Genomic DNA, 84,641 nt, shown 5'->3' with positions numbered 1-84,641 from the left:
CGCCGATGGTAGTGTGGGGTTTCCCCATGTGAGAGTAGGTCATCGTCAAGATTCATTTCGCAAAACCCCTATCTGCGTGAGCAGGTAGGGGTTTTGTCTTTTCCATCCTGGTAAAGAAATCTGGCGTGGGAGCGGGCTTGCCCCGCGATGACGCACACCCGGATAACATCACTGCCTGATCTGGCCTAATCGCGGGGCAAGCCCGCTCCCACGGTGGTCCTCTACAGAGACCGCGCACCAACACTGAAACCCCGGGGCCGCTACGCGCCCCTTTCGCGGCACAAGGCCGCTCCTACCCGACTTATACTGGCCCGACCACAAGCATTAACCTGGACCACCGAATGAAACCCTTCGACGACCTGATAGCCGAAGCCAACGCAGCCGATGTGACCGGCTGGGGCTTCGACTGGCTGGCAGGACGCGCCTCCGAGCAGCGCCCACCTTGGGCCTATGCCCAGCTCCTTGCGCAGCGCCTGGGGGCCGTCAGCGCAGCGCTGGACCTCGACACCGGCGGCGGTGAGGTACTGGATGAGGCACCGCACTTTCCACCCCTCATGTGCGCAACTGAAGCCTGGCCCCCCAACGCCCGCAAGGCGCACGAGCGCCTGGAACAACGCGGCGTTGAAGTCGTGCAGGTTGCACCCGGTACCGCACTCCCATTCGCCGACGCCTCATTCGAGCTAGTCACCTCACGTCACCCTGTACAACCGGACTGGCCCGAGATTCATCGCGTCCTCCGGCCTGGCGGGCATTACTTCGCCCAGCACGTAGGGCCAGCCTCGGCCTTCGAGCTGATCGAGCATTTCCTGGGGCCATTGCCGCGTGAGCGGCAAATGCGCGATCCACAGGACGAAGTGGCAGCAGCACAGGCAGCCGGGCTGACGGTGATTGACCTGCGCACAGCCCGTTGCCGCATGCTGTTCCATGACGTCGGCGCAGTCGTGTGGATTCTTCGCAAATGCGTATGGTGGGTGCCGGACTTCTCTGTGGATAAGTACCGCGCTGAACTGCTGACCCTGGATAGCCGGATGCGCCAGTGCGAGCCTTTTGTCGCGCATTCGACCCGTCATCTCATTGAAGCGAGGCGTTAAGCGGGCGCAGGCCGAGGCAGCCGCTATCGATCGATAGCGGCCATCAACCCTCACATCCCGTTGGCGAATTCCGGCTCCTGCATTTCGACGCGCTCATTCATCCCCCTGAGCGCCCTGGCATATTCGCCCAGTACCTGAAGCGCCCAGTCGGCCCGGCGACGAATGCGCAGGTCTTGCGAACTGGCACTTTCCGGCCCATTCATCACGTCCTCCACCTGGCGCACGATCAACTGCTCGGGCAGGTAGCAGATGCGGCAATTCTTGTAGCTGGACGCACGCAATTCAGACAGCGGGTAGCTCCCGCCCTGGCCAGAGGACACCCCGACCAGCAGTGCCGGCTTGTGCCCCAACTCGCGGTAGCCGGCGTAGACGAACAGGTTCTTCAACGCCGGGCAGGCCATGCCGTGCCATTCCGGGGTCAGCACCACCAGGGCATCGGCTTCACGCAGCAGGGCTGCATACTCGGCCCAGAGTCCGTGTTCATCCTTGGCTGGCCACAACGGCAGTGGCGCACGCCCTAGATCGATCACCCTCGGCAGTTTGCTCAGTTGCAATGCCTGCAGGCGTTGGGCGAAAAAGGTAGCCACCTTCGCCGACTGGCTGTCCGGCTGGCTGGAGCCGGCCACGAGTACGATATTCAGGCTCATTTGGCCAGCTCCTGATCCGATTCAGTCGACATGCTGGTCGACTTGCCACGTACCAGCGGCCAGAACAGCTCCTCCTGCCAGCTGACCGGGCGCATGCCTTCGATACCGTAATGTTGTGGGCGGCGGCGGGTGATCTTTGCCGTGCCGAACAGCACGTCCCAGAAGAACAGCAGGTTGCCGAAGTTGCCCTTGTAATGCGTCACTCCGTCATCGGCGCTCAGGCCGTGATGCGCCGAGTGGGTCGCGGGGGTGGAAATGGTCCGTTCCAGCAGCCACATCATGGGCCGCAGTGCGCGTATGCGGTAAAGCTTGTCATCCCAGGGCACGCTGCTGTGGGCGCCGAAGATGACCAGCATCTTGACGATCAGGTAGCCGAAGTACACAGGCGCCAACCCCAGGTAGATCAGCGCCCCGCTAAACCACAGGCCGGGCATCAGCAGGTAATAGAAGCTGTTGTTGCGATAAACGATACGGATGCTCATGTAGGGCGCTGAATGGTGCGCACGGTGCAGCGAGTAGAGCAGGGGCACCTTGTGGCTGAGGCGATGCCACCAGTACTGGGTCATGTCGTCCAGCACCAGGAACAGGACGAGCCCAAGCACCCAGTGCAGGCCGGCGAGGCTGCCCTTCAGTTGCGGCGCGAAGTGTTCCAGCAGGCTGTTGCTGAGGAACGTGACCAACGGCAGGGTGACCACCATCAGCAGGGCGCTGCCGACGATCTCGATGATCGCGTCCCGGCGTTTGCCGCGGGGCTGACGGAAGCAGGCGCAGGTGATTTCAAGGAGGATGAAGCCGATCAGGATGGCGAGAATAATCGGTATCGGGCTGTTTGTTATTGTTGTGCTCATGGCATTCTCCGGTGGGTGCCGATCAAGGCGGTGCCCACCCATAAGAATTCACGAAGCCGTCAGACGATATGCGCGAAACGGACAGAATCACCCGAGAACCGGCCAACCCATCGCCCGAGCGATTCCACCGCGGCCCGCTCGGCCGGGTGCTGGAGCGCTACCTTCAGACGCATTCGCTGAAGGCGCGCAGCAATTACAGCATGCTTGCGCTGGAGCAGCTTTGGGCCAAGGCGGCCAGCCATGATCCGGCGATCGGCTTGCACCTGTTCTCGCACTTCAGCCGCCAGGACTGGCATGTGCTGGCCCAGGGCTGCCTGTACAGCGCCACGCTGGCCGAGGCCATCCACTTCTGGGCGCGCTATGCCCGGCTGGCATCGGACATGGACACCCTGGCGCTGGTCGAGGAGGGTGATTGCCTCGGGGTGGAATTGCGTATCGATGCGCCAGCCAGCCTGGTGCGTTATATGGTCGAGCACTACAGTGTGATGTCCCTCAGCGTGATGGGCGTGGGGATGGGCGCGGCGGTCGTGCCGCAGCGGGCGTGCTTCGCTCACCGTCGGCCAGCGTACTACCCGGAGTACCGCGAGTGGTTTGGTGAAGATATCCAGTTCGACTGCGGGTACAACCGCTTGTACTTCAATCGAGCCCAGCTGGAGATGCCATTGCTGACCCAGCATGCCGGGATGATGGATGTGGTGAGCCAGGAGCTGGAGCGTCGGTTGGCGCAGCAGTCCCAGCTCAGTGGCTGGTCGGCTCGGGTCGCCCAGGGCATTCGCCAGGGCCTCATTACGGGCCGATCGCTTACCTTGGAGGCTCAGGCACAGGACCTTCATCAGAGTGCGCGTACCTTGCGTCGGCGGCTGGAGGATGAGGGGACCAGTTTTCGTGTGCTGCTCGATCGGGTGCGTGCGGAGCTTGAGCAGTATCTGGAGATGCAGGGGGATAGCCGAGCGCAGATTGCTGCACAGCTTGGCTACAGTGACCTGGCGGCTTATGTCCATGCGCGCAAGCGCTGGCGGTCGCTCTAGCCGCTCCTATGGAACAACATGTAACCCATTGATTTAGCTTGACCCTGTGGGAGCGGCTTTAGCCGCGAACACCGGCGAAGCCGGTGCCAGGCACCACGGCACCTGCTTCGCGGGCACAGAGATAACAGTTCCCTGCGCGACAGCGCAGCCCGATGGGCTGGGCGATCTCCTACAGAGATATCTGGGCCAGGCTGTCCAGTGGTATCAGAGCAGACCTTCGTTGTTCAGCTTCAGACGTGCGTAGAACAGGATCGCGACGGCGGGGATCAGCGCCGAATAGCCCGGTTTGATCGCGCTCTTCAGATTGGTCACCGCAGCCTTGATACGTTCGGTCGGGACCAGGCCGCTCAGCGATGACAGCGCGGAGGTCGAGGCGAGCGCGATTTCCGTGCTGCCGCTCGGCAAGGTCGAATCGCTTTTGCGATACGCCGGTGCGGGTGCCTTGGGTGTCGAGAAGTAGGAAGTTACGGTAAGGCTCGCGGCCAGCGCGTCGACCTGTTCGAAATAGCCTTGCTCGGTCATCGCGTCCAGGTGCTGGACGATATCCTGCCGCGAGGCAAGCACATGCTTTTCGCCAAATGCAGAGTGGAAGCATTTGCTGATCAGCAGCGCCTCCATTTCCACCACCTGGGCACAGTCGTGCAGCTCGTTCACCAGGCCATAGTGCTGTGCCAGCATGAGCAGGATCTGCACGTACTTGAGGCCCCGGCCTCGTGCCAGGTTGACCAGGCAGTGCCCGCCCAGCAGTTGGAGTTCCTGGGTCAACGGGTATTGATCAGGTTTAGCTTCCAGCGTCGTCCAACTGCTACTGCGCAGGTGCTTGGCGACTTGACCGCGTATGGCGGGACTGGTCAGTTCGAGGAGATCGTGGAGCAGGTAGTCGGTCTCGACGGGGTCTGGGGCCTCGTCGACCGGCTCAGGTTGATTCGAACGTGGCAGGCCGCCTGTGTAGCCATGGAAGCGTGACGCACGCAGTACCTCTTCCAGGCGTGGCCAATAGTCGGTATGACCGAACTGAGCCATGGACACATCGTGAATATGTTCATGCTTGCACGGAGTTATTGGCCGGCGGCCAATGCTGCTTTCCCCAAAGTTGAAACGCAGGACGAGATCATCCTCGGAGTAGGCGTTGTACAGCTTGCACTTGGTGCGTTGCTGGATGGCTTGCGCCTGTTCTGCAGACAGCTCGGCCGCCGCCGCCATCAACAGCACCTCGCCCACTTCGAGGCCTTCATGAGCGGGTTTATCCAGCAAGTCGAGCAAGGCACTGACCACGACCCTACCGCCAAGCGAATGCCCGACCAGATTGACCTTCGACACGTACGGGTGATGCTTGAGCAGGTAACGCTCAAGTTGCCCGAGCAGCTGTTTGCCCATCTCGGTAGCGCGGTTGCGGCTCGAGTTGAAGTGCATGGCGCGATCGATCGCTGCGGCTCCCGCGCCGGCCAGCGCGTTGATCCGGGCGAGCGCTGCCACGCCACCGCTGGAGGCACTGTCGAACTGCGCCCAGTGGCCGGAGGGCCAGAAGGCGAAGATATTGATGCAGTTGTGCAGGGACGTGGGAATGTACTTGCGCAGTTTGCAGCGGTCTTCCATGTCGTGGCCGGCCGAGTAGCCGTGGATGAAGACGTTCGCGACCTCGCCGGAGCGGTGGGGAAGGGTGAGGAATTTGAAGTTGTGGTCCACGCGGTTGGCTCAGTGAATAATTAAATCAGCGAGTTTGTGGTGCTTTTTGTTTTTATGTAAACTGCATTGCAGGTGACATGTAGGATTGTCCAGTGTTATTTAAATGGCGAATGCTTTAAGGGGGGCTCGCAGTGCTGGGTAATTAAGGGTAGGTGTTCTATTTGTTCAGCATTAGGGAGCAGTATTGCTGTCTAGTAGTTTTTTGAACTCAATTTGCAAATTTGCTAAGTTAACCTCAAGCTCTAATTGTTTCCTGGTTAATTCCTCTAATGATTCTCTCTGAGCGTCCTGCTTGGTGAGATATCTTGCTGAGTTTAAATTGTAGTCGTTCTTCTCGATTTCTTCCAGCGTAACAACCTTTGAGATGCCATCTAGATTTTCCCGGGACTTATAAAGATCTAAGGCTGGTTTCAGGGCTGAGTTTATTGGGTTGGAAAGGTTGAGGTTATTATGCTTTCTTGCTTCGGTAGCATCAATTAGTAGGATAGAGTTGCGCGAAGTGGCTGATTTTCTAAGTACAAGAATGGCTGTCGGAATCGCAGTGTTTTTTAGCAGTCCAGGAGGTAAATAAATGATTGAATCGATGATGCCAGCTCGAACGATATTTGCTCGAATATCGCCCTCTGCTCCCCCCCGGAAAAGCACACCATGAGAGACCAGTACAGCAGCTCTTCCTCCCGGTTTAAGCGATTTAATAATCATCTGTATAAATGCATAGTCAGCATTGTTTGCAGGGGGGGAGCCAAAGTCAAAATAGCTGAAGGAGTCTTTAGGTGTGTAAGTTCCTACAGTCATGGAGAATGGAGGGTTGGCGAGTACGATGTCGTAAGTAGAGTCCTCGACCGTGCGAAGTGAGTCAGACAGACTAATATCACTGTCGAGAATGCCGTGTACAATGCAGTTGATTTTTGCAATTCTTGTGGCGGATATATTTATATCTCGTCCGTAAATTTTGACAGGCTCGCTGTTGTTGTTTTCAAGAGCTTTAATGTGCGCGGATATTAGGAATCCACCGGACCCGCAAGTAGGATCATATACGCTCTCTCCGGCGTTTGGCTCGACGATCCCCACCATCATATCGACTACTTCACGAGGTGTGTAGGCTTCGTCGGCCCTCTTTCCTAGTACCTCAGAAAAATTTTGAATAATTTGCTCGAAATGTTGCCCGCCGGAACCAGCTGTTTCAATACTCAATACTAGGTAGTGCAGCTTTAAGCATGCATCTACTAGCGGCTGTGTGAAGTTTTTCTCAAGTCGTGAGAGTAGTGGTTTTATGCTGTCTAGGAGACCTAGTTCATTATTGTATGCATGATCAATGGTCTCTGCTGCATGCAATAAACTACCAGCCATGCTAGCTTCGCCATGAATAAGTATAGGCCGTACTAAGTCTGCCCGCCTATCGTGATTGTGCGGTCGAAGGGCGACGAAATAAACGAAAAATACGCTTATGACGAAATCCCGAAGCTCTTGAGTGTCTAGCCCAGTGTTGGCTCGAAGTTCCGATATGATGGCGTTTATGTAAGGGTGGTCAGAGTTATTCATGAGTCTTCCCTCAATAGTTTGCTGCAAAAAGCGTCTAGGATTTTTTCGCCATTGTTAGTCAGCGATTGGAGAACTAACTTCTGGGCTTGCCAGTTATTATAAGATTTTCCTATCCTGTCCTGGACTTTCAGGCTGGGCATGGGGACCTGGAGGTTGACTAGATCTCTTAAGCTAATATTGGATATGGCAGTGCCAGCTTTTAGGCGTGATATTTGAGTGCGTCCTTCACTCGAGTTGAGGTACCAGCAAATGAACGCAGGATCAACACCGCCGCTAGGTGAACTAAGTATGGCGACTTGGTTCGTTGTGATAACGAGGGTATCATCAGGTAGTGTGATCAGAGCTGCTTCAATTCTATTCCCGCGCAGAGGAATAAGTATGTCACCGGACTCTAAAGTATTTTTTGCTTTGCCTGGCTCCAGATCAGCGAAGGGGAGAGTTGAAAAGTCTACGCCTCCCTCACGGATATCCTTGATCTGGACTACTTTGTAGCCGTCGATACGACCAGTGTCCTCTGCCTTACCTCTGAAGGTATGGCCTGCACGGACATCCATCAAATCGGATAGTTTTTGGGTATTCAATGAAATATTCCCGCTTTCATAGGCTGCCGCAAATGAGATTTTACCTCAATTGAGACGCTGGAGCCTGTGTTAGGTGTGGTGTGCTGGTAGGAGAGACTGAAATCCTGAAACAGCCACAGCCAAGGTAAAATCAGGCAGAGCTTCGCTTTTTTCATGTGTCCCTCCTAGGTGTTATGTTTAGCAGTATCGCCAGTACTGCTTTATTGTCGCTACTATAGGCAGCTCCTTGTGCAGTGTCAACAGTACCGGTGGTACTGCGCGAGTGCGGTCGCAGGCTTTAGGCTCTTGATGAAGACCCTTGAAACCTGACCGAAGCCTCTGGAGGCCTGATTTTTTAGGGTTCTCGCCTTTTAGGCGAAGGATTCTGCCATGTCCAAGCGGTACGAATTTTCCGACGGAGAATGGGAGATTGATCGCTGATCTTTTCACCGTACATCGGCGTACTGGGCGTCCAAGAGTTGACGATCGCCTGCTGCTCAACAGGTGCTGTGCTCCGGTGCAACCTGGCGGGACATGCCTGAACGATTCGGGCCTTGATCGACGGTCTACCAGGGATTTCGAGACAGGTGAAACCAAGGAGCCTTCAACAAGATGCTCAAGCGGTTACACCTCAAGATCAATGCACAGGGCCTGATTGACTTGAACACCTAGCGCATCGATTCAACAGCGATAAGGGCTAGCCGGGCCTTTGCCGGTGCAGGCAAAGAAGGGGCTGAAGAACCAACGGAGCACGCACTTGGACAAAGCAGAGTGCAAGGCAACTTTGACGTATCCTTGCTTCAAGATTTCTTGGTCAGCGGGTTTTTATACCCAGTGATATGTCAATTATGTGTACGGACTGTTCATCGCAGCATTTGCAAATGCGGGCGTTCTCGCCAGCTGAGGCGTACCTAGCGCAGTATCGCCAGCGGGGTATGCCTGGATTGCTTACCTGTGGGCACGTCCAGTCTTGGCGCTGGCAGCTCAACGACCTACTGTGCGCAAAAATTTGCATCTTCGGTCGCATATGCTGACGCCGCTAGGGTGTCGATCATGCCGAGGAAGTTGAACTGAAAGCTATCTGCCCCGGTATCATGCAGCTATCTTCGCCCAGGCCCCTGTGACCGGGTTTTCATTTTTTATCACGCAATTCATCTGCGTCGTATGTAGGGAACAGTCCATGTCGGATAAAAAGGGGACCGATCAGGTCGCCAACAGCCTCGCTGAACAGGCACTCAAGCAGGCCCGCACTCGCCTGTCGCCGAACGAAGTCGAGGCCGGGCCAGAATTGGAACCGGCAAAAAAGAAACGCGGGCGCAAGGCCGCCGTCAGCGCCACCAGCAGCACCCTACAGGATCTGGAAAAGACTCTGTGGGCCACCGCCGACAAGCTGCGCGCCAACATGGACGCTGCCGAGTACAAGCACATCGTTCTTGGCCTGATCTTCCTCAAGTACATCTCCGACAGCTTCGCCGGCCGCCGTGCCGAGCTGGAGCGTCGCTTTGCCGACGCCGCGGATGATTACTACCTGGGCAGTGATGATCCCGACGACCTGGCTGGGGAACTGGAGGAGCGCGACTACTACAAAGAAGTCAACGTGTTCTGGGTACCGGAAGCGGCTCGTTGGGAATCGCTCCGGGCCGCCGCCAAGCAGGTCGACATCGGCAAGCTTATCGACGAGGCGCTAGCCGCCATCGAAGCGGAAAACCCGTCGCTGAAGAACATCCTCGACAAGCGCTATGCCCGCGTCCAGTTGCCGGATGGCAAGCTCGGCGAGTTGGTCGACCTGATCTCGACCATTGGTTTTGGTGGTGACGCCAACGTCGCTCGCGACCTGCTCGGCCAAGTCTATGAATACTTCCTTGGCCAGTTCGCCAGCGCCGAGGGCAAGAAGGGTGGCCAGTTCTACACCCCGGCGAGCATCGTCAAGACTCTTGTCGCCGTGCTCAATCCGCACCACGGCAAGGTCTACGACCCGTGCTGTGGCTCCGGCGGCATGTTCGTGCAGTCGGAAAAATTCATCGAGGCACACGGTGGCAAGCTGGGCGACGTGTCGATCTACGGCCAGGAGTCCAACCCGACCACCTGGCGTCTGGCGGCAATGAACCTGGCGATCCGCGGCATCGACTTCAATCTTGGCAAAGAGCCGGGTGATACCTTCGTGCGCAACCAGCACAGTGACCTACGCGCCGATTTCGTCCTGGCCAACCCGCCGTTCAACGTCAGCGACTGGTGGCATAAGAGCCTCGACGGCGATTCGCGCTGGGTCTACGGCACGCCGCCCGCCGGCAACGCCAACTACGCCTGGCTGCAGCACATGCTGTTCCACCTCAAGTCTAGTGGTCGTGCCGGCATCGTCCTGGCCAATGGCTCGATGAGCTCCAGCCAGAACAACGAAGGCGAAATTCGTCGGGCCATGGTCGAGGCCGATGTGGTCGAAGTCATGGTCGCGCTGCCTGGTCAGCTGTTCTTCAACACGCAGATCCCGGCCTGCCTTTGGTTCTTGGCCAAGCAGAAAACCAAACGCCCTGGCGAGGTGCTGTTTATCGACGCACGCAAGCTCGGCACCAATATCAGCCGAGTGCAGATCGAGCTGCTCGATAGCGACATCGAACGCATTGCCCAGACTGTGGCAAGTTGGCGCGGTGTGCCGTTGGATGAGGGGAGTGAAATAGGCGATTACGCCGATGTGGCTGGTTTCTGCCGTAGCGTGCCCCTAGCGGAAATCGCAGAGCATGGTCATGTATTGACCCCTGGCCGTTATGTCGGCGCTGAGGTCGTCGAGGATCACGACGAAGCCTTTGCCGTCAAGATGCAGAGTCTTACTGCGCTGTTGGGCGAGCAACTGGCCAAGGGCGCCGAGCTCGATCAGTTGATTCGCCAGAAGTTGGGGGGGCTGGGCTATGAGTTTTGAGTGGCTGAATACGACATTAGGGGAAATTTGTGGGGCTCAAGGTGGGGCTATCCAGACGGGCCCTTTCGGTAGTCAACTGCATACGTCAGATTACAAGGAGCTTGGCATCCCTGTCGTGATGCCAACTAATATTAGTGAAGGCGGAATTGATGAGGGCGGCATAGCCCGTATTGATAGCTTTGATGTTGAGCGCTTATCTCAGCATAAGTTAAGAATCGGAGATATAGTATTCAGCCGTCGTGGAGATGTAACCAAGAGTGCGCTGGTTCGCCCGCATGAAGTAGGATGGCTCTGTGGGACCGGCTGTCTAAAAGTTAGGTTGGGAGATGAAACGATTGCAGACGCAAAATTTATATCGTATTGTCTTCGGCTTCCAGAAACTAAAGAGTGGCTGATTCGTCATGCCGTCGGCGCGACCATGCCAAACTTGAACACCGGAATTCTCTCAGCTGTTCCGATCAATCTGCCGCCCCTAAAAGCACAACTTAGTATCGCTGCGACTCTTGGAGCTCTCGACGACCGCATCACCCTGCTTCGCGAAACCAATACTACCTTGGAAGCCATCGCCCAGGCGCTATTCAAATCCTGGTTTATCGATTTCGACCCGGTACGGGCCAAGGCCGAAGGGCTTGAGCCGGGAGGTATGGATGCGGTGACTGCGGCGTTATTTCCGGACAGTTTTGAAGAGTCTGAGCTGGGGTTGGTGCCAAAGTCTTGGAAGACAGTGCCTTTCACTGAAACAATCGTTGTAATTGGTGGCGGTACGCCAAAGACTTCCGTCGCTGACTATTGGGGTGGTGATATTCCTTGGTTCTCCGTTGTCGACGCACCAAAAAAATCAGATGTGTTTGTCATCGACACTGAAAAGCACATCACCGCTGCTGGGCTGAATAACTCCGCAACCAAACTTCTGCCAGCAGGTACAACCATTATTTCCGCGCGAGGTACAGTCGGTCGACTAGCGCTTGTTGGGCGAAATATGGCAATGAATCAATCGTGTTATGGCTTGTGTGGTAGAGCTGGCGATTCGTATTTCACTTATTTTAATACATATCGTCTCGTGGAGTCTCTAAAGCAGCGTGCGCATGGGTCAGTGTTCGATACCATCACTCGCGACACTTTAGCTGGGGTTTCTATCGTTTACCCAAGTGAGCGGATTATCTGTGAGTTCGAAACTACCCTCTCTCCAATGATGGAGCGGATAAAGGAGAATCTAAAGAAAGCCCAAACTCTCACCCAGCTCCGTGACGCTCTACTGCCGCGCCTGATCTCCGGCAAGCTGCGCCTGCCGGAAGTGGAAGCCGCCATAGAGACCATGTTGTCGGAGGCAGTCTGAGATGGCACTGAATCTGCGGCAACGTGTCATCGAACGGCTACAGAACCTGCCCGATACCCAGCAAACCGCCCGCGAGCTGGCTCAATGGATATTCGAGCAGTTTCCTGCCGAATGCGCGGTTAAGAAAGCCGGCAGTGCCAGCTACATCCAGACTGACAATGATCTGGTGCAGCAACTGGTGGCAGAGATCTCTGGCTCACGCCCGCGATGGCAGCAGATGCACCCGCAACTAAAAACGACCGAAGGACGACCACGTCACTATTACTGGTCGGAGATGGATGCCAACGCTGAGGTGGCGGCTGCTGAAGGGGTCACCCTCGTTGCATCAGACCTGCCTGAGCCATCGCCGCTGCGTGAGCATGCGCTCTATCCGTATTTGGCGGAGTACCTGCTGACCGACGAGCAGCGCGTGTACGCGATGCGGATCAACGAAAAACGTTCGTCCAACCGTGCGGGCACTGGGGGCAACGAATGGCTGCATCCAGATCTGGTCGGTCTGGAAGACCTGACGGCCGACTGGACGTCAGATTTGCGTGACTGCGTCCGTGTGTTGGGTGATCGCCGTGCTCGATTGTGGTCCTTCGAAGTCAAGTTGCTGCTCAACCGCTCCAACGCGCGCAAGAGTTTCTTTCAGGCCGTGTCCAACTCCTCTTGGGCGCATTTCGGCTATCTGGTAGCCGCCACAGTAGAGGGCGACGGCACACTCAAAGAGTTGCGCATGCTCGCCGCTTCACATGGCATTGGTGTGATTCAGCTAGACGTACAGAGCCCGACGGAAAGCCAGATTCTGATCCCAGCTCGCGAACGAAGTGAAGTCGACTGGGATATGTGCAACCGGCTAACGGCAGAAAATGCTGACTTCGCCGAGTTTCTAGGCCGCGTACGGCGCTTCCATCAGACTGGCGAAATAGCGGCCAGGGAGTGGGAAGCTCGCGATTGATGAAACTAGCGTTATTACTGGGCAGGTGGTGGCCGAATACACGCTAGCTGGTATCGACAAATCCGTCGGTGCCGCCAAATACCAACTTTTATACGATTTGCCCGGAACCTTGGACCGCAACCTGCCGAGTATTGTCGAGCTCGGGGCGCAGCTTGCCGGGTAACGGAACACAGGAAGTGAAGTGGAATGACCGAAGACCAATTGGAGCAGGAAACCCTCGGCTGGCTGGCAGAGGTGGGCTACCGCCATGTGTACGGCCCGACTATCGCCTATGACGGCGAGAACCCGGAACGTGACAACTACCGTCAGGTGCTCTTGGTCGAGCGCTTGCGCAGCGCCATCGCCAAGCTCAACCCCACGGTGCCGCTGGTCGCACGAGAGGATGCCCTCAAACAGGTTCAGGAACTGGGCCTGCCGGTACAGCTGTCGGCCAACCGCTTGTTCCACCGCCTGTTGGTCAGCGGCGTGCCGGTGCAGTATCAAAAGGACGGCGAAACCCGTGGCGATTTCGTGCGCCTGATCGACTGGGTCGAGGTGAAGGCCAACGATTGGCTGGCCATCAATCAGTTCAGCATTCAGGGGCCGAAACATACCCGGCGTCCGGACATCATCCTGTTCGTCAACGGCCTGCCATTGGTACTGCTGGAACTTAAGAATCCGGCGGATGTGAAGGCCGACCTGGGCAAAGCCTTCGATCAGATCCAGACCTACAAGGAGCAGATTCCCGATCTGTTCCAGTACAACGAAATCCTGGTGATTTCTGACGGTAGCGAAGCAAGGATGGGCTCCCTGTCCGCCGATGCCGAGCGTTTCATGAACTGGCGTACCATCGACGGCCAAACACTTGATCCGTTGGGTCAGTTCAACGAACTGGAGACCCTGGTGCGTGGTGCCTTGGCTCCGGCGGTGCTGCTCGATTATCTGCGCTACTTTGTGTTGTTCGAGGATGACGGCCGGTTGGTGAAAAAGATTGCCGGCTATCACCAATTCCACGCCGTGCGCGCCGCCATTCAGCAGGTCGTCACCGCCTCGCGTCCCGGTGGCACCCACAAGGGGGGAGTTGTCTGGCACACCCAGGGCTCGGGCAAGAGCATTACCATGACGTGCTTCGCTGCCCGTGTGATGCAAGAGGCGGCGATGGAGAACCCAACCATCGTGGTGATCACTGATCGGAACGACCTGGATGGCCAGTTGTTCGGGGTGTTCTCGCTGTCTCAGGATCTACTGCGCGAACAACCCGTCCAGGTGGAGTCACGCGGTGACTTACGCCGTAAACTGGCCAATCGGCCGAGCGGCGGTATTGTCTTCGCCACCATCCAGAAATTCATGCCTGGTGTGGACGAAGACACCTTCCCGGTGCTGTCCGAGCGCCCGAACATCGTGGTCATCGCCGACGAAGCGCATCGCACTCAGTACGGATTTGGCGCCGAGCTGAAAACCTCGGAGGTACTGCAGGCCGCCGAGAGCCGAACCCGTTACCAGGTGGGCTATGCCCAGCACCTGCGCGATGCGCTACCGAACGCCACCTTCGTGGCCTTTACTGGCACCCCGGTATCCAGCGAAGACCGCGACACCCGCTCGGTTTTCGGTGAATACATCCACGTCTACGATATGCAGCAGGCCACTGAAGACGGTGCGACCGTTGCCATCTACTACGAGTCGCGTCTGGCCAAGCTGTCCTTGAAAGAGAGTGAGCTGCCAGCGATTGACGAGCAGGTCGATGAACTGGCCGAAGATGAGGAGGACGACCAGCAGGCCAAGCTGAGAAGTCGTTGGGCCGCCCTGGAGCGAGTGGTTGGTGCAGAACCACGTGTTCGTAGCGTGGCCGCTGACCTGGTCAAGCATTTCGAGGAGCGTAATCAGGGCATGGTGAGTGTGGGGCAGATGCCCGGCAAAGCGATGGTGGTGGCCATGAGCCGCGATATCTGTGTGCACCTGTACAACGAAATTGTCGCCTTGCGTCCTGAGTGGCACGACGACGATCCAGAGAAAGGCGCGATCAAGATCATCATGACCGGCAGCGCCTCGGACAAGGCCTTGCTACGGCCGCACATCTATCCCGGCCAGGTCAAAAAACGCTTGGAAAAACGCTTCAAGGATCCCCTAGACCCGCTCAAGTTGGTGATCGTTCGTGATATGTGGCTGACTGGCTTCGATGCGCCGTGCGTTCATACCCTGTACGTGGACAAACCGATGAAGGGCCACAACCTGATGCAGGCCATCGCCCGAGTAAACCGCGTATTCAAGGACAAGCAGGGCGGTTTGGTGGTGGATTACATCGGTATCGCCAATGAGCTGAAAGCTGCACTTAAGGAGTACACCGGCAGTAAGGGCAAGGGCCGACCTACCGTGGATGCCCATGAAGCCTATGCAGTGCTGGAGGAGAAGCTCGACGTCCTGCGTAGCCTGCTGCATGGCTTTGACTACAGCGATTTCCTCACCGGCGGGCACAAGCTGCTGGCTGGCGCCGCCAACCATGTGTTGGGCCTGAAAGACGGCAAGAAGCGTTTTGCCGACAACGCACTGGCCATGAGCAAAGCTTTCTCCCTGTGCTGCACCCTGGATGAAGCCAAGGCTGTTCGCGAGGAAGTGGCGTTCTTCCAGGCGATCAAGGTGATCTTAATCAAGCGTGAAGTCAGTCAGCAGAAAAAGACAGACGAAGAACGTGAGTTGGCCATCCGCCAGATTATCGGTAATGCGGTGGCCTCCGGAGAGGTGGTAGACATCTTCGAGGCAGTGGGCCTGGACAAGCCCAATATCGGCCTGCTTGATGATGCGTTTCTCGCCGAGGTGCGCAACCTGCCGGAGAAGAACCTAGCGGTCGAACTATTGGAGCGTTTGCTTGAAGGTGAAATCAAAAGTCGTTACAGCACCAACCTGACACAGGAGAAGAAATTCTCTGAACTATTGGCCAATGTGATCAAACGTTACCAAAATCGCTCAATCGAAACCGCTCAGGTCATTGAAGAGTTAATCGAGATGGCCAAGAAGTTCGCTGCCGCCAGTCTGCGTGGCAATGCCTTGGGGCTCAACGATGACGAACTGGCGTTCTACGATGCCTTGGCCAAGAACGAGGCCTCTGTGCGCGAGCTGGGCGATGAGATCCTGGCCAAAATCGCCCACGAGCTAACCGCCAGCCTGCGGGCTAACGTCAGCGTTGATTGGAGCAGCCGCGAAAGCGTACGGGCCAAACTACGCATTCTGGTGCGGCGGATCCTGCGTAAGTACAAATATCCGCCTGATCAGGAGGAAGGGGCTACGCAACTGATCCTAAATCAAGCCGAAACGCTCTGTGAGGCGTGGTTTTAGTTGAGGGTCCATCAATGCCACAGCGGTCGCCTTAGGGGCTAATTGGTCAAACTACCCCCTTTTAGGAAATTTCCTTCCACGCTATCTGTTGCGAACAGATCCGCCCTAAGGCTACATTCCCCAAGTCGCAGCAAATTCTGCGACCAGGTGTAGGAACCTGCTGGTAAACTTGGCGCTCGCACTAGGCGCCCCATCATAACGGCTGGCGCCTTTTTTGCGTCTGCTGCGATGTCATGGCGGCTGTGTGTGGGCAGGCTTCGGCCTGGCCGGGTTCCAAGTTTCCCGGTATTCCTACCCCACACATAGCTGCCACCCAATCCCGTAGGAAGGATCGTGGTAGCTCCAATCTCAAACTTGGAGTCTCATGCATGCTTATTCGCATTCTGAGCAGGATCCTCGCATCCGCTCTCCACCGCCCAACCCCCGCGGCCAGCCCATCCCCAACCTTCTACCCGAGCGACAGCCAGTCCCTCGCCATCCGTGCCAACCGTGAGGTGCCCCATGTCTGACCATGAACGCCTGTCTACCCTCCAGAGCTACGTCTGGACCCTCGAACTGCTTGGCGAGGCGCTGGTCCAGCATGACGAGGTGCTGGAGTGCGAGCACAACCCGCAACTGAGCTTCCGCAACACAGCCGGTATTCATCAGGCGATCCGAATAATCAGCCGGCTGGCCAGCGAGCAGTTCTGCAAGCTGGAGGCGATGAAGGAGGAGGGGAGCGGCGACGGCGTGCTGCCGCCGAGGCACTGAATCCCAGGCACAAAAAAAGACGCCCTAGGGCGTCTTCTTCTTAGGATTTGGTGGAGCCGGGGGGATTTGAACCCCCGTCCGCCAGTACTCCGCTGTCGGTACTACATGCTTAGCCGTGTCTACTGATTTAATCCGCAGCCGCCCGACGGGCAGGGTGCTTTGGATGAGTTGGGTAAGTTTTAGTCGCTTCGCCCCCAACGTGCTGCACGACGATCCTGTTCTGTATGACAATCATTTCGGGTTTACAGGCATCCCCTGATGATTGCTGGAGCCGAAGCTACCAGAAGCAGTGGGTCAAGTGACCGCATTAAGCGGCCATTTTCTCCATGCCGTAGTCATTGTCATTGGCAACTATAGAAAGTTGCAACAGTGGATTTACGAGTTCTGTTACCAACTCGGCATGCACCTAGAGTTTCGCTACCGGCGTCGAATCCTAATCGGCCCCACACTCAGCTCTAGCTGAACGCGCTTTTCAGCACGCAAGACCGAGTATACGCGCTTACACGGGCGGCGTCGACAGATGGTTCGGCCGCCCGCGCTGGCGCAGGGCTCAAGTACCGCTGCCACCGGCCGAGCCACTGCCTTTCTCGGTCTTCTCCAGGCGCTCGAGTACCTTGCTGGTGATGGCGATGCATTCCTTGGTATCGCCTTTTGCCTGGGCGGCCTTGGCCTGGTCCACATGCTCGGTGATGGCCTTGTCCAGGCCTTCGGAGGTGGCGCCGGCGGTGGCCATGCTGTCGTCGATCTTCTGCAGGTTCATAGCGCACAGGTCGTCGGCGGCGAACACAGGCGAGGCCAGCAGGGTGGCGGCCGCGAACAGGGCGGATAGCGCAGTGCCTTTCATGGGAGTCTCCTTTGAGGCCTTGAGAGGTTGGCCTGATCGGTGGACTGCGTGGGTTTGGGCGGGGTTCCATTGGGTTGTTGGGGGGACGCGATACCTGTAGGAGATCGCCCAGCCCTGGGGGCCGCGCTCCCACGCTGCCGGAGTCAAATCAAAGAATTTTGTTTTGTTCCATTAAAGCGGCCGAACGGGCCTTCTGAAGGGCAAAAAAAACCCCGGCACGGGGCCGGGGCTTTTTCATCACGCTAACGCGATCACTCCTGGTTGGCCAGTTTGTGCTCGAGGTAGTGGATGTTGACGCCGCCTTTGCAGAAACCTTCATCACGCACCAGGTCGCGGTGCAGCGGGATGTTGGTCTTGATGCCGTCGACGACGATCTCGTCCAGGGCATTGCGCATGCGCGCCATGGCTTCGTCGCGGTCCTTGCCGTAGGTGATCAGCTTGCCGATCAACGAATCGTAGTTCGGCGGAACCGAGTAGCCGCTGTACAGGTGCGAATCGACGCGCACGCCGTTGCCGCCCGGGGCGTGGAAGTGCTTCACCTTGCCTGGGCTCGGGATGAACTTCTTCGGGTCTTCGGCGTTGATCCGGCACTCCAGCGAGTGACCGCGGATCACCACGTCTTCCTGGCGGAACGACAGCTTGTTGCCAGCGGCGATGCTCAGCATCTCCTTGACGATGTCGATGCCGGTGACCATTTCCGAAACCGGGTGCTCGACCTGGACGCGGGTGTTCATCTCGATGAAGTAGAAGCGGCCGTTCTCGTACAGGAACTCGAAGGTACCGGCACCGCGGTAGCCGATCTCGATGCACGCGTCGACGCAACGCTTGAAGACTTCCTGACGGGCCTTCTCGTCGATGCCCGGGGCCGGGGCTTCTTCCAGGACCTTCTGGTGACGGCGCTGCAGCGAGCAGTCACGGTCGCCCAGGTGCACGGCGTTGCCCTGGCCGTCGGACAGTACCTGGACTTCCACGTGACGTGGGTTGGTCAGGAACTTCTCCAGGTAGACCATCGGGTTGCCGAACGCGGCACCGGCTTCGGTACGGGTCAGCTTGGCCGATTCGATCAGGTCTTCTTCCTTGTGCACCACGCGCATGCCGCGACCACCGCCGCCGCCAGCGGCCTTGATGATCACCGGGTAACCGACCTCGCGGGCGATCGCCAGCGCGGTTTCCGGGTCTTCCGGCAGCGGGCCGTCGGAGCCCGGCACGGTCGGTACGCCCGACTTGATCATCGCGTCCTTGGCCGACACCTTGTCGCCCATCAGGCGAATGGTGTCGGCTTTCGGGCCGATGAAGATGTAGCCGGAATTTTCCACCTGCTCGGCAAAATCGGCGTTTTCCGCGAGGAAGCCGTAGCCTGGGTGGATGGCGGTGGCACCTGTCACTTCGGCGGCGGCGATGATCGCCGGGATGTGCAGGTAGGAGTCCTTGGACGATGCAGGGCCGATGCAGACCGACTCGTCTGCCAGGCCCAGGTGCATCAGTTCACGGTCGGCCGTGGAGTGCACGGCGACGGTCTTGATGCCCAGCTCTTTGCAGGCACGCAGGATCCGCAGGGCAATTTCCCCACGGTTGGCGATCAGGACTTTTTCAAGTTTCCCAGACATCGTTGGTTCTCCGCGAATCAAACGATGGTGAACAGCGGCTGGTCGTACTCAACCGGCTGGCCGTCTTCCACGAGGATGGCGTCGATCACACCGCCGATGTCGGATTCGATGTGGTTCATCATCTTCATGGCTTCGACGATGCACAGGGTGTCGCCTTTCTTCACGGCCTGGCCGACTTCGGCGTAGTTTGGCGAAGTTGGCGAAGGCTTGCGGTAGAAGGTACCGACCATTGGCGAGCGAACCACGGTGCCTTTCAGGGCCGGAGCAGCGGCAGCGGCTTCAGCGGCTGGAGCGGCGGCGGCAACAGGTGCAGCAGCGGCAACCGGAGCGGCCATCGGGGCCGGGGCGGCGAAGTACTGGGCGCCGGCCGGGGTCTTGCTGTGACGGCTGATGCGAACGGACTCTTCGCCTTCCTTGATCTCCAGTTCGTCGATGCCAGACTCTTCCAGCAGTTCGATCAGCTTCTTGACTTTACGGATATCCATTAATCATCAACTCCCAAGGTTCGGTCGGGGACGTATTTTTAAAACGTGTCGAAAACGTTTCTTCATGAGCCTCGGCCCGAAGGGGCCAAGGCCTTGTGTCATCAGGGCTGTGCGTTGGCAGCCAGGTGTTCCAGCGCGGACTCCAGGGCCAGCCGGTAACCGGTGGCACCGAGACCGCAGATCACCCCTACGGCAACATCGGAAAAGTAGGAGTGGTGGCGGAACGGTTCACGCTTGTGCACGTTCGAGAGGTGCACTTCGATGAATGGGATGCTCACCGCGAGCAATGCGTCACGTAATGCGACGCTGGTGTGGGTGAAAGCGGCCGGATTGATCAGGATGAAGTCCACGCCTTCGTTGCGCGCGGCATGGATGCGGTCGATCAATTCGTATTCGGCATTGCTCTGCAGGTATTGCAGATGGTGGCCGGCGGCGCGGGCGCGCTGCTCCAGGTCCTGATTGATCTGGGCCAGGGTGGCGGCGCCATAGTGGCCCGGTTCGCGGGTCCCGAGCAGGTTCAGGTTGGGGCCGTGCAGCACCAGTAGGGTTGCCATCTGCGATTCCTTGGTTTTGTAGGGCAATTCGACATAGCGCGGCGACTATGCCGCAAGCGGCGCTGAGTGTCCAGTTCCCGGCAATAGCCAGCACGATGTCCGAGATTCGCGCAAAGTATGTGACCAGATGATTAAGTCTGGTCACCGCTGCGGGGTTTTTTCACTGGACGCGGGAAGTTATAGCCCGAGTTGGCCGCGCACGCGCGTCAATACCTGGGCGAAATCGCCGGCGTTTATCTCGCCGATGACCCGATCGGTGGTCATTTCGCTGCCGTTCGCGGCAAAGAACATCAGCGCGGGAGGGCCGAACAGCCGGTAGCGGTCGAGCAGGGCGCGTTGTTCGGCGTTGCTCTCGGTGATATCGAAGCGCAGCAGGCGGAAGGCGCCCAGTTGCGGCTGGACTTGCGGCGCATTGAGCACTTCGTGCTCGATCACCTTGCAGCTGATGCACCAGTCGGCGTACCAGTCGAGCAGCACCGGCTGGCCGGCGGCCTTGGCCTCGGCCAGGGCGGCGTCGAGGGCGGCGGGGGTGGTAAGGGTCTGCCAGGCGTTGGCCTTGGTCGGCGCGACGCCGCTGGCCGCGACTGGTGGTGGCAGCGGGTGCAGCGGGTCGCCCTGGCCGCTCAGTGCGCCATACCAGCAGGCCAGGGCGTACACCAGCAGCGCCAGGCCCAGCAGTTGCGCCAGGCGCTGGCGTGGGGTCTTGACCACGAACTCCAGGGCGCCGAGGAACAGCGCCACGCCGGCGGCCAGCAGGCCGACCAGCAGCAGGGTGGCCGGCCCCGGCAGCACGCGGCTGAGCAGGCCGATGGCCAGGCCCAGCAGCAGCACGCCGATGGCGTTCTTTACCGTGTTCATCCATGGCCCGCTCTTCGGCAGCCAGGCCGCGCCGCCGGTGGCCACCAGCAACAGCGGCGCGCCCATGCCCAGGCCCAGGGCGAACAGTTTCAGCGCGCCGCCCAGGGCGTCGCCGCTGGCGCTGATGTACAGCAAGGCGCCGGCCAGCGGCGCCGACACGCAGGGCGAGACCAGCAGGCTGGAGAGCACGCCGAGCACCGCCGCGCCGAGCAGCGAGCCACCTTTGGTGCGGTGGGCGAGGTTGTCCAGGCGGCTGCTCAGGGCCTGTGGGAGCTTGATGTCGAACAGGCCGAACATGGCCAGGGCGAACAGCACGAAGAACGCGGCAAACGGCACCAGCACCCAGGCCGATTGCAGGCGCGCCTGCAGGTTCAGACCGGCGCCGAACAGGCCCATCAGCGCGCCGAGCACGGCGAAGCTTGCCGCCATCGGCAGCACGTAGGCCAGTGAAAGCGACAGCCCGCGCAGGCCGCCGACCTGGCCGCGCAGGACCACGCCGGAAAGGATCGGCAGCATCGGCAGCACGCACGGGGTGAAGGTCAGGCCGACCCCGGCGAGGAAGAACAGCAGCAGCGATTTCCAGGTCCAGCCCTGCTCGGCGGTTGCCGGCAGCGGGGCGCCTTGGCCGTCGATGCTCAGCCGCGCGGTTTCCGGCGGATAGCACAGGCCCTTGTCGGCGCAGCCCTGGTAGCCCACCAGCAGGGTGAAGGTGCGTGGGTCATTGCGTGGCAGCTCGATGTCGAGCACGCCGTGATAGACCTCGACATCGCCGAAGAACTCGTCGTGCTTGGCCTCGCCCTTGGGGATGTTCGGCGCGCCCAGGCGGATATCCGCGGGCTCGGTACGGAACTGGAAGCGGTGGCGGTAGAGGTAGTAGCCGTCGGTGGCGACGAAGCGCAGCTTGACGGTCTGGGCATCGGCCTGGACCAGGCTGAGCTTGAAGGCTTCGTGCACCGGCAGGAAGTCGGCGCTGTTGGAGGCGGCGCCGAGGGTGGCGCTGGGGCGGTTGTCGAGCAGGCCCGTGGCGAAGACGGGGCTGGCCAGCAGCAGGAACAGCAGGAAAAACAGGCGGCGCATGGCGGACTCGCGAGGTGGAACGTGGCGGCATGATAGCGGAGTTGGTCGAGATTGGGGCCGCTTTGCGGCCCATCGCGGCACAAGGCCGCTCCTACAGAGATGCGCGAACCCTGTAGGAGATCGCCCAGCCCTCCGGGCTACGCTGTCGCGCAGGGAACAGAGTTCCAGCGTGGGAGCGGGCTTGCCCCGCGATCACCGGCGTAGCCGGTGCCAAACGCCGCATCGCGGGGCAAGCCCGCTCCCACGCTGCCCCAGTCAGATCAGAGAATTATGTTTTGTTCCATGAGAGCGGCCTTGTGCCGCGATGGGCTGCGAAGCAGCCCCATCAAGCAGATGGCTAGAGCCGGAACGCCCGCACCGCCGTATTCAGCTCACCCCCCAGCTTGAGCAACTGCTCGCCCTGCTCACGCCCTTCGCCAATGCGCTGCAAGTTGTCCTCACCCAGCTCATGAATCCGCTCGCTGTGATCGCGGATCTCGCTCACCGCGCCGGTCTGCTGCGCGGTCACATCGGCGATCCGCACCGCCGTGTCGGCAATGGTGCGGATGGCGCTGACGATCGCGTCCAGCGCGCCATCGGCCGACTGCGCCTGGTTGGCGGTGGCCTCGGCGTGCTCCAGCTGAGTGCGCATGCCGTCCACCGAACTGCGGGCGGCCTGCTGCAGGCGGTCGATCAACGCCTGGATCTCACCGGTGGCGCCGGTGGTGCGCTGGGCCAGCGAGCGCACTTCATCCGCGACCACGGCGAAGCCACGGCCCATCTCGCCGGCCCGGGCCGCTTCGATGGCGGCGTTGAGGGCCAGCAGGTTGGTCTGCTCGGCAATCGCCCGGATCACCGTGAGCACGCCACCGATGGTCGCCGACTCTTCCGCCAGTTGTTCGATCATCCGCGCGTTGCCCTGCACCTCGTCGACCAGCGAACGCAGGCCGGACAGGCTCTGGCCGATCACCGTCTGGCCCTGCTCCACGGCCCGGCCGGCATCGCGGCTGGCCTCGGCGGCGGCGCTGGCATCGCCGGCCACCTGCTGGATGGTCGCCTCCAGCTCACCCAGGGCGTCGCGGATCTGCGCCGTGTCGCCGGCCTGGCGCTCGGCGCCGTCGTGCAGGGCGCTGCTCATGCCGGCCAGGGCATGGCTGCTGCCGGCCACCTGTTCGGCGTTGTGGCGAATGGTGCCGACCAGCTCCACCAGGTACTGGCGCAGGCGGTTCAGCGATTCCTGGATATCGTGCAGCTCGCGGTTGGTGCGGCCCAGGGCGATGGCCTGGGCGAAGTCGCCCTCGGCCCAGCGCGACAGTGCTGGCGCCAGGCTGGTCAGGGTGCGTGCCAGGCGGCGCTGCAGGGTGTCGATCAGCAGGGCGATCAGCAGAATCAGGCCGATCATCAGGCCCTGGATCAGGCGCACCTCGCCGGCGATGGTGGCGTGCAGGCCGCGCACCTCGGGCTCGAGGCCAGCGATGGCCTGCTGCACCGCCTCCAGGCGCTCGCCGGTGCTGGCGGCCAGGGCGGCGCGGCGCTCGATCTGCTCGCGGGTGCGCTGCAGTTCGCCGGGGTAGCGACCGAGCAGGCTGTGCAGTTCGCGCTTGAGGCCCACGGCGACGTCTTCCTGCTGGCTGCTGGCCTGGGATTCCAGGCCCATCATCGCGGCGAAGTCGTCGGCGTTGGATTCGGCGGCGCGGGTCACCCCCAGCAGCGGCAGGCCGTCGATGGCTTGGGCCTGGGCGGCGATCAGCTGCAGTTCGCGCTCCACCTCGGCGGCCAGTTCGGCGCGGCCGCTGCTGACCAGCTTGTCGCGGGCCAGGGACAGCCGGCCCAGGTGCAGCGAGGCCTCCAGCAGCGGCGTCAGGTAGCGGCCGGCATCGCTGCTGGCGCTGTCGCGGGCGTAGCCGGCCAGTTGCTCGAGGTTCGCCCCCAGCTCCCGCTCGGCCTGCAGCAGCAGGGCCTGGGGATCGCCGGCCAGCTTGCCGGCGGCGAGCAGTTCGTTGGCGGTGAAGCCCTGCAGGCTGTCGAGGCTCGGGCGCAGCTTGGCCGACAGCTCCTGCGGCCATTCGGCCAGGGCGGCCTGCAACTGTTTGTTGGCCTCCATCGCCGCAGCATGGCGCAGGGCGTCGCCGCTGCCCAGGTAGGCCTGGATATTGCGCGCGGCGTCGTTCTGGAACTGCTGGGACAGGCCCAGGTAGCGCTCCATCAGTTGATAGGGACGTTCCAGGGCGCGTTGCGACCACCACAGGGTCGCGCCCAGGGCGATACACACGGTCACCAGCAACAGGGTGTTGAAATTGGTCAGCCACTTCAGGCGCATAGCCGCGAACTTCCTGCGGAGGGGGAGTGGAGAGGTCGGGGCCTGAAGTTATTGCGATTTTGTGACGGGGTGATGACGACGGAGGGTTGGCGCCATAAAAAAGTGGCACAGTGCCGGTATTGTTTGCCGGTTGCTCTCTGTAGGAGCGGCCTTGTGCCGCGAAAGGGCTGCGCAGCAGCCCCGGCAATTTCGAGGGTGGCTCAGAACCTGGGGCCGCTGCGCAGCCCTTTCGCGGCGCAAGGCCGCTCCTACAGAATCGAGTTAAATCAATGGGTTACGAGTTTTCCATGAGAGCGGCCCATGTCAGCGGCTACGGCTCGACCCTGACCACGCAGTTGCGCCCGGCATGCTTGGCCCGGTACAGCGCCTCGTCCGCCGCACTGGCCATGGTCAGCGCATCGAGGCTGTCGTCCAGCTGCACCACCCCGGCGCTGAAGGTGCACTGCAGGTCATGCGGCTGCGCTGGGTAATGGATCTCGGCGAAGCGCCGGCGGATCTCGTCGAGCACCTTGTGCGCCGCCTCCAGCGCGGTGTTGGGCATGACGATGGCGAACTCCTCGCCGCCGTAGCGGCCGATGAAGTCGGTCTTGCGCAGGCGTTGCTTGAGGAACAGCGCCAGGCTCTTGATCACCCGGTCACCCATGGGGTGCCCGTGGCGGTCGTTGATCTTCTTGAAGTGGTCGATGTCGAGCATGGCGAAGCTCAGCGGCTGCGCTTCGCGGCGGGCGCGGAAGCTGCAGTCCTCGAGCAGTTGCAGGATATGGGTGTGGTTGTACAGCCCGGTGAGGCTGTCGCGCACCATCCGCGCCTTGAGGTGGCGGGCGCGGGCGGCGCGGTTGCGCACGGTGGTCACCAGGTGCCGCGAGCGGATCGGTTTGGTGAGGAAGTCGTCGCCGCCTTCGCTCATGGCGTCGAGCTGCTTGTCCAGGTCGTCCTCGGCCGACAGGTAGATGATCGGCACGCTGACGTAGCGGTCGTTGTGGCGGATCACCTTGGCCAACTCCGGGCCGGTGCACTCGGGCATGTACAGGTCGAGGATGATCAGGTCGGGCTGGAAGTCGGCCAGCTCGCTCATGGTGCGGATCGGCTCGGTCAGGGTGCGGGTGATGATCCCGGCGCTGTTGAGCAGGCGCTCGGTGTGCAGGGCCTGGGCGCGGGAGTCGTCGATCACCAGCACGCGGAACGGGTCGTACTGGGTGGCGCTGGTCAGCAGTTCGAGTTTCTCCAGCAGGCTGGAGGCGTCCAGGGTGCCGGTGAGGAACTCCTGGCCGCCGGCGCGCACGGCGGCCAGGCGAGTCGGGGTGTCGGTCTCGTGCAGGCAGAAGAACAGCAATGGTACCGGCTGCTCCAGCCCCTGCTGGGCCTGGGCCGCCAGTTGCAGGCCGATGCCGCTGCCGGTGAAGTCCACGTCCATGACGATGGCCGACGGCAGGCGCTCGCTCATCGACGCCTGGAACGCCTCGGCGCTGCACAGCGCCTGCACGGTCAGGCCGAAGAACTCCAGCTGCTGGGCCAGGCGCTCGGCGCGGTCGTGGTCCTGCAGGACGATGTACACCGGTTTGCGCAGCGGCGGCAGGGGCACGTTGTCGAGCTGGTCGCCTTTGCGCAGGCCGGTGCGCGACAGGCGCTGCATCAGGCGGTTGAGTTCGCTGATCAGCTCGGAGTTGAGCCGCGCGCTGTTGGCTTCGATGGCACGCAGGGTCTGGCCGATGGCCGTCGACAGGCTGCCGTGCTCGGGTTGCTCGAAGCGTTCGGCGTAGCGTTGCAGGCGCAGGTTGGCTTCGCACAGCTCGCCCAGATCACCGCTGGACCACTCGCCACGCTGCAGGCGCTGCCAGATCTCGAGGATCTGCCGGGCCTGGTGGATCACCCGCTGGGCAAAGTGCTGCTTGAGGCGTTCGTGGCTCGGCTCGGCTGGCTGGGTCATGTCCTGACTACTTATGAGTGGGAGGGCGCAGGTTCAATGATGGCTCTATGCTAGCACTGCTTTTCCGACAAGCGAGTGCCTGGGGTCAACAAAGTGTTCAGGGACCATCATTCAGTTGCCGACCCGATGGTCGCTTATACGAATGGCGGCGTCTGCTTTATAGTGCTGGCATGCGGGCTTGTCGTGGCACCCTGGCCGAGGCCTGTGGTCCAAGCCCTGAACCGTTCGTGACTGATTAAGGACAATGCCATGCTGGATTGGAAAAACCGCGAGGCCAAGGCCGAGCCCCGTGAGCGGGTCGAAACCCGTGGCGCCGCCACCCGTAGCTACCTCGGTGGCCTCTGGAGCCGTGCCCTGGGCACCTTGATCGGCCTCTACCTGCTGGTGTGTATCGGCCTGGGCTGGTACTGGAGCCAGGAGCCCGAGCTGTTCCCGGTGCAGCAGAACGCCCAGGCCGCCGCCGAGCGCAACGGCCAGCAGATGGTCATCGGCTACACCACCGTCGAGACCCTCAAGACCGTCGCCGGCACCCTGCTCGACAAACCGGGTGGCTACATCTCCAACGACCGCTTCCCACCAGGGCTGTGGATGGACAACATGCCGAGCTGGGAGTACGGCGTGCTGGTCCAGGTACGTGACCTGTCCCGCGCCCTGCGCAAGGATTTCGCCCGCTCCCAGTCGCAATCGACCGAGGACGCCGACCTGGCCAAGGCCGAGCCGCGTTTCAACTTCGACAACAAGAGCTGGATCCTGCCGTCCAGCGAGTCGGAGTTCGAAGAGGGCATCAAGTCGCTGAACCGCTATCAGACTCGTCTGGCCAAGGGTGACCAGGGCGCGATCTTCTACACCCGCGCCGACAACCTGAACAACTGGCTGGGCGACGTGGCCACCCGCCTGGGCTCGCTGTCGCAGCGCCTGTCGGCCAGCGTCGGCCGGGTCAAGCTGAACAACACCCTGAAGACCGAGACCGTGGCCCCCGGCCAGGCGCCGCAGGTCGACGAGGAAGTGGTCGAGACCCCGTGGCTGCAGATCGACAACGTGTTCTACGAAGCCCGTGGCCAGGCCTGGGCGCTGTCGCACCTGCTGCGCGCCATCGAGGTCGACTTCGCCGACGTGCTGGCGAAGAAGAACGCCACGGTCAGCGTGCGGCAGATCATCCGCGAGCTGGAAGCCTCGCAGGAAGCGCTGTGGAGCCCGATGGTGCTCAACGGTAGCGGCTTCGGCATGTGGGCCAACCACTCGCTGGTGATGGCCAACTACATCTCCCGGGCCAACGCCGCGGTCATCGACCTGCGCCAACTGCTGTCCCAGGGCTGATATGCCGACCAATCCTGCCGAGGTCGCGCACCGCGCGGCCTCCGACGCCGAGCTGGTGGTCTGGGTCGACGAGCATGACCAACTGCTCGGCGCCTTGCCACGGGCCGAGCTGCGCGAGCGCGGCCTGATCGGGCGCTGCACGTTCATTTTGCTGTTCAACGGCGCGGGCGAACTGTGCGTGCACCGGCGCACCCTGAGCAAGGCGCTGTATCCCGGTTACTGGGATGTGGCGGCCGGCGGCATGGTCGGGGTGCAGGAGTCCTACGCCGAATCGGCGGCGCGGGAGCTTGCCGAGGAGCTGGGGGTGAGCGGCGTCGAGTTGGGTTTTCACGAGACCTTCTACTTCGAGCAGCCGGGCAACCGCTTGTGGTGCGCGATGTATTCGGCGGTGTGGGACGGGCCGCTGCGCTTGCAGCCCGAGGAGGTCATCGAGGCGCGGTTCATCAGCGTCGAGCAGGCCCAGGCCGAAAGCGCAAAGCTGCCGTACTGCCCCGACTCGTTGGTGGCGTTGCAGCGATACCAGGCTGGCCTGATCTGACCGATCGCGGGGCAAGCCCGCTCCCACGTAATAGCACTTATTTCGTGGGAGCGGGCTTGCCCCGCGATAGAGGTCGCAAATTTTTCGTGAAATGGCGCAAGCCCGGAGCGCTACAAGGCCCGTGTTCAGTCGTAGGCGTACTGGTCGATCAGCCCGAGGCGCGGCACCTGTGTACCCGGTTGCAGGAGTGCGCCAGGCGCGATAACGGCGTTTGCCCCGATCTTGCAGCCGTCGCCGACCAGTGCGCCGAATTTGCTGACCGCTGTCTCCATGACCCCCTCGCCGTGGCGAATCCGGATGGGGGCGCCGTCCAGCTCGTTGCGATAGTTGGCGATGATGGCGCCGGCTTCGACATTGACCGTTGAGCCGATCAACGAGTCGCCGACGAAGTTGAAGTGCGCCAGCTTGCTGCCGTCGAGCATGAAGCTGCTTTTCAGCTCGCAGCTCGGGCCGACGACGCACTGGCTGCCCAGGTAGACCCCGCCCCGCAGATAGGCCCCGGCGGCCACGAAGCAACCCGCGCCAATGATGATCGGGCCTTTCAGGACTGCGCCCGGTTCGACGGTCGCGGTCTCGTGGACCGCGCAATCGCCCTGGCGCCGGTAGCCTGGCGGCAGCCTGCCCAGCAATGCCAGGACTTGGTTGTGGCTGTCCTGGGTCACCTGCCAGGCCATGGGCGGAGCCAGGCGCAGTTCGTGCCAGCGGGCAATGAATGCGCTGACGGCGGGAATACTCATTGGACGGTCTCCTGCATGAGGGCTGGCGAAGTCCGTACTATGGCGGCTGCTCCTGTCATTGCCATAAACGAATCGTTACCGGGTGTTGGAGCAAGGCGCCCTCGCTGCAGGCTCCAGGTTCGAGCTCGCGGGCAAGGTTGTAGCGCCGCAATGAGCCAGGTCGCAAAACATTCGTAAAATGGCGCAATCCTGTACTTAGCAACAGGCAGAATTATCGTTACACTGCGCGCCCTTTTCGGGCTGTCGCAGGATCTTGCGGCAGTAGCGCCGCCCCTGCCAGAGTGGGGCTTCGCGGTCGACACCCGTCGACCAGTTTTTTGTCCTCGGCACAGAGGAACAAAAGTGGCCAAGAAAGCTTCTTCCTTCGCCGCCCTTGGCGGTCTCGTATATTCCACCGACGCCGGTCGGCACTGTCCCGACTGTGGCCAGCCGGTGGACGCCTGCATCTGCAAGCAGCAGGTCATCCCCGAAGGCGATGGCATTGCCCGTGTGCGTCGTGAAAGCAAAGGTCGCGGCGGCAAGACCGTGACCACCATCACCGGCGTGCCGCTGCCCCTCGAACAGCTCAAGGAGCTCGCCAGCACGCTCAAGCGTCGTTGCGGCACCGGCGGCGCGCTCAAGGATGGGGTCATCGAGATTCAGGGCGACCATGTCGAACTGTTGCTCGGCGAGCTGATCAAACAGGGCTTCAAGGCGAAAAAATCCGGCGGCTGAGGCCGTCGCGCGACTTTTCGCCCAGCGCTTTCTAAACTCGATGCCGTGGCCAGGGTCTATCCGGGGGCACGGACGATTCGTCATTTTCAGCTTCTACACTGCGCCCGCCACCCGATGGGGCAGTGTCTTGGACTTATCTATAGGGGACTTGAATGTCCGTACGACGCACACGCAAAGACGATGGTAGCCAATGGACCGTGGCCGACAGCCGCAGTGTTTATGGCATCCGCCATTGGGGCGCTGGTTATTTCGCCATCAATGAGGCCGGGCGCGTCGAAGTGCGCCCCAACGGCCCGGACAGCGCGCCGATCGACCTGTTCGAGCAGGTTCAGGAGCTGCGCCAGAGCGGTCTGTCGCTGCCGCTGCTGGTCCGTTTCCCCGACATCCTGCAGGACCGCGTGCGTCAGCTGACCGGCGCCTTCGACGCCAACATCGCGCGCCTGGAATACCAGAGCCAGTACACCGCGCTGTACCCGATCAAGGTCAACCAGCAGGAAGCGGTGGTCGAGAACATCATCGCCACCCAGAACGTCTCCATCGGCCTGGAAGCCGGCTCCAAGCCCGAGCTGCTGGCGGTGCTGGCGCTGGCGCCGAAGGGCGGCACCATCGTCTGCAACGGCTACAAGGACCGCGAGTTCATCCGCCTGGCGCTGATGGGCCAGAAGCTCGGCCACAACGTGTTCATCGTCATCGAGAAGGAATCCGAGGTCGCCCTGGTGATCGAGGAAGCCGCGGAGCTGAAGGTCAAGCCACAGGTCGGCCTGCGTGTGCGCCTGTCGTCGCTGGCCTCGAGCAAGTGGGCCGACACCGGGGGTGAGAAGTCCAAGTTCGGCCTGTCCGCCGCCCAGTTGATCTCGGTGGTGCAGCGCTTCCGTGACGCAGGGCTCGACCAGGGCATACGCCTGCTGCACTTCCACATGGGTTCGCAGATCGCCAACCTGGCCGACTACCAGCACGGCTTCAAGGAAGCCATCCGCTATTACGGCGAACTGCGCGCCCTGGGCCTGCCGGTCGATCACATCGACGTCGGCGGCGGCCTGGGCGTGGACTACGACGGTACCCACTCGCGCAACGCCAGCTCGATCAACTACGACATGGATGACTACGCCGGCGTGGTGGTCGGGATGCTCAAGGAGTTCTGCGACGCGCAGGGCCTGCCGCACCCGCACATCTTCTCCGAGAGTGGCCGCTCGCTGACCGCGCACCACGCCATGCTGGTGATCCAGGTGACCGACGTCGAGAGCCACAACGACGAGATGCCGACCATCGAGAACAAGGAGTCGCTGCCCGAGACCGTGCAGTGGCTGGCCGACCTGCTCGGCCCCACCGACATCGAGATGGTCACCGAGACCTACTGGCGCGCCACCCACTACATGGGCGACGTGGCCGCGCAGTACGCCGACGGCAAGCTGACCCTGGCTGAAAAAGCCCTGGCCGAGCAGTGCTACTTCGCCGTGTGCCGCCGCCTGCACAACTCGCTCAAGGCCCGCCAGCGCTCGCACCGCCAGGTGCTGGACGAGCTGAACGACAAGTTGGCCGACAAGTACATCTGCAACTTCTCGGTGTTCCAGAGCCTGCCGGACACCTGGGCCATCGGCCAGGTGCTGCCGATCATCCCGCTGCACCGCCTGGACGAGGAGCCGCTGCGCCGCGCCGTGCTGCAGGACCTGACCTGCGACTCCGACGGCAAGATCAACCAGTACGTCGACGAGCAGAGCATCGAGACCAGCATGCCGGTGCACGCGGTCAAGGAAGGCGAGGACTACCTGCTGGGCGTGTTCCTGGTGGGCGCGTACCAGGAGATCCTCGGCGACATGCACAACCTGTTCGGTGACACCGACTCGGTGAACATCTACCAGAACGCCGACGGCAGCGTTTACCACGCCGGCATCGAGACACACGACACCATCGAGGACATGCTGCGCTACGTGCACCTGTCGCCGGAGGAGTTGATGACCCATTACCGCGACAAGGTGGCCAGTGCACGGATCACCGCCCGCGAGCGCACGCAGTTCCTTGATGCGTTGCGGCTTGGGTTGACCCGGTCGTCGTACCTGTCTTCGTAATCGCCGGGGCCGCCTTGCGGCCCTTTCGCGGCACAAGGCCGCTCCTACAGGGAGAATGCATACCCTGTAGGAGCGGCCTTTGTGCCGCGAAAGGGCCTCACCGAAAGCACAATCTGAAACGCTTTCTTCTAAAGCTGTCCGCCCCATGCGACTACCTTTGAATGCAATGTTCAAGGGAGTGACTCATCGAGCATCAAGGTAACCACCGACTGCGTAGAGGGCGCTTTTCAGAGGCTGGTCGTCCGTACCTGCTTACAACCACTACCCGCAATCGCACGCCACTGTTCACTGACCTGCGTTTCGCCAGGGCAGTTATCCAGCAACTTCGCTTGAGCCAGCAGGAAGGCACTTGCCAGTCCTTGGCTTGGGTACTCATGCCTGATCACCTGCACTGGCTGGTTGAACTCAGACAGGGCAGCTTGAGCAGTCTGATGCGTGCGTTCAAATCCAGAAGCAGTTGCGCACTCTTTCGTGTCGGAGTGGATCGTCAACGTGTCTGGCAACCCGGTTTTCATGATCGGGCATTGCGTCGAGACGACAACGTCAAGGCCGCTGCCCGCTACATTATCGCCAATCCCATTCGTGCCGGGCTGGTTCAGCGTGCCGGCGAGTATTCACATTGGGACTGTGTTTGGCTGTAAGTCCGCAGGTGAGGGCTGCGCCCTCATTTCGCGGCACAAGGCCGCTCCTACAGAAGACCGCGATCCCATGTAGGAGCGGCCTTGTGCCGCGAAAGGGCCGCAACGCGGCCCCAACGTCACCGAACCCAACGCCCCTTTTCCTGCAACCGCCACCCCACCCACCCCAGCGTCCCCGCCCGCAACGCCATGAACCCCAGAAACGCCAGCCACAACCCATGATTGCCGAACCCACGCATGGCAAACGCCACGGGCAACGCAATCACCACCGACACCAGCATCGCATTGCGCATCTCCCGCGCCCGCGTCGCACCGATGAACAACCCATCGAGCAGGTAACTCCACACCGCCACCAACGGCAGCACCGCCAGATACGGCAGGTACGGATACGCCGCCTCGCGCACGCTGGCGATATCGGTCTGCAGGTCGATGAACAGATGGCCGCCCAGCAGGAACAGCACCGCGAACCCCAGACTGACGATCAACGACCAACCGCAGGCCACCACCAGCGCCCGTTTCAGGGCGCCGCGATCACGGGCGCCGATGGCATGCCCGCACAGCGCCTCGACCGCATGGGCCAGGCCATCGAGGGCATAGGCGGTGAGCATCAGCCCGTTGAGCAGCAGGGCATTGGCCGCCACCGTCGCTTCGCCCAGCCGGGCGCCCTGCACGGTCAGCAGCAGGAATACCAGCTGCAACGCCAGGCTGCGCAGGAAGATATCGCGGTTCACCGCCAGCAAGGGCCGCCAGGCCTGCCAACGTTTCAGCGCGGCCCAGGCAATGTGCCCGGGGTAGGCGCGTAGCGCCGGGCGGGTGAGGGCCAGGCCGAGCAGGGCGGCGCTCCACTCGGCGATCACCGAGGCCCGTGCCGAGCCGACCACGCCCCAGTCCAGGCCGAGCACGAACCACAGGTTCAGGGCGATGTTCAGCAGGTTGGTGGTCAGCAGGATCGCCAGCGGCGCCCGGGCGTTCTGCGTGCCGAGGAACCAGCCGACCAGGGCGTAGCTGGCCAGCGCCGCCGGCAGGCCAAGCAGGCGAGTGTGGAAGAACGCCTCGGTGGAGGCATGCAGCGCCTCGCTGGGCTGCATCGCGTGCAGCGCCAGCTGGCTGAAGGGCAGGGCGAGCAGGCCGATCAGCAGGGCGAAGGCCAGTGCCAGCAGCAGCCCCTGCACCAGCACCTGGCGCAGCGCGGCGCCGTCGCCGCGGCCGGCGGCCTGGGCGGCGAAACCGGTGGAACCCATGCGCAGGAAGCCCATCAGCCCGACCATGAAGGTGAACAGCGTGGCGCCCACCGCCACCGCGCCCAACTGGTGGGCGTGGGGCAGGTGGCCGATCACCGTGCTGTCGACCAGCGCCACCAGCGGCACCGAGATGTTGGACAGGATCATTGGCGCGGCCAGGGCCCAGACCTTGTGGTGGGTGGGGCGGTCGCGCCAGGCGGTGGACAGTGAAGACATGCGAGGTCCTGAGGAACTCGGGGCTGCTGCGCAGCCCTTTCGCGGCACAAGGCCGCTCCTACAGGAAACTGCATGCCCCTGTAGGAGCGGCCTTGCGCCGCGAAAGGCGTGCGCAGCGCGCCCCATTGACGAATGGCCAGCATTCTACCCGCCCGGAAACCAATCGGCGCGAACAGGGTCTCACTTGCCGCGCATCGGCAGGTAAGCCGTGCACCGTTGCGCTATAGTTGCCCCCCTCACGTACACGCTGCCGAAGAGTCCCCTCTCAAATGCTCAACAAAGGATTGTTGCTGGCCTGCGCGCTGGCCCTGCTCAGTGCCTGTGATTCCTCCACGCCGGACAAGCCATCGGCCCCCGCCGATGCCGCTACCGCCGTCGCGCCCGCCGAAACCAAGGTGGCCAAGCGCGAAGACCCGGCGCTGCTTGCCAAGCGCTACGCCGGCCGCGAGCTGACCGTGCTGGACGTCTCGGAAGTCCAGCTCGACGGCGCCAGCACCCTGTCGGTCAGCGTCTCCGCGCCGCTGGACGCCAACCAGGACTTCGCCGCCAAGCTGCACCTGGTCGACACCGTCAAGGGCAAGGTCGACGGTGCCTGGGAACTCTCCGACAACCAGATGGAACTGCGCCTGCGCCACCTGGAGCCGCAGCGCAAGATGGTCCTGACCATCGACAAGGGCCTGCTCTCGGTCAACGGCAACCAGCTTGAGGCCGAATCGGTCAGCCGCTTCGAGACCCGCGACATGCAGCCCACCGTGGGCTTCGCCAGCCGCGGTTCGCTGCTGCCCACGCGCCTGGCCGAAGGCCTGCCGGTGATCGCCCTGAACGTCGACAAGGTCGATGTCGAGTTCTTCCGCATCAAGCCGGACATGCTCTCCAGCTTCCTGGTCAACTGGGGCCGCAACTCAAGCCTCTACTACTACCAGTCCAAGGAAACCCTGGAGATGGCCGAGCTGGTCTACAGCGGCCGCTTCGACCTCAACCCCGCGCGCAACACCCGCGAGACCGTGCTGCTGCCGATCGCCGGGATCAAGCCGCTGCAGGAGCCGGGCGTGTACCTGGCGGTGATGCGCGCCTCGGGCACCTATGACTATTCGCAGCCGGCGACCCTGTTCACCCTGAGCGACATCGGCGTTTCCGCGCACCGTTACCGCGACCGCCTGGACGTGTTCAGCCAGGCCCTTGAAGGTGGCAAGGCGCTCAAGGACGTCACCCTCGAACTGCACGACGACAAGGGCAAGCTGCTGGCCCAGGCCAAGACCGACGGCGACGGCCATGCCCAGCTGCCAATTACCGCCAAGGCCGATACCCTGATCGCCACCCAGGGCGTGCACACCACCCTGCTGCGCCTGAACACCGCTGCCCTGGACCTGGCCGAGTTCGACATCACCGGCCCCCAGGCCAACCCGCTGCAGTTCTTCATCTTCGGCCCGCGCGACCTCTATCGCCCGGGCGAGACCGTGCTGCTCAACGGCCTTCTGCGCGATCAGGACGGCAAGCCGGTCAAGGCCCAGCCGGTGAATGTGGAAGTGCGTCGTCCGGACGAACAGGTCAGCCGCAAGTTCGTCTGGGAGGCCGACAAGAACGGCCTGTTCCAGTACCAGTTGCAACTGGCCAGCGAGGCCCCGACCGGCCGCTGGCAACTGCTGCTGGACATGGGCGGTGGCCGCAAGCAGGTCTACGAATTCCTTGTCGAGGACTTCCTCCCAGAGCGTCTGGCGCTGGAGCTCAAGGGCAGCACCACGCCGCTGGCGCCGGATGAGACCGCCAGCATCCAGGTCAATGGCCGTTACCTCTACGGCGCGCCGGCTGCTGGCAACCGCCTCAGCGGCCAGGCCTACGTGCGCCCGCTGCGCGAAGCGGTGAAAACGCTGCCGGGCTACCAGTTCGGTGCGGTCACCGAGACCGACCTGAACCAGGACCTGGAGCTGGACGAAGTCACCCTCGACCAGAACGGCAAGGCCCGCATCGATATCGAAAGCCGCTGGGCCGAGGCCCGCTCGCCGCTGCAACTGACCGTGCAGGCCAGCTTGCAGGAGTCCGGCGGCCGGCCGATCACCCGGCGCCTGGAGCAGCCGATCTGGCCCGCTGACCGCCTGCCGGGCCTGCGCGGCCTGTTCGACGGCGAAGAGACCGACGGCGATGGCCCGGTGGAATTCGAGTTCCTAGTGGCCGACCGCAACGGCAAGAAGCTCGCCGCCGACAACCTGAAGGTGCGCCTGATCCGCGAGCGCCGCGACTACTACTGGAACTACTCGCAGAGCGATGGCTGGAGCTACAACTACAACGAGAAATTCCTCACCCAGGCTGAGGAAACCGTCAGCGTGAAGGCCGGCTCCACCGCCAAGCTGAACTTCCAGGTGGAGTGGGGCCCGTACCGCGTCGAGGTCGAAGACCCGCAGACCGGCCTGGTCTCCAGCGCGCGCTTCTGGGCCGGCTACCGTGCCCAGGACAACGCCGAGGGCGGCGCCGTGCGCCCCGACCAGGTCAAGATCGCCCTGGACAAGCCCGCCTACAAGGACGGCGGCACCGCCAAGGTCACTGTCACTCCGCCTGCCGCCGGCAGCGGCTACCTGATGATCGAGTCCGCCGATGGTCCGCTGTGGTGGCAGGAGATCGACGTACCTGCCGAGGGCAAGACCTTCGACGTCGAGCTGGACAAGAAGTGGGCGCGCCACGACCTGTACATCAGCGCCCTGGTGATCCGCCCGGGCGAGCGCAAGGCCAACGCCACGCCGAAACGCGCCGTGGGTGTGCTGCACCTGCCGCTGGACCGCGCCGAGCGCAAGCTGGCCGTGTCGCTGCAGGCGCCGGAGAAAATGCGACCCAAGCAGCCGCTGACCGTGAAGTTCAAGGCGGTCAACGCCGACGGCAGCGTGCCGAAGCAGGTGCATGTGCTGCTGTCCGCCGTGGATGTGGGCATCCTCAACATCACCGATTTCAAGACCCCCGACCCGTTCGCCAGCCTGTTCGGCCGCAAGGCCTATGGCGCCGACCAGCTGGACATCTACGGCCAGCTGATCGAAGCCGGCCAGGGCCGCCTGGCCAGCCTCGCCTTCGGTGGTGACGCCGCCATGGCCAAGGGCGGCAAGCGCCCGAACACCACGGTGACCATCGTCGCCCAACAGAGCCTACCGGTGACCCTCGATGAGAAGGGCGAAGGCCAGGCCACCGTCGAGATCCCCGATTTCAACGGTGAACTGCGCCTGATGGCCCAGGCCTGGACCGAGGAACACTTCGGCATGGCCGAAGGCAAGACCGTGGTCGCCGCGCCGCTGATCGCCGAACTGTCCGCGCCGCGCTTCCTCGCCGGCGGTGACCGCACCCGGCTGGCGCTGGACCTGGCCAACCTGTCCGGCCGCGACCAGCAACTGAGCGTGCAGATGATCGCCGAAGGCCAGTTGAGCCTGGTTGGCGGTGCCCAGCAGAACTTCACCCTGGCCGAAGGCCAGCGCACCACCCTGATGATCCCGGTGCAGGCCCAGGGCGGTCTGGGCCAGGGCAAGGTGCGGGTGCAGGTCAATGGCCTGCAACTGCCGGGCGAGCCGGCCAACACCTTCGAACGCGAATGGACCCTCGGTGTGCGCCCGGCCTACCCGGCGATGCTCAAGCACTATCGCGTGGCCCTCAAGGACCAACCCTGGAGCCTGCCGGACAGCGACCTGGCCGAGTTCGAGCCAGCGGGCCTGGAAGCGAGCCTGGCGTTGTCGAGCCGCCCACCGCTGAACCTGGCCGAGCAGATCCGCGCCCTGGAAGCCTACCCCTACGGCTGCCTGGAGCAGACCACCAGTGGCCTGTACCCGTCGCTGTACGCCGATGCCGACAGCCTCAAGCGCTTGGGCATCAAGGGCGAGCCGGCTGATGTGCGCAAGCGCAAGATCGAGATGGGCATCGAGCACCTGCTGGGCATGCAGCGCTACAACGGCAGCTTCGGCCTGTGGAGCTCGGACAGCGCGGAAGAGTACTGGCTGACCGCCTACGTCACCGACTTCCTGCTGCGTGCCCGTGAGCAAGGCTACGGCGTGCCGGCCGAAGTACTGAAGAAGGCCAGCGAGCGCCTGCTGCGTTATGTGCAGGAGCGCAACCTGATCGAAGTCGACTACAGCCAGAACGCCGACCACACCCGCTTCGCCGTGCAAGCCTACGCCGGCCTGGTGCTGGCGCGCAGCCAACAGGCGCCGCTGGGTGCCCTGCGCAGCCTGTTCGAGCGCCGTGCCGACGCCCGCTCCGGCTTGCCGCTGGTGCAACTGGCGGTGGCGCTGGACAAGATGGGTGACAAGCAGCGTTCGCAGCAGGCATTGCAGGCAGGCCTGGCAGTGACCCGCAGCAAGGGCTGGATGGCCGACTACGGCAGCGCCCTGCGTGACCAGGCGCTGATCCTCGCCCTGCTGCAGGAGAACAACCTTGCCGGCAACCAGGTCGACCAACGCCTGTTCGGCCTGTCCGACGAGCTGGCCGCCAACCGCTGGCTGTCAACCCAGGAGCGCAACGCGCTGTTCCTCGCCGGCCGTGGCCTGCTGGGCAAGCCGGAAGGCAACTGGAAAGCTCGCCTGGACAGCGCCGGTGAAGTGCGCGAGTTCGACAACAACGACTCGGGCATGAAGCTCGAAGGCCCGCTGTTGGCCTCGCCGTTGACCGTGCAGAACCAGGGTGGCGACACCCTGTACCAGCAGCTGACCCTGTCCGGCTACCCGCGCCAGGCCCCAGCCGCCAGTGGCAACGGCATGGAGATCCGCCGCGAGTACCTGGGCATGAACGGCCAGGCGCTGGATGTGCGCAACCTGCGCAGCGGCGACCTGGTACTGGTGCACCTGGCGCTCAAGGCCCAGGACCAGGTGCCGGACGCCCTGGTGGTCGACCTGCTGCCGGCGGGCCTGGAGCTTGAGAACCAGAACCTGGCGCAGAGCGCCGCCAGCCTGGACAACGCCAGCAGTGCGGTGAAGCAGTGGCGCGAGTCGATGCAGAACGCCAGCGTGGTGCACCAGGAGTACCGTGACGACCGCTACGTGGCCGCGCTCAAGCTCGACAGCTACGGCACCACCCACCTGCTGTACCTGGCCCGCGCGGTGACCCCGGGCAGCTACCGCATCCCGCCGCCGCAGGTGGAGTCGATGTACCGGCCGAACCTGCAGGCGATCGGCGACAGCCAGGGCGAGATGGTGGTACGCGCCCGCTGAGGCAACGCGCCCCCCTGTAGGAGCGGCCTTGTGCCGCGAAAGGGCCGCGCAGCGGCCCCCCGATCTCGACGTCAATGCGAGAATCGCCGGGGCTGCTACGCAGCCCTTTCGCGGCACAAGGCCGCTCCTACAGGGCTTTCAGTGCACCACCCAACTCAACACCCACAACCCCAGCAACGCCCAGATGATCCCGAGGATGATCGACGCCCGCATGAACGCGCGAACCGCCGAGTACAGCAGCATCAGGCCAACGATCAGCGCCAGGATGCTGACCAGCGAGGTGTCCATGCCCAGCGTGCGCGCCAGGCCGTCGATGAAATTGCCGCCGGCGTTGGCCAGCAGGTTGAACAACCCGCTCAGGCCGTCGACGATAAAACGGATCACCGAACCCAGTACCTGGCCCAGCCACTCGAAAAAACCTTCTACATGCATAGTCGCTTCCTGATCAACGAATCGGCGATTCCCAGCCTTTGGCCATCACCTGGCCCGGTCGGTTCCCGATGCCAAGCTTAGCGCGCCCAGGTCTGCTCAAGCTGCTGCGGCGTGTCGCCATCACCCTGCTGGCGACCATGGCCCTGCTGTGGGTGGCCGACCGGATCTGGCCGCTGCCCATGCCCGGCGACGACCTGGCGCGGGTGGTGTTGGCCGAGGACGGCACGCCGCTGTGGCGCTTCGCCGACGCCGACGGCGTGTGGCGCTACCCGGTCGCCCCGGACGAGGTCTCGCCGCTGTACCTTGAAGCCTTGCTGGCCTACGAGGACCGCTGGTTCTACCACCACCCTGGGGTCAACCCCATGGCCCTGGCCCGGGCGGCCTGGCTCAACCTGCGCGGCGGGCGGGTGGTGTCCGGCGGCAGCACCCTGTCGATGCAGGTGGCGCGCCTGCTTGATCCGCACGACCGTACCCTGGCCGGCAAGCTGCGCCAGCTGTGGCGCACGGCGCAGCTGGAGTGGCACCTGTCCAAGGCCGAGATCTTGCAGTTGTATCTGAACCGGGCGCCGTTCGGCGGTACCTTGCAGGGCGTGGCTGCGGCCAGCTGGGCCTACCTGGGCAAGTCGCCGAAGCACCTGACCCCCGCCGAGGCCGCACTGCTCGCCGTGCTGCCCCAGGCGCCGAGCCGCCTGCGTCCGGACCGGCATCCCGAGCGTGCCCAGCGCGCCCGGGACAAGGTGCTGCAGCGCCTGGCCGAGTACCAGGTGTGGCCGGCCCAGCGCATCGACGAGGCCCGCGAAGAGCCGCTGCTGCTGGCGCCCCGCCAGGAACCGGCGCTGGCGCCCTTGCTGGCGCGGCGGTTGAACACGCCGGACAGCCCGCCGCTGATCCGCACCACCCTCGACGCCGCCCTGCAACGGCGCCTCGAAGACCTGCTGATGGGCTGGCGCGCGCGCCTGCCCGAGCGCACCTCGGCGGCGTTGCTGGTGGTGGAGACCCAGAGCATGGCGGTGCGCGCCTATCTCGGCTCCATCGACCTGAGTGACGAGCGCCGCTTCGGCCACGTGGACATGATCCACGCCCTGCGCTCGCCCGGCTCGACCCTCAAACCATTCCTCTATGCCATGGCCATGGACGACGGCCTGATCCATTCCGAATCGCTGCTGCAGGATGTGCCCCGGCGCTATGGCGACTACCGCCCCGGCAACTTCTCCATGGGCTTCAGCGGCCCGGTGTCGGCCAGCTCGGCGCTGGCGCTGTCGCTCAACCTGCCGGCGGTGCAGTTGCTCGAGGCCTATGGTCCGAAACGCTTCGCCGCGCAGATGCGCATGGGCGGCATGCCGCTGGTGCTGCCGCCGCTGGCCGAGCCGAACCTTTCGCTGATCCTCGGTGGCGCGGGCGGCCGCCTGGAAGACCTGGTCGGTGGCTATGCCGCGTTCGGCCGAGGCGGCAACAGCGCGAAGATTCGCCTGCAACCCCAGGACCCGCTGGTGGAGCGCCGCCTGCTGTCACCGGGCTCGGCCTGGATCACCCGGCGCATCCTCAGCGGCCTGGCCCGGCCGGACCGCGACCCCCATGCCGAACTGGTACAGCGCCCGCAACTGGCCTGGAAGACCGGCACCAGCTACGGCTTTCGCGATGCCTGGTCGGTGGGCGTGGGCCCGCGTTACCTGATCGGCGTGTGGATCGGTCGCCCCGATGGCACCCCGGTGCCGGGTCAGTTCGGCCTGGCCTCGGCGGCGCCGCTGATGCTGCAGGTGCACGACTTGCTGAGCAATCGCGACAGCCAACGTGGCATCGAGGTGCCGGTCGAGCCGGTGCCGGCGTCGGTGGGCGTGGCGGCGATCTGTTGGCCCTTGGGCCAGCCGATGAACCGCCAGGACCCCAACTGCCGCCGCCAGCGTTTCGCCTGGACCCTGGACGGCACCACCCCGCCGACCTTGTTGGCGGCCGACCAGCCTCTGGGGCTGGGTTTGCGCGAGACGGTGTGGCTCAACGACCAGGGGCTGCGCGTCGATGCCGCTTGCCCAGGCGCCAAGGCCCACGATGTCGCCTTGTGGCCGGCCCCGCTGGAACCCTGGCTGCCCCGGGCCGAGCACCGTGCGGCGCGGCTGCCCGCGGTGGACCCTGCCTGCCCGCCACAGCAGGTGGCCAGCGCGCCGCCGCTGTCGATCGTCGGCGTGCGCGCCGGCGACAACCTGCGCCGCCCGGCTACCAGTCACGAGCCTTTGCAACTGCGGGTGTCGGCCCTGGGCGGCGCGGGGCGGCGCTGGTGGTTCCTGAATGGTCAGCCGTTGGGAGAGACCCAGGGGCAGGACAGTTTGCCGGTGCGATTCGAACAGGCGGGCAGCATCGAGCTGAGTGCGCTGGATGAGAGCGGAGAGACGGCGCGGGTGGCGTTTCAGGTTAGTGAGTGAGGTTGCCTCTCGCTGCACTGTAGGAGCGGGTATCCAGTTTTTCAGGGAGCGCTCCGTATGATCCGTCAACCTGACCATGGATAGTCATGCAGCGACAGGAGTGTCAAAATCAGAGACGGGCTATTACATGGAAAGCTTGCCCGAGCGAAGTTTTTCACGCAGCCCCGTGGTGGTGAGAAATTATAGAATGTGCAGTCACTTGTTCAGTGGCCCTCTGCAGTACTCATCGGTCCCATGTTGAACGGGGCTCGATACGTAGTGCCGTGGCCCAAGGCCAATCGCTACGCTGTCTGATAAATTTAATTATCTTGTCTGAAATTTAGTAAGTACGTATGAATATGGCTTTCGGCCTGCGTCAGGCTGTATAATGTAAAGTCAAAAACTTTTGGTCTTGTGTAGTTCTTTGCAATTGCAGGTGATATGCCTATTGAATATGCTTCATGTTCTGGAATATGTCTGCTGTAGGTTTTAATTGCGGTGTGTAGGTGTTCGGGGAATACACCGGTTATCGTGCCTCCGAAGAAATTTCCTGTTTCGGGTGAGGCACCGTTTTGTAAGCTCAATACTGTGGTAGAGTCTAGTATGTCTAGGATTTCTGCTATTTTTTGCCACGATTGGGCCTTGGCGATATCCAGTTCCTTTGGAGGTTGAGCTCTCCAGAATTTTGCATATGATTCTGGATCCATATTCCCTGATATTTTGTCTACATTTTCCAATGACTTGTCAGCAGCGCTTAGTCTTGCGAGGTTATTTTGGGTGGCTTTGAAGAATGACCCAAACTGTTCCGTACTATTTTTGGCTGAATTTTTGATGAAGGCCTTTCTTGCCAGGTTCTGAAGTGTTGGGGGCTCTCGCATTCGACCTGTGCGGTCTATAAAGTTAACCGGGTCACCTGAGCAGTACATATAGCAGTTTATCCCCCCTCTACCAAAAGGGCTCAGCGCATCCGGTGACCTAAAGCGCATTAGCGTTTGAGCATAAGTGCGCACGCCATTTCCCAATATGTAATGCCCGCCCAAGGCCTCCAGCAGCTCACTCACGAAGCCTGTCTTGCAGGCTTCCGGAGTAACAGAAGGCTTATCGCCATAAACCGTATAGCTGCGGCTATTACGCTGATGGTCGCTTTGTGTCGTCAGTACACTCCCTGCTCTGTCCACACCTAGCAGGGTTGTGGGGTGCTGATTCTGTCTGGCTTCGTTCACGGGTGCCATGACGTCTCCGCAGATGTTTACCGTGATTTTGGTTTCAATGCTAAGAGGGGGCGGTTTTTCAGGAAACTGGCAAAACTGATAGGTGCTACAGATGAGCCGCCTGAGCTTCAGGCCATCAGCTCAAGCGGCGGGGCGGTCATGGCGGGACAGGTGGCGTCTGCAGGTTGGCAGTTCTGAACTGCGGCGCCGACTTGCCCCGCGAAGTGTTTCGTTGAGTCAGTGCTTCATGCCGAGCTCGGCATCATCCATCAATGCCTTGGCCAGCGCGCTCAGGTAGTACGACGCCCAGAGCAGCTGGGGCTTCTCCTCCATGATCCCGGTGATGGTCAGGTCGCGTACGCAGCCCATCAACTCCGAGGCCTGGTCGCGGGCATGCTGGCAGGGGATGCCGGGTTCGATGCAGAACAGCGGGTCGGTCATGCCTTCGCCTTGGTAGAACTTGGTCTTGCCGGCAGTGGTGGGGGTGTTGTCTGTGGTCATGATTGTTCTCCCTGAAATGGTCGGTGCGTGTGCGGGCGCTATCGCGGGGCAAGCCCGCTCCCACGCCAGGATTTCGCTGGATTCGGCTGCATGGGAGCGGGCTTGCCCCGCGATTGGGCTTAATGCAACGTCGGCGCCTGCGCCGGCATCTGCACCTGGATCAACGCCGCTTCGAGCAACACACGCAGAGACTCCATTTCATGCATCGACGCCATCATCAACACGGCAGCCGGTGACCTGGGTTTGAGCTGCACGGCATGATGGGCCACGGTCAAGGCGCACAGGGCGTACTCGGTGGCCTGGATGAGGGTGTCTTCGAGGGAGTGAGGGTTGTGGGGTGGATCGGGGACAATCTTCAGCATGATGAATCCTCAATTTGAGATGGAACCATCACCGTTCGCTGTCAAACAAAGGGTGGCAGCTGTACGTGGGTTGACAGACCGGTCAAATAGAGGAAACCCGGCGCACCCGAAGATGCCCCACGCACAGCCGCCATAGCGGCATAGCCATGCGTTCGTATTTGAATCGGCCTGTCAAAGCCGGTCGCTGATTGTGCAGCGACTGCCCGAGACTAGAGGCCAACCCAGACCACCGCAATGGCTTGAAAGGGCTTGGGAGTATGTTTGGGAAATGGACTACAGGGAATGGGGAAAGTCTTATAAATAGGTGCCCATTTTGAAATCGCTGGGGCTGCTTTGCAGCCCTTTCGCGACACAAGGCCGCTCCTACAATGGGACGCGATTCCTGTAGGAGCGGCCTTGTGCCGCGAAAGGGGCGCGCAGCGGCCCCAGCATTCTGTCAGCCACCCGTACTAATGACTTATGACTAACTCTTTCGACACTGGGCGTTGTCCACCAAACGAAATCGGCTGAAATTCATACGCTTATGCTCCATCCCCGGCCCTCTCCCACAGGTACTAACACCAAGTTGTAATCTACCCCTCTCACCCCCCTCGGCTTTCACTGCTGGTAGCAAGCACAACAACCAGCAGCGGGAGTCTTCCCATGAACACTCAAGCGTGGATCAAGGCCGCAACGGCGCTGACGATGGTCATTTCCCTGGGCCTTACCGGTTGCAGCAGTGGCGGTGGCGGGCATCACAGCGAGGTCGACGGCTCCTCGGCCGACGGCGGCACGGGTGCAGGTGCGGGAGCTGGAGGTTCGGGCGGCGGGGCCGGTGACGGTGGCGCAGGCACCGGTGGTGGTGGCAGCATTCCGGGCGATGGCAGCGCAGGCACGGGTGGGGGCAGCGGCGGCTCCGGCGGCGGCACCACGCCTGGCGGCGGCGATGGCGGAACCGGTGGAGGCACGACACCCACCGCCCTGGTCACCGGCCAGGTGGTCGATCAGCTGGGCAACACCGTCTCCGGCGTTGGTGACGGCGTGAGTAATCTCGGCCAGGCAATCGGCTCGCTGCCCATCGCCGGCGATACCTCGCTGACCGGCGGCGTGGGCACGCTGGTGTCGTCCACCGGCAACGCGGTGAACAGTGTCGGCAGTGGCCTGAGCGACGGCCTGGGGCAACTGGGCACCGGCAACAATGCCGTGGGTACAACCGTCGGCGTGGTCGGCGCGGCCACCGCCGACCTGGGCACCGGCGTCTCAGGGCTTGGCCAGGGCGTGACCGGGCTGGCCAGCAACGGGCCGGTCGAGCAGGTACCGGTGGTCAACCAGCTGGTCGTCGGGGCCGGGCAGGGCGTCGACCGGGTTGGCCAGGCGGTGACCATGCTTGGCAACACCCTCTCGCCGGTTGGCACGAGCGGCCCGCTGGCCGGGGTGACCCAAGGCGCGAGCGATGCCCTGGTGCCGGTGGTCTCGCTGGTGGAAAACACCACGGCCAACGTCACCCGGCAGACCGGGCTCGCCGGGCCGCTCAACCAGACGTTGAACCAAACCGGCACTATCCTGAACCAGGCCGGCCAGCAACTGGCTGGCACGGGTAATCCACTGGGCACCACGCTCGGGCAGGCGGTCGCCAATACTGGCACCTCCGTGAGCACCGCCAGCGGGCTGGCGCCCGTTACCGGTGGCCCGCGCACTGGGCTGCTGGAAACCGCTGGCGGCGTAGTGGCCGGTGCCGGCAGTGGCCTGGCCGCGAGTATTGGCAGCCCGACGGTCAGCGGTATCGGCGGCAGCATGGTGCAGGCAGGCAACAGCGTCGCCAGCCTGGGCCCGGTGCTCGGCGGCAACGGCGTGACCAACACGGCGGCGGGCACCCCTGCCGCGGCACTGCCCCAGCAAGTGGGCAGCGGGCTCAATCCGGTGGTCGCCGGTGTGTCCAGCGTGACCCAGCAGGTCGGCGCCAGTACGGGCGCGGGGGTACCGGTGGCCGGGTTGCTGAACCAGGTCGGTGGTGCGGTGGGCAGCGTTGGCACGCAATTGACCGGCGCCACTGCCAATCCGACGGTCAGCCAGTTGGGCGCGACGGTAACGGCGGTGGGCGCAACGGTCGGCCAAGCCGGCACCTTGGTCAACGCCAACGGCACGCAGGGCGGTGGCCTCGGCGGTGCGTTGAGCGGCGTGACAGGCGCCCTGGCAGGCGGGCAGCGCTGACGCGACGGGCTACGCTCAAGGTGAGCGAGACCGACCGGTGCGTCGTACGCCGGTCGGTCACCCTGCCACCCGTGGATCATGGAGTGTCCGAATGCGCCGATGGCTGGTGACGATGCTGGCGCTGTCCCTGGCCAGTCTGGCGCGGGCCGAGCCCTTGCCGAGTTTCCTCAACAGCAACGAGACCGAGCGCCGCCTGCCCACGCCGAACCTGCCGGTGGACGCCTATCGCCCCGGCCCCGCCGGCCTGCGCGTACCCAGCGTGGACAGCGCACGCCAATCGCCGCTGCTGATGAGCACGCGGGTGGCGGTGCGCAAGGTGCGCTTCGAGGGCGGCACCGTCTACCCCCTGAGCGACCTGCGCGAGCACTACCAGCCGCTGATCGGCCGCGAGGTGACCCTCGCCGAGCTGATCGAGGTCACCCGCCGCCTCACCCAACGCTACCAGCAGGATGGCTACCTGCTGTCGTACGCCTACCTGCCGCCCCAGGACTTCGTCGATGGCCGGGTGCGGGTGGTGCTGGTGGAAGGCTATATCCACGACTATCAGGTCGAGGGCGATATCGGCGCGGCGCGGGCTTACCTGGACCAGTTGATGGAGCGCCTCAAGGCCGAGCGTCCGCTGACCCGCGAGAGCTTCGAGCGCTATACCAGCCTGGCCGGGCGCATCCCCGGGGTGACCTTCCAGGCCCAGGTGCCGCCCCCGGCCACCACCGATGGCGCGACCCGGCTGCTGGCCCAGGTCTCGCGCAAACCGTTTACCACCACCCTGAGCCTCAATGACGGCAGCCGCGACGACCTGCAGGCGCTGCTCGGCGCCAGCAGCAACGCGCAGACCCGTTTTGCCGAGCAACTGAGCGCCAGCGTGCTGGTGCCGCCCGGCGAGGACAAGGAGCATTACTACCGCCTCGACTACAGCCAGTTCCTCGACGCCGAGGGCTCGCGGCTGTTGTTGTCGGCCTCGCGCTATCGCAGCGACCCCAAGGCGCGCATCCGCCTGGACAACGGTATCGACCTGACCCAGCACCGCGAGAACGAACGCTACTCGGTGGGCATCAGCCAGTCGTTGATCGCCTCGCCCAGCGAATGGCTGGAGGTGGTCGGGCGCTTCTACGTGGTCAACGACCGCATCGACTACCAGGTGGTGGGCTTTCCGTTGCGGCTGGACAGCGAGACCGACATTCGCGCGCTGTCCTTCGAAGGCGACTGGCGCAAGGCCGAGGCGCGGCGCCTGCGCATACTCAGTGCCGGGGTCTACCAGGGGCTCGACCGGCTGGGGGCGAACACCAATGCCGACTACGACCTGGACTTTTTGCGCCTGCGGGTCTCGGGCGTGCAGAGCGACAACTTCACCGACAACTGGCAGGGCGTGGCCTCGGCGGCGGCCTACTGGAGCAACGACAGCTTGCCCGACAGCGAGCGGGCGGTGTTCGGCGGGCAGAACTTCGGGCGCGGTTATCCCAGCGACCAGGGCTCGGGCGACAAGGGCTGGGGGCTGGCCTACGAACTCAACTACAGCTTCCACCGCGACGGCGCCTGGCTCAAGGTCGTGCAGCCGTACGTGGCGCTCGACACGGCGCGGGCCTGGTTCAACGAGCTGGACGTGAGGGACACGAAGATGTCATCGGCGGCACTGGGGCTGCGGTTTGGCGATATGCGCTACTACAACATCGCGGTCGAGGTGGCCAAGCCGATGTCGGACATCGCCCTGGACAGCTTCAACCGGCGGCCACGGCTGAACCTGAGTTTCAGTTATCAGCTGTAGGAGCGGCCTTGTGCCGCGAAAGGGCTGCGCAGCGGCCCCTCGATTTCGACAGTGTCGCGACAATCGCTGGGGCCGCTGCGCGGCCCTTTCGCGGCACAAGGCCGCTCCTACAGGGGGGAGAGCCGCTATTTAACGGCCTGCATCAACGGCTTGGGAAACAGGTTCTCCAGCGTCTCGAGCAGGCGCGCGTGATAGATCGGTTTGCGGAACAGGTCGAGCACCTGCAAGCGCAGCAAGTCGCTGACATCGTCCATGTCGGCATGCCCGGACATGACGATCACCGGCAGGTGTTGGCGCGCGGTGTGGTCGCGCAGGCGCTGGACCAGGCCCAGGCCGCTCTCCTCGGGCATGCGCAGGTCGGTGATCACCAGGGCGACGTCGGGGTGGCGGGTCAGTTGCTGCAGGGCGCCGCGCACCGAGGTGGCGGTGTGGCAACAGAAACCCTCGTTCTCCAGCAGCTCGGCCAGCTCCAGCAGGGCCTCTTCCTCGTCGTCTACCAGCAGGATCTGTTGACGCAAGGAAGAGGTCGGCATGGTCGGCTCCTGGCAGTGGGACTACGCGTCATGCAGGTGCTGCGCGATCACTGGGTGATCGCGGTCTTGATGGTGGTCATGATCGCCGACACCTCGGTCGAGATCGGCGTGACGAAGCCGGCCAGCACCACCGCCACCATGGCCGCGATCACCGCGTATTCGATACCGGAGGCGCCGTCCTTGCGCTGGAGGAAAGTCTTCACATGGATGAGGATCTGTTGCAGCAGCATGGCACTACTCCTTGCGCTCGATGGGCGCCGGTCGGCGGGGCTTGATAAGTGATACCCCTTTGCCATCAGAGCATCGCCAAGCCGTGGCGACCTGCAAATGTAAGAAAGCATTAATCCAAAAGTATTGGTTGTAATTGGCGGTGCTAAGTTTTTGTTTTGCCGACGCGTCAATTTCATGGCTCTAAAAATGCGATGCAGGTAATGGCGAAAGATAGCGGCTCAGCTACCGTCCAATAGCGAAATAGTTACCTTTTGCCATCATTGGTCCCGGGCGTAGGGGAGAGCGCAGATGAGCAGTCGCCTGACCATGATCCTCGCCGGCCTGTTCCTGATCGCGGCCTTGCTTGCCGGATACTGGGGCCTGCGTCTGAGCCGTCCGGCCGAGCCCGCGCCGGCGCCATTGGCGCCTCCCAGTGCAGCGGTGATCCCCACCGCGCCCGTTCCCGTAGCCGCGCCCGAGCCGCCGCGTTCGCCCATCGTGGTGCTGCGCAGGGCGGTGCCGGCCAACACCCCCTTGAGCGAAGACGATGTGCTGGTCGAGCGCCTGCAGGTGGTACCGGCCGGCGCCTTCCAGCAACTCGACCAGGTGCTCGGGCGCCGCAGCACCCGGCCGCTGGCGGCGGGCAGTTGGCTGGACGAGTCGAGCTTCCAGGCCGGTGGCCCGCTGGCGCGCATGATCCGCCCGCATGAGCGCGCCGTGGCGGTGGCCATCGACGATGTGAGCGGTGCCGCCGGGCAATTGCGCCCTGGCGATTTTGTCGATGTGCTGCTGTTCCTGCGCGAAGAGAACAACAACCCGCAGTCTTCCGCCCAGGTTGTGCTGCCGGCCCTGCGCGTGCTCAGCGTCGACCAGCAGACCGGCCTGGCCAACGACGGACGCCCGGCGCAAACGGCCGAAGAACAGAAGGCCCGCCGCGACCAGCAATCGCTGAACAGCAACACCACCCGCACCGTGGGTCTGGCCGTGCCCGAGGCCCTGGCCAGCCGGCTGATGCTGGCGGCCCAGGCCGGGACCTTGCGCCTGGCGGTGCGCAGCGCCGATGAACAATTGCTGGCGGCCTACTGGTCCGGCCAGGCCGCCAGTGCGCAACTGGAGAGCGCCAACCGCGATCTCTATCGCTTCAGCCAGTTGTCCCAGGTGCCGCTGGCCAGCCAGGCTGCCTCCGCAGTGGCCGGCGCGCCGACCATGCAGATCATCCGTGGTGCGCAGAACGGCGACAACAACAAGACTCCCTGAACCGGCAAGGATGCGATCCATGCGTAGTTCTTTGCGTGTTACTCCACGAGGCGAATGGCTGGCCCCGGCGCTGCTGGCCCTGGTCCTGCTGGCGCCGTCGGCGCAGGCGGCCAAGGGTTGCGCCGCGTTCGGCCAGTTGCCGTCGGTGATCGAGATGGACCAGGGCCTGCAGCAGGAACTGCGCCTGCCGGTGGCCATCACCCGGGCGGCGGTGGGCGAGCCCAAGGTGGCCGATGTGCAGCCCAGCGGCGAGCGCGCCGTGCTGCTGACGGCGGTGGGGCAGGGCACCACCAGCATCATGCTGTGGACCGACTGCGCCGCGCAGCCGCACCGGGCGATGTTGTTCGTCAAGGGCCGGGCCAGCGCCGACATGACGGAAACGGCGCAGCTGCCCTCCGCCCAGGAGGACCTGCCGGTGCAGGTGCAGGCCGATATCCGCTTCGTCGAAGTGCGCCGCCTCAAGTACAAGGAGGCCGGGGCGCGATTGTTCTTCAAGGGCTCGAACAACAGCCTGATCGGCTCACCCGGCACCGTGCCCGACACGGTGGTGCGCCCAGGCTACGTGCCGAGCACCGCCAGCGTGCCGAGCTCGGCCAACTATGCCGACGCACGGCCCGGCATCCCCCTCGACAACAGCGTCTTCAATATCGTCTGGGGCGGCGGCAGCAGCCGCTTCCTGGCGATGATCAACGCCCTGGAGAACAGCGGCTTCGCCTACACCCTGGCGCGTCCCAGCCTCACCGTGCTGAGCGGGCTGACCGCAAGCTTCCTGGCCGGTGGCGAGATCCCCATCCCGGTCCCCAGCAGCGGTAGCGACAACGTGTCGATCGAGTACAAGGAGTTCGGTGTGCGCCTGGCCTTGACGCCCACCGTGGTCAGCCGCAACCGCATCACCCTGAAGGTCGCCCCCGAGGTCAGCGAGCTGGACTTCAACAATTCGGTGGTCATCGCCGGCACCCGGGTGCCGGGGCTGAGCGTGCGCCGTACCGACACCAGCATCTCCCTGGCCGATGGCGAGAGCTTCATCATCAGCGGCCTGATCAGCAGCAACGTGCGTTCGAACGTGGACAAGATGCCGGGCCTGGGCAACCTGCCGATCATTGGCGCGTTCTTCCGCCAGTCGGCGCTCAACCGCGAGGAGACCGAACTGCTGATGATCGTCACCCCGCACCTGGTCCAGCCGCTGGCCGCCAATGCCCGCCTGCCGGAACTGCCGGGCGAGGCGCTGCGCACCTACGACCCCAGCTGGGGCCGCCTGTTCTTCATGGAAAACGGCAACTTCGAAGGCCGTGGCGGGTTGTCCCAATGAATGAAAGCCTGAACCAGACCTACCTGGCCCTGACCCGCACCGACGAGGACCTGCACTGGCTGCAGGGCGCGCTGGCGCCGCTGGGGCAGGTGATCGGCGCCAGCAGCCCGAACCTCGACGAGTTGCTGGCGCTGGTCGACATGACCTTCAGCAACCTGGTGTTCATCGGCCTGGACCGCGAGCAACTGATCGGCCAGTGCGCGCTGATCGAGGGCATGCTCGAAGCCAAGCCGATGCTGGCCATCGTCGCCCTCGGCGACGGCATGGACAACCAGCTGGTGCTGCACGCCATGCGCGCCGGCGCCCGCGACTTCGTCGCCTACGGCTCGCGGGCCAGCGAGGTGGCGGGGCTGGTGCGGCGCCTGGGCAAGCGCCTGCCGGCGGTCACCAGCAACCCCAGCCTGGGCGGCCTGACCGTGCTCTTTGGCACCCAGCGCGGCGCCGACGGCGCGCTGCTCACCACGCACCTGGCGCGGGTGGTGCAGGACAGCGGCCAGCAGACCCTGTTGCTCGACCTGGGTTTGCCCCGGGGCGACAGCCTGGCCCTGCTGGGCCTTGAGGCGTCGTTTCATTTCGGCGATGCGCTGCGTCACCTGCGCCGGCTCGACGCGACCCTGATCGACAGCGCCTTCACCCGCGACAAGGGCGGCCTGCGCATCCTTGCCTATGCCGACAACGACGAGGCCCTGGAACAATCCAGCGCCGCCGAGCTGTACATGCTGCTCAGCGCCTTGCGCCAGCACTTTCAGCACATCGTCGTGAACCTCACCGGGCAGGTCGACAGCGAGGCCCTGCGCACCATCGTCAGCCATTGCGACAAGCTGATCGTCTACACCGACCAGAACATCCTCGACTGCCGGCGCAACCTGGATGTGCTCGAACAGTGGCGCGACCGCGGCATCAAGCTGGAGCACGCCAGCCTGCTGGTGGACCGCTACCTGCGCCATGTGGCGCCGGATGCCGACGCCCTGGCCAAGCGCTACGGGCTGGCCCTGCTCAAGGTCATGCCCTACAGCCCGGAGGTGAGGCTGAACGCCAAGAACCAGGGCCTGAGCCTGTTCGAGCTGGCCCCGCGCGAAGGCCTGACCCAGGCCCTGCGCGGCCTGGGCGAACGCCTGGCGCAGCGTTCGGAAAACCTGGCGCCGGCAGGCCAGGGCTGGCTCAACCGGCTATGGGGCAACCGATGAGCAACGAAGAACCCTTTGGCGGGCCGCGCCATGCGGCCAGCGATCCGCAGGTGCTCAAGCGCGCCCTGCACCGGCATGTCATCGACGCCATCGAGGACAGCGGCCGCAACCTGCTCGAAGGCGCGCGTCCGGTACTGGCGCAGTTCGTATTGGAACAGGTGGGCGACTATGTGGCGCGCCTGCGCCTGGCTTTGTCGCGCTACGAGATGGAGCGCCTGGCCGAGGAGATCGTCGACGAGCTGACCGGCTATGGGCCGCTGGAGGTGCTGCTGCGCGACCCGAGCGTTACCGAGATCCTGGTCAACGGCCCGTACCGGGTGTTCGTCGAGCGGGCGGGGCTGTTGCAACAGACCGACCTGCGTTTCATCGACGCCCACCATGTCGAGCGAGTGATGCAGCGCATCCTCGCGCCCCTCGGGCGGCGCCTGGACGAGTCGTCGCCGATGGTCGACGCGCGCATGCCCGACGGCAGCCGGGTCAACGCGATCATCCCGCCGGTGGCCCTGGACGGGCCTTGCCTGTCGATCCGCAAGTTCCGCCAGGACATGCTCAAGAGCGCCGACCTGCTGGCCACCCGGGCCATCGACCAGCCGATCTACGACTTCCTCGAGCGCGCCGTGGGCCGGCGCTGCAACATCCTGGTCAGCGGCGGCACCGGTACCGGCAAGACCACCCTGCTCAATATCCTCAGCCAGATGATCGCGCCCCAGGAGCGGCTGGTGACCATCGAGGACGTGGCCGAACTGCAACTGCACCACCCGCATGTGGTGCGCCTGGAGACCCGCCCGCCAAATGCCGAGGGCCATGGCGAGATCAAGGCCAGCGAGCTGATCCGCAACGCCCTGCGCATGCGCCCCGACCGCATCATCCTCGGCGAGATCCGCGGCGCCGAGGTGCTCGATGTGATGACCGCGATGAACACCGGCCATGACGGCTCGATGAGCACGGTGCACGCCAACACTGCCCAGGACGCGCTGCTGCGCCTGGAGACCCTGGTCGGCCTGACGGGCCGCCAGGTGGCCGAGAAAACACTGCGGCAGATGATCTGCGCGGCGCTGGACGTGGTGATCCAGCTGACCCGCCTGGCCGATGGCCGGCGCTGCGTCAGCGAGGTGCTGGAAGTGGTCGGCGTGCGCGACGATGTGTACGTGACCAACACCCTGTTCCGCCTGGACCGGCGCAGCGGCGATGGCTTTCTGCGTGAGGCGCCGAACCCGGCGGGGAGCAAGCTGCGCCACGAGGGCGTGCTGTGATGGGCCCGCTGCTGCTGGCGCTGTCGCCGCTGTGCCTGGGCATGGCGCTGCTGCTGTTGCGCCTGGGCCTGTACAAGCGCGGCGAGGAACGCATCCTCGAGCGCCTGGGCCGGGCCTACCGCGCTGTGCGCAGCGCCAATGCCCGGCGCGACTGGCTTGACCCGCTGCTGCAAAGGGCGGGCCTGGCCCATGCCGATTTTTCCCCGCGGCCGTGGCTACTCGGCTGGCTGACGCTGGCCCTGCTCGCCGGCCTGCTGGCGGGCTGGGTGGCAGCGTTGATGGTGTTGTTCGGCCTGCCCTTGCTCGGCCACTTCTACCTGGCCTGGCGCTGCCGGCGGCGCCTGCAGCAGATCGTCCAGCAATTGCCTGGCCTGCTCGACTACAGCGTGCGCAGCCTCAAGGCCGGTCGCACCCTGAACGAGGCGGTGCTCGGTGGCGTCGACAGCACCCGCGAGCCGCTGCGCTCGGCGATGCTGCGGGTGCGGCGCAACGTGCAGTTGGGCGTGCCGCTGGAGGACGCGGTCAACGAATTCGCCGAACTGTATGGCCAGGCCGAACTGCGCATGTTCGCCCTGGGGCTGCGCATCAACCAGCGCCACGGCGGCAATGCCAGCGAGCTGATGGAGAACCTGATCAAGCTGATCCGTGAGCATGAGCAGGGTGATCGGCAGCTGCGCGCCATGACCGGCGAGACTCGCATTACCGCGTGGATCCTCGGCGCGCTGCCGCTGGCCATGGTGGGTTACTTCCTGTTCGCCAATCCCACCTACCTGTTGGCGATGTGGCACGACCGCAGCGGGCAGCTGATGCTGCTGTTCGCCTTTGCCCTGCAGGCCGTCGGCTGCCTGGTGTTGTGGCGCATGATGAGGAGCCTGTGAGCATGGCCATGTTGCTCTGCGCGCTGTTCCTGTTCGCCGCGTTCGTGCTGCTGGCCTTGCAGGCCGCGCAGCAGTGGCGGGCCCGTCAGCGGGTGGCGCGGCGGCTGCAGGGACGGTTGGCCCGTGACGAGCGGCTCGGCGACTGGTTGCAGTGGTTGGGCAGCAGTCCGCTGGGGCGGCGCCTGCAACGACTGGATGGCGAGACCCAGACGCTGCTCGACCGCCTGGGCTGGCGGCGCAGCCGACAACGGGCACTGTTCGCCGCCGTGCAGCTGGGCCTGCCGCTGCTGGCGGTGAGCGTGGCGCTGCTGTTGGCCCATGGCCTGCCCGGGGAAAACCGCGGGCACTGGGGCGTGCTGGTGCTCTGCGCGATGGGCGCGGGTTACCTGCTGCCCAAGCGCCTGCTGGTGCTGGCGGCGGCGCGGCGCCAGCGGCAGATCGCCCAGGAGGTGAGCCTGCTGATCCCGTTGCTGCGCATCCTCTTCGAAACCGGGTTGGCGGTGGAGCAGGCCCTGCGGGTGCTGGCCCATGAAGGCCGCAGCCTGGTGCCGAACATCAGTGAAGAATTGCGCCTGGTCCTGCAGCGGGTCGATTCCGGCCTGGCCCTGGGCCCTGAGCTGGAAAAGACCGCGCGCCTGCTGGCGGTGGACGAGTTGATCGACACCTGCGTCATTCTCCAGCAGCTGCTGGTGCAGGGCAGTGGGTCGATGAAATCGCTGCTGGCGCTCAAGGAACTGCTCGACGACCGACGCCTGACTGGCCTGCAGGAGCGGGTGTCGAAGATGTCGGCGAAGATGTCGGCGGTGATGATGGTGTTCCTGTTCCCGGCGTTGCTGATCGTCCTGGCCGGGCCAGGTTTTTCCGCGCTGGCGCGGGCCTTGGGCTCATGAACATGGAATGTAGGAGCGGCCTTGTGCCGCGAAAGGGCCGCAACGCGGCCCCAGGTTCTCGACCATGGCGAAAATGGCTGGGGCTGCTTTGCCGCCCTTTCGCGGCACAAGGCCGCTCCTACAGAGGTGGCATTGGAGAGGGGGAAATGCAATGAAAACGATTCTGCTGCTAAGCACCCTGTTGCTGCTCACCGGTTGCGCCGGCCAGCCCCCCGAAGGCCTGGCCCGTCTGCTCGGTGGCGGCACCTGCGGCAAGCCCGACGCCGACCAGCAACTGAGCCTGGACATGGCCGACCAGATGATCAGCGAGGGTCGCCCGCACGCGGGCCTGGCCCACCTCGAACAGCTGCCCGACACCCTCGACCAGGTCCGCCTGCGCAAGGCCAAGGTGCTGCGCCAGCTCGGGCGCGGCGAGGCCGAGCCGCTCTACCGCAGCCTGCTTGGCGGCTGCCTGGCCGCCGAGGGCGAGCACGGCCTGGGCCAGCTTGCCTCGGCCCGTGGTGATGACGTCCAGGCCCTGCGCAACCTGCAGCGGGCGGCACGCCTGGCACCCACCGACGAGAAGGTGCGCAACGACCTGGGTGTGGTGCAGATGAACCTGGGCAACCACGAACAGGCGCGCTTCGAGTTTCTCACCGCCATCGAGCTCAAGGACGACAACCCGCTGCCGGCGGTGAACCTGGTGACCCTGTCGCTGGTGCAGGACAACTGGCGCCAGGCGGAGGATCTGGTCAATCGCCTGCGCCTGAAGCCCGAGCAGTTCGCCGAGGCCCAGGCCCGGGCCCAGCGCATCAGGTCCAACGGGCGTGGCCCGCTGGCGGCGACCGAATCCTCGGCCGCGGCCATCAACTGATCGGGAGGTGATCATGTTCAAGCCCTGGATCGTCCTGGCCTGCCTGGCCACACCGCTGCTGGCGCAGGCCGAAGAACCACCGCGCCAACCGCGTCCGCAAACCGCCACCGAGGCCCTGCTGCAGGTGCAGGCGAGCAATCGCCAGGCCTCCAGCGTGCGCCAGGAACAGACCGACAAGGAGCGCGACCAGGCGATGCAGCGCTGGCTGGACAGCTACAAGTACGCGATTCCTGACTTCTATCGCTGGACCAAGATCAGTTCGTCGAACAATTGATATCGCACAACACTGGCACGATGCGTGTAGGAGCGGCCTTGTGCCGCGAAAGGGCCGCAAAGCGGCCCCGCAATCTCTGCATGAACGCAGGAGCCCAGGGGCTGCTTCGCAGCCCTTTCGCGGCACGAGGCCGCTCCTACAGAGAGGCGGTATTCACAAGGTCAGTGCGTGGTAAACCGCTGATGCACCGGCGACGAACGCGGGGTCAACGCCAGCGCCAGCTGCGTGCGGTTGTGCATGTGGGTCAGGCGCAGCACCTGCGACACATAGAGCTTCACCGTGTTCTCGGTGATGCCCAGTTCGCAGGCGATCTGGTAGTTGGTCTTGCCCTTGCTCACCAGCCGGGCCACCTCAAGCTGGCGCGGTGACAGCTTCTCGAAGGCGGCAGGCAGCTCCGCCTCGCCGTCCTCGGCATCGCTGGCGCGGCGGTGGGTGCCCTGGCCACGGGCTTTTTCCAGGTCCTGGTAGAGGTCGTCGATGGACTCGGCCAGCTCCTGCAGGCGCTGGTTGAGGCTGCCCAGCTCACGGAAGTTGCGGCGCCGTTCGAGCAGCGCCGCTTCCTGGCGGCGCACCCCTTCAAGCAGTTCGTCGAGGTCCATGGGTTTCTGGTAGTAGTCGGCGAAGCCCTCGCGCAGGGCGCGAATCACGTCCTGCTTGTCGGCGCGGCCGGTCAGCATGATCGCCTCGAACATACGCTGCGGCCCGGCGATCTGCTTGAGGGTGCGAACCAGCTCGATGCCATCGCGCTCGGGCATGTGCAGGTCGCACAGGATCAAACCGATGGTCTCGTCGGCTTTGAAGCAGTCGATGGCCTGGCCAGTGGAATGGGCGGGGACGCAACGGTAGCCCTCGCTTTCGAGAAACTCGCACAACTCTTCGACGATCACTGGCTGGTCGTCGACCACCAGCACTTTCACCTCACTGACAGATTTATTCACGATCAACTCCCTGTTGTATCGGCTCTGCTCCCGGGCCAGACGCTCTGGCAGGTAGAAAAGTAGTCGCACTTTGCAATTATGTACATGCGCCTTGCCCGTCGAAGCGGCCCACCGGTCGGTTATTGGATCCAGACGGCCGTCAGCAGGAAGCCGGCCAGCACGTAGGGGGCAAAGGGCTGCTTGTCGCCGACCTGTTCGGCCAGCGCCTGCAGGCGCTTTTTCACCTTGGGATTGAGCAGGGTCCACAGGCGTCGCCGGCCGAACATCCAGGCCAGCACGGTGACCCCGGCGCCGATGAAGGTGCCGAGCACGTACTGCGGGCTGGTGGCCAGGGCCAGGGCGCCCATCAGCTTGACGTCGCCGGCGCCGAAGCGGCCGAGCATGTAGCCGGGCAGGGTGAGCAGCATGACGATGGCCAGGGCCCAGCCGGCCTCGCTGGCGTCGGCGCCAATCCAGCTGCGTCCGGTGGCGAACAGCCAGGCCAGGGCGCACGCCGCGACCCCGAGGGTAAGGGCGTTGGAGATTTGCCGTTCACGGACATCTTGTTCGGTGCACAAGGCAAGCCACATCAGGAGAACAATGCTTTGCATTGGCAAATTGCCATCCCTATTCGTTGAACGGTTCTATGCTTTCAGACAGGTCTCACAGTCAGGGTAGACGCGATCATGAAAGCAAGCCCGGCGGGACGGCAAAAAGGCGCGGCAGCCATCGAGTTTGTCGCGGTATTCATGGTGTTTTTCGCGGTGTTCTACGGGTTGGTCAGCTACGCCCTGCCGATGCTGATGCTGCAGTCGTTCAACCAGGCCAGCAGCGAGGCGGTGCGCCGCTGCGTGGCCGTGGACCCGACCAGCCAGACCTTTGAGCTGGACGTGCAGGGGCTGGCCCGCCAGGTGATCGGCCAGCAATTGGCGTGGATGCCCAACGCGTTGGGGTTCAACGTGCTCACCGACACCCGGGTCACGGTCGGTGTGGACAAGGTGCTCACGGTGGTGATCGACTACCCGCGCTCGCGCCTGACGCGGGTGCTGCCGACCCTGGTGCTGCCGGTGGTCGGTGACGTACCGAAGCTGCCCGCGCGGCTGCAGGCCCAGGCGAGCCTGCAACTGTGAGTGGTAGCCTGTTCGATCGCTGGTTTGCCGCGCCTGCCCCGTCCCAGACGCCCGAGGTAACGCCGGCCATTGGCCTGCAACTGTGGCTCGACGATCAGGCGCGGGTGCTGCGCCTGGCCGGCCCGCTGCGCAGCCTGCTGGCGCTGCCCGGCCAGGCAGGCGCGCAGGTGCACGACTATCTGGAACGCCACAGCTGGCTGGTGCTCGAAGGGCAGCCCGCCGACTGGCAGGGCCAGCCCCTGGACCTGGACTTTCACACCGTCATGGGCCATGCGTTGCACACCCGTGGCTGGCTGCAGCGCCATGACCAGGGCTGGATGCTGCAGCTGTTCGATATCGGCGACCTGTTGCGCGAACAGCGCTGGGACCGTCAGCGCCCCTTGATCAGCGAGATCGGCCACGCCCTGCGCGAATGCGGCAGCGAGCGCCTGCTGCAGACGACCCGCGAACAGCTGCACAGCCTGGCCGAGCACTGGCAGGCGGCCGCGCTGCGGCTGATGCTGCGCGAGCCGGGTGGCTGGCGCGACTACGCCAGCAGCGACGAGACCTGGCCCTGGCCCGACGATCGCAGGCTGCGCGAGCGCCTGGACCGCTGGCCGGCCCATACCCTGATCGATGTTGATGACGACCCCGAACTGCTCGCCCTGTGCGGTGGTACTTCGCTGTTCCTGGTGCCCTACCGCCAGGGCCTGGAGGCCGAGGCCTGGGTGCTGTGCGCCGGGGCGCGGCAGGCGCCCCCGGTCGACATGGCCCTGGCGCTGGTGCGGACCTTGACCGAGCCACTGCTGGTGCGCCATCGCCGCCAGCAACTGCAGCATCAGGCCCATCACCTTGATGATCTGCAGCGCCAGCTGGGCGCAGGTTGGTGGGAATGGCCGGCGCACGGCGAGCTGCAGCTGGACCCGGCCCTGGCCGCGACCCTCGGGCTGGCGAACCGGATCAGCCTTGACCAATGGCTCGCCCGCCTGCACCCGGCGGACCGCGAGCCGGCGCAACTGGCCCTGGACCAGGCCCGTGACGGGCAAGCGCTGAGCCTCAGCGTGCGTTTGCCGGACCCCGATCCCCTGGCGCCGCCGCGCTGGTTCCATTGGGCCGGTCAGGGCCGGGGCGACCAGTTGCGCGGCTTCCTGCTCGATATCAGCGCCCTCAAGGCCCAGGAGCAGCAGGCCGGCGCGGCCCGTGCGCGCCTGGAGAACCTCATCGCCCGCTCACCCGCGGTGATCTACGTGCAGCGCTATGCCGAAGGCGCACTGCACAGCGACTTCTACAGCGCCAGCCTGGCGCCGTTGCTGGGTTGGGCGGCCGACAGCGAGCAGGCGCGCCAGCCGGGCCTGGCGGTGCATCCGGACGACCGCCCGCTGTGGCTGGAGCGCACCCGCAGCCTGTTGCGTGATGGCCAGGTGCGTTGCCGCTATCGCCTGCGCGATCACCTTGGTGGTTATCACTGGATGCTCGACGAGGCCCGCCTGTTGCGTGACGACCTCGGCCAGCCGCTGGAGGTGGTCGGCCTGTGGCTGGACGTCAGCGAAGCCACCGAGGCCGCCGAGCGCATGCGCCAGAGCGAGGAGCGCTACCGCGTACTGGTGGAGGACTCGCCGGCGATGATCTGCCGCTATCGCCCGGACCTGACCGTATTGTTCGGCAACCGACCCTTGGGCGATTACCTGGGCTGCACGCCTGAGCAGTTGCAGGGTGCGGACCTGGGGCAGTGGCTGTCTGCCGGCCAGCGCGAGGCCTTTCTCCTGCGCCTGCGGGCGCTGACCCCGGAGCAGCCGGTGAGCAGCGCGGAGATCTGCCTGCAACTGCCCGGCCGCGAGCACGCCTGGTGGGTCTGGGCCGACCGTGGCTTGTTCGACGCCGACGGCAACCTGCTGGAGGTCCAGGCCGTGGGGCGCGACAACACCGAGGTGCGGCGCAGCCAGCAGCAATTGCTGCAGGGCGCGAAGATGGCGACCCTCGGCGAGCTGGCCACCGGCCTGCTGCACGAGATCAACCAGCCGCTCAACGTGATGCGCATGGCGGTGGCCAACACCCTCAAGCGCCTGGAGAACGGCGCCGCCGATCAGGCCTACCTGCAGGACAAGCTGCGCCGTATCGAGGCCCAGGTCGAGCGCGCCGCCCGACTGGTCGACCATATGCGGGTGTATGGCCGGCGCTCGGCGGTCGAGCGCGAGTGCTTCGCCGCCTGGGCCGCGGTGGAAGGCGCCGGGGCGTTGCTCGAGGAAGGCCTGCGCGGCAAGGGCGTGACGCTGCGCCTGGAACCGCCGGAGGCCTTGGCGCAGGTGCTCGGGCACCAGGACCAGCTGGAACAGGTGCTGATCAACCTGATGGTCAACGCACGTGACGCCTTGCTGGAAAAGCAGGTGGCACAGCCGTGGATCCGGGTACGCCAGGCGCTGCATGGCGGATGCTTATGGCTGCTGGTGGAGGACAACGCCGGCGGGATCGATCCGCAGTTGCACGAGCGGATCTTCGAACCCTTCTTCACCACCAAGCCGGCCGGGGTCGGCACCGGGCTGGGCCTGTCGGTCAGCCATGGCATCGTCAGCCAGATGGGAGGCCGCCTGAGCGTGGACAACGGCGCCGACGGCGCGTGCTTGCGGGTCGAGCTGCCCCTTCACAGCACCAGTTGAGCGTGGCCGCTGGCGCAACTGAGGTTGGTGCCGACCTGGGCGTCGAGCAGGTCGATGCCGAGCACCTTGAGCAAGCCGTTGACCAGGGGATCGAGCAGGGGGCCGAGCAGGTTCTTGATGACCGGTTCGAGGATGTTCTTCACCCCGTCCAGCAGTCCGGCGGTGAGCACCAGCACCTGGCCGAGGCCGCCATTGCCGGTGGGTTTGTAGGCTTCCAGGTGGATGCCCGCCAGGGTGTCGGACAGGCTCGCCACCACCTGGGCCTGGTCGCTGTCCATGGGTTGGTAGGCAGGTTCCTGGCCGATTTCGGTCGGGGCGTGGGCGCCGCTGAACAGCAGTGTCTTTTCGACCGGGCCATTGCCCAGCAGCTTGCTGTCCACCCGCAGGCCTATGCCACCGCCGGCATAGGGCACCCGTGTGCCGCAGGACGGCGGCAGGATCAGCAGGCGGCTGCAGACATTGGTGCCGATATCGATGACCGGCAGGGCCTTGACCACGGTGGTGCCGTTGCTGAGGAAGTCCGCCGGGGAATCGAACCTGCCGATGGCGATCTTCGCCGCCGAGCGCTGGGTGAGGGTGGTCAGGCTTTTCGGGGTGCAGGTGTAGTTGTCGGGTGGTGCCGGGCGCAGGCGGCTGCTGCCTTCGGCCACTTCGATGCCGATATCGATATGCACCTGGCCGTCCAGCAGCTTGATGTCGCTGACCTTGCACGGAATGCCCAGGGCGCAGGTCAGCGACTGCACGGTGCCCAGCAGGTTCAGGCTGAGCAGGTTGTTGAGCACATTGGTCAGTGGCGCGGCCAGGTCCAGCACGGCGTTGAGCAGCCCGGCGATGCCGCTCAGCAGGGGCAGGTCGAGTGACACCAACGCGCGGATCTGGGCGGTATGAATGCGCAGCTCGTCCGTGCGCGGGTCGCCCACCGCCGAGATCTGCGGGGGCTCGATCACCCGCAGTTGCACGCGGCCATTGACCAGCCCGAGCACATTGATCGGCAGGTCGGCGTTGACCGCGTGCTCGCTGGCCGCCAGCTGGATCACCCCTTGCACCAGTTGCAGCAGCTGGATGCTGGCGTCAAGACCGGCCTGGGCCGTGCCGTTCTGCAGGTCGAGCAGCTCGCCCAGTTGCAGGCCGCCCACCGGCAGGTCCGCCGCCAGCTTGCCCAGGTTGGTTATCACATCGACGGCGGCGCCGCTTTGCTGCAGCACCTTGACCGCGGCCTGCAGCAGCACGGTGGCGCTGGTGTCGGCATTGAGCAGTTGCTGGTAGTCGCCGATATCCAGGTGCAGGTCCACGGCCAGCTGGTCGAGGTACTTCAACAGGTCGAGCTGGGTGTTGGCGATGCCCTGCCAGCCCAGCACATCGAGCTGCGCCGAGCCGCCCAGGGCCTTGAGCAGGGCGTTGAGCACCGAACCCTGGGTCGAGTTGACGGTGGCCAGGGTGGTGCGGATGCTCAGCCGCGCCTGGGGCGTCCCGGGGCTGCCGGCCACCGCGCTGGCGCGCAGGGTGGTGGTGCGGGCGATGGCGCCGCCCTGGACCAGCGCGTACACCCCGCCGGCGACGCTGGTGACCACCACGTTGCTGACTTCGACCTTGATCGCCTCGTTGCGCGCGTTATCGGCGTTGAAGGTGCGCAGGTTGTCGATGCCAGTGCGCAGGTAGCCGCAGCTGGCGATCAGTGGATTGAGGGGCGAGTGGCCGTTGCGGGTGGCTGCGGTGCGGGCCAGGGCGGAGGCCTGCGGGCCGCTGCCGCTGCAGACGCCGCCGTGCTCGGCGGCTTCCAGGGCGGCCATGTCGGCGATGCGCTGCAGCTTGCGTTGTTCGAGGTAGAGACGGCCGCTGTCGACGGTCAGGAGCATGAACACCAGGGCCAGGCCCATGGTCAGCGCGGCCATCAGGCCGATCGCGCCGCGTTGGCGCACAGCGGAACGGGGAACCACGGGCACTCCTTTGCCGGCCTGTGGCCCGGCAGCACGGCGGCGGTGCAAGGAGTGTAGTCAAGGTGATGGCAAGTTGCCTTGTCTGCTGTTACGCCCTTATGGAACATACCGAAATTCTTTGATTTGGCTGGAGCCGCGTGGGAGCGGGCTTGCCCCGCGATGTGGTGCATGGCACCGGCTTTGCCGGTGATCGCGGGGCAAGCCCGCTCCCACGCTGGTGGTGCTTGCAACGCTGTCCTCCACGCGACAGCACAAGGTTCAATGCGGCGGGTAGTTGCTCAACACCTGGGTCACGGTCTTCTGGATCGCCGCGTTGCGCTCCTGCGGGCTGGGCGGGTAGTTGTTCATGATCTGCTCGGCGCTGCCGCGCCATACCAGTTTGCCGTCACGGCCGTCGAACAGGTCGACCTGGATGGTCGCCACCTTGTAGTCGACGCTGCGCATCTCGTTGTACATCGGTCCGCCCCAGTAACCGCCCCAGTAGCCACCCCAGGCCCCGCCGTAGTTGGTGGTGATCTGCTGCTGGCGGTCCTCGACGATCAGGTAGGCGCGCACCTTCACATCCGCCCGGGCATTGCCCTGGATCGGGCGCAGGCCGCGCTGGTCGAGCTGGCCGGCGACCGCCTGGCGAATGCGTTGCTCGGTCAGGTCGCTCTTGATCCGCGGATCGTCCGGGCGATACTGCAGGCCCGGCTCCTGCCAGGCCCAGCTGCGGTAGGCGGCGAAGTCGCGGCTGGCATCGAAGTCGTGCTGCACGTTGTTGCTCGAACAGGCGGCCAGCAGCAGGGCGAAGGACAGTAGAACGAGACGGCGCAACATGATGGTTCTCCGTGGGAGGTTAGCTGGGAGGATAGCCGCTCATCGCCTTGCTCACCGACTCGCGCAGGGCGCTTTCGCGTTCACGCGGCGAGTCCTTGTCGCTGCCGCTTTCGGCGCTGGCGCTCCACACCGGCTGGCCGTTGCGGGCATCGAACAGGTCGATGCGCACCACCATCACTTCGACTTCGTAGGTGCGCACGATCGGCACGCTGGCGTAGCCGCCATAGCCGTTGCGGTAGCCACCGTAGCCGACGCTACCGTAGGGGTAGGGGCCGTAGTAGGGATCGTAGTCGTAGTCGCGCACCTGGCGCAGGCGCCGTTCCAGGCGTACGTCGGCGCTGACCAGCAGGTCGGCGGGGGCATTGTGGGCCGGGCGCAGGCCGTGCTGGTCGAGGGCGCCGCTCACCGCGTCGGCCAGCTGGCCCGGCGTCGCGTTGACCAGGCCTCCGGGTGGCTGGTTGTTGCGCCAGCTCCAGCTGCGATAACGGCCGTAATCGCGTACCGGCGCGGGATAGGCGCTGGCATCGAAGGTCCTGGCGGCCTGGTGCGGCGCTGGTGGCAGCGGCTTGCCGCTGGCGACATAGGGGTTGCTGCCCTGGCAGGCGGCCAGGGCGAGGGGGAGCAAGGCCAGGCAGAGCAGACGATACGGCATGGATCCTCCTGGCAAGCGGGTCAGTGGGGGCGGCACATCCAGTGCAGGTAGCGGCCCAGGCCGGCGAAGCTGGGATGGCGGCGGTGCGCCAGTTCCATCTCCAGCAGATCGAGCAGCTCGGCCTTGTCCTGGAACTCCTTGGGCATGTAGTCGTGGAATACCCGTACACCGCTCTCGCTTTCGACCTTCCACAGAGCTTCAAGTTGCGCCTTGAGCTCGCGCGGATCAAGTGGTTTCTGTGGCGTGAGACTCTGCTTTTCACCGGCCAGGCGATTGTGCCGCAGCTTGCGGAAATGCCCCTTGAGCAGGTTGCGGTAGACCAGCGCGTCGCGGTTGTAGAAGGCCAGCGACAACCAGCCACCCGGCGCGGTCAGTTGATGCAGGACCGGCAGGATGCTCTCGGGCTCGGCCAGCCATTCGAGCACGGCGTGGCACAGCACCAGGTCGTACGGCTCGGTGAGCTGGCCGAGCAGGTCCTGCCAGGGCGCCTGGATGAAGGTCGCCTGTTGGCCGGCCTCGGCGAAGCGCGCGCGGGCACCGTCGAGCATCGGCGCCGCGGGTTCGGCAAGGGTTACCTGGTGGCCGCGCTGGGCCAGCCACAGGGCCATGTGGCCGAGGCCCGCGCCGATGTCGAGCACCCGCAGCGGACGGTCGGGCAGGGCTTCAGCCAGGTCAGCCTGGAGCACCGCCAGGCGGATGGCGCCCTTGGCGCCGCCATAGATCTTCTCGGCGAAGCGGCTGGCCAGTTCATCGAAGTGACGGTCGTTCATTTGCCGAAGCGCCTCTCGCTGTCGGCGAGCTTGGCCCGCACCACCTCGTCCATGTCCAGGCCCAGTTCGCTGCACAGCAGCAACAGGTAAAGGACGATATCGCCCACTTCCTGACCGGCATGGGCGAGTTTGTCGGCGGGCAGCTGGCGGGACTGATCCTCGCTCAGCCACTGGAAGATCTCTACCAGTTCAGCCATTTCGACGCTGGCGGCCATGGCCAGGTTCTTCGGGCTGTGGAACACCCGCCAGTCGTTGGTGTCGCGGATGCGGTGCAGGCGTTCGGTCAGTTCTTGCAGGTTCATCGGGGTCTCCTCGTGGCGCATAGCTTCCGGCGAGGTGCCTTGCAAAGCAAGCCCGATCAGAGCGTGCGCCACCTGCCGAGCATGTGCAGCAGCCCGCCGTGGCCATCCAGGCGCAGCTCGCCGCTTGGCCCCGCCTCGCTGGCGCTCAGTATCACCTCCGAAGGCAGGCGCACCGGTTTGTGGAAGTCCACCGAAAAGGCATACCCGGCCTTGGGCAGGTGCCCCTGCAAGGCCGCCAGCGCCATGGCCTTGCTCCACATGCCATGGGCGATGGCCCTGGGGAAGCCGAACAGGCGTGCCGTGAGGCTGCTCAGGTGGATCGGGTTGTAGTCGCCGCAGACCCTGGCGTAGCGCCGGCCGATATCGCCGTCGGCATACCAGCGGGTGGCCTCGGGCAACGCGACGGGCGTTGTCTCGGCCAGATCCGCCACCGGTGCCTCGAGCTTGAGGCCGCGCACCAGCATGCGGCTGGTCTCGCGCCAGAGCAGGCCAAGGCCATCCTCGGCCTCGGTCACCAGGTCGAAGGTGCCGCCCTTTTCATGGGGCTGCAGGTTGTCGGCATACACCGCGAAGCGCAGCCCGTCGATGCCGCCCAGGGGGCGCAGCACCTGCAGGCTGTTGTGCAGGTGCACCAGCCCCAGCAGCGGATAGGGAAAATCCTCGGCGGTGAGCAGCTGCAGTTGCAAACTGAAGGCCATGATGTGCGGGTAGGTACCCGGCAGGCGGCCGTCGTCGGCGAAGTGGCAGAGCCGGCGGTAGGCCGCCAGGTTGGCGGGATCGACCCGCAGATAGCAGCGCAGGCCCTGCTCCGGCAGCTGGCTGCCACGGATCTTGCGTTTGCCGAGGGCGCGCAGGTATAGGCTCGGTCGTGAGTCGGGGCTGTGCAGGTCGTGCCAGGGTCGGGTCATGGTCAGGCTCCCATCAAGGCCTGGCCGCAGACCCGCAGGGCCTGGCCATTGACCGCGCCCGAGCCTGGCTGGCTGAGCCAGGCGATGGCTTCGGCGACGTCCTGCGGCAAGCCGCCCTGGCCCAGCGAGCTCAGGCGCCGGCCGGCCTCGCGCAGGCCCATGGGCATGGCCGCGGTCATGTGCGTCTCGATGAAGCCCGGCGCCACGGCGTTGATGCTGGCGCCCTGTTCGGCCAGGCGTGGCGCCCAGGCCTGGGCGAAGCCGATCAGCCCGGCCTTGCTGGCCGCATAGTTGGACTGGCCACGGTTGCCGGCGATGCCGCTGACCGAGGCGAGCAGGGTGATGCGCGCATCAGCGTGCAGCTTGCCGCCCTCGAACAGCGCCTCGGTCAGCACCTGGGGCGCCTTGAGGTTGACGGCCAGCACCGCGTCCCAGTACTCCGGGGTCATGTTGGCGAGGGTCTTGTCGCGGGTGATGCCGGCGTTGTGCACGACGATATCCAGGCCCTGGGGCAGGGCTTCGAGCAACTGCGCGGCGGCATCGGCGGCGCAGATGTCCAGCGCCAGGACACGGCCACCCAGGCGCGCGGCGAGGGCGTCAAGGTCGCGCTGGGCCTGGGGCACATCGAGCAGCGTCACCTCGGCGCCGTCCCGGGCCAGGGTCTCGGCAATCGCCGCACCGATACCCCGGGCGGCGCCGGTGACCAGGGCGTGGCGACCGGCCAGCGGTCGGGTCCAGTCTTGCACCTGGGCGGCGCAGGGCGCCAGGCGCAGGACCTGGCCGGAAACGAATGCGCTCTTGGGCGAAAGGAAGAAGCGCAGCGCGCCCTCGAGCTGGCTTTCGGCGCCTTCGGCGACATACAGCAGGTTGGCCGTGGCGCCATTGCGCAGTTCCTTGGCCAGCGAGCGGCTGAAGCCTTCGAGGGCGCGCTGGGCGACGCTGGCCTGCGCATCGGCCATGGCTTCTGGCGCACGCCCAAGGATCACCACGTGGGCGCTGGAGGCCAGGCTGCGCAGCAGGGGTTGGAAAAATTCGCGCAACTGCTTGAGGTCATCGCTGTCGGACAGGTGACTGGCATCGAACACCACCGCCTTGAGCTTCGGCCCCAGGCCCGCGACCCAGGCAGGGACTTCGAGCGCTTCGCTGCCGAACCCATAGCAGTCGGCAGTCAGGCGCGGAGCGATCGCCGCTACCTGGTCTGCCAGCAGCCCGCCGCCCAGCACCAGTGCGCCCTCGATGGGGCGCAGGCGCCCGGCCTGCCAGCGTTCCAGCGGCACCGGGCGGGGCAGGCCGAGGGCATCGACCAGTTTTCGTCCGAGGGTGGAGTTGGCAAAGCCCAGATAGCGGTCGCTCATGTACGGTTCTCCCTGAAGGCAAGCATGCAAGTGTGGACCAAGTTTGTGGCAGGGTCGTTCGAATGCGCGAAAAGAACCTAGGCTTAAGGATCAAATTGTTTCAGGAGGAATACAGGCATGCAGTCAATTCGCCGGGTCGCGATCCTGGGGGGCAACCGGATTCCCTTCGCCCGCTCCAACGGCGCCTACGCCAAGGCCAGCAACCAGGCGATGCTCACGGCCGCCCTCGAGGGCCTGGTGGAGCGTTACCGGCTGCACGGCCTGCGCCTGGGCGAAGTGGCGGCCGGCGCGGTGCTCAAGCATTCGCGTGACATGAACCTGACCCGCGAGTGCGTGCTGGGCTCGAGGCTGTCGCCGCAGACACCGGCCTACGACATCCAGCAGGCCTGCGGCACCGGCCTGGAAGCGGCGTTGCTGGTGGCCAACAAGATCGCCCTGGGGCAGATCGACAGCGGCATCGCCGGGGGTGTCGACACCACCTCGGACGCGCCCATCGCGGTGAGCGAAGGGCTGCGGCAGATCCTGCTGCAGGCCAACCGCGGCAAGAGCCTCGGCGAACGTCTCAAGCCCTTTTTGAAACTGCGCCCGGGCCTGCTCAAGCCCGAGTTGCCGCGCAATGGCGAGCCCCGCACGGGGCTTTCGATGGGCGAGCACTGCGAACGCATGGCGCAGACCTGGCAGATCGGCCGTGAGGAGCAGGATGAACTGGCCCTGCTCAGCCACCAGCACCTGGCGGCGTCCTACCGCGAGGGCTGGCACGACGACCTGCTCACGCCCTACCTCGGCCTGACCCGGGACAACAACCTGCGCGCCGACCTGACCCTGGAGCAGTTGGCCAAGCTCAAGCCGGTGTTCGAGCGCAGTGGTCTGGGCACGCTGACACCGGGCAATTCCACGCCGCTGACCGATGGCGCCTCGCTGGTGTTGCTCGGCAGCGAGGCCTGGGCCGAGGCGCAGGGCTTGAAGGTGCAGGCCTACCTGGTAGACGGCGAGGCAGCGGCGGTCGATTTCGTCCACGGCCAGGAAGGCCTGCTGATGGCACCGGTGTACGCGGTGCCGCGGCTGCTGGCGCGCAATGGCCTGACCTTGCAGGATTTCGACTTCTACGAGATCCACGAAGCCTTCGCCGCGCAGGTGCTGTGCACCCTCAAGGCCTGGGAGGATGCCGACTACTGCCGCACGCGCCTGGGGCTCGACGGGCCGCTGGGGGCGATCGATCGCGCCAGGCTGAACGTGAAGGGCAGCTCGCTGGCCGCCGGGCATCCGTTCGCGGCGACGGGAGGGCGGATACTGGCGAACATGGCCAAGCTGCTGGGCGAGCGTGGCAAGGGACGTGGGCTGATCTCGATCTGCGCGGCGGGCGGGCAGGGAGTGACGGCGATCGTCGAGCGCTAGTGCCCTGTCTCGGAAATAAGCTGGCTTCGCTTTCGCACCGGCAAGCATCACCAGCGTGGGAGCGGGCTTGCCCCGCGATACGGATCGCGGGGCAAGCCCGCTCCCACGCCGTTCCGATTAAATCCTTGCGTCTTGTGTTGTTCCATCAGTTGGCTGGTACCCTTGTCCGACCCGAGACACCAGGCCTCAACATGTCGATCACCGGACCACGTCCCATCCCCGCCCTGGACCACCTGCCCAGACCGCTCTACGCCCGTGCCGAGAGCCTGGGCGCCGGGTCCTGGACTACTCGTCACCAGCACGACTGGGTGCAGTTTTCCTACGCCATCAGCGGCGTGCTTGGCGTCTACACCAGCGATGGCAGCTACTTCGCCCCGCCACAGTGGGGCGTGTGGATCCCCGCCGGCACCGAACATGAAGTGCTGACCTCGATGCAGGCCGAGATGCGCAGCCTGTACGTGCGCCGCGACGCCTGCCCCTGGGCGCCGGGCGAATGCCGGGTACTGGAGGTCACGCCGCTGGCGCGGGAGCTGATCAAGCAGTTCTGCACCTTCGCGGTGAACTACCCGGAAGGCGACAGTGCCGAGGCGCGGCTGGTGGCTGTGTTGCTGGACCAGTTGCACACCCTGCCGCAGGTGGGCTTCTCGCTGCCGCTGCCGCGCCACCCGGGCCTGCTGGCGTTGTGCAACGGCTTGATCGCCGCCCCCGACCAGCCCCAGACCCTGCAGCAGTGGGCGGTGCAACTCGGGGTATCGGAAAAGACCCTGATGCGCCTGTTCCAGCGCGAGACAGGCCTGAGCTTTCGCAACTGGCGCCAGCGCATGCGCCTGCTGTCGTCGCTGGCGCTGCTGGAGGCCGGGGAGAGCGTCACCCAGGCCGCGCTGGGCTGCGGGTATGACTCGACCTCGGCCTATATCGCCGCATTCCGCCAGCTGTTCGGCGCGACCCCGGGGGAGCTGCGCCTGTAGGAGACTGCCCTGCGCTGTGGTGCAGGGAACAACACCCGAGAGAGAGGTGCATAACCTGTGGGAGCGGGTTTACCCGCGAACACCGGCGGAGCCGGTGCCATACACCGCGTTGCTTTCTTCGCGGGTAAACCCGCTCCCACAGGGTCAAGCTAAATCAATGGGTTGCGTGTTTCTTCATGAGTGGCCGCCGTCAGTGACAGCACCCGCTGCCATTGGCCAGGTCCTTGAGGATCGGACAATCCGGCCGGTCATCGCCCTGGCAGTGGGCCACCAGCTCGCCAAGGGTGTCGCGCAGGCTCACCAGCTCCTCGATGCGCTTGTTCAGCGCCTCGATATGCTGCATGGCCAGGGCCTTCACGTCGGCGCTGGCACGCTGGCGGTCCTGCCACAGGGTCAGCAGCCTGGCGACTTCCTCCAGGGAAAAGCCCAGGTCCCGCGAGCGCTTGATGAACGCCAGGCTGTGCAGGTCCTCCTGCTGGTACAGCCGGTAGCCGCTTTCGCTGCGCGTGGCGGGGCGCAGCAGGCCGATGGACTCGTAGTAGCGGATCATCTTGGCGCTGAGCCCGCTGCGGCGGGCGGCCTGGCCGATGTTCATGGGGCCTCCTGGTCGATGGCGGTGGGTTTCCAGGTCTTCAGCCACAGGGCATTGCTCACCACGCTGACGCTGGACAGCGCCATGGCGGCGCCGGCCAGCACCGGATTGAGGTAGCCCAGCGCGGCCAGGGGGATGCCGATCAGGTTGTAGATGAATGCCCAGAACAGGTTCTGGCGGATCTTCGCGTAGGTCTTGCGGCTGATCTCCAGGGCGGCAGGTACCAGGCGCGGGTCGCCGCGCATCAGGGTGATGCCGGCCGCCTGCATGGCCACGTCGGTGCCACCGCCCATGGCGATGCCGATGTCGGCGGCCGCCAGCGCCGGGGCATCGTTGATGCCGTCGCCGACCATGGCCACCACGCCCTGTTGCTTGAGCGCGGCCACCGTGGCGGCCTTGTCCGCCGGCAGCACCTCGGCGTGCACGTCGTCGATGCCGAGGGCCTCGGCCACCACCTTGGCGCTGCCGCGGTTGTCGCCGGTCAGCAGGTGGCTGCTGATGTGGCGCGCATGCAAGGCGGCGATGGCCTGGCCGGCGCCGGGCTTGAGGCTGTCGCCAAAGGCGAACAGGCCTAGCACGCGAGGCTGGCTGCCGCGCTCGATCAGCCAGGACAAGGTGCGTCCTTCGGCCTCCCAGGCCTGGGCGCTGGCTGCCAGTTCGCCCGGCAGCAGTTGGCTCTCGTCGAGCAGGCGGCGGTTGCCCAGGGCCAGCTCGCGGCCATCCACCTGGCCGGCGATGCCACGGCCGGTGAGGGACTGGCTGTCGGCCACTTGCGGTACGTCAAGATCGCGTTCGGCGCAGGCGTCGAACACCGCCTTGGCCAAGGGGTGCTCGCTGCCGCGTTGCAGGGCGCCGGCCAGGCGCAGCAGTTCGTTGTCATCGCCGCTGCTGGCCTGCTGGTGGACGATGCGCGGGCTGCCGGAGGTGAGGGTGCCGGTCTTGTCGAACACCACGCGGTTGACCGCATGGGCGCGCTCCAGTGCTTCGGCGTCCTTGATCAGGATGCCGTGGCGGGCGGCGACGCCGGTGCCGGCCATGATCGCGGCGGGCGTGGCCAAGCCCAGGGCGCAGGGGCAGGCGATCACCAGCACGGCGACGGCGTTGATCAGCGCGGTTTCCAGCGGTGCGCCGGCCAGCCACCAGCCGACCAGGGTGACCAGGGCCAGTACCAGCACCGCGGGGACGAACACCTGGCTGACCCGGTCGACCAACTTCTGGATCGGCGCCTTGGCCGCCTGGGCGTCCTCGACCAGGCGGATGATGCGGGCGAGCACGGTCTCGGTGCCCAGCGCCAGGGTCTTCACCAGCAAACGGCCTTCGCCGTTGATGGCGCCACCGGTCACCGCGTCGCCGGGCTGCTTGGGCACCGGCAGGCTTTCACCGCTGATCAGGGCTTCGTCGGCGTGGCTGCTGCCTTCGAGCACCTGGCCATCGACCGGGAAGCGTTCGCCGGGCTTGACCAGCACCACATCGTCGAGGCGCAGCTGGCTGATGGCGACGTCTTCCTCGCGCCCGTCGATAACCCGCACGGCGCGTTCCGGACGCAGGGCTTCCAGTGCCCGGATGGCGCTGGCGGTCTGGCGCTTGGCGCGGCTTTCCAGGTACTTGCCCAGCAGCACCAGGGCGATCACCACCGCCGAGGCTTCGAAGTACAGGTGCGGCTCCATGCCGCTGTGCGCATTGGCCCATTGGTACAGGCTCAGGCCGTAGCCGGCGCTGGTGCCCAGGGCGACCAGCAGGTCCATGTTGCCGGCGCCGGCGCGCACGGCCTTCCAGGCGGCGACGTAGAAGCGCGCGCCAAGGATGAACTGCACCGGGGTGGCCAGCAGGAACTGCGCCCATGCCGGCAGCATCCAGTGCAGGCCGAACGGTTGCACCAGCATTGGCAGCACCAGTGGCAGTGCCAGCAGCAGGGCGGCGGCGACCGCCAGGCGTTCGTTGCGCAAGCGGCGTCGGGCCTGTGCCTGGTCATCGTGGCTGGCAAGCGGCAGGGTGGCGCTGTAACCGGCCTTCTCGACCGCAGCGATCAGCGCGCCGTCGTCGACGCCCTCGAGCACCTCGAGGTGGGCGCGTTCGCTGGCCAGGTTGACGCTGACCTGCTCGACCCCTGGCAGTTTGCCGAGGGCGCGCTCGACCCGGCCGGCGCAGCTGGCGCAGGTCATGCCGCCGATCTGCAGTTCGAGGGTGCGGGTGGGGACTCTGTAGCCGGCGTCGCGCACCGCGTCGACCAGCGCTGGCAGGCTGTCGGCCGGGGCCTGGACCCGGGCCTGCTCGGTGGCGAGGTTGACGCTGACGTGTTCGGTACCGGTGACCTTGCGCAGGGCGCGTTCGACCCGACCTGCGCAGCTGGCGCAGGTCATGCCGCCGATCGGCAGGTCGAAGGTGGTGGATGCGGGCATGGCTCTCTCCTCCGTGGACAGGCCTCCAGCATCAACCTTGCCATGCTGGCAAGGTCAATAGCCCAGGCCGGCTCTCTTGAGCACCAGGCCATTGTGCCCCATGGCGATCCGGTATTTGTTGATCTGGCCCGCCTGCAGGGTCAGCCGCGTGCTGCGCTGGTCCTCGACGCCGGGGGCGCAGCCGGGTACCTGCCCGGGCAACAGGCGCAGGCGCACATCGACGGGGCCCGGCGGCAGGTTGAACGAGGTCGCCTGTTCCTGGAACAGGCGGCCGGACAGCTGGTCATTGAGGTAGATGCCGATCTCGCAGCTGGTGGCCACCTCCAGGCGTTCCCGGGAAATGATCAGCACGCTGTAGTCCGAATTGCCCTCGGCGCTGGCCGGTGGCACGACGGCCAGTGCGCCCAGCAATCCGACGAGGCTCAATGCTGCCCTGATCATGAAAAATCTCCTGCTTGCCAAAATCGTCAAAGGCGCAGCTTGGCCGAGCCGCGCGCGGATTTCCAGCCCGGCCGTTTTCCGCGGAACTTGACCTTGCCCCGATGGCAAGGCTGAGACTGGGCAAAACCCACAAGGAGGCAACCTCGATGCAAGTATTCAATGTGCAAGGCATGACCTGTGGCCATTGCGTGAAGGGCGTGACCCGCGCGGTGCAGGAGCAGGATGCGGCGGCGCGGGTGGAAGTGGACCTGGCGGCGCGGCAGGTGCGGGTGGAGAGTGCCCTGGCGGCGGATCAGATCCTGGCGGCGATTCGTGAAGAGGGGTATCAGGCCGAAGTGGCCTGATAAGGCGACCTCTGTAGGAGCGGGCTTGCCCCGCGATAGCGGCAGAACAGGCAATGATGTTGGCCTGGGTGGCCTCATCGCGGGGCAAGCCCGCTCCCACGCAGATCCTCCCACGCCGATCCTGCTGCAACCCTGTTTTCTGCCTTTTCCTACAGGACACGCAGGATCAATTATTACAAAGGTTTTCAACGCCGGGCGATCCAGTGCAGGTAGACTAGCGAACTTGCTTAGCCTGCTATGGATTCTCCATGAACCTGCGAACCTTGCTGATTCTCGGCGCCCTCAGTGCGTTCGGGCCTCTGGCGATCGACTTCTATCTGCCGGCCTTCCCGGCCATGGCGCATGCCTTCGGCACCGACGAAAAGCATGTGCAGGCCACCCTGGCCGCCTACTTCCTCGGCCTGTCCTTGGGTCAGCTCGCCTACGGGCCGGTGGCCGACCGTTTCGGCCGGCGCCTGCCGCTGCTGTTCGGCGTCGGCCTGTTCACCATGGCGTCGCTGGCCTGCGCCTATGCGCCCAATCTCGACAGCTTGATCCTGGCGCGGTTCGTCCAGGCCCTGGGTGGCTGCGCCGGCATGGTGCTGTCGCGGGCGATCGTCAGCGACAAGTGCGACGCGGTGGCCTCGGCCAAGGTGTTCTCGCAGTTGATGCTGGTGATGGGCCTGGCGCCGATCCTCGCGCCGATGCTCGGTGGCGTGCTGGTCAACGTGGCCGGCTGGCAATCGATCTTCCTCGCCCTGGGCCTGTTCAGCGCCGCGTGCCTGCTGGCGGTCGGCCTGGGCTTGCCGGAGAGCCTGCCGGCCCATATTCCACGCCAGCCGCTGTCGGGCGCGCTGCGCCAGTACCTGAGTCTGCTCGGCGACCGGGTGTTCGTCGGCCATGCGTTGACCGGCGGCATCGCCATCGCCGGGATGTTCGCCTACATCGCCGGTTCGCCGTTCGTATTCATCAAGCTTTACGGCGTGCCGCCCGAGCACTACGGTTGGCTGTTCGGCACCAACGCCGCCGGCTTCATCCTGATGGCCCAGGTCAATGCGCGGCTGCTGGCCAAGCGCGGCCCGGCATTCCTGCTGGCGCGGGCGGTATGGTTGTACCTGGTGGCGGCGCTGGCGCTGCTGGTGGTCGCGGCGTTGCGCCCGGCACAGCTCTGGCCATTACTGGTGCCGCTGTTCGTGTGCATCGCCAGCCTCGGCTGCATCATCCCCAATGCCTCGGCCTGTGCCATGAGCGGGCAAGGTACGCGGGCGGGCAGCGCCTCGGCCCTGATGGGCTGCCTGCAGTTCAGCGTCGCCGCGGGCGCGGCGGCGCTGGTCGGGGTGCTGCACGACGGCAGCGCGGTGCCCATGGCGCTGGTGATCAGCCTGTGCGGCGCGCTGGTGGTCAGTGTCGCAATGCTGACCCGGCGCCTGCAGGCCAGCCGGTCTGCGTGAGCGGGTGGGGCGCGTTGAGGCGCGCCTCCAGCAGGGCAACGAACGACCGTGCCTCGGCCTCGCTACGGAAACTCACCACATGCTGGTCGAGCTGGACCTGCCAGGGGCAGGCGGGATTCCGGTTCGACGCACTGACGACAATCTTCATCGCGATCCACCTCCAGTGAGCGGGAGCGGATCTAGTGTAGCGCTGCCCCCGCCCCGTGCCATGACCAGGGTCAGTACCCAGACTGACGGTCATGACGGTCTGAAGTAGGGAGACCTTCTGTTTTGCAAGGCGGAAATATTCCCCTTCACTGTCGGACATATCGAGCCCCCTGATAGCAGCTGTCAGCTTCGTTCCCGCTACAGCCACGGTAGTACGGGGGATGAGCAGGATCAGCCGTCTATCGCTCTGACAGACGCATCTTTCAGAACGTTTTTTGGGAGGCGAATGCCGACCCGCCTGGGCCATGCCTCCCTCACGGCGAGCGCCTTCCAGCGGCTTATACTGCCTCCGGCGACCAGCGTGGCGTGAGCGTTTTGCGCGGCTGGCGCCGATCATCCGGCACACGAACCATCCCGCGCTTGCCCACGCCGGAGGCAGGGCATCTGCGGCGTTCGCCAGCAGGCGGGATTCATCAGGGAGCTTCAGGTTCATGAACGCAGTCCGCAGCATCAGTCAGGTCGCCAACCTGATGGCCGATCCCAAGCGCAGCGCCATGTTGTGGGCGTTGATCGATGGCACCCCGCGTGCGGCGGACGAGCTTGCCGTGCTCACCGGCTTGAGCACCTCGTCGGCCTGCGCGCACCTGTCGCTGTTGTCCAGTGCCGGGCTGCTCAGGCATGAGGCGCGTGGCCGCAAGCGCTTCTTCCGCCTGGCCACGCCGGAGGTCGGCACCGCCGTGGAGGCGCTGGCCAGCGTTCAACTGGCGAGCCGCTCACCGGCAGAGCAGGGCACGACGCTGCAGATTCCCCTGTCGATGCGCAAGGCGCGCCTGTGTGGCGACCACCTGGGCGGCGAAGTGGCCGCCGCGCTGCTCCACCGCCTGCATGTAGCCGGTTGGCTGGAAGGAAACGAGCAGTACCTGTCGGTGAGCCAGGAGGGCAAGGAGCATCTGGAGGCGCTGGGGGTGTTCATCGACGCGCTGGCTGCCGGTGACCGGCACGGCTGCGTGATTTGCCACTGCAGCAAATGGAACGATCAGGGCCCGCACCTGGGCGGCTGCCTGGGCAAGGCCCTGCTTCGATTGTTTATCCAGTCGGGCTGGGTGCGTGAACAGGAGGGCAGCCGGGCGGTGCAGCTCACACCGCTCGGCCAGCAGCAGATCAACGCGATCGCCTGCCTCCCGGCCCGACAGGCCGGCTAGCGGACCAGCCGCGCGTCCAGGCTGTTCTGCGCCAGGCGGCGTGCCTGGTCCTGGGTCATGCCCAGGTGCTGGTGCAGGGCGTGGAAGTTCTCGGTGACATAGCCACCGAAGTAGGCTGGATCATCGGAGTTGACCGTGACCTTCACGCCACGCTCGAGCATGTCGAGGATGTTGTGCTGGCCCATGTGTTCGAACACGCACAGTTTGGTGTTGGACAGTGGGCAGACGGTCAGCGGGATCTGCTCGTCGATGATGCGCTGCATCAGGCGCTCGTCCTCGATGGCGCGCACGCCGTGGTCGATCCGCTGGATCTTCAGCAGGTCGAGGGCTTCCCAGATGTACTCGGGCGGGCCTTCCTCGCCGGCATGGGCCACGGTCAGGAAGCCTTCGCTGCGGGCGCGGTCGAAGACGCGCTGGAACTTGCTCGGCGGATGGCCTTTTTCCGAGCTGTCCAGGCCCACGGCGACGAACGCGTCGCGGAACGGCAGGGCCTGGTCCAGGGTCTTGTGCGCTTCGTCTTCGCTCAGGTGGCGCAGGAAGCTGAGGATCAGACCGCTGCTGATGCCCAACTGCTCGCGACCATCCTTCAGGGCCCGGTTGATGCCCTCGAGCACCACCTCGAACGGGATGCCTCGGTCGGTATGGGTCTGCGGGTCGAAGAACGGCTCGGTGTGGATGACGTTCTGCGCCTTGCAGCGCTGCAGGTAAGCCCAGGTCAGGTCGTAGAAGTCCTGCTCGGTGCGCAGGACATCGGCGCCCTGGTAATAGAGGTCGAGGAATTCCTGCAGGTTGTTGAAGGCATAGGCGCTGCGCAGGGTCTCGACGTCCGCCCAGGGCAGGGCGATCTTGTTGCGTTCGGCCAGGGCGAACAGCAGTTCGGGCTCCAGCGAACCCTCCAGGTGCATGTGCAGTTCCGCCTTGGGCAAGGCGTTCAGCCATTCATACATGTGTGCAATCTCGATCAGGTACGGTTGGCCGCCATTCTACAGGGCCTGGCCGGGCAATGCGCCCACCCAGGCCGGTATCGCCCGGGTTTACCAGATGAGCGCCTCGCCCTTGTAGTTGATGAAGCGCAGGCCGCCGTTGCCGCTCTGGGCCTTGATCTGCTCAAGCATGCCACGGGTGCTGGTGAGCACGTCGATCTCGGCGTTCTCGCCGCCCATGTCGGTCTTCACCCAGCCCGGGTGCATGGCCAGCACGGCCAGGTCGGGGCGCTGCAGGTCGACCACGAAGCTGTTGATCATCGAGTTGAGCGCGGCCTTGCTGGCCTTGTACAGGCAGACTTCGCCACCGTCGGGGATGGTCACGCTGCCCAGGATCGAGCTCATGAAGGCCAGCACGCCGCTGCCTTCGCGCACCTGGCCGGCCAGGCGGCGGGCCACACGGATCGGCGCCACGGCGTTGGTCATGAACAGGTCGCCGATCTGCTGTACCTGCACGCTTTCCAGATCCTGCGGCAGCGGGCCCATCACCCCGGCGTTGACGAACACCAGGTCGAACACTTCGCCTTGCAGGCGCTGCTTGAGCCCGTCGAGCTGGGCGGTGTCGTTCATCTCCAGGCGCTCGATGCGCACCCCGGAGACTTCGCCCAGCGCACCCGGCTGTTGCGGGTCGCGCACGGTGGCGACGACGTTCCAGCCGTCTTCGCGCAGACGTTGCACCAGGCCCAGGCCGAGGCCTCGGGAGGCGCCGATGATGAGGGCGGTCTTGTTGGCGGTCATAGCGATACTCCATATCAAGAGCGCGGCGAGCGGTGCTGGGCACAGGTTCGCTTGTCGCGCGGCAATGTGGCGGTTGCCCTCCACTGGGAGGGCCTGGGTGACGAGCATAAACCAGGAAAAGGTCGGCTGCCCTGTCGCGGCTGGTCAAAAAATGATCGAAGGTCTGAAAGGCCTATGGAGACGGGGTCTGACAGGGTGGTTCACGGGTTATCCACAGGCTGCTCCACAGTAATTGTGTGCAAGCGCGACAGCCTGAAAATGCTCGTTTCAGGGAACGCAGTCGATGCTGACTGGGGATAACTCACACGCTTTCAGTGACTTGGGTTAATGTCACACAAATGTGATCAAAATATGCTCAATACGCTGCAGGCCTTGCGGAACAAGGCCTGCAGCGGAGTGCCCCAAGCTTATCCACAGGCAGGCCCACAGCAGTTGTGGGCAACGCTCAGGCTCGTTCCAGCAGGATGCGCCCGCGGCTCAGGTCGGCGAGCTGCTGCTGCAGCACCTCGAGGTGGCTGTCACCCAGGGCGATGCGCAGGTCGACGCCGTTGGCGGTGAACTGCTCGTCCAGCACCAGGCCGTCGACTTCGCCCAGGCGCAGCTTGACCAGCGCCAGTTCGCTGAAGGTGCAACTGCAGATGAACTCGCTGCGCTGTACCAGCAAGCGCTTGGGCGCTTGCTGCAGGCACTTGTTGGCGCCGCCGCCATAGGCCCGGGCCAGGCCACCGGTGCCGAGCTGGATGCCGCCGTACCAGCGGATCACCAGGACCACCACCTGGTCGCAGTCCTGGGCCTCGATGGCGGCAAGGATCGGGCGCCCGGCCGTGCCGCCAGGCTCGCCGTCGTCGCTGCTGCGGTATTGGCCGCCGAGCTTCCAGGCCCAGCAGTTGTGGGTGGCCGCCAGGTCGCTGTGGCGTTCGATGAAGGCCATGGCCTCGGCCGGGCTGCTGATCGGGCCGGCGAGGGTGATGAAGCGGCTCTTGCGGATTTCCTCGCGGAACTCGCAGAGCTCGAGCAGGGTAGAAGGCATAAGTCCGGGTCAGGCGGGCGTGCTGATGCCGCAGCCTTTGAGAATGATGTGGATAAGATTGTTGCTGGCGTCTTCCATGTCCTGCTTGGTCAGCCGGCTGCGGCCGGTCACCTGGCAGATCTGGGTGGCGAAGTCGGCATAGTGCTGGGTGCTGCCCCAGAGCAGGAAGATCAGGTGCACTGGGTCCACCCGGTCCATCTTGCCGGCGTCCATCCAGGCCTGGAACACCGCGGCACGGCCGCGGAACCATTCGCGGTAGTCAGCGCTGAAGTACTCGCTCAGGCATTCGCCGCCGCTGATCACTTCCATGGCGAAGATTCGCGAGGCCTGCGGGTTGCGCCGGGAGAACTCCATCTTGGTGCGGATGTACTGGCTGAGCGCCTCGGCCGGGTCGTCCTCCACGCTCAGGGCGTTGAATGTGCTGTCCCACAGCTCGATGATGTTGCTCAGCACCGCGATGTACAGGCCCAGCTTGTTGGTGAAGTAGTAGTGCAGGTTGGCCTTGGGCAGCCCGGCCTTGAGCGCGATGGTGTTCATGCTCGTGCCCTTGTAGCCGTGCCGGGCGAACTCGTCTTCGGCGGCCTGGATGATGGCCTGCTCGTTCTTCTGGCGAATGCGGCCGGCGGGCTTGCCCGAGGCGGGGGAGCGATGCGCAGGGACTTCTAGGGTCATGGACGATTCCGGGCGGGTCGTTACGGATGTCCGACAGATTACCTGCCTGTGCCGAAGTGACAAGCATTAGCGGTAGAGATGCGTATCAACGTGTCGCAGCCAGACTCTCGAGGAAGCTTTCCAGCACCAGGTTCGGCCGGCGGCCCTTGCGCGTCACCCAACTCAGCCCCAGGTCATAGAAGCGCTGGGCGGGCTTGAGCGCACGCAGGCGCCCTTGCTGCACCCAGAACATCGCGTAATGGTCGGGCAGGTAGCCGATGTAGCGCCCGGTGAGGATGAGGAAGGCCATGCCTTCGCGGTCCGAGGCGCTGGCGGTGCAGCGCAGGGCCTGGTAATGGGCCTGGATGTCGGCCGGCAGGCGGAAGGTCGGGGCGATCGCATCCTGGTCATTGAGGCGATCGTCGTCGATCTGCTGGTCATCGGCATAGAACAGCGGATGGCCGACCGCGCAGTAGAGCAGCGAGCGCTCGCTGTACAGCGGCTGGTATTCAAGCCCGGAGAGCGGGCTGGTCTGCGGCACCACGCCGACATGCAGGCTGCCGTCGAGCACGCCCTGCTCGACTTGGCTGGGCGCGATCATGCGGATCTGGATGTGTACGTCAGGGCCACGGTCCTTCAGTTCGGCCAGGGCGTGGGTGATGCGCATGTGCGGCAGGGTCACCAGGTTGTCGGTGAGGCCGATGTTCAGTTCGCCGCGCAGGTGCTGGTGCAGGCCGTTCACTTCGGTGCGAAAGGTTTCCAGGGCGCTGAGCAACTGCAGCGCCGAATGGTAGACCTCGCGGCCTTCCTCGGTCAGCGAAAAACCGGCGCGGCCTCGTTGGCATAGACGCAGCCCCAGGCGTTGCTCGAGGTCGTTCATCTGCTGGCTGATCGCCGAGCGGCCGATCCCCAGCACGTTCTCCGCCGCCGAGAAGCCGCCGCATTCGACGACGCTGCGGTAGATTTTCAGCAGGCGGATGTCGAAATCGCTGACCTGGGCGAGGGGATCGGGGCGTCGGCTCATTAGTTTAGTTATCCGCTGACTGAAGATTAGAAATGCTGGGTTTTTCGAACTTTATCGCCGTGACAATTTAGCTGCAACAACACCCATCGTTGCCTAATCGTCCTCCGAGGAATCGCCCGATGAACATGCCCGAAACCGCCCAGGCCGGTCTGGCCAGCCAGCTCAAGCTGGACGCCCACTGGATGCCGTACACCGCCAACCGCAACTTCCAGCGCGACCCGCGGCTGATCGTGGCGGCCGAAGGCAACTACCTGGTCGACGACAAGGGCCGCAAGGTGTTCGACGCCCTCTCGGGCCTGTGGACCTGTGGTGCCGGGCATACCCGCAAGGAGATCAGCGAGGCGGTGGCCCGCCAGGTCGCCACCCTCGATTATTCGCCGGCCTTCCAGTTCGGCCACCCGCTGTCGTTCCAGCTGGCCGAGAAGATCGTCGACCTGGTGCCGGGCGACCTGAACCACGTGTTCTTCACCAACTCCGGTTCCGAGTGCGCCGACACCGCGCTGAAGATGGTCCGCGCCTACTGGCGCCTGAAGGGCCAGGCCACCAAGACCAAGATCATCGGCCGTGCCCGCGGCTACCACGGCGTGAACATCGCCGGCACCAGCCTGGGCGGCGTCAACGGCAACCGCAAGCTGTTCGGCCAGTTGCTGGACGTCGACCACCTGCCGCACACCGTGCTGCCGGCCAACGTGTTCAGCAAGGGCATGCCGGAAGAGGGCGGCATTGCCCTGGCCGACGAGATGCTCAAGCTGATTGAGTTGCACGATGCCTCCAACATCGCCGCGGTGATCGTCGAGCCGCTGGCCGGTTCCGCCGGTGTACTGCCGCCGCCAAAGGGCTACCTCAAGCGCCTGCGCGAGATCTGCAGCCAACACAACATCCTGCTGATCTTCGACGAAGTGATCACCGGCTTCGGCCGCATGGGCGCGATGACCGGCGCCGAAGCCTTCGGTGTCACCCCGGATCTGATGTGCATCGCCAAGCAGGTCACCAACGGCGCCATCCCGATGGGCGCGGTGATCGCCACCAGCGAGATCTACCAGACCTTCATGAACCAACCGACCCCCGAGTACGCGGTGGAATTCCCTCACGGCTACACCTACTCGGCGCACCCGGTCGCCTGCGCCGCCGGTATCGCCGCGCTGGACTTGCTGCAGAAGGAAAACCTGGTGCAGTCCGCCGCCGAGCTGGCGCCGCACTTCGAGAAGCTGCTGCACGGTGTGAAGGGCACGAAGAACGTCGTCGACATTCGCAACTACGGCCTGGCCGGCGCCATCCAGATCGCCGCGCGCGACGGTGACGCCATCGTCCGTCCGTACGAGGCGGCCATGAAACTGTGGCAAGCCGGCTTCTATGTGCGCTTCGGTGGCGACACCCTGCAGTTCGGGCCGACTTTCAACACCCAGCCGCAGGAACTGGATCGCCTGTTCGACGCGGTGGGCGAAGCCCTGAACAAGGTCGACTGACTTTTCTGAATTCGATGTCGGGCGCGTGAGTACCACGCGCCCGCTTCCACCTTCTTTATCTGGAGTTCTGCATGAGCATTGTTCAGCACCTGATCCACGGCGAGCTGGTCACCAAGGGCGAGCGCACCGCCGATGTCTTCAACCCGTCCACCGGCCAGGCCGTGCGCAAGGTCGAACTGGCCAGCCGCGCCACCGTCCAGCAGGCCATCGATTCGGCCAAGGCCGCCTTCCCGGCCTGGCGCAACACCCCGCCGGCCAAGCGCGCCCAGGTGATGTTCCGCTTCAAGCAGTTGCTGGAGCAGAACGAGGCGAAGATCTCGCAGATGATCAGCGAGGAGCACGGCAAGACCGTGGAGGACGCCGCTGGCGAGCTCAAGCGTGGCATCGAGAACGTCGAGTTCGCCTGCGCTGCCCCTGAACTGCTCAAGGGTGAGTACAGCCGCAACGTCGGCCCGAACATCGACGCCTGGTCCGACTTCCAGCCGCTGGGCATCGTCGCCGGCATCACCCCGTTCAACTTCCCGGCCATGGTGCCGCTGTGGATGTACCCGCTGGCCATCGCCTGCGGCAACGCCTTCATCCTCAAGCCGTCCGAGCGCGATCCGAGCTCGACCCTGTATATCGCCCAGCTGCTGCTGGAGGCCGGCCTGCCGAAGGGCATCCTCAACGTCGTGCATGGCGACAAGGAAGCGGTCGATGCGCTGATCGAGGCGCCGGAGGTCAAGGCCCTGAGCTTCGTCGGTTCGACCCCGATCGCCGAGTACATCTATGCCGAGGGCACCAAGCGCGGCAAGCGCGTCCAGGCCCTGGGCGGCGCGAAGAACCATGCGGTGCTGATGCCCGACGCCGACCTGGACAACGCCGTCAGCGCGCTGATGGGCGCGGCCTACGGTTCCTGTGGCGAACGCTGCATGGCCATTTCGGTGGCTGTGTGTGTTGGCGACCAGGTGGCCGATGCGCTGATCGCCAAGCTGGAACCGCAGATCAAGGCGCTGAAGATCGGTGCCGGCACTTCCTGTGGCCTGGACATGGGGCCGCTGGTGACCGCCGCCGCGCGTGACAAGGTGGTGGGTTACATCGATGACGGCGTTGCTGCTGGCGCCAAGCTGGTGGTCGATGGTCGTGGCTACCGTGTGGCCGGTAACGAGGATGGCTATTTTGTCGGCGGCACCCTGTTCGACAAGGTCACCCCCGAGATGCGCATCTATAAGGAAGAGATCTTCGGCCCGGTGCTGTGCGTGGTGCGGGTGAACAGCCTGGAACAGGCCATGCAGCTGATCAACGAGCACGAGTACGGCAACGGTACCTGCATCTTCACCCGTGACGGTGAGGCTGCGCGGCTGTTCTGCGACGATATTGAAGTGGGCATGGTCGGGGTCAACGTACCGCTGCCGGTGCCGGTGGCGTACCACAGCTTCGGTGGCTGGAAGCGTTCGCTGTTCGGCGACCTGCATGCCTATGGCCCGGACGGTGTGCGCTTCTATACCCGTCGCAAGGCGATCACCCAGCGCTGGCCACAGCGGGCCAGCCATGAGGCTTCGCAGTTTGCGTTCCCGAGCTTGTAAGGCGCAGGGGTGAAAGCGGGGCGGCCGAGAGGCCGCCCCGCTTTGCTTTTTGGGCTGCTTTATATAGGTGTCGGGGCTGGCAGGTGGCTGGCTTGGGGTTGGGTTGGGTGTGGGAGGTGTTCGCCGTGGGATTGTGTTGTGTTCCAGAAGTGTTCACCGAGGGTTCTATGGCGCCTATGAGATCAAGCGCCGCCCGCGCGGCGCATCGCGGGACAAGCCCGCTCCCACATTTGTTTCGGGCCAGTCAATCCTGTGCCATTACCTGGTCCGCCTTGTTGGTCCGACGCGGTTTCAGCGTGGTCACCACTGTCGCTGCGCACGACTCGAGGCATGCACCAAGGCAGGCGCCGATACTTTCACAGGCATAATTGGCCCGAAACAGATGTAGGAGCGGCCTTGTGC

72 protein-coding genes, 1 other RNA gene and 1 pseudogene are annotated in these 84,641 nt (G+C 64.5%); 34 read left to right on the top strand and 40 right to left on the bottom strand.

Going from position 1 to position 84,641, the window contains the following annotated elements:
• The first annotated feature begins 341 nt into the window (after nucleotides 1–341).
• The gene (locus LU671_RS23870; protein ID WP_232857101.1) at nucleotides 342–1,091 is read left to right on the top strand and encodes a class I SAM-dependent methyltransferase; all 750 of its coding nucleotides are present in this window, start codon (nucleotides 342–344) and stop codon (nucleotides 1,089–1,091) included.
• 50 nt (nucleotides 1,092–1,141) lie between these two features.
• Here LU671_RS23870 and LU671_RS23865 read toward each other — a convergent pair whose 3' ends face one another.
• Nucleotides 1,142–1,738: an NADPH-dependent FMN reductase gene (locus LU671_RS23865; RefSeq protein WP_232857100.1), complete on the bottom strand. Its 597-nt coding sequence runs from the start codon at nucleotides 1,736–1,738 to the stop codon at nucleotides 1,142–1,144.
• Complete coding sequence (locus LU671_RS23860) at nucleotides 1,735–2,586, bottom strand: sterol desaturase family protein (protein ID WP_232857098.1); 852 nt, start codon at nucleotides 2,584–2,586, stop codon at nucleotides 1,735–1,737. Before LU671_RS23860 ends, LU671_RS23865 begins: the two co-directional genes overlap by 4 nt.
• Nucleotides 2,587–2,654: 68 nt before the next feature.
• On the opposite strand from LU671_RS23860, the gene LU671_RS23855 reads away from it, so the two are divergent.
• A complete protein-coding gene (locus LU671_RS23855) occupies nucleotides 2,655–3,614 on the top strand; it encodes an AraC family transcriptional regulator ligand-binding domain-containing protein (protein ID WP_232857096.1) in 960 nt (319 codons plus the stop codon).
• Between the two features lie 204 nt (nucleotides 3,615–3,818).
• Here the strand turns inward: LU671_RS23855 and LU671_RS23850 are convergent, their stop codons facing one another.
• The 4 genes from LU671_RS23850 to LU671_RS23835 form a co-directional block, all read right to left on the bottom strand.
• Nucleotides 3,819–5,300: a DUF726 domain-containing protein gene (locus LU671_RS23850; protein ID WP_232857094.1), complete on the bottom strand. Its 1,482-nt coding sequence runs from the start codon at nucleotides 5,298–5,300 to the stop codon at nucleotides 3,819–3,821.
• 171 nt (nucleotides 5,301–5,471) lie between these two features.
• A complete protein-coding gene (locus LU671_RS23845; protein WP_232857092.1) occupies nucleotides 5,472–6,842 on the bottom strand; it encodes an N-6 DNA methylase in 1,371 nt (456 codons plus the stop codon).
• Complete coding sequence (locus tag LU671_RS23840) at nucleotides 6,839–7,423, bottom strand: restriction endonuclease subunit S (protein ID WP_232857090.1); 585 nt, start codon at nucleotides 7,421–7,423, stop codon at nucleotides 6,839–6,841. Before LU671_RS23840 ends, LU671_RS23845 begins: the two co-directional genes overlap by 4 nt.
• Complete coding sequence (locus LU671_RS23835) at nucleotides 7,420–7,578, bottom strand: hypothetical protein (protein WP_232857089.1); 159 nt, start codon at nucleotides 7,576–7,578, stop codon at nucleotides 7,420–7,422. Before LU671_RS23835 ends, LU671_RS23840 begins: the two co-directional genes overlap by 4 nt.
• A 214-nt stretch (nucleotides 7,579–7,792) precedes the next feature.
• Here LU671_RS23835 and LU671_RS23830 point away from each other — a divergent pair.
• From LU671_RS23830 to LU671_RS23805, 6 genes and pseudogenes are all read left to right on the top strand, one after another.
• Nucleotides 7,793–8,173 (top strand): annotated as a pseudogene (locus LU671_RS23830) (transposase); the annotation flags it as partial.
• 409 nt (nucleotides 8,174–8,582) lie between these two features.
• Entirely contained in the window at nucleotides 8,583–10,316 is a 1,734-nt protein-coding gene (locus LU671_RS23825; RefSeq protein ID WP_232857088.1) for a class I SAM-dependent DNA methyltransferase, read from the top strand.
• Nucleotides 10,306–11,652: a restriction endonuclease subunit S gene (locus LU671_RS23820; protein WP_232857087.1), complete on the top strand. Its 1,347-nt coding sequence runs from the start codon at nucleotides 10,306–10,308 to the stop codon at nucleotides 11,650–11,652. The genes LU671_RS23825 and LU671_RS23820 overlap by 11 nt, the downstream gene beginning before the upstream one ends.
• Nucleotide 11,653: 1 nt before the next feature.
• Nucleotides 11,654–12,592 carry a COG2958 family protein gene (locus LU671_RS23815; RefSeq protein ID WP_232857086.1) on the top strand — a complete coding sequence of 313 codons (939 nt, stop codon included), beginning with the start codon at nucleotides 11,654–11,656 and terminating at the stop codon, nucleotides 12,590–12,592.
• Between the two features lie 186 nt (nucleotides 12,593–12,778).
• Nucleotides 12,779–15,901, top strand: a complete 3,123-nt coding sequence (locus LU671_RS23810; protein ID WP_232857085.1) for a type I restriction endonuclease subunit R — start codon at nucleotides 12,779–12,781, stop codon at nucleotides 15,899–15,901.
• Between the two features lie 501 nt (nucleotides 15,902–16,402).
• The gene (locus tag LU671_RS23805; RefSeq protein ID WP_232857084.1) at nucleotides 16,403–16,651 is read left to right on the top strand and encodes a hypothetical protein; all 249 of its coding nucleotides are present in this window, start codon (nucleotides 16,403–16,405) and stop codon (nucleotides 16,649–16,651) included.
• A 48-nt stretch (nucleotides 16,652–16,699) separates the two neighbouring features.
• Here LU671_RS23805 and ssrA read toward each other — a convergent pair.
• From ssrA to LU671_RS23765, 8 genes are all read right to left on the bottom strand, one after another.
• Nucleotides 16,700–17,096, bottom strand: a transfer-messenger RNA (tmRNA) gene (gene ssrA / locus LU671_RS23800).
• A gap of 105 nt (nucleotides 17,097–17,201) precedes the next feature.
• The gene (locus LU671_RS23795) at nucleotides 17,202–17,495 is read right to left on the bottom strand and encodes a hypothetical protein (RefSeq protein WP_023631557.1); all 294 of its coding nucleotides are present in this window, start codon (nucleotides 17,493–17,495) and stop codon (nucleotides 17,202–17,204) included.
• Nucleotides 17,496–17,746: 251 nt separating this feature from the next.
• The gene (accC, locus tag LU671_RS23790; protein WP_046854114.1) at nucleotides 17,747–19,102 is read right to left on the bottom strand and encodes an acetyl-CoA carboxylase biotin carboxylase subunit; all 1,356 of its coding nucleotides are present in this window, start codon (nucleotides 19,100–19,102) and stop codon (nucleotides 17,747–17,749) included.
• 17 nt (nucleotides 19,103–19,119) lie between these two features.
• Nucleotides 19,120–19,587, bottom strand: coding sequence for an acetyl-CoA carboxylase biotin carboxyl carrier protein (accB, locus tag LU671_RS23785; protein WP_203650309.1), 468 nt, complete (start codon nucleotides 19,585–19,587; stop codon nucleotides 19,120–19,122).
• Nucleotides 19,588–19,688: 101 nt separating this feature from the next.
• A complete protein-coding gene (gene aroQ / locus LU671_RS23780) occupies nucleotides 19,689–20,141 on the bottom strand; it encodes a type II 3-dehydroquinate dehydratase (RefSeq protein ID WP_011535870.1) in 453 nt (150 codons plus the stop codon).
• A gap of 177 nt (nucleotides 20,142–20,318) precedes the next feature.
• Complete coding sequence (locus tag LU671_RS23775; RefSeq protein WP_232857083.1) at nucleotides 20,319–22,076, bottom strand: protein-disulfide reductase DsbD; 1,758 nt, start codon at nucleotides 22,074–22,076, stop codon at nucleotides 20,319–20,321.
• Nucleotides 22,077–22,413: 337 nt separating this feature from the next.
• Nucleotides 22,414–24,159, bottom strand: a complete 1,746-nt coding sequence (locus LU671_RS23770; protein ID WP_442964145.1) for a methyl-accepting chemotaxis protein — start codon at nucleotides 24,157–24,159, stop codon at nucleotides 22,414–22,416.
• A gap of 526 nt (nucleotides 24,160–24,685) precedes the next feature.
• Nucleotides 24,686–26,302, bottom strand: a complete 1,617-nt coding sequence (locus tag LU671_RS23765; RefSeq protein WP_232857080.1) for a diguanylate cyclase — start codon at nucleotides 26,300–26,302, stop codon at nucleotides 24,686–24,688.
• A gap of 249 nt (nucleotides 26,303–26,551) precedes the next feature.
• Between LU671_RS23765 and LU671_RS23760 the strand changes: the two genes are divergently transcribed.
• Together LU671_RS23760 and LU671_RS23755 are read left to right on the top strand one after the other, a co-directional pair.
• Entirely contained in the window at nucleotides 26,552–27,619 is a 1,068-nt protein-coding gene (locus LU671_RS23760) for a DUF2333 family protein (protein WP_062572768.1), read from the top strand.
• A 1-nt stretch (nucleotide 27,620) separates the two neighbouring features.
• Nucleotides 27,621–28,157: an NUDIX hydrolase gene (locus LU671_RS23755; RefSeq protein WP_232857078.1), complete on the top strand. Its 537-nt coding sequence runs from the start codon at nucleotides 27,621–27,623 to the stop codon at nucleotides 28,155–28,157.
• A gap of 125 nt (nucleotides 28,158–28,282) precedes the next feature.
• Here LU671_RS23755 and LU671_RS23750 read toward each other — a convergent pair whose 3' ends face one another.
• Nucleotides 28,283–28,894, bottom strand: a complete 612-nt coding sequence (locus LU671_RS23750) for a DapH/DapD/GlmU-related protein (protein WP_203650327.1) — start codon at nucleotides 28,892–28,894, stop codon at nucleotides 28,283–28,285.
• A gap of 342 nt (nucleotides 28,895–29,236) precedes the next feature.
• On the opposite strand from LU671_RS23750, the gene LU671_RS23745 reads away from it, so the two are divergent.
• The 3 genes from LU671_RS23745 to LU671_RS23735 all read left to right on the top strand — a co-directional run bounded on the left by LU671_RS23745 (nucleotide 29,237) and on the right by LU671_RS23735 (nucleotide 32,315).
• Nucleotides 29,237–29,608, top strand: coding sequence for a translation initiation factor Sui1 (locus LU671_RS23745; RefSeq protein ID WP_050703605.1), 372 nt, complete (start codon nucleotides 29,237–29,239; stop codon nucleotides 29,606–29,608).
• 152 nt (nucleotides 29,609–29,760) lie between these two features.
• Nucleotides 29,761–31,674 (top strand): arginine decarboxylase, encoded by a 1,914-nt coding sequence (gene speA, locus LU671_RS23740; protein WP_028691191.1) that lies wholly within the window; start codon nucleotides 29,761–29,763, stop codon nucleotides 31,672–31,674.
• A gap of 185 nt (nucleotides 31,675–31,859) precedes the next feature.
• Nucleotides 31,860–32,315, top strand: a complete 456-nt coding sequence (locus tag LU671_RS23735) for an REP-associated tyrosine transposase (protein WP_232857103.1) — start codon at nucleotides 31,860–31,862, stop codon at nucleotides 32,313–32,315.
• A gap of 116 nt (nucleotides 32,316–32,431) precedes the next feature.
• Here LU671_RS23735 and LU671_RS23730 read toward each other — a convergent pair whose 3' ends face one another.
• A complete protein-coding gene (locus tag LU671_RS23730) occupies nucleotides 32,432–33,769 on the bottom strand; it encodes an MATE family efflux transporter (RefSeq protein WP_203650340.1) in 1,338 nt (445 codons plus the stop codon).
• Between the two features lie 269 nt (nucleotides 33,770–34,038).
• Between LU671_RS23730 and LU671_RS23725 the strand changes: the two genes are divergently transcribed.
• Entirely contained in the window at nucleotides 34,039–38,943 is a 4,905-nt protein-coding gene (locus tag LU671_RS23725) for an alpha-2-macroglobulin (RefSeq protein WP_232857076.1), read from the top strand.
• 138 nt (nucleotides 38,944–39,081) lie between these two features.
• On the opposite strand, the gene LU671_RS23720 is transcribed toward LU671_RS23725, so the two are convergent.
• Nucleotides 39,082–39,375, bottom strand: a complete 294-nt coding sequence (locus tag LU671_RS23720; RefSeq protein ID WP_110735938.1) for a hypothetical protein — start codon at nucleotides 39,373–39,375, stop codon at nucleotides 39,082–39,084.
• Between the two features lie 68 nt (nucleotides 39,376–39,443).
• Between LU671_RS23720 and pbpC the strand changes: the two genes are divergently transcribed.
• The gene (gene pbpC / locus LU671_RS23715; RefSeq protein WP_232857075.1) at nucleotides 39,444–41,792 is read left to right on the top strand and encodes a peptidoglycan glycosyltransferase PbpC; all 2,349 of its coding nucleotides are present in this window, start codon (nucleotides 39,444–39,446) and stop codon (nucleotides 41,790–41,792) included.
• A 299-nt stretch (nucleotides 41,793–42,091) separates the two neighbouring features.
• Here the strand turns inward: pbpC and LU671_RS23710 are convergent, their stop codons facing one another.
• From LU671_RS23710 to LU671_RS23700, 3 genes are all read right to left on the bottom strand, one after another.
• Nucleotides 42,092–43,003, bottom strand: coding sequence for an RHS repeat-associated core domain-containing protein (locus LU671_RS23710; RefSeq protein ID WP_232857074.1), 912 nt, complete (start codon nucleotides 43,001–43,003; stop codon nucleotides 42,092–42,094).
• A gap of 216 nt (nucleotides 43,004–43,219) precedes the next feature.
• The gene (locus tag LU671_RS23705) at nucleotides 43,220–43,483 is read right to left on the bottom strand and encodes a DUF3077 domain-containing protein (RefSeq protein WP_102685470.1); all 264 of its coding nucleotides are present in this window, start codon (nucleotides 43,481–43,483) and stop codon (nucleotides 43,220–43,222) included.
• Nucleotides 43,484–43,602: 119 nt separating this feature from the next.
• Entirely contained in the window at nucleotides 43,603–43,845 is a 243-nt protein-coding gene (locus LU671_RS23700) for a hypothetical protein (RefSeq protein WP_046854291.1), read from the bottom strand.
• 642 nt (nucleotides 43,846–44,487) lie between these two features.
• Between LU671_RS23700 and LU671_RS23695 the strand changes: the two genes are divergently transcribed.
• Nucleotides 44,488–46,035 carry a collagen-like triple helix repeat-containing protein gene (locus LU671_RS23695; protein ID WP_232857073.1) on the top strand — a complete coding sequence of 516 codons (1,548 nt, stop codon included), beginning with the start codon at nucleotides 44,488–44,490 and terminating at the stop codon, nucleotides 46,033–46,035.
• Between the two features lie 91 nt (nucleotides 46,036–46,126).
• Entirely contained in the window at nucleotides 46,127–47,797 is a 1,671-nt protein-coding gene (locus tag LU671_RS23690; protein WP_232857072.1) for a ShlB/FhaC/HecB family hemolysin secretion/activation protein, read from the top strand.
• 125 nt (nucleotides 47,798–47,922) lie between these two features.
• Here the strand turns inward: LU671_RS23690 and LU671_RS23685 are convergent, their stop codons facing one another.
• Together LU671_RS23685 and LU671_RS23680 are read right to left on the bottom strand one after the other, a co-directional pair.
• Nucleotides 47,923–48,330 (bottom strand): response regulator, encoded by a 408-nt coding sequence (locus LU671_RS23685; protein ID WP_050703614.1) that lies wholly within the window; start codon nucleotides 48,328–48,330, stop codon nucleotides 47,923–47,925.
• Between the two features lie 47 nt (nucleotides 48,331–48,377).
• Nucleotides 48,378–48,560, bottom strand: a complete 183-nt coding sequence (locus LU671_RS23680; protein WP_203650353.1) for a Flp family type IVb pilin — start codon at nucleotides 48,558–48,560, stop codon at nucleotides 48,378–48,380.
• A 289-nt stretch (nucleotides 48,561–48,849) separates the two neighbouring features.
• On the opposite strand from LU671_RS23680, the gene cpaB reads away from it, so the two are divergent.
• From cpaB to LU671_RS23640, 8 genes are all read left to right on the top strand, one after another.
• The gene (gene cpaB, locus LU671_RS23675) at nucleotides 48,850–49,797 is read left to right on the top strand and encodes a Flp pilus assembly protein CpaB (RefSeq protein ID WP_232857071.1); all 948 of its coding nucleotides are present in this window, start codon (nucleotides 48,850–48,852) and stop codon (nucleotides 49,795–49,797) included.
• A 19-nt stretch (nucleotides 49,798–49,816) separates the two neighbouring features.
• Complete coding sequence (locus tag LU671_RS23670; protein WP_203650357.1) at nucleotides 49,817–51,106, top strand: type II and III secretion system protein family protein; 1,290 nt, start codon at nucleotides 49,817–49,819, stop codon at nucleotides 51,104–51,106.
• Complete coding sequence (locus tag LU671_RS23665) at nucleotides 51,103–52,293, top strand: pilus assembly protein (RefSeq protein ID WP_203650360.1); 1,191 nt, start codon at nucleotides 51,103–51,105, stop codon at nucleotides 52,291–52,293. Before LU671_RS23670 ends, LU671_RS23665 begins: the two co-directional genes overlap by 4 nt.
• Entirely contained in the window at nucleotides 52,290–53,546 is a 1,257-nt protein-coding gene (locus tag LU671_RS23660; RefSeq protein WP_110739121.1) for a CpaF family protein, read from the top strand. The genes LU671_RS23665 and LU671_RS23660 overlap by 4 nt, the downstream gene beginning before the upstream one ends.
• The gene (locus tag LU671_RS23655; protein ID WP_232857070.1) at nucleotides 53,543–54,424 is read left to right on the top strand and encodes a type II secretion system F family protein; all 882 of its coding nucleotides are present in this window, start codon (nucleotides 53,543–53,545) and stop codon (nucleotides 54,422–54,424) included. The genes LU671_RS23660 and LU671_RS23655 overlap by 4 nt, the downstream gene beginning before the upstream one ends.
• Before the next feature lie 2 nt (nucleotides 54,425–54,426).
• Entirely contained in the window at nucleotides 54,427–55,314 is an 888-nt protein-coding gene (locus tag LU671_RS23650) for a type II secretion system F family protein (protein WP_203650365.1), read from the top strand.
• Between the two features lie 151 nt (nucleotides 55,315–55,465).
• Nucleotides 55,466–56,167: a tetratricopeptide repeat protein gene (locus LU671_RS23645; protein ID WP_232857069.1), complete on the top strand. Its 702-nt coding sequence runs from the start codon at nucleotides 55,466–55,468 to the stop codon at nucleotides 56,165–56,167.
• A gap of 13 nt (nucleotides 56,168–56,180) precedes the next feature.
• Nucleotides 56,181–56,441 carry a DUF3613 domain-containing protein gene (locus LU671_RS23640; protein WP_232857068.1) on the top strand — a complete coding sequence of 87 codons (261 nt, stop codon included), beginning with the start codon at nucleotides 56,181–56,183 and terminating at the stop codon, nucleotides 56,439–56,441.
• 161 nt (nucleotides 56,442–56,602) lie between these two features.
• On the opposite strand, the gene LU671_RS23635 is transcribed toward LU671_RS23640, so the two are convergent.
• Together LU671_RS23635 and LU671_RS23630 are read right to left on the bottom strand one after the other, a co-directional pair.
• Nucleotides 56,603–57,385: a response regulator gene (locus LU671_RS23635; protein ID WP_267967213.1), complete on the bottom strand. Its 783-nt coding sequence runs from the start codon at nucleotides 57,383–57,385 to the stop codon at nucleotides 56,603–56,605.
• Nucleotides 57,386–57,498: 113 nt separating this feature from the next.
• The gene (locus LU671_RS23630) at nucleotides 57,499–57,969 is read right to left on the bottom strand and encodes an A24 family peptidase (protein WP_028691368.1); all 471 of its coding nucleotides are present in this window, start codon (nucleotides 57,967–57,969) and stop codon (nucleotides 57,499–57,501) included.
• Between the two features lie 75 nt (nucleotides 57,970–58,044).
• Between LU671_RS23630 and LU671_RS23625 the strand changes: the two genes are divergently transcribed.
• Nucleotides 58,045–58,488 carry a TadE/TadG family type IV pilus assembly protein gene (locus LU671_RS23625; RefSeq protein WP_203650371.1) on the top strand — a complete coding sequence of 148 codons (444 nt, stop codon included), beginning with the start codon at nucleotides 58,045–58,047 and terminating at the stop codon, nucleotides 58,486–58,488.
• Nucleotides 58,485–61,121: a PAS domain-containing sensor histidine kinase gene (locus LU671_RS23620; RefSeq protein WP_232857066.1), complete on the top strand. Its 2,637-nt coding sequence runs from the start codon at nucleotides 58,485–58,487 to the stop codon at nucleotides 61,119–61,121. The genes LU671_RS23625 and LU671_RS23620 overlap by 4 nt, the downstream gene beginning before the upstream one ends.
• Here the strand turns inward: LU671_RS23620 and LU671_RS23615 are convergent.
• The 7 genes from LU671_RS23615 to LU671_RS23585 form a co-directional block, all read right to left on the bottom strand.
• The gene (locus tag LU671_RS23615) at nucleotides 61,106–63,058 is read right to left on the bottom strand and encodes a pilus assembly protein TadG-related protein (protein ID WP_232857064.1); all 1,953 of its coding nucleotides are present in this window, start codon (nucleotides 63,056–63,058) and stop codon (nucleotides 61,106–61,108) included. The genes LU671_RS23620 and LU671_RS23615 overlap by 16 nt on opposite strands.
• 258 nt (nucleotides 63,059–63,316) lie before the next feature.
• On the bottom strand, nucleotides 63,317–63,877 hold the full coding sequence (locus LU671_RS23610) for a DUF4136 domain-containing protein (RefSeq protein WP_232857063.1): 561 nt from the start codon (nucleotides 63,875–63,877) through the stop codon (nucleotides 63,317–63,319).
• Between the two features lie 19 nt (nucleotides 63,878–63,896).
• Nucleotides 63,897–64,529 (bottom strand): DUF4136 domain-containing protein, encoded by a 633-nt coding sequence (locus tag LU671_RS23605; protein ID WP_232857062.1) that lies wholly within the window; start codon nucleotides 64,527–64,529, stop codon nucleotides 63,897–63,899.
• Between the two features lie 20 nt (nucleotides 64,530–64,549).
• Entirely contained in the window at nucleotides 64,550–65,299 is a 750-nt protein-coding gene (locus tag LU671_RS23600; protein WP_110739130.1) for a methyltransferase domain-containing protein, read from the bottom strand.
• Nucleotides 65,296–65,601: a MazG-like family protein gene (locus LU671_RS23595; protein ID WP_203650387.1), complete on the bottom strand. Its 306-nt coding sequence runs from the start codon at nucleotides 65,599–65,601 to the stop codon at nucleotides 65,296–65,298. The genes LU671_RS23600 and LU671_RS23595 overlap by 4 nt, the downstream gene beginning before the upstream one ends.
• Before the next feature lie 56 nt (nucleotides 65,602–65,657).
• Nucleotides 65,658–66,509 (bottom strand): MaoC family dehydratase, encoded by an 852-nt coding sequence (locus LU671_RS23590; RefSeq protein ID WP_232857061.1) that lies wholly within the window; start codon nucleotides 66,507–66,509, stop codon nucleotides 65,658–65,660.
• Nucleotides 66,510–66,511: 2 nt separating this feature from the next.
• Entirely contained in the window at nucleotides 66,512–67,864 is a 1,353-nt protein-coding gene (locus tag LU671_RS23585) for a 3-oxoacyl-ACP reductase (protein ID WP_232857060.1), read from the bottom strand.
• Between the two features lie 117 nt (nucleotides 67,865–67,981).
• On the opposite strand from LU671_RS23585, the gene LU671_RS23580 reads away from it, so the two are divergent.
• On the top strand, nucleotides 67,982–69,259 hold the full coding sequence (locus LU671_RS23580; protein ID WP_232857059.1) for an acetyl-CoA C-acetyltransferase: 1,278 nt from the start codon (nucleotides 67,982–67,984) through the stop codon (nucleotides 69,257–69,259).
• A gap of 191 nt (nucleotides 69,260–69,450) precedes the next feature.
• Nucleotides 69,451–70,227, top strand: coding sequence for an AraC family transcriptional regulator (locus LU671_RS23575; RefSeq protein ID WP_232857058.1), 777 nt, complete (start codon nucleotides 69,451–69,453; stop codon nucleotides 70,225–70,227).
• A 190-nt stretch (nucleotides 70,228–70,417) separates the two neighbouring features.
• On the opposite strand, the gene cueR is transcribed toward LU671_RS23575, so the two are convergent.
• The 3 genes from cueR to LU671_RS23560 are packed head-to-tail and all read right to left on the bottom strand — an operon-like array spanning nucleotide 70,418 to nucleotide 73,659.
• Nucleotides 70,418–70,822, bottom strand: coding sequence for a Cu(I)-responsive transcriptional regulator (gene cueR, locus LU671_RS23570; protein WP_050703630.1), 405 nt, complete (start codon nucleotides 70,820–70,822; stop codon nucleotides 70,418–70,420).
• The gene (locus LU671_RS23565) at nucleotides 70,819–73,218 is read right to left on the bottom strand and encodes a heavy metal translocating P-type ATPase (RefSeq protein WP_232857057.1); all 2,400 of its coding nucleotides are present in this window, start codon (nucleotides 73,216–73,218) and stop codon (nucleotides 70,819–70,821) included. Before LU671_RS23565 ends, cueR begins: the two co-directional genes overlap by 4 nt.
• A gap of 54 nt (nucleotides 73,219–73,272) precedes the next feature.
• Nucleotides 73,273–73,659 carry a hypothetical protein gene (locus LU671_RS23560; RefSeq protein WP_232857056.1) on the bottom strand — a complete coding sequence of 129 codons (387 nt, stop codon included), beginning with the start codon at nucleotides 73,657–73,659 and terminating at the stop codon, nucleotides 73,273–73,275.
• Between the two features lie 146 nt (nucleotides 73,660–73,805).
• Here LU671_RS23560 and LU671_RS23555 point away from each other — a divergent pair, with 146 nt between their 5' ends.
• A complete protein-coding gene (locus tag LU671_RS23555; RefSeq protein ID WP_028691383.1) occupies nucleotides 73,806–74,003 on the top strand; it encodes a heavy-metal-associated domain-containing protein in 198 nt (65 codons plus the stop codon).
• 248 nt (nucleotides 74,004–74,251) lie between these two features.
• Nucleotides 74,252–75,433 (top strand): multidrug effflux MFS transporter, encoded by a 1,182-nt coding sequence (locus tag LU671_RS23550; RefSeq protein ID WP_232857054.1) that lies wholly within the window; start codon nucleotides 74,252–74,254, stop codon nucleotides 75,431–75,433.
• On the opposite strand, the gene LU671_RS23545 is transcribed toward LU671_RS23550, so the two are convergent.
• The gene (locus LU671_RS23545; protein ID WP_232857102.1) at nucleotides 75,384–75,581 is read right to left on the bottom strand and encodes a hypothetical protein; all 198 of its coding nucleotides are present in this window, start codon (nucleotides 75,579–75,581) and stop codon (nucleotides 75,384–75,386) included. The two genes, LU671_RS23550 and LU671_RS23545, sit on opposite strands and share 50 nt — an antisense overlap.
• Before the next feature lie 490 nt (nucleotides 75,582–76,071).
• Between LU671_RS23545 and LU671_RS23540 the strand changes: the two genes are divergently transcribed.
• Nucleotides 76,072–76,782: an ArsR/SmtB family transcription factor gene (locus LU671_RS23540; RefSeq protein ID WP_232857053.1), complete on the top strand. Its 711-nt coding sequence runs from the start codon at nucleotides 76,072–76,074 to the stop codon at nucleotides 76,780–76,782.
• On the opposite strand, the gene LU671_RS23535 is transcribed toward LU671_RS23540, so the two are convergent.
• The 5 genes from LU671_RS23535 to LU671_RS23515 form a co-directional block, all read right to left on the bottom strand.
• Nucleotides 76,779–77,729: an adenosine deaminase gene (locus tag LU671_RS23535; protein ID WP_186714949.1), complete on the bottom strand. Its 951-nt coding sequence runs from the start codon at nucleotides 77,727–77,729 to the stop codon at nucleotides 76,779–76,781. The two genes, LU671_RS23540 and LU671_RS23535, sit on opposite strands and share 4 nt — an antisense overlap.
• An 87-nt stretch (nucleotides 77,730–77,816) precedes the next feature.
• Entirely contained in the window at nucleotides 77,817–78,503 is a 687-nt protein-coding gene (locus LU671_RS23530) for an SDR family oxidoreductase (protein ID WP_232857052.1), read from the bottom strand.
• A gap of 445 nt (nucleotides 78,504–78,948) precedes the next feature.
• Nucleotides 78,949–79,533: an IMPACT family protein gene (locus LU671_RS23525; protein WP_050703638.1), complete on the bottom strand. Its 585-nt coding sequence runs from the start codon at nucleotides 79,531–79,533 to the stop codon at nucleotides 78,949–78,951.
• Between the two features lie 9 nt (nucleotides 79,534–79,542).
• Complete coding sequence (locus tag LU671_RS23520) at nucleotides 79,543–80,205, bottom strand: TetR/AcrR family transcriptional regulator (protein WP_023629633.1); 663 nt, start codon at nucleotides 80,203–80,205, stop codon at nucleotides 79,543–79,545.
• 85 nt (nucleotides 80,206–80,290) lie between these two features.
• Nucleotides 80,291–81,208: a LysR family transcriptional regulator gene (locus tag LU671_RS23515; protein ID WP_232857051.1), complete on the bottom strand. Its 918-nt coding sequence runs from the start codon at nucleotides 81,206–81,208 to the stop codon at nucleotides 80,291–80,293.
• Between the two features lie 119 nt (nucleotides 81,209–81,327).
• On the opposite strand from LU671_RS23515, the gene LU671_RS23510 reads away from it, so the two are divergent.
• Complete coding sequence (locus tag LU671_RS23510; RefSeq protein WP_232857050.1) at nucleotides 81,328–82,674, top strand: aspartate aminotransferase family protein; 1,347 nt, start codon at nucleotides 81,328–81,330, stop codon at nucleotides 82,672–82,674.
• A 71-nt stretch (nucleotides 82,675–82,745) separates the two neighbouring features.
• Nucleotides 82,746–84,239 (top strand): CoA-acylating methylmalonate-semialdehyde dehydrogenase, encoded by a 1,494-nt coding sequence (locus tag LU671_RS23505; protein WP_232857049.1) that lies wholly within the window; start codon nucleotides 82,746–82,748, stop codon nucleotides 84,237–84,239.
• The last annotated feature ends 402 nt before the right edge of the window (nucleotides 84,240–84,641 follow it).

The organism is Pseudomonas sp. NMI760_13, assembly GCF_021283245.1.
Classification (GTDB): domain Bacteria; phylum Pseudomonadota; class Gammaproteobacteria; order Pseudomonadales; family Pseudomonadaceae; genus Aquipseudomonas; species Aquipseudomonas peradeniyensis.
This window is presented reverse-complemented; position numbering and strand designations above follow the sequence as displayed.

Bases quoted from the DNA above. Each gene is read 5' to 3' on its own strand.
- LU671_RS23525 (WP_050703638.1), bottom strand. From the start codon at position 79,533: ATGCCTTCTACCCTGCTCGAGCTCTGCGAGTTCCGCGAGGAAATCCGC.
- LU671_RS23595 (WP_203650387.1), bottom strand. From the start codon at position 65,601: ATGAACCTGCAAGAACTGACCGAACGCCTGCACCGCATCCGCGACACC.
- LU671_RS23695 (WP_232857073.1), top strand. From the start codon at position 44,488: ATGAACACTCAAGCGTGGATCAAGGCCGCAACGGCGCTGACGATGGTC.
- LU671_RS23605 (WP_232857062.1), bottom strand. From the start codon at position 64,529: ATGCCGTATCGTCTGCTCTGCCTGGCCTTGCTCCCCCTCGCCCTGGCC.
- LU671_RS23750 (WP_203650327.1), bottom strand. From the start codon at position 28,894: ATGAGTATTCCCGCCGTCAGCGCATTCATTGCCCGCTGGCACGAACTG.
- LU671_RS23720 (WP_110735938.1), bottom strand. From the start codon at position 39,375: ATGCATGTAGAAGGTTTTTTCGAGTGGCTGGGCCAGGTACTGGGTTCG.
- LU671_RS23555 (WP_028691383.1), top strand. From the start codon at position 73,806: ATGCAAGTATTCAATGTGCAAGGCATGACCTGTGGCCATTGCGTGAAG.
- LU671_RS23855 (WP_232857096.1), top strand. From the start codon at position 2,655: ATGCGCGAAACGGACAGAATCACCCGAGAACCGGCCAACCCATCGCCC.
- LU671_RS23505 (WP_232857049.1), top strand. From the start codon at position 82,746: ATGAGCATTGTTCAGCACCTGATCCACGGCGAGCTGGTCACCAAGGGC.
- LU671_RS23585 (WP_232857060.1), bottom strand. From the start codon at position 67,864: ATGAGCGACCGCTATCTGGGCTTTGCCAACTCCACCCTCGGACGAAAA.
- accB (WP_203650309.1), bottom strand. From the start codon at position 19,587: ATGGATATCCGTAAAGTCAAGAAGCTGATCGAACTGCTGGAAGAGTCT.
- LU671_RS23710 (WP_232857074.1), bottom strand. From the start codon at position 43,003: ATGGCACCCGTGAACGAAGCCAGACAGAATCAGCACCCCACAACCCTG.
- LU671_RS23805 (WP_232857084.1), top strand. From the start codon at position 16,403: ATGTCTGACCATGAACGCCTGTCTACCCTCCAGAGCTACGTCTGGACC.
- LU671_RS23575 (WP_232857058.1), top strand. From the start codon at position 69,451: ATGTCGATCACCGGACCACGTCCCATCCCCGCCCTGGACCACCTGCCC.
- LU671_RS23610 (WP_232857063.1), bottom strand. From the start codon at position 63,877: ATGTTGCGCCGTCTCGTTCTACTGTCCTTCGCCCTGCTGCTGGCCGCC.
- LU671_RS23860 (WP_232857098.1), bottom strand. From the start codon at position 2,586: ATGAGCACAACAATAACAAACAGCCCGATACCGATTATTCTCGCCATC.
- aroQ (WP_011535870.1), bottom strand. From the start codon at position 20,141: ATGGCAACCCTACTGGTGCTGCACGGCCCCAACCTGAACCTGCTCGGG.
- LU671_RS23865 (WP_232857100.1), bottom strand. From the start codon at position 1,738: ATGAGCCTGAATATCGTACTCGTGGCCGGCTCCAGCCAGCCGGACAGC.
- LU671_RS23725 (WP_232857076.1), top strand. From the start codon at position 34,039: ATGCTCAACAAAGGATTGTTGCTGGCCTGCGCGCTGGCCCTGCTCAGT.
- LU671_RS23600 (WP_110739130.1), bottom strand. From the start codon at position 65,299: ATGAACGACCGTCACTTCGATGAACTGGCCAGCCGCTTCGCCGAGAAG.
- pbpC (WP_232857075.1), top strand. From the start codon at position 39,444: ATGCCAAGCTTAGCGCGCCCAGGTCTGCTCAAGCTGCTGCGGCGTGTC.
- accC (WP_046854114.1), bottom strand. From the start codon at position 19,102: ATGTCTGGGAAACTTGAAAAAGTCCTGATCGCCAACCGTGGGGAAATT.
- LU671_RS23650 (WP_203650365.1), top strand. From the start codon at position 54,427: ATGGCCATGTTGCTCTGCGCGCTGTTCCTGTTCGCCGCGTTCGTGCTG.
- LU671_RS23645 (WP_232857069.1), top strand. From the start codon at position 55,466: ATGAAAACGATTCTGCTGCTAAGCACCCTGTTGCTGCTCACCGGTTGC.
- LU671_RS23665 (WP_203650360.1), top strand. From the start codon at position 51,103: ATGAATGAAAGCCTGAACCAGACCTACCTGGCCCTGACCCGCACCGAC.
- LU671_RS23700 (WP_046854291.1), bottom strand. From the start codon at position 43,845: ATGCTGAAGATTGTCCCCGATCCACCCCACAACCCTCACTCCCTCGAA.
- LU671_RS23630 (WP_028691368.1), bottom strand. From the start codon at position 57,969: ATGCAAAGCATTGTTCTCCTGATGTGGCTTGCCTTGTGCACCGAACAA.
- LU671_RS23870 (WP_232857101.1), top strand. From the start codon at position 342: ATGAAACCCTTCGACGACCTGATAGCCGAAGCCAACGCAGCCGATGTG.
- LU671_RS23770 (WP_442964145.1), bottom strand. From the start codon at position 24,159: ATGGAGGCCAACAAACAGTTGCAGGCCGCCCTGGCCGAATGGCCGCAG.
- LU671_RS23755 (WP_232857078.1), top strand. From the start codon at position 27,621: ATGCCGACCAATCCTGCCGAGGTCGCGCACCGCGCGGCCTCCGACGCC.
- LU671_RS23825 (WP_232857088.1), top strand. From the start codon at position 8,583: ATGTCGGATAAAAAGGGGACCGATCAGGTCGCCAACAGCCTCGCTGAA.
- LU671_RS23660 (WP_110739121.1), top strand. From the start codon at position 52,290: ATGAGCAACGAAGAACCCTTTGGCGGGCCGCGCCATGCGGCCAGCGAT.
- speA (WP_028691191.1), top strand. From the start codon at position 29,761: ATGTCCGTACGACGCACACGCAAAGACGATGGTAGCCAATGGACCGTG.
- LU671_RS23550 (WP_232857054.1), top strand. From the start codon at position 74,252: ATGAACCTGCGAACCTTGCTGATTCTCGGCGCCCTCAGTGCGTTCGGG.
- LU671_RS23775 (WP_232857083.1), bottom strand. From the start codon at position 22,076: ATGCGCCGCCTGTTTTTCCTGCTGTTCCTGCTGCTGGCCAGCCCCGTC.
- LU671_RS23835 (WP_232857089.1), bottom strand. From the start codon at position 7,578: ATGAAAAAAGCGAAGCTCTGCCTGATTTTACCTTGGCTGTGGCTGTTT.
- LU671_RS23845 (WP_232857092.1), bottom strand. From the start codon at position 6,842: ATGAATAACTCTGACCACCCTTACATAAACGCCATCATATCGGAACTT.
- LU671_RS23560 (WP_232857056.1), bottom strand. From the start codon at position 73,659: ATGATCAGGGCAGCATTGAGCCTCGTCGGATTGCTGGGCGCACTGGCC.
- LU671_RS23690 (WP_232857072.1), top strand. From the start codon at position 46,127: ATGCGCCGATGGCTGGTGACGATGCTGGCGCTGTCCCTGGCCAGTCTG.
- LU671_RS23815 (WP_232857086.1), top strand. From the start codon at position 11,654: ATGGCACTGAATCTGCGGCAACGTGTCATCGAACGGCTACAGAACCTG.
- LU671_RS23680 (WP_203650353.1), bottom strand. From the start codon at position 48,560: ATGCTGCTGCAACAGATCCTCATCCATGTGAAGACTTTCCTCCAGCGC.
- LU671_RS23535 (WP_186714949.1), bottom strand. From the start codon at position 77,729: ATGTATGAATGGCTGAACGCCTTGCCCAAGGCGGAACTGCACATGCAC.
- LU671_RS23705 (WP_102685470.1), bottom strand. From the start codon at position 43,483: ATGACCACAGACAACACCCCCACCACTGCCGGCAAGACCAAGTTCTAC.
- cpaB (WP_232857071.1), top strand. From the start codon at position 48,850: ATGAGCAGTCGCCTGACCATGATCCTCGCCGGCCTGTTCCTGATCGCG.
- LU671_RS23760 (WP_062572768.1), top strand. From the start codon at position 26,552: ATGCTGGATTGGAAAAACCGCGAGGCCAAGGCCGAGCCCCGTGAGCGG.
- LU671_RS23565 (WP_232857057.1), bottom strand. From the start codon at position 73,218: ATGCCCGCATCCACCACCTTCGACCTGCCGATCGGCGGCATGACCTGC.
- LU671_RS23625 (WP_203650371.1), top strand. From the start codon at position 58,045: ATGAAAGCAAGCCCGGCGGGACGGCAAAAAGGCGCGGCAGCCATCGAG.
- cueR (WP_050703630.1), bottom strand. From the start codon at position 70,822: ATGAACATCGGCCAGGCCGCCCGCCGCAGCGGGCTCAGCGCCAAGATG.
- LU671_RS23520 (WP_023629633.1), bottom strand. From the start codon at position 80,205: ATGACCCTAGAAGTCCCTGCGCATCGCTCCCCCGCCTCGGGCAAGCCC.
- LU671_RS23820 (WP_232857087.1), top strand. From the start codon at position 10,306: ATGAGTTTTGAGTGGCTGAATACGACATTAGGGGAAATTTGTGGGGCT.
- LU671_RS23580 (WP_232857059.1), top strand. From the start codon at position 67,982: ATGCAGTCAATTCGCCGGGTCGCGATCCTGGGGGGCAACCGGATTCCC.
- LU671_RS23530 (WP_232857052.1), bottom strand. From the start codon at position 78,503: ATGACCGCCAACAAGACCGCCCTCATCATCGGCGCCTCCCGAGGCCTC.
- LU671_RS23640 (WP_232857068.1), top strand. From the start codon at position 56,181: ATGTTCAAGCCCTGGATCGTCCTGGCCTGCCTGGCCACACCGCTGCTG.
- LU671_RS23795 (WP_023631557.1), bottom strand. From the start codon at position 17,495: ATGAAAGGCACTGCGCTATCCGCCCTGTTCGCGGCCGCCACCCTGCTG.
- LU671_RS23810 (WP_232857085.1), top strand. From the start codon at position 12,779: ATGACCGAAGACCAATTGGAGCAGGAAACCCTCGGCTGGCTGGCAGAG.
- LU671_RS23670 (WP_203650357.1), top strand. From the start codon at position 49,817: ATGCGTAGTTCTTTGCGTGTTACTCCACGAGGCGAATGGCTGGCCCCG.
- LU671_RS23540 (WP_232857053.1), top strand. From the start codon at position 76,072: ATGAACGCAGTCCGCAGCATCAGTCAGGTCGCCAACCTGATGGCCGAT.
- LU671_RS23730 (WP_203650340.1), bottom strand. From the start codon at position 33,769: ATGTCTTCACTGTCCACCGCCTGGCGCGACCGCCCCACCCACCACAAG.
- LU671_RS23765 (WP_232857080.1), bottom strand. From the start codon at position 26,302: ATGACCCAGCCAGCCGAGCCGAGCCACGAACGCCTCAAGCAGCACTTT.
- LU671_RS23515 (WP_232857051.1), bottom strand. From the start codon at position 81,208: ATGAGCCGACGCCCCGATCCCCTCGCCCAGGTCAGCGATTTCGACATC.
- LU671_RS23685 (WP_050703614.1), bottom strand. From the start codon at position 48,330: ATGCCGACCTCTTCCTTGCGTCAACAGATCCTGCTGGTAGACGACGAG.
- LU671_RS23545 (WP_232857102.1), bottom strand. From the start codon at position 75,581: ATGAAGATTGTCGTCAGTGCGTCGAACCGGAATCCCGCCTGCCCCTGG.
- LU671_RS23510 (WP_232857050.1), top strand. From the start codon at position 81,328: ATGAACATGCCCGAAACCGCCCAGGCCGGTCTGGCCAGCCAGCTCAAG.
- LU671_RS23590 (WP_232857061.1), bottom strand. From the start codon at position 66,509: ATGACCCGACCCTGGCACGACCTGCACAGCCCCGACTCACGACCGAGC.